Origin of the sequence: Sphingomonas sp. (assembly GCF_048595155.1) — a bacterium.
Taxonomy (GTDB): Bacteria; Pseudomonadota; Alphaproteobacteria; order Sphingomonadales; family Sphingomonadaceae; genus Sphingomonas_I.
Genome location: NZ_JBMDXN010000018.1, coordinates 1 through 108,298, shown reverse-complemented (window position 1 = coordinate 108,298; position 108,298 = coordinate 1). Strand labels below are relative to the sequence as shown.

Genomic DNA, 108,298 nt, shown 5'->3' with positions numbered 1-108,298 from the left:
GTTGGCGCGAGCGCCGCGACTGCGGAGATCCACCAGACGATCCGGGATCCCGGCGGCAGCACGGTTGCGTCGCTGCCCATCGTGTCTGTGGCCCTCCCCGCCCGCAGCACCGCCAGCGCAATCGCCAACACGACCGTGCGCACACCCCAGCTTTGGTCGATCGAAACGCCCTCATTGTACCGTCTACGCACCGAGATCGTGGTGTCCGGAGCGATGGTGGACGCGTATGAGACCTCGTTTGGCATCCGCCGGATACAATTCGATGCCGCACGCGGGTTCCTGCTGAACGGGCGGCCCGTGAAGCTGCTCGGCACCTGCAATCACCAGGATCATGCCGGTGTCGGCACCGGCATCCCGGACGCGCTGCATGCCTGGAGGGTCGACCAACTCAAGGCTATGAGATCCAATGCCTGGCGCAGCGCCCACAATCCGCCTGCGCAAGTCCTGCTGGATCTGTGCGACGACAAGGGCATGCTGATGATCGTCGAAGCGCGCCGCAACAGCAGCGATGTGGAATCGATGAACGAGCTGGAGCGGATCGTGCGGCGCGACCGCAATCACCCGTGCGTGATCGCCTGGTCGCTCGGCAATGAAGAACCGCAGCAGGGCACGGCGCGTGGCGCACGCGTGACGGCCGCAATGCAGGCACGCGTCCGGGCGCTCGATCCTACCCGGCCGACGACCTTTGCCTTTGACAATAGCTGGGACAAGGGCGCCGCCCGCGTGGTGGACGTGCTCGGCTTCAACTATCGGACCGACAAGATCGAAGCCTTCCACGCCGGGCATCCGCAGGTGCCGGTCTATGGATCCGAAACCGGCAGCACAGTCGCGACACGCGGCGCTTATGCGAACGATGCCGCGGCGCATGTCGTGCGGGCCTACGATACCGAACATCCATGGTGGGCTTCCACCGCGGAAAGCTGGTGGACGATCGCGGCGGAGCGCCCCTATATCGCAGGCGGCTTCATTTGGACTGGGTTCGATTATCGCGGCGAGCCCACGCCTTATTCCCAATTTCCCAGCATCTCGAGCTACTTCGGCGTGCTCGACACCTGCGGCTTCCCCAAAGACAATTATTACTATTACCGCAGCTGGTGGCGCCCCGATCTGCCGCTGGTGCACCTGCTGCCCCATTGGACTTGGCCTGGCCATGAGGGCACGCCGATCGAGGTGTGGGTCCACGGCAATTGCGAGGAAGTAGACCTGCTGCTCAACGGCCGATCCCTCGGCCGCAAGCCGATGCCGCGTAACGGCCATCTGGCGTGGAGCGTGGTCTATGCGCCAGGCCGGATCGAAGCCCGTGGCTTCAACGCAGGACGCCAGGTTGCGCAAACGATACGCGAAACGGCGGGGCCTGCGGCAGCTATCGCGCTGACGGCGGATAAACGCCTGGGCGCCGCGACCGGCGACGATGTCGTGGTGGTGCGCGCAGAGATCGTGGATCGACGCGGCCGGCCAGCACCCGAAGCGGCGAACACACTGACCTTCAGCGTCGCGGGGGACGCCGAGATCATCGGCGTCGGCAATGGCGATCCCACCTGTCTGGAGCCGGACCATGCAACCGTGCGCAGCGCCTTCCACGGCTTGGCCCAGGCCATCGTCCGCATCGGCGCGACGCCCGGCCCGATCCGGATCACAGCCGCCAGCCCGGGCCTTGCGAGCGGTTCTCTGAGCGTGCTGACGAAGCCCACGCCAAAATAGCCTTGCCAGACAGATATTAATTATCATACAAAAAGCCCAACGACGCCGATCAAGGAGCGTCGGATGGGGAGAGTTTCTGTGTACGATCGCGGTTTTTTGCTCGCTGCGGTGAGCCTTCTTTCGGTATCCAGCGCGGCCGCCGCGCAATCGAATGCATCGCCCGCTCCCAGCAGTCCGGGCGGAGGCACAAGCACCAGCGCACAAGCAGAAACGGCTGCGCCGACCAATGGAGGCGGGGATCAGGAGGTGGTGGTCACCGGCTATCGCCAATCGCTTCGCACCGCAATCAACCAGAAGCGCAACGCCGATCGTGTCCAGGAAGTCCTGTCCGCCGAAGATCTGGGCAAGCTGCCCGAAGCCAGCATCGCGGAATCGCTCGCCCGTCTGCCCGGCCTCGCCACCAATCGCGATCGCGGCAATGGCACGCAGATCTCGATCCGTGGTCTCGGGCCAAATCTGGTCAACACCTTGCTCAACGGGCGCGAGATCGTCTCGGCCGAAGCCAATCGCAACATTCGCTACGATGATTATCCGGCGGAATTGCTGAACGGGGCCTACGTCTTCAAATCGCCGACAGCATCGCAGGTCGAGGGCGCCATCGCGGGCCAGGTCGATCTGCAGACGGTGCGTCCGCTTGATCAGAAGAGCCGGCGCATCGCGATCAATGTCCGCGCGAGCTATAACGATTTGGCCGACGATATCTCGGACACCAAGCCGTTGGGCTATATCGGCAGCATCTCCTACGTCGATCAGTTTGCCGACAATACGCTGGGGATTGCGCTCGGCTATTCCGGCCGTCGCCAGGCCAATGCGACCGCGCGCACCAATATCTTTCGCTCGACCAACAGCTTTCAGGATATCAACGGCGACGGTCGCGGTGCGGCCGGCAATGCGCCCAACGTTTATGACAATATCCCTTATGGCTATGAGGCGCTGGTGCGCGGCGGCGACGATATCCGTCATGGCGCGATGGCCGCGGTGCAGTGGCGACCCGGCGCCGGTAATTTCGAGCTGAACGGCGACTTCTTCTACAGCCGGGTGAAGTTCGACGAGACACAGCGCGGCGTGCGCGTGCTGAACCTGCCGTTCGGTAACGCCTTCTCCAACGCCACCGTCGTCGACGGCAATGTGACCGGCATCACGGCGAGCAACAATACAAACATCTTCGGGCTCGACGTTCGCAACGTGAACGAGCAATTCTTCTTCAAGGACAATCTGTACGCTGGCGGCCTGAACGCCAAATATAAAGCCGACGACTGGACGCTGACGGGCGACGTCGGCTATTCGAAAACGCACCGCGACCAGCAATTCCTCTCGCTGGTGACCGAATATTCGGCCACCAACCCGCCCTTCACCTATCAGGACAGCTACGGCACGACGTCCAGCTTCTTGGCCACGCGGGGCAATCCGGCGAGCATGAGCTTCGATCGATCACTGACCGATCCATCGATCAACCGCATCGCCAATTTCGAAATCCCGACCGGCACCGGCGCGCCGCTGATCAACGACAAGTTGCTGACGCTGAAGGGCGACATCCAGCGCGATCTGAACGGAAGTTTCCTGAAGTCGATCGTCATCGGCACCCGCTATACCGATCGCACGAAGGACCTGACCTCCCGCTCGCAATATTCCGGCATCGACGCCGCCAACCGCGTGCCGGTGGATGCGGATCTGCTCAACAGTCCGGTCACCTTCCCCGGCGCGTTCGGCAATCTGCCGCAAACCATGTCGATCAACATTCCCAAGGCGATCAACCGGCTGCTCGGGACGGTCGATCCCACCGAGACGATCTATGATCAGGCGGCCAGCTGGGTGGTCGGCGAGAAGACCTATGCCGGCTACATCCAGGGCAATATCGATATGTCGCTGGGCGATATGCCACTGACTGGCAATGTCGGTGTGCGCGTCGTCCACACGAAGACGACATCGAGCAGCACCAAGCTGGACGGCACCAACAGCGCGATCCCGCCGATCCTGACGCCGTTCACCGTCACCAATGCCTTCACCGATTGGCTACCGAACCTGAATCTGACCCTGAAGGTCAGCCCGGAGGTGCAGATCCGTTTCGGCGCGAGCAAGGCGATCGCGCGCGCGCCGCTCGACGATCTGAATGCGGGCAGTTCGACCTACAGCGGCAGCACCGGCGTACCCGAACTGCGTGGCGGTAATCCGCTGCTGGAACCGTTTCGCGCCAAGCAGCTCGACCTTACCTTCGAATGGTATTTCGATCGCGACAGCGCGCTCACCATTTCCGGTTTCTACAAGAAGCTGGATACGTTCATCGCCACCAACACCACGACGACACGGGACGCCAATGGCATTCCCACCGGAACCTTCACCCAGCCGATCAACGGCAAGGGTGGCGAGGTGAAGGGCGTCGAGGTGCTGTTCCAGAAGGCCTTCACCTTCCTGCCAAAGCCGCTGGACGGGCTCGGCGTCTATCTCAACTACAGCTATACCGACAGCAACATCTCGGTCCAGGAAGCGGACAATGCGATCGGCCCGATCGCCCTGCCTGGCCTGTCCAAGCACGTTGCCAACGCGACGCTCTACTACAGCAAGTCGGGGTTCGAAGCGCGGATCGCCTATCGCTACCGCAGTGCCTACGCGACCGAACTCGGCGACACGGACCGCATTCTCTACACCGCCCCCGAAGGCGTGCTGGATTTCCAGACCTCCTACACATTCGGCGACGGATCACGCTTCAAGGGGCTGCAGATATTGGCCCAGGCGAGCAACCTAACCAACGAGCCGTTCGAAACCTATTATGGCGATCGGCGCCTGCAGGGGCGGTTCGAGAAGTTCGGCCGACGCTTCATGCTTGGCGCGGGCATCAACTTCTGATGCGAAGGCTTATTGTGATTGCGGCGCTGCTGGCGTCCACCGCGCAGGCGGCGCCGCTAGCGCCCAAGCCGGCGAGCGGCCTCTATCTGGGGGCGGATCTATCCTACGTGAATGAGATGGAGGATTGCGGCGCAGTCTATCGATCCGGCGGCAAACCGGTGGATCCGTACAGGCTGCTCGCGGCCAAGGGCGGCAACATCGTTCGCGTGCGCATCTGGAACAAGGCCACATGGACGACATATAGCAACCTCGCCGATGTGACCAAGACGATCCGCCGCGCGAAGGGCGCGGGCATGCAGGTCCTGCTCGACTTCCATTATTCGGACGATTGGGCGGATGGAGAGAAGCAGATCGCGCCGGTCGCCTGGGCCAAGCTGGATACGGCGGCGCAGGCCAAGGCGTTATACGCCTACACGCGCGACGTGCTGGGCACGCTGGATGCACAGGGGCTGATGCCGGAGATGGTGCAGGTCGGTAACGAGACCAATCCCGAGCTGATGGGCGGCGTGAAGGAACGCAAGATCAACTGGACCCGCAATGCGACCTTGCTCAACGCCGGGATCAGGGCCGTGCGCGATGCGGGCAAGACCGCGAAGATCAATCCGCGCATCATGCTCCACATCGCCCAGCCGGAACATGTCCAACCCTGGTTCGACGACGCCACCGCCGCGGGCGTCCTGGATTATGACATTATCGGCATCAGCTATTACAAGAAATGGTCGGTGCGCTCGATGGCAGAGCTCGGCACGACCATCGCGGCCGTCAAGCAGCGCTACAAGGCCGACGTGATCGTGGTCGAGACGGCCTATCCGTTCACAACCGAGAACGCCGATACATCCCCCAATCTCCTGGGCGAGGACACGCTGGTACCCGACTATCCGGCGACACCCGCGGGCCAGCGCCGCTATCTGATCGATCTGACCCAGACCATTATCGATGCCGGTGGGATAGGCGTGGTTTATTGGGAGCCGAACTGGGTCTCGACCCGCTGCGGGACGCGCTGGGGCAAAGGCTCCAATTGGGAAAATGCCGCCTGGTTCGATTATAAGCAGCATGATGCGCTGCCCGCTTTCGACTTCCTGTCTTGGAAATATCGGCGCCCTGCCGCCCGCTGACCCGGGCTGAATAATGGCCCAAAACAGCAACGCGTTTCCCTGACGACCCTCAGCGCGCTGCCCTTTTGCCCGCATGTTGGACAGTTTTGGGTGGTTTGAGCCGGCCATGGCCCTATCTAGACCAGAGGGGGGCGTAACGACCGGACGACAGGGAGTGTGTTTTGGAAATCGTCTCGATCGTATTGCTGCTGCTGCTTGCCGTCGTGATCAGTGGCGCAATCTCGCGGATGCTGCCGTTGAATGTGCCGACGCCGCTCGTGCAGATTGGCCTGGGGGCTGTCATCGGGCTGGTTGCGCATCTGCGCGTGGAGCTGGACCCCGAACTGTTCCTTTTGCTGTTCCTTCCGCCGCTGCTGTTCCTGGACGGCTGGCGGATCCCCAAAGACGAGATGCTGAAGGATCTCTCGACGGTAGTCGAGTTGGCGCTTGGCCTCGTGTTGCTCACTGTCGTTGGCGTCGGTCTGTTCATTGACTGGATGATCCCCGCCATGCCGCTGGGTGTCGCCTTTGCGCTGGCGGCGGTCGTCTCGCCGACCGACCCTATCGCGGTGTCCGCCATCGCGGCGCGCGTGCCCATTCCCCGTCGCATGATGCATATACTGGAAGGGGAATCGCTGCTGAATGACGCAACCGGCCTGGTCTGCCTGCGCTTCGCCATCGCCGCCGCGCTCACCGGCTCCTTCTCCGTCGCGCAAGCCAGCCTGACCTTCCTCTGGCTGGCGCTGGGCGGCCTTGCCGTGGGCATTGCCGTCACGCTGGTGGTCACGCGCGCCAAGGCATGGGTGTCCAACCGGTTTGGCGAGGATACCGGCTCGCAGGTGCTGATCAGCCTGCTAATCCCGTTTGCAGCCTATATCTCTGCCGAACATCTCCACTGCTCGGGCATCCTCGCCGTAGTTGCAGCTGGGGTGACGATGACCTTTGCGGAAGTATCCCGTCAGGCCCTGCCCGCAACCCGCATGCGGCGCAATTCGGTGTGGGACACGATCCAATTCGCGCTGAACGGCATCATTTTCGTGCTGCTGGGCGAGCAATTGCCCGCAATTGTTGAGAAAGCCAGCGAAACGGTGAAGGTCACCGGCCACAGCAACCCATGGTGGCTCGCGGCCTATGTTCTCGCGATCATGGTAGCGCTGGCGGCGCTGCGCTTCGCCTGGGTGTGGGTATCGTTCCGGCTGACGCTGCTGCGGCGGCGGGCCGATGTGCCGTTCCGCAGCCCGGACTGGCGGCTGATCGCGGCCATGTCCTTTGCCGGTGTGCGCGGCGCGATCACGCTGGCGGGTGTGCTGACAATCCCCCTGGCGATGCGCGACGGCACACCCTTCCCCGCGCGCGATCTTGCGATCTTTCTGGCAACCGGCGTGATCATCCTCTCACTGATCATGGCCAGCGTGGTCCTGCCGTTGCTGCTGCGCGATCTGCGCATGCCGGCCGAACCATCGATGCAGGCGGAGGAAGATCGCGCCCGCGTCGCCGCATCGGAGGCCGCAATTCGTGAGATCGAGCGGGCCCAGCATGCCTTGGCCGACGGCCGGAGCGATGCCGATCGCTATGCCGGCGCCGGAACGCGGATCATGGACCTGTATCGCGAGCGCATCGATGTTCGCAGCCAGGAAGGCCGCAGCTTATCCGAAGCGCGGCAGCATGAGCGGATCGAGCGCGATCTGCGGCTCGCCGCCCTCGCCGCAGAGCGAAGTGAGATTTTCCGCCTTGCCCGCGCCGGGGAGATTGGCAGCGCGATCGCACAGAAGCTCATTCGCGAACTGGATCTGCTGGAGATACGCTACAAGACATAGGGCGATTCGCCGGCGTTGAACATCGATCGGCTCAGTCCGGTGGCGCAAAAGGCCGCAAGGCCGCGGCTATTCGCTGATCTGCCAAGGCGAGGCCGATCCAAATGCCGCCCCCGAGCGCCGCGCATACAAATTGCGGAGGTGCGAGCAGTTCGCCGATACGCGCGTGCGCGCAGATCGCGCCGCCCAGATAGCCGGTCGTCAAGATCGCCCCGAGGGGTGCCAGCCTTGGGAGGAGTAACGGCAGCGCGCAGCAAAATGTCAGGTAGGCCAGCGTCGGCCCTGCATCCCGTGGGAAGCCGATATGGACGAGCGCCGCCACCAACCCGGCCGGCGACGCGAATTGCACCACGCCGTCCAGCAAAAGCAGCAGGGCCGCGGCGACCACCAGGCCCCGGCCGAAAGTGCGCGAAAAAGTAGCAGGCATGCCATCCCTCAAGGAACGTGAAAATCCGGACGCAGGCGATAGGCCCGCGCCTTGATATGGCGCGGACCATCAGCGTTGGACGGGATCAGCGCTTGTCGATCAGCTTATCGGGGACATGCATCGCGTGGGTGTCGCGGTTGGCGTAGAACAGTTCCGTCGAATGGGTGTAGATTTCGATCAGATTGCCCCACGGATCCTGGCAATAGACGCAGCGGTAAGGTTCGCCCTCGAACAGGGTCCAGATCTTGGAATTCTGTTTGCCGCCGCTGTCGGCGATCCGTTTAGCAAGCCCTTCGATATCCGGATCGACCACGCAGAAGTGAAAGACGCCGGTCTTCCAATATTCGAAATTGTTCGGCCGGCTATCCTCCGTCGGCGGCGTCACAAACTGGAAGAGTTCGATGCCGACGCCATTGGCCGTGGCGAGGTGGCTTACATATAGCTCCTGCATCGGATCGCCGAAAATGTCCTTGAAGACATTGGAGACCGGCGAGCCATCGTTGCGGATGTGCAGCGGACCGATTGTGTGGCGGCAACCCAGCACGTCGACATACCAATCGGTGGCGGCATAGACATCGCTCACCGTCAGCCCGACGTGGGTAACGGCGACCGGATAATGCGCATCAGACATAGGGCTCTCCTCCGTAGAACGAGAAGCCATGATAAGAGTCGAGCGAGCGCCGGGCTCATGAAACAGCGTTAAACCTCGTACCGGATCGTCCCGCTACCAGGGCGCCATCGCGAGACTATCCTGCTGGTCGCGAGAGGATCCTGATCGGACTGGGCTGAGCGCCCCCTTCCAGCCTCACGCCGCCATGGTCACCAGGGCGAACGATGAGCGGCGCGCGGCCGGGCACCCGCAGCGTCGCTTTCGCGACGAAGGGCGTCGTCGCGACCAGTTCGGGCCTGCCCAGCGTCAGCGGATAAAGGCCGAGCGTCGACCAGATGTACCATGCGGACATGGCACCGGCATCATCGTCCATCCCGTCGGCAAAACCCTGCGGACCTGCCGTGAAGCTGCGGCCGATCCACGGCTGCGGGCGTACACCGGCATTGGTGTAGCGATGGGGCACCGGCTGCTGCAAATACTGGGCGACGATCCGGCGCGCCGCCGCCGCATCCCCGGCCCATGCGAGCATGTAAGGAACCTGGATGTCCGGCTCGTTGGTCATGTTGAACAGGTTGCGGGCGAAGAATTGCTCCAGCTCCGGGCGGAAGCGCTGCCCGAGCGTGTCCGCCATCCACTTCAAGTCGAAAACAGGCGCCCAGCGATATTGCGCCAGCGTCCCCTGATAAAGGCCGCGCGCATGGACGACATCCGCGTCCGGCCCCAGCGTCGCGAAAATGCTCTTCCACATCGTGCGATACGACAAGGCCTTGGCGCGGAAGCGCGCCGCAAGATCCCTTTCGCCCAGATCGGATGCGAGCTCCGCGACCGCCCAATCGTCATAGGCCGCCTCGATCTGCTCGTCGGGCGTCTTGCGCGCCAGGGTTGCGCTTTCCGCCACCATGCCGGCAAGCGCGGCCTTCGCGTCGAAGTCGACGATACCTCGGCGCCGAAAATCCAGCAGCACGATGCCGGCATGTTCGGTACGGACGGTGAGGAAGGGTTCGGTCGGCGTCCCCCAGCGCTGCTTTCCAGTTTGGTAAAGGCGTACGAGCGACCGGGCGATGGCGCCGGCGCGCGCCGGATCGAGGAGCGCCAGCAGCGGCATCTGGGTGCGATAATTGTCCCAGAGGGCCCAGCTGGTATAATATTGCTCGCCCGCTGGCAGCTGCGCCACGCTGCCGTCGCTGCCGCGGAAGCGGCCATCCGGATCGGCGATCGCGACCGGCGTCTGCATCACCCGGAACAGGGCTGTGGCGAAGATGACCTGCTGTTCGCGAGTGCCCTGGATGGTGAGGCGGGACAGCTGGCGGTTCCAATCGGCCCGGGTGGCGGCGGCGATGATAGAAAACGAACGCCGCCCCAACTCGGCGGCGCGCACGCCAGCGGCCGCCGCCGGATCGACCGATGAGAGGCCGGTGCGGACCTCGATCACGTCGCCCTTGCGGATATCGAGCATCGTCCGGGCCTCGCCGCTTGGGCCCGTCCACTGCGGGTGCGCCGCACCGCCATTGCGGGACACGAGCGTCGCGGAGTTCAGATGGTAGGTGCCGACGTCGCAGACCGTACCCGCACTGAAGCTCGCCCGAAGCTCCCCGTCCGGCGCTGATTGCCATTGCGCGCCATGCCGACGCGAATAGCCATGATCGAATGCTATCGTCAGGGTGATCCGTCCATCCCGCGGCAGGACGAAGCGGATCACGCCCGCGCCGCGCGTGGCGGTCATGGCGGCGGTGATGCCGTTGCCATATCGCACCGAATAATAGCCCGCTGTTGCGCGTTCCTGGTCTTTATCCATGAGCCAGGCGGAGCCCGTTCCAGCATAGCCCAAGGCAACCCGAACATCCCCGCCCGCGCCGCTGCAGCCCACCCCCACCGCCCGCGTGTGCGAGAAGCCGGTCAATTGCCGCGCCGCAAAGTCATAACCGGCATGATTGGCCGGATCGGTATCAGGCCCCAGCTGGACCATCCCATAGGGCGCCACCGCGGCGGGACTAAGCTGCCCGAAGTCCGCCAGCGTGCCGATGAAGGGGTTGACCCATGCGACCGGTTCGCGAGCTATTGCCGCCGACGAAAATGCCAGCGCGATGGCCAGGGGCAACAAGGATGCAGGACGGCTCATGGATCGAGCGGATCGCCCGCCGCCTCCACCTGGAAGGCGATAGGATCGGGCGTGAAGCGCAAGCTGAAGCGATCCGGTCCCGGCACCAGCTTGCCGGGCTGAACGCCCATCTCGCGTAGGTTACGCTGCGCCATAACATCGCTGCCGATATAGTCGATCGTGCGCGGATCGGAGACAACCAGGGCTTCCCGGTCGACCGGGAAGCCCGCCGCGATCAACAGGCGCGCGCAATTGCGCAGGTTCGTAGTCGTGTGCCGGGCATGCGGCTCGATCAGGATGCGATCGGCCGGAATGCCGTAGTCGCCGATCAAAATGCGCTTCATTTCCACCGCTTCGTTGAACGGCGTGCGGTTGGGATGCACGTTGCCGCCGGACACGATCAGGAAGGGCGCAACGCCACGCTTATAAAGGTCCGCCGCAATCTCCAGGCGGATATGCCCCATCACGCCGGTGCGGGACACCGGATCTTCCGGCCCATGGCCAAATACTAGCAGGGCCGTGTAAGGCGCGGCCTTCCAGTCGGTACGCGCGACACGCCGTGTCGCACTCTCATTCTCGCCGCCAAGTACGGGCAGATAGCGGCCAGCATCCGTCCGCTCGTTCATGCGCAAGAGGCCGACCGCATAACGTTGCGAGGTATCGAAGAAGAGATCGTTGGCACGCTGCTGCGCCATGATGGCCGCGCCGTGGGCGCTCAGCGCTTCGGCGAATTCGGGCGACGCCGCATTGAAAATGATCGCGTCGATCTTCGGATAGAGCGGCGGCTCACCTTTCGCATAGACGGCAATAATGTGGTTAAGCGCTGCCGCCGTGCTGGCCCAGGCCGCTGCGACCAGATCTGCATCGCTCAACGCGGCATAGCGACCAAATTTGCCGGAGGGGCGGATCAGGCGCGTCGCTAGCGCCCGCGCCAGATCTGGATTACGAATCAGCAGACGAAGCTGCGTATCGACCGTCCGGATATCCGCTGCCGTCCAATCCCACGGATCGACCAGGCACCGCGGGGTTGGCGTGCAGGCGCCCGCCGGCACCCGTTGAGCGCGATCGGCGGCAAGTCGACGCAGGATCGGGTCGCTGCGTAGTGCCGCCGCCCAGCCCTCTGCCGAGCGCAGCATGGTGAGTAGCGGGAACACTTGGCTTTCGAGCGTCTCGTCCGCAGCCACGGCGACGGCCGGCGCTGTCCTGGCCTGGATTGCTCCGGGTGCCAGTAGCGCCGCTGCGACAATCAAGGCTGCGGACGAGTGGCGCATGTCACCAGCTCCGGCTGAGGATGAAGCGGAAGTTGCGGCCGAACAACGGCCGTCCGTAGATGGCCTCGGCCGTCCCCTGCCCCGCAAATTGATCGGTGCGGGTATTGCCCTCGGTCAGACCCTTGGCGTTGGTGATGTTGTCACCGACGACCTGGAAACGCCATGCCTTCCATTCCACCGCCGCACCGACGCCGACCGTCTGGTAGCCCGGCATCGCTGTCTTGCTGAAAAAGTCGACGTAGCGACGGCCGACCCAATCATAGCGGCCGAACAGCTCCACGCGCGCTTCGCCCATATTGACGTTGAAAGCAGGCCGCACGTTCCCAAAGAATTTGGCTTCGCGGATGATCTGATTGCCGTTGACTGAGCTCGGATCCGCGCCCGACGTATTCACCAGATTGCGATATTCCGGCTGCTGGCGCGTAACCGATCCGGTGATCGAGAACCAGCGGACCGGCGCCAGCCTCCCGTCAATCTCCACGCCCTTGACGGTCGCTTCGCCAACGAACGGCAGCGACTGATCGTTCTGCCCGGTGACCGGATTGAAGGCTGCGAAGGAGGCGTTGAACGGATCGAACTTCGTATAGAATCCGGTGAGATACAGATAATTGCGCCCGAAACTTGCCTTAACGCCCACTTCATATTGGCGGGCTTTGGTCTTGACGATCGTCGGTGCGATGCTGGTCACCACACCCAGCTGCGGCGGCACTTCCAGATTGGATACGCGGCCATAGATGCCGAGGTTGCTGGTGAAATCATAGTCAGCACCGACGGTCCAATTGGTAGCCTTGGGATGCAGGCTCTGGTTGATGATAGCGCCGGTGAAGGCCCGCGTCGTGTCGTCCGCCAGGGTCGTCGGATCGCCCAGATTGGCCTGCGCGGTCGCCAGCGCATAGCCATCATAATCATACCATTCATGGCGGATGCCGAAATCGATGCGCAGGCCACGCGTCACATCCCAGGTATCGTTGGCATAAACGGCGAGCATCTTCGCGTCGCCCTTACCCTGGTTCAATGTCGTGGTGTAGCGTAGCACGCCGTTCTGCGTGACCGACCCCAGCACCGCGCCGTTGGCCGAATAGGCCACAAGGTCGAGCGTCCGCGGCTTGCTGCGCAACTCGATCAGCATATCCTGATAAGCCTGGAGCAGCGTATTGCCATAAACGGAGCCATAGGCACCGACGCGCAGATCATGCGTGCCAAGCCCGGTCTCGATCCGGCGGGTGACGCTGACATCCGCCTGCCCGGAATAGAATTTGGATTCTGACATGCGATATTGGCCCGACAGGACGAGCCCCGATGCGGAAGCCGGATCATAGACGGATGCGCCGTTCGTGCCCGCAAAAGCATAGCCGAGGCGGGCAACGCCTGGTCCGAACGCAGCGCGCGCGTTGGTCAGGTTGGTTCCGGTCGCGAACGCCACGGCGTCGACCGGATTGGTGGTCGAGTAAAAGGCATCGAAACTGCTCCGGCCCTTGGTAAACCCGGCCTTGGCCGACACCTGCCAACCGTCGAAATCGCCTTCATAGTCCAGGCCCGCGTTGAAGAAGCGCATGTGCCGGCCATCGGCGAGATCGCGGTCGTGGCTCTGGATGACACCGGCGCCATCGCGATATTTGATGTTCACGTTGCGGAGCGACGGCGAGTTCAACGTGCCGCGGTGATAGTCGATATATTGATCAAGCGAGACGGCCGGATTGCGCGGATCGGCGATCGGGATCGGCAGATAGAAGAGGTTGTGATCGTTGACATACATGGCCGAAATTTTCACGAAGCCATTGTCCAGATCATGCTTCAGATTGGCGCGGATCTGCCCGCCCTTGTCGCTGGGGAAGCCGCTCTTCCGATAGCCTTCATGCTGGCGCAGGAAGCCGCCGACGGCAAAATAGGTTTTCTCGCCGATCGGTCCGCTCTGCATCGCATCAAGACGGTACAGGCCGGTATCGCCCAGCGTGACCTGCGCCTTGCCCCTTGCAACGTCGCTGCCGGTGACCGTGATGGTGTTGGCGATGGCGGCTGCACTGCTGGCATAGATGGGCGCCGGACCGCCGCGCACGATCTCGACACGCTCACTCATCAGATCATAGCGATTCATGCCTTCGCCGGAGTTGAAGAAGGGGCCGTCGATTTCGTGGTAAAGCGGCAGGCCGTCCTGCTGGAAGATCAGATAGCCGCGGTCGGTGGGGATGCCGCGCACGCGGGTGACATTCTGAACCTCGCCGCCGGTCGCTTCCACCTGGATGCCGGGGACCGTGCCGAGCAGATCGGCAAAACTCTTCGGTGCGATCTGCTGGACATCCGTCTGCGACAGGCTGTTGATCGCGTAGGACACGTCGAAGCGGCGCTGCGCGCGGACGGCGGTGCCCGTGACGATGATATCCGCCTGCTGATTGTCGGCCGGAGCCTCTGCCGACGCGGCTGGAGCGGCCTCCTGCGCGCGTGCTGGCGTGCACAGCGACGCCAGCAAACCGATGGATGAAGCTACAGACAGAGCATAAGCTCGCGAACGCGCGACCTGCATTTAGATCCCCTTTTTTGGAATAGGGGTGCGGTATGGCGGGTTCACTACATTTATATGACAAAGCAATGCCAAATGATCGCCTTCATGAGGGCACAAGGCCGCCCATCGCCTCGGCGGGTCAGGTGGCCGCTACCGTGAATTCCAGCCGAATTCCGCCAGGAATGAAAATGAGGAAGTGGCGGGTCGCCGATCCCGGCTGGATAGGGCCGGGTTCCGCATCGATCCGGACATCGGAATGGGCGCGGACCTTGTCCCACAGTTTATCCAAAGCGGCATCGTCGGCGACCGCGAGGGATAGGTGATGCAGACCGATATTCTGCCGCCGGTCGAAAGCACGGGCCGTGACGGGATCCGCCGCCCGCCACAATGTCAGCAAGATCGCGCCGTCGCTGACAAAGATCGCGGGATAGTCGGGCACGCCGCCTACTCGATCGAAGCCGAGCACATCACAGAAGAAGGCCTGTGCCTGGTCGAGATCTGGCACGGTGAGCCCGACATGGTGAACACCACAGGTCAGCTTGCCGGTCACGGGTCCCTCCCCTCCAGTTCGGCAATACGGGCGCGCAAGCGGGTGAGATCGTCCAGCAAAGGTTCGGTAGCGCCGCGTATCTCCGCCTCCGTAAAGCGGGGCGTGATGTGTTGCGGGCAGTTCCAATCGAAGCCGACCACGTCGATCAGAAAGGCGTGGTTCGCTTCGGCCGCATACCCCGGCATCATCAGGGCAGCCACATCGGCCGGATCATCGCTGCCGCGCGCATGGCCGATCAGCTTGAGCCGACGCCGATTGGGATAATCCATGAGGAACAGCGACACGCGATCGTCCGCAGCGACCGCAGCGGTCGAGAGGAATTGCTGGTTGCCGCGATAATCCGCAAAGCCGATGCGGTTGCCGCCTATATGTTTCAGAAAGCCACGCGGGCCGCCGCGATGCTGGACGTAGGGCCAGCCGGTCTCGCTGATGCTTCCCATGTAGAAACTGTCGCGACCGGCGATGAACGCAATTTCGCGCTCCCCGAGCATGTCGGCCTCCTCCGCATGAGCTTCCATACGGGCATAAGAGGCGCGCGACCCGGCCGCCTGCTGCAGCGCCCGCGCCTGGGGACCGAACATGGTGTGAAGATAGGTTGCCGCCATATCGCTCAGATAATGCTTGCTGCCGCAACGATAATCATCGATCGCGAACGTTCACTATTGCGGCGTCGACAATAATGGATCGGTTCGAAGCTCTACGTGCCTTTGTCGCGGTGGCTGATCGGCGTGGTTTTGCGGCGGCGGCACGCGCCTTGAACCTATCGCCGCCCGCCGTCACCCGCGCGGTTGCCGGGCTGGAGCGGCATTTAGGCGCGACCTTGTTTCACAGATCGACGCGGGCCGTGTCGCTGACGGATGAGGGCGCGGCATTCCTGGAACGCGCCCGGCGTGTCCTGGCCGACCTCAACGAGGCGGAGCAATTGGTGATCGGCCGGAAGACGGCGCCAAGCGGCCAGCTCTATGTGACCGCGCCCGTGATGTTCGGGCGAATGTATGTGCTTCCCACGATCACAGCTTTGCTGGAACAACATGACGGGCTGACCGCACGCATGATGCTGGTCGACCGCAACGTACGCATCGTTGAAGAAGGCATTGATGTGGCGGTTAGGATCGGCCCGTTGGCAGATAGCACGTTGCGCGCAGTCCCGATCGGCACCGTCGAGCTGATGGTGGTAGCAAGCCCGGACTATCTCGCCCGCCACGGGGTGCCGACCAGCCTTACAGACCTTAAGGACCACCATTATATCACCGGCAACGGCCTGCGCATGGGCGGCGCCGTGCTACCGCCGGAAACGCGCGGAACGACATCCCACAGGCCCCCGCGCCTGGTCGTCAACACGATAGACAGCACGATCGCCGCCGCGGAAGCCGGCATGGGGCTGGCGAATGTACTGAGCTATCAATCGTTCGAGGCAATCACCGCCGGACGGCTCGTGCGCGTACTCGCCAATGAATCCCCGCCGCCAGTGCCGGTCAATCTGCTGTACGACGCGGGCCGTGCCGCCATGCCAGCAGTCCGCGCCTTCATCGACGCGATGCGCGAACGCGCCCACAAAGGCGGCTGGGATTAAGCGCCGCGATGGCCGCAAATGGCGCGCGATGTGCCCCTTACCCTGATGCAGCCAGCGTCCGAAGCCAAACCCCAAGAACATCCTGTCTAGCTACTCTTTCGTCGCGTTGCGGCTAACACAGCTCTGCGCAAAAAGAGTGTCACGATATGCTCACAGTTGAAAATCCGCTCGACTGCAATGCCGGTGCCAGCGGGAGCGCGCGGACAATCATGATCGACCGCTTTGATTTACCAGATCCGCGCCGGCGGGATTTTCTTGGAGGCGCGGCTATGGCGGCCGGCGCGCTGATCGCAGGGTCTTCGTTCGCGCAAGGGATCGAACCGCCGCAGCCCGCCAAATCATCACCAATTTACGGCCCGTTCAAGCAGATCGACGCCGGCGTGTTGAACATCGGCTATGTCGATATCGGGCCACGCGATGGAACGCCTGTCCTGCTCTTCCACGGTTGGCCCTACGACATCCACGCCTTTGCCGAGGTGGCGCCGATGCTCGCGGCGCGCGGGCACCGCGTGATAATCCCGCACTTGCGGGGACATGGCACGACCCGGTTCCGATCCGCGACGACAGCCCGCAACGCCCAACAGGCCGCACTGGGCGCAGACGGGATTGCCTTGATGGATGCCTTGGGTATCAGCAAGGCCGTGATTGCCGGCTTCGATTGGGGGGCGCGTACTGCGGCTATCATGGCTGCACTGTGGCCGGAGCGCTGTCGGGCACTGGTATCGGTGAGTGGCTATCTGATCGGCAGTCAAGCCGGTAACACCAAACCGCTGCCGCCCGCCCAAGAACTGCAATGGTGGTATCAGTTTTACTTCGCGACCGAGCGCGGCCAAGCCGGTTATCGCGCTAACACAAGGGCGTTCAACCGGCAGATCTGGCAGCTCGCATCGCCGCGTTGGGCGTTCGATGATGCAACATTTGAGCGCTCGGCCGTCTCCTTCGATAATCCGGACCATGTCGCGATCGTCATTCACAATTATCGGTGGCGCCTTGGGCTTGCTGATGGCGAGCGCGCATTCGATGCCATGGAAGCGCGGCTGGCGGCTGCACCTGCGATCACGATCCCGACCATCACCATGGAAGGCGATGCCAATGGGGCGCCGCACCCTGACGCTTCGATGTATCGGACCAAGTTCACAGGCCGCTACGAGCACCGCCTGATCAGCGGCGGCATTGGCCACAACCTGCCGCAAGAGGCGCCCAAGGCTTTTGCGACGGCCGTGCTGGACGCAAGCGCGCTGGCGGTGTGAAGCCTGGCAAGCGATATGCCGGCCGCGGAAGCCGGACTCGGACTTGATCCTAAAAGGAGGCTTTGCCTCGCCACGTCACGGACTAATGGCTGAACGGAAGCCCTAGTCTATCGCGAACGGATCCTTGTGGGGGTCATCGTTCCAGACATATTCGGCCTCGCGCGCCGTCTTCTCGGCAGTGTCGCGATCATGCAAGCTGGCGACGAGTGCCAGTGCCATGTCGGTGCCTGCCGACACGCCGGAAGATGTCATGAATTTACCGTCTGCGACCCAACGCGCATGGCGCTGCCACGCCACCTTGTCCGATTGACCGGCGACCCAATCGAAGGCGGCTTTGTTGGTCGTCGCGTTGCGGCCGTCCAATATCCCGGCTTTCGCAAGCAGCGCCGCACCCGTGCAAACGGACGTCACATAATCGGCGTCATCACTGCGCGCGCGCAGAAAGTCGAGAAGCACGAGGTTTTCGATTTCGCGGCGCGTGCCCATGCCGCCGGGGACGAGCAGGATGTCGAGATGAGGCGCATCCAAGAAGGCATGATGGGCCAGGCTGATCAATCCCTGAGAGGATGTCACTGCCGTACCATCCTGCGTGATCGCGACCAGCCGGTAATCGGGCAGCCGTCCCAACATCTGCACGGGACCGAAAACGTCCAGTGTCTCGAATTCGTTGAAGAGGATGATGCCGATCCGCTTCTGCCCCGATGCCGCGGGGTCACCATCGTGCGATTGCGCCATCACCATCCTCCTTTGGCTGATCGTCCTGCACCATCCGCAGCGCAGCTATGCCAAGCGATGGCCGACAATCGGGCAGCAGGGCAAGCGCCGATCTAACCGATCCGAGCGACGCGCCCCTCAATCGGATGACCGGGATCGTTGAATCCATGGGTTGAGGCATGGCCGGTGGTGACCAGGCTGTCGACAAGCGCCTCGTCCTCGGCAGTGAAGGTCACGTCCAGCGCCTTGATGTAGCTGTCCCAATGCGCTTCGGTGCGGGGCCCCGTGATCGTGCTGGTGACAAGCCGGTTGTTGAGCACCCAGGCGATCGCGAAGGCGACAGGATCGATCCCGCGCGCCCGCGCATGATCCGCTATCTTCGCCGCCAGCGTCACTGACTCCGGACGCCATTCGGTTTCCAGCATCCGCTTGTCGCCACGCCCGGCCCGCGTGTCGGCTGCCGGCGCTGCATCCGCCTGATATTTTCCGGTCAGCACACCTCGCGCCAGAGGGCTGAACGACACGGTGCCGAGCCCGTAATAATCCGCGGCGGGCAGCTGCTCCACCTCGGCGACGCGATTGACGATGTTGTAGAGCGGCTGGCTGGCGATCGGCCGATCCATCCCGAACTGATCCGCCAGATGACAGACTTCGGCGATGCGCCAGGCGCGAAAGTTGGAAACCCCAAAGTAACGCAGCTTGCCCTGCTGGATGAGATCGCCGATCGCCCGCACGGCCTCCCCTAGCGGTGCGTCGAACACCGCGCGGTGAAAATAAAGCAGGTCGATATAGTCCGTGCCAAGCCGATGCAGACTGTCTTCCACGCTGCGAATGATCCACTTGCGCGATTGGCCGCTGCCATTCGGCCCCGGCGCCATTGCGTTCGCGAATTTCGTGGCCACCACCCACTCATCGCGATGTGCCTTGATGCCGGTGCCGACGACGATTTCCGATTGTCCGCGATTATAGACATCCGCCGTGTCGATCATGTTGATGCCCTGGTCGCGCGCCTTGTCGATGATGCGGTGCGCAGTCGCCTCGTCCGTCTGCTCCCCGAACATCATGGTCCCGAGCGTCAGCGGCGCGACCTTGATGCCGGAGCGGCCAAGATAACGATAGCGGATGGACATGGACGTGGTTTCCTCGTGACGTTGTTCAGGATGTGCGGGCGTATTGGAAGCCCGCATAGGATTGGCTGACCGGCATCAGTTCCAGCTCATTGATGTTGAGGTGCGGCGGCAGCGTCGCGATCCACAGGATCGTGGCTGCAATGTCCTGCGCCTTCATCGGGTTGGCACCGGAGTAGAGGGTATCCGATGCGGTCTGGTCGCCGCCGGTGCGAACCAAGGTGAATTCGGTCTCGACCATGCCGGGATCGATCACGCTGACGCGCACGCCGGTGCCATGAAGATCGCTGCGCAGACCAAGCGAGAATTGCTGCACGAACGCCTTGGTGCCGCCATATACATTGCCGCCGGGATAGGGGTAGGTTCCGGCAACCGAAGCGACGTTGACGATGCCCCCCTTGCGTTCGATCAGGCCGGGCAAAAGGCGATGGGTGATCGTGACGAGCGCGGTGATGTTGGTATCGATCATCGTGCGCCATTGATCAAGATTGGCATTTTGCGCCGGCTTGGTCCCAAGCGCGAGACCGGCATTATTGACCAGCAGGTCGATCTCCCGGAAGCGATCCGGCACGGCGGCCAGCGCGGCATCCAGGGCGGCTTCGTCGCGAACGTCGAACACGGCCGCATGCACGCGGCCCTCATAGGCGTCCACAAGCGGGGCGAGCCGGTCGGCACGGCGGCCGGTGGCGATCACCTGCCAGCCTGCATCCGCCAGAGCCCGTGCCGTCGCCTCGCCAATGCCGGAGGTCGCCCCGGTTACAATCGCAGTCTTCACAGTCATTCTCCCGTAGCTCTCGCCATTGTCGCGTGCTCGGCATTACCATCGAAATGCTGGCGCGCGAGGCTGACGAAGCCTGTACGGTTCGGCATTCTGATCCGAGCCAGGCCGGACGCGTCGAGCGCCGCATCGGCGGCGACGATGCCGTCGATCGAGAGCAGATAGGCCACTAGGCTATAAACATCCCGATCGCCGAGCGACTGGGGTGCCGTGAGCGGCATCGCGCGTCGAATATAATCGAACAAGGTTGGGGCGTAAGGCCAGTAGCTCGCGACCGTCTTGACCGGCTTGTCCGAAGCGAGCGAACCGATGCCGCCAGTCAGCCGATCGGCGATACCGCCAACCCCCGCGGGCCCGTGGCAGGACCGGCATTTCGCATCATACAGCACATGTCCCTCCGCGACCGAGCCCTCACCCGGTGAAAGCCCGGCACCATCGCTGGCCACGGTAATGTCCCATGCGCGCACCACGTCGATCGACACGGGGCGGCCGAGCGCGGGCCCCGCCGTCGCCGCCGGTGCGCCCCCCCTCGCACGCGCGCCGGCCAGCACCAGCAGAGCGGCAGCGCCGCCCAGGATCGACCTACGCATAGACATGGGCGACCCGCCCCTGCGCATCGACGCCCCATGCCTGAATGGCGTTGCTGTGATAGCCTTGGCCGACGCCATAGCGGGCGATCCACGCGGCCCGCTGCGGCTGGACCGCACCGGTCTGATCCGTCGCGCGGCTCATCAGGACAGCAGGGGCACCGTTCCAATGCCACGGCATGCGAAAGCGCGTCAGCGCGGCCGGCAAGATGGGTCCGTCAAGCGCGGCCTCGGCCCAGCTTGCGCCGCCATCCGCCGAGACCTCGACGCTGCGGATCCGTCCCCTGCCCGTCCACGCCAGGCCACTGATTTCCTGATAGCCCCGGCCGCGCAGATCCAGCCCGAACGACGGTCGCAGGATGATCGATTTGACGCCCATGCGCAGCGAGAAGAGGTCCGCTTTCCCGTCGGTTCGCAGATCGGTGTATTTAGCCGTCTCCTCACGCGAGAGAGCCGGCGCGGCCATTAGCTTCAGGCGGCGCAGCCACTTGACCGAAGCATTGCCCTCCATGCCGGGCAGCAGCAGCCGCATCGGCAAGCCCTGCGACGGCATCAGCGGCTCACCATTCTGGAACAGCGCGATCATCGCGTCGTCCAGGCAGAGCGACAGCGGGATGCTGCGCGTCATGGCGGCCGCATCGGCGCCCTCCGCCTGCACCCATGTGGCCTGCGGCGCCATGCCGGCTTCCTCCAGCAAGCTCGAAAGCCGCACTCCGGTCCATTCCGCGCAGGACAGCAATCCGTTGAGCTGGCCCGCGCTCACCTGCACAGGCTGCGGCGCGCCGATCGCGCTGCTATTGCCCGAGCATTCGACGAACAGGATGCGGCTGTGCCGCGGGTAGCGCAGCAGATCGTCGTAGCGGAATAGCAAGGGTTGGCGGACCAATCCGTGCACGAGAAGTTCGTGCTGCGCCGGATCGATATCTGGCACGCCATTATGATGCCGTTCGAAATGCAGGCCATTAGGCGTGATCGTCCCTTCCAGCAGGTGCAGCGGGGTGCGGGACGATCCCGAGCCCGGGAAGCTGAGCTTGGGAACGATCCGCTGGACCGCAGCACCCGAAGACGCGCGCGTGCCATAGCCCGACAGCGGCGCGCCGGGCTTCAGCATCGATGCGGGCGCTGCGCCGCCGGCGGCAGCGGCGTTCGTTATCAGCCCCCCAGCCGATACCATCGCGGCGGTTAGCAGCGCGCGGCGATGGAGCAAGCCGCCGCCGGCGACATGCTCCGCCCGATCGCGATCCTCTTCGATCATGTCATTGCCTGAAAGCGGGCCGGCCGTATGCCCGTCGTCAGCCGACCTGATCGGCCTGGAGCACGCGCTCCCCGACCGACGCCGGCGGGTCACGCAGCAGCGGCAGCAGCTGGTCACCCTGCCGTCGGATCTCGGCCAGATAGGGGGTGTCGGACAGGACGAAGTGGGTGATACCCAGATCGCGATATTTCCGGAGCGAGCTGGCAACCTCCGCCGCCGATCCGACCAGCCAGGTCGTCCCCGCCCCGCCGCCGCCATAGCGACCGGGTGCAGTGTATAGATTGTCGTCCAGCACTTCGCCGCGTGCATGCAGGTCGAGCAGCCGTTGCTGGCCGACCGCCGGCGCGCGCCGATGCTCGTCCACATGGTTCTGCTTGGCGGCCATGTCGTCTACCTTCGCCTCAGCGTCGGCCCAGGCCTGTTCGGTCGTGTCGCGGACCAGCGTCGTGATCCGCAGTCCGAACTGCAGCGGGGGCAGATCCCGGTCCAGGTCCCGGCTCAGCCGCTTCAGCCGGGCGATGCGGTCGGCCACGCCATCCAGCGGTTCACCCCAGAAAAGCTGCACGTCGGCCTCGATCGCTGCCACGCGCTCCGCGGCTTCGGACGCGCCGCCGAAATAGAGACGCGGATGCAGGCGCTCGCCGCGCGGCGTGATCCGGGGCGCGATAGTGGAGCCGGTCACGCGGAAATGCTCGCTGTCGAACGTGACGTCCGTCTCCGTCCACAGGCGGCGGACGAGCCGCATGAAATCCTTCGTGCGGCCGTAGCGATGGGCCTGATCACCCTCGCTGTCACCATAAGCGGCGAGATTGTCCTGGCCCGAGACGATGTTGATGCGGACACGCCCACCGGTCAGCTCGTCCAGCGTCGCCGCCGCCGCCGCGAAATTGGCCGGGCGCCAATAGCCGGGGCGGATGGCGATCAGCGGCTCGAACGTCTTGGTGCGGGCCGCGAGCGCAGTCGCGACTGTGAACGTGTCGGGCCGGCCCCAGCTGGTGCCGATCAGCGCGCCCTTCCAGCCATGATCCTCCAGCGCCTGGGCGTGGCTGGTGAGCGTGTCCAGGCTCGCGGGCGCGGCATCGCTGGTGTCGCCGCGATGGCCGCCTTCGACCTGATTGGGGATATACCAGAGGAATTCAGAGGGGTTGGACATGGAACCTCCATGGTGCTGGAAGAAGGAAGAGGGGATGTGGTGGCGCGGCTATTCCAGCCGGAAGCCAAGGCGGTGGAGGATGCCGCGCAGCAGATGCCGTCCTGCGAGGGACGCGGTGCCACGCACGCGCTGGCTGGCCTGCTCGGTCCAGTCGCGCTCGGGCATATTTTGCTCGCGCTGGAAGCTGCGCAGGCGCTGATTATAGGCTGCGATCGCGCCCGCAGCAGGCGCTCCATATTGCTCGCCAAACAGCACCGCGCTTTGCGGGAGCCGCGGCTTGACCGAGGCAGGTGCAGCCGGATCGGGATAGCCGACGGTCAAGCCGAAGAGGGCGAACGCCTGGGGCGGCAGGCCGAGCTCGGCCGCAACTTCGGCCGGCTTGTTGCGGATGCCGCCGATATAGCAGCTGCCAAGGCCGATCGATTCCAGGGCCACCACCGCATTCTGCGCGGCGAGCGACGTGTCGACCGCGCCCAGCAGAAAGCTTTCCAGATAATGCAGTCCGTCCGCAGGCGTGCCGACCTGTTTGCCGATCTCGGTCAGGCGGTGATGATCGACGATCCAGAGCAGGAAAAGTGGCGCCTGCAGGATCTGCTTCTGATTGCCCGCCAGCGCCGCCAGTCGCGCCTTGCGCGCCGGATCTTCGACCGCAACGACGCTCCACGGCTGAAGGTTGGATGAGGTGGCAGCCGATTGCGCGGCCGCGACCAACAGTGGCACGGTGCCCGGCGGCACCGGATTGGGCAAATAGGCGCGGACGGATCGATGCGAGACGATCGTATCGAGCGTGTCATTCCAGGCGGGCGCGGTCTCCAGCACCTCCCGATAGCGCTCGTAGATGCGTGCCTGGCGGGCGGTGTCCGCCGCGTCGGGCGGCGTGAGCAGCTTCTTGAAAGCGCCGATATCGCCCTCATTCGGCGTCGGGGTCGACTCTGCATCTTCGCGATAGTCAGCAGGCGCCTCCTCTACCCCCAGCATTCGGTGCAGCAATGCCCGCAGCTCCGCGATGCGTTCGCGCCGCGCAATGCCCTTTTCCGGCAACCTGACGGGAAGGTCCGCTGCTAACCGGCCATCGTCCAGCATGACGATACGATCGGCGAGCAGGATCGCTTCGTCGATATCGTGCGTGACCAGCAGGACGGCAGGATTGTGGACGTCGGCAAGTCGCCGCAGCAGCGTGTGCATCTGGATACGGGTCAGCGCATCCAGCGCCCCAAACGGCTCGTCCGCCAGAAGCAGCTTGGGCTCGCGCACCAGCGCACGGGCGAGCGCGACCCGCTGCTGCTCGCCCCCCGAAAGTTCGTGCGGCCAAGCGCGCTCACGGCCGGCGAGGCCGACTTCCGCCAGCGCCTCGCGCCCCCGCTCGCGCTGCCCGGCAACGCCCAGCAGGACATTGTCGAGCACGCGCATCCACGGCAGCAACCGCGCATCCTGGAAGATTACGGAGATACGCTCGGGCAGGCGGATCTCGCCGACGCCCTCGGCTTCATGGTCGATCTCAGCAAGCGCACGGAGCAACGTGCTCTTGCCCGATCCGCTGCGACCGAGCAGCGCGACGAATTCGCCGGGCGCGATGTCGAGATCGATACCGTTCAGCACGCCCTTCAAGGTGAACGTGCGGACGAGGCCGCGGACCTGCACGGCCGGAATATCCACCGCCGCGCTCATCGACCGAGCGTCCTGCGCCAGCTGAGCAAACGTCGTTCGAGGTACCGCACCAGCGCGTCCGAGCCGAAGCCCAGCAGGGCGTAGAGGACCAGCCCGACCAGCATCACGTCGGTCTGGGCATAATTGCGCGCGAGCGTGACCATGTAGCCGATGCCGCTGGTGGCGTTAAGTTGCTCGACCACGACCAGCGCCAACCAGGAGGATGTCACGCCAAAGCGTAGCCCCGTCAAAAAGCCGGGCAGCGATCCAGGTACGACCACATAGCGCAGGAATTGCCACCGGCTCAGCCGCACCGTCTCCGCCAGCTCGACCGTCCGGATGTCGATCGCGCGAAGGGCATTATGGGTGTTGATGTAGACCGGGAAGAACACCGCCGTGGCGATGAGCGTGACCTTCATCGCCTCGCCGATGCCCAGCCACAGGATCATGAAAGGGATCAGCGCCAGGATCGGGATGCCGCGCTTGATCTGCACCAGCCCGTCGATGACGTAGCCACCGAGCAGCGACAGGCCGGAAACCAGCGCCAGCACCACGCCGACGGCCACACCGAATCCCAAGCCGGTCAGGGCGCGCCACGCGGAAATGGCCAGATTTTCCTGCAGGCGCCCCTCCCGGATGAGGTCGATCGCGGTGGTTAACGCCGTCCAGGGTGCGGGCAGGATGCGGGGATCGAGCCAGCCGGTAAGCGACAACACGCCCCAATAAAGCAGGAGCAACGCTGGCCCGAGCAGCGTACCATAGCGGGCGGGCTTGCCGGGGCTAAGACGCTGCTTGGGCTCGGGCCCGCGTGGCGCAAGCGGTACCGGCCGCGCCTGCCCCGCGGATGCAGGCACGTGCAGCCCCTCCGAATAGGCATTCATGACCGGTTTCCTTGTGCTGCGGTGAAGCCGTCGGCTGCGATGCTTTCGAAGCGACGATCGAAGAGGGAGGCCGCATCCAGCCGGGGACGCTTCGTCTCGGGCCCGAGCGTGTCGATTGCCGCCTGTTCGTAGGCGATCGCTGCAGCCCAGTTACGGGGCACGACGACATCGCCGATATAACGCGCCATGATGCGGGCATCGGCGATAGGCAGGCCGCGCTTTCCGGCATAATAACCGCGCGCCAATTCTTCCTGATGCGTGTTGATCCACGCCCAGTTACGCCCCCAATATTGCGCGAAGATACGCAGCGCGGCGGCCTTGCCGGGGTCCGCCAGCGCGGTTTCCGGCACGTAGATGCTGCCCCCGTCATCCCGGAATGGCGGATGGCGCAGCAGGCGCGCGCCCTTCGGGCCGTAATCGCGGAGATAATGTTGCGCGACGAGATCCGCGCGGATCGGCGCAACGTCGATCGCGCCCGAAGCAAGGGCGTTGGTATAGACATCCCCGCCGATGCTGGAGGGCAATTCAACCAGCGTCACTTCGTCGCGGCGTATACCCGCCACTTTCAGCGTTTCGATGACGACCTGCGCCTGGACCTGGCTGGGGCTGAAAGCGATCCGCTTGCCGCGCAGATCCGCGATCGTGCGCACCTGCGCATGGGGCGCGATGCCGAAAATGAAAGCCTGGCGGGCGCCGCGATCGGCATATTCGCGGAAGCCGATGATGCGCACGGGAATACCCGTCCAGGCCGCATGAATCGGAGGTACGCTCGCGCCGAAGCCGACATCGAGCGCGCCGGCATGAAACGCCTCGGTGACTTCCGGGCCTCCGGAGATTTCGGCCCATTCGATCCGAAAGGGCAGCTGCTTGTCCCAGCCGTTATGCTCGAACACCCACCGCATCACGGGATCGCCGACCCGCAAGACGACACCTGGCGGGACGCGATCGGGCAGCGGCGCGGTAAGAGGAAGGCCGTCCTTCGCTTCGGCCCCGCGGCGTGCCGGCGCGAAAGCGATGAGCAGGGCGATCGACAAAGCAACAATCGCGCCGAGCGTGGCCGATCCTCTCGGCCAGCGGGACCCCGCCTCTGCCATCAGACCAATGAAATCCCGGTCCACAGGCATGCGCTGTCACGATCGATCACGCACCGCTTGAAGCCGCATTGCCGCATCATCTTGACCTTGGGCACATCCGCTCTCCCGTCCGACCGCCATGATGGATCGGTCCTCCACAGGCGGCGATGCAGAAAAACTTCCTCACGCCCCAGATTCCCTAGTTACCAGGTAGGAAATTCACTTTCTACTAAAACCCACTTCATTAGTAGGAAATTAAATGGGGGCCTATCGGATGAACCGTTCCATCTTCGTGTCTGCACTGTTGGCGACCGCATCGACGCTGGCGGCACCGACGGTCGCCCGGGCCGATGCTGTGCCCGGCGGCGTCGCCGATGCCGGGGATGAGGTTGTGGTGACCGCCCGGCGGCGCGCCGAGAATATTCAGGACGTGCCCATTTCCGTTCAGGCGATCAGTGGCGAGACATTGGAACGCAAGGGGACGATCGACCTGCAGAGCCTGATCGACCAGACGCCGGGCCTGAACTCGACCGGGGGCAATCCGCGCAATTTCTCGGTCACTATCCGCGGCATCGGCTATGCGCCGACAGCGGCCGACGGCCTCGACAACGCGATCGGCGTCTATTTCGATGGCGTTTATCAGGCCCGGCCGGGCCAGGTTCTCCAGGATCTGGTCGATGTGCAAAGCTTTGAGGTACTGCGCGGCCCGCAGGGTACCTTGTTCGGTCGGAATGCGGCGGCAGGCGCGTTGAATGTCACGTTCAACAAGCCGAGCTTCACGCCCGGGCAGACGTTCGAAGTCTCCTATGGCCGCTACAATTTCGCACAGGCCAAGGCGATCGTGACCGGCCCGTTGAGCGACAAGATCGCCTTCCGCACCGCGGTCTATGGCACGCGCTCCGACGGCTGGATCTCAACGCCCTTTCGACGGCCCTTCAAGGACGCCGCAGCCCAGAAAGGCATCTACGCCCCCACGGCAACCGACGATGACAAAACCGCCGGCACCAAGCGCTGGGGTATCCGCCAGCAAGTCCTGCTCAACGCAGGCGATCTCAAGATCAACCTGTCGGGCGACCTGAACGTCGAAAGCGACAGCTCGGCCGGCTACAGTTCAGGCGGCGGCATCGTCGAGATTTTCGGTCCCGGCAATTGGGGCATCAACACGACGGCGGCGCAGCAGGCGCGCGTGACCACCGCCCGCAACGCCCTGGCGCAGCTCAGCAACTTCGGCGGCGTCCAAAATTGGGTGCAAACCGTCGACCCGCGCATCAGCATCACCAACAATTACAATCACATGCGCACGAAGAATGCCGGGATCTCGCTCACTGCGGATTATGATCTGGACTGGGCGACGCTGACATCGATCAGCGCGTGGCGGCTATGGACATTCAATCCGCCGCAGGACAGCGACAGCACACCGATCGACATCTACCAGAATATGGCAATCAGCCACAGCGACCAGTTCAGCCAGGAAGTCCGCCTTGCCTCCAAAAAGCGCGGGCCGATCGAATGGCAGGTCGGCGCCTTCCTCTATTATTCCAAGTTGAAGGATCATTACGTCGTCCACCAGTTCGGCGCGGACGTGATCCCTTGGTACAATGCCTACAACACGCTGGCGGGTAACGCCTTCACGCCGATCCCCCTGTCCTTCCGATCCCAGCTGACCGGCGCGCAGATTATCGAGGATACGCGCGTCGAGAACAGGAACGCCGCCGTCTATGGCCAGGCGACCTGGCATATCAGCGGCGCGTTGGATCTGACCGGCGGACTGCGCTACACCTATGATCGTAAGAATGGCAGCAGCCCGGTCGATACCAGCCAGCTTCCGACATCGCTGCCCGCGGGCATAACCAACGCGCAGCTCAATGCCTTTTATAACGCGATCGATGCGGTTCAGCGCAACGCCGGCCTCACCTATACCGTGCCGGGCTATCCCACGACAGTGGCCGCGACCGGCTACCCGCTCAACATCAAGACGTCGAACGACAATGTCTCCGGGACGGTCAGCCTGTCGTACAAGATCACGCCCAACCTCACGACCTATGTCACCTACGCCACCGGCTTCCAGGCGGGCGGCCTGGATCTCAACAACCGCTCGCTCGATCCGAGCGCGCCGCCGGTCGCACCGACCAAGACCAAGAATGTGGAAGCGGGGCTGAAGGCATCGCTGTTCGATCGTCGGGTGACGCTTGCCTTTGCGGCCTATCAAGAAAAGCTCGAAGGATTTCAGACATCTGTATCCTTCACCCTGCCTAACGGCACGCCCCAGCGCGGCGCGACCAATGTCGGCGACATCCGGGCGCGCGGCTTCGAATGGAGCGTCGGGGCCAATCTGGGCTCGGGCGTTAGCCTGACCTTTGACGGCAATTATAACGATTCGATCTATACCCGCGCGCCATCGCTGCCCGCACCGGCGGAGCTAAGCTATAACGGTATCGCCAATATCAACGCCAAGGGGCAGCGCGCGCCCTATTCGCCGAAATGGGCGCTGTCGGTAACGCCGTCGTGGGACGTCAGGATCGCGGCGAGGACCGAATTCTATTCCTACGCGCAATATTCCTACACAAGTTCCTACGGAACGGGCGTCACCCAGTCGATCTACACGCAGGTGCCGAACCAGTTTAACCTGAACCTGCGCGCCGGCGTCCGGCTGGACGACAGGAAATACGATATCTCGCTCTACGCCAATAACGCGACGAACGAGAAGAATATCATCTCGCAGGCGCTGCTCGCGGCGCCGTCAGGTGCCGGCGTCACCGCCTATCTCGGCCGCACCGTCAATTACAACCAACCTGCCCGCTATGGGCTGACCTTCAGGGCAAAGCTTTGAGGTCAGAAACGATCGACCTACCTCACTCGCCTATTTGGCCGCCGCCGGTGGGATTGTCATGCCAGCGCACGTACAGCGTCTTGCCGGCCGGGCGTGGCACTTGAATGCTGTTGCCGGGATAGCCGTCGGGGATGGTCGCGCTATTCTCAAAGCCAGGCGTCGCCGAGACGGCAGAGATCAGGAACAGATTGTCGCCCATCAACTGGCATGCAGGGGCAGACGCATCATCCGGACAACGCAACTGCCGGATGGTCGGTAGGCGCACCAGCGTACCGATCGGCAACCAGTCGCCGGTAACGCCGTCGCGGATCACCCGCGCCCGCAGCGGACCGAAGGCGGAGGTGCCGAGATCGGCAGCGGGCTGGAAGGTCGCGATCGCCACCTGCGCGTCCGCCAGCAACAGGCCTTTGCCGACGCTCAAGCGCGCCACCTCTCCGCCCGACCCGGCGGCGATCTCGACCGTCTCACCCCCGGTGAAGCGCATGCCCGTACCCGCGCGCAAGGATAGGCGAACCGTCGCATCGCTGGGGATCTGGTCGTCGTCAGGCAGGATGATGCGGACCGGGGCGACCGCGGACGGCCGTTCGGTATGCCGCGCGATCAACGACACCGCCAACCGCGGGGGCGGCGGAGCGCCGGCAATGGCAATCTTGTCGGGTTCCGTTCCGGACGGGCCCGCCACCCGGATCGTGGCCCCACCCGAAATGTCGCCGGTCAGAGCGACGCTGATCCGGTCTGGCGCAAGCCGCTTCCAGTTCAACTCCCGCCCATCGCCTTCGCCCAGCGAGACTTGGCTGACGCAGGCCGCTGCCCCGCCCAGCAACTCGACCTTGCCATCACGCTTTGCGGTTCCGCCATCGGCGGCAAGCCGCCACTTGCCCGCTTGGGCCGGCTGCAAATTCACCGTTGGTCCGTCGAACGGCTGAAAGCCCCAGATGCCGTGGATCGTCGCCTTGATCGGCATCGTCAGATCCATCGGCACTTTTCCGCGCGACTGCACGATCAGCCCACCGCGCTCCACATCCGGCTGGGCGGGCAGGTCCAGAGTACGGCCGCCTGGCAGTTGCACACGCAAGCCCAGATCATGGGCGTAACGGGTGGCGTAGATCAGCGGCGCGCCGCTGACCGGTAGCAGCATTTCGTCGGCCTGCGCACAGATCGACACATCGCGCTCAGCAATCTCCAACGGGGGAATACGGACCGGCGCCACGATCGGCAGCGCCGCCACCAGAACCGACTTTGGGTTGCGGAAAGAGGGCGCCGAATTCAGGATCAGCATCATCCGGTCGCCGTCCGTCGTCGCGAGCGCCGGGATATATTGATATTTGGCGGTGTGGAACGAGGCGAACATCCCGATAATGTCGCGCACCGCGCCAATATAGGGGCTGTAATAGCCGAGGCCGCCCTGCGGCGTGGCGCTAAACTGCAGCGCCAGGTCAACGCCAGGTCCCGCCAGCGCGTCGGTTATCTCATTGGTATGCCCATCGTTCAACACCAGCGAGTCCTGGTTCTGCAACAGGCACGCCGCCTGCAATTCCGGCGCCTTGGTCAAGCAGTCGGCATTCACCTTGATCTGCAGGCTGCGCGCCAGCAGTGGCGTCATGCGCTCCAGCCTGTCCGGATCGCCTGGGGCAGGCTTGCGGACAGCCGCAAGATACGTGTCCAGCCGGCGCCGATCGAGCGACGCCTGCGCCAGATCCTGGGCAGCACGCACGAATGCACCGGGGCGGCCCTTCACCGCGTTGCGCAGCGTGGGAAAATCGCCTCCGGTGGCAGGGGCCAGGAACAGCATTATCTGCTGCGCCCCTTCTGGCACCGTCAGCGACAGCCCCTTGCTCTCCTTCTTCTTCCAGGTTTCGGATTGCGTGAACCACTTGTCCGGGGGCGGGTTGGTCGATCCGCGCAGGAAGGCGGCAATCAGCAGATAATGGGCGGACTGATCCTTCGGCAGATCGGCCCGCACGTCGATCTGATCCCCGGCCGCCAATTGCGGGACATTGTCGATGGGCAGACGCTGCCCGTTGTGCGTGACGGAGACGCGCAATGTTGGCCCGGCCAGGTCGAACGGAGCACTTTCCCCCGCATAGGCGGCGGCGGGCACCGTGAACGTCAAAGCGGCGGCGATAAGGCGAAGCGGACGCATCCTCTGGGTCATACGCAGCAAAACCTGAACCGATCCTTCCTCGGGGCCATTGCCAAAGCGCTGCCCTATTAGAACGCGTCCAGCGCAACACGAAGCGCCGTGCGACGGATGGTCATGTCTCCTTGTCATCAAGGAAGCCCTGCAGCAGCGCGCGCGCGACATCCCGCGCCTCGGCCGCCAGCGCTTCGTCGGACAATTCCCCTGCAGTCCAGAAGGACAGAACGCCGCGAAAGGCGAATGCGAGCTGCCGGGGCAGATCGCGCAGCGCCTGTTCCCGCCGGGCTTGCGCCAATCCATCCCCGGTGCCGAGCGCGAGCGCCCACAAGGCGGACGAGTGGTCCAGCACCTTGGCCGAAGATAGGCCGGGCATTCCGATCCAGCCCATCACAGTACGGTTGACCTGCGGTTCTTCCAGCATCACCGCACTGGCAATTTCCGTGGCGCGAAGGACGCCGATCGCGGCGTCCTCGTTTGTCGTAAAACCGCCAAACCGTTCCGCCATGGTATCGATCCGGCGTGCCGACAGCGCGAGCATGATGGCGGCCTTGCTGCCGAATTGATTGAATGGCGTGGCAAAGCTGACGCCTGCATCCGCCGCCAGTTCGCGCATCGAAAATTCCGCGTTGCCCTGTCGAAGCAGACGTTCGGCGGCGTCGAGCACCTGCTGACGAAGCGGCTCACCTCTCGCGGCCATTGTCCCATCCTTGATCAGCGTACAACAGTATCTATATCATGATATAGATCGCAATATGGGAGATATGACATGGCACAGAGCAATTCCCAAACCTTCCTGATCACCGGTGTAAGCTCCGGACTTGGCCAGGCTTTCGCGCGGGCTGCCCTCGAGGCCGGCCATCGCGTGATCGGCACCGTTCGGCGAAACGAGGACGCCGACGCCTTTGCGCGCCTCAGCGCGGACCGCGCCTTTCCGCTGCAGCTCGACCTTACCGATTATGCCCGCATTCCGCAGGCCGTAGAGGAAGCCGAGCAACGTGCCGGTGCGATCGACGTGCTCGTCAACAATGCCGGCTATGGCCATGAGGGAGCGCTGGAGGAATCCTCGCTCGACGACCTCCAGCGCCAATTCGCTACCAATGTGTACGGGCCAGTTGCCATGATGAAGGCGGTATTGCCGGGCATGCGGCAACGCCGCCGGGGGCGCATCATCAACGTCACGTCGATGGGCGGCTTCATTACGCTGCCCGGCATCACCTATTATTGTGGCAGCAAGTTCGCGCTGGAGGGCATTTCGGAGGCACTCGGCAAGGAGGTCGCCCCCTTCGGCATCTTCGTCACGGCGCTCGCACCGGGGCAGTTCCGGACCGATTGGGCAGGGCGATCGATGGACCGCGCGGCGCGATCGATCCCCGATTATGATCAGGTGATGGATCCGATCCGGGCCGCACGTCAGGCGAAGAGCGGCCATCAGCCGGGCGATCCGGCGAAGGCGGCACAGGCGCTGCTCACGCTGGTCGACGCCCCCTCTCCGCCAACGCGGCTGTTCCTGGGCGAAGATGCGCTGGCATTGGTCGAACAGAAGCTGGACGCGATGAAGGCAGAGATCGCCGCTTGGGAGACGCTCTCCCGCTCCACCGCCTTCGCTGACTGATCGTGTTACCGGCGCGCGCGAAAGAAATTTGAAGCAAATGGTGACCTTAAGTCGATCGCGGTCGAATAAGGTAACATGGTCGCAAACCCCATCTTCCGCCTGAGAGCCCCACCGGGCGCTTCGCGGCGTGCCAGCGAAGCGGCCGGCAGCGCGACCGACGCCGATACATGGGCCGCGCTGATGTGTGCCGCCCAGGCGGGCCATGGCGGCGCCTACCAGAGATTGCTGACGGAAATCTCCGACTGGCTGACGCGCTATTTCCAGCGCCGCCTACCCACCGGCGAGGCCGACGATGCCGTGCAGGAGACGTTGATGGCGGTCCATCGACGGCGCCACACTTATGATCCCCAATACCCGTTCAAGGCCTGGCTCGCCGGCATCGCCAAGAATAAGTGGATCGATCAGCTGCGTGCGATGGGACGGCGTCCTTCCGAAGAGCTGAGTGAACTTGCCGTCCCCGATCACGAGGCAGCGGTGACGAGCGCATCCGTGCTCGGCAACCTGCTTGACCAGCTTCGACCGGCGCAGGCCCAGGCGATCATGCTGGTGAAGCTGCAGGGCTACAGCATCGACGATGTGTCGCGCGAGACCGGCCTATCCGCCTCGGCCGTGAAGATGAACATCCATCGCGGGCTCGCCCGTCTGACCGCTTATCTAGAGAAAAGCCATGACATCGATTGATGCCCTGATCTCCACCCTGTCCGCAGATCTGGCACCAATCCGCCGCCGGAGCATGTGGCGTGAGGCGTTGCTCCTGCTGGCGCTCGCCGGCGCGGAATTGGCGATCATCCTGGGTGCGGGCATCATGCGGCCGGACATGGGGCGGATGATCCTGTCCGCGCCAATGATGTGGAAGATGGGCAGCCTGATGCTGCTCGCCGGGGTGACGTGCGCGCTTGCCATGCGCTCCCTGGCGCCGCCCAGCAGATCACATCACGGTATGATGGTGGCGGCGGTGTTGGGCGTTCTGGCCATCTTCGCGGGGCTGGCGGTGACGTCCGCCGCCGAGCATGCTCAACCAATCCTCGAACGGCTTGCACCCATGCATGGCGCGCGCTGCGCCGCCGCCATCATCGTACTTTCGCTGCCGATGATGGCGGCGTTGGCCGTTGTGATGCGGCGAGCGGCTCCGGTGCACCCCAAGGAGAGCGCCTTGGCATGCGGTCTCGCCGCGTCGACCTGCGGCGCGCTGGTCTTCACTGCCTGCTGCCCCATGAACGATCCGCTCTACATCATCGTCTGGTATTCGGTGGCCATTGCCATTGTCGCCGCGATGGCACGCTGGCTGCTGCCCCGCCGCTTCCGCTTGTAGCGCCCGCCGCCGCGGCGGCGGCACCTGCCCAGATCATCCCCCTTTGCCACCCGACGCACAGCCGCTCGGGACCGAACCATCGCGCCTTTCGCGCTTCACCAGGAGACCATCATGATCATCACCGCGAAACCGCCCTATTCTGCCGAAGCCAAGGACGCGGGATCGCATTGGCTGAAACGTTATTACGGCGTTCGTGCCCTTGTCTCCTTCCTGTGGGTGGCGCTCGCTTTCACAATCGGCAAAGCGCAGCCCGCTATCGGCGCGGCGCTGCTCGTCGCCTATCCGGCATGGGATTGTCTCGCCAATCTGATCGATGCCAGACGCAGTGGCGGGCTGCTGGCCAACCCTTCGCAATTCCTCAACGTCGTGGTCAGCGCGATCGTCATGGTCGCTGTCATCGCCACCGTGGGTAACGATCTCCACGCATCCATCGGCGTCATCGGCGTGTGGGCCACCCTATCCGGCCTGCTCCAGCTCGCGACCGGTGTGCGGCGGTGGCGGAGCGCCAGCGCGCAATGGCCGCAGATCCTGAGCGGTGCGCAATCCACGCTGGCGGGGGCGCACTTCCTGGTCCAGGCGACCAACCTAGCATCCCCGGTGAGCGTCGCCATCGTGGCCCCTTATGCGGCCTTCGGCGCGGTCTATTTCACCATCTCCGCGGTCGTCCTCGCTCTCAAGCGCCGGTGAGCCCAAGTCCCGCTATTGATTTCTGGCCGGTCCGTTAGCCGGCCAGAACCTTGGGCGTGAACCAGAGCGCCGCCATCACCAAGATCCCCGATGGAGCCAGCCACCAGGACGCCCCGCGCAGATAGACACCTATGCCGCCCCGCAGGCGGGTCGCATAGACGATCATGCCGGTTACCGAGAGGCCGGTCAGAAACAGGCCGAACACGAACCAGACGAGCTTGCTCGCCAATCCACCCCACGTCCCGAAGTGAATGGGGTCAGCCATTTCGGAAATGCGAGAATGCACGTTCAGCGTTTTGCCGATTACACGCAGGCCTACTGCCCCTGTCGCGGGATCGACGAAGACGGCGTCGGCTTTCTCCGTCGTCAGCATCGTGCCTGCATCGCCCTGGAAGCCGACCATGCGCATGCCGGGAAAGGGATAAAGGACGCGCTTCACCACCAATTGCGGATAGGCCTGACGTGCTGCCGCCGCGAGCCGGTCGAGCTCCGCACCGACCGGCTGCACCAACGCCGTCGGTGCGCCTTTGGCAGCGCGCTCCAGCGGAAGCAGCGGCCGCGCAGCCCCGCCGAACAGCTCGATCAGATACCAGAGGCTGGTCGCCACGATCAGCGAGACGAACCAGATGCTCCATAGCCCGGCAAGGCGATGAAGATCGCCGGCGGTCGTCCGCAGATTGTCGCCACGGGGCTTGCGGAAGAAGCCGCGCCAGAATTTCTTGTAGCTGATCAGCCCGGTGACGAGCGACGCGACCATCAGCAGCGCAAAGGCTGTCACGATCGGCAAACCGATCGCCACGGGGAGCATGAAACGGCGGTGAAAGTCGCGGAGGAAACGTTCGGCACCGCCAAAGGGCGCGACCCGATTGACCTTGCCGGTCGCCGGATCAACCAGCACCCGACGGCGGTGGCCATCCGGTGCCTTCAACACCACAACCGTCGCGAACCACGGATCAGGTCCGCGCTCGATCAGGTCGATCTTTGCGCCGGGTACGGCCGCCTGGGCGTTGGCCGCGATCGCCCCCCACGACGCACCGGTTCCGGCAGCCGGCCGGGCGCGCATCGCCGAATCCGCCAGCCAATCGATCTCATTGCCCAGCACCGCCAGCGTGCCGGAAAACAGGATCACGAACAGGCACAGCGAGAGCTTCAGTCCGATCCAGGCATGCACCCGCCACCAGCGCGACCGCCCCTTGGGACGCGCGCGGCCGGTCGCGGGCTTCGCCAGATCAGAAACGGTAGCCAATGGTGCCCGTTATGATGCGAGGATCGCCATAGCGGCAGGCGTTGATGCCGCTCGACAGGCAGGATGTATATTTCCTGTTGAACAGGTTGCGCGCGTTGAGCGCGACCCGCCAAGGCCCCGGTGTCCACTCCACAACACCATCGAACAATGTGTAGGCGGCATTGTCGAAGGTAGCGCCGACGATGTTGCTTTTGCCGATATAGCGTGCGCCACCGCCGATTTTGACGTCGTCCAGTCCGACGCTCGCGAGACGATATTCCGCGAAGGCCGACAGGGTATAGCGCGGCACGAAGGTCGGCCGCTGATCCTGCTCGGCCGGGTTGTTTGAACGGGTAATCCGCGGATCGAAATAGGCGCCCGCAAACAGCACGTTCAGGCCGCGCACCAGTTCGGCCTGAGCCTCGGCCTCGATGCCGCGCACACGGATCTCGCCGGTCTGGACGCTGAAGCCGGCCGCAGCAGGACGTGTGTCCGGCGTCAGCACGTTGGTTTGCGTAAGCTGGTACACGGCCGCGCTCAGCAATACTTTCGAGCCGGGCTTTTGATAGCGAATACCGGCTTCATATTGTTCGCCCCGGCTGGGCACGAAGCGAGCGCCGTCGAAGGTCGTACCGATCTGCGGCGCGAAGGAGCGCGAATAGCTGGCATAAGGTGCCAGGCCATTGTCGCCGACATGAACCAACCCGGCGCGCCAGGTGAAGGCGTCATCCTTTTGCTGCGTGTCGACCCCGTTGGCGCGTAGCCGCGTCCGGTTGCGGCTCCAGTCCTGTCGTCCGCCCGCGACCAATATCCACTTATCGTCGATCCGCATCTGATCTTGGAAATAGATGCCGATCTGCCTGGAACGGACGTCGGCGCCGCGATTGCGGCTCGGTGTCTTGTCGACCACGGGCACGGCGCCATAGACGGGCTGATAAATGTTGATCGGCGTGACCGACCCGTTCTGGAAGCGATCATTGCGGTAGGTCGGTACGTAGACGTCCACACCAGCCATCAATTCATGCTTCATGGTTCCGGTGTTAAGATCGACGCGGATGCGGTTATCGGCGGAAAGACTGGTCGTCTTCTCGCGCCGATAACTGATCGCCCGGCTCAGATCCCCGGCAGTCGTGACCGCGCCAACCTGCAGATAATCCCAGTCCAGCGTGCCCTCATAATAGCGCAGGGCGCTCTCGAAACGGACGGCATCGGAAAATGCATGACTGAAGCGATAACCAACATTCCACTGATCGGCATCATACCGATCGAAATCGGGTTCACCGACAAAGCGGTCCCGCGGGACCGGGCCACGCGGGAGGCCGGCTCCGGTCACCAGCTGCGTGCTTAACGGCGCGGCGAAGTTCATCCGGATTTCCTGATAACTGCCGAGCAAGGTCAGTTCCGTCTTGCCATCGATCCGCCAGGTCAGCGCGGGCGCGATGTAGCGCTTATTGTCCTTGATATAATCGACTTCGGTATTGGAATCGCGGATCAGCCCGGTCAGCCGAACCGCCAGATTGTCTGCGAGCGGGCCGGTGTAATCAGCTGCGAGTTCCTTGCGATCGAAGCTGCCATATTGTGCGCGGATTTCCCCGGACGCGGTGAAGGACGGCCGCTTGGTCACCGCATTGATCACCCCGCCCGGGCCGAGTTGACCGTAGAGCACCGAGGTCGCGCCGCGGAGCACCTCGATCCGCTCCAGCGCGTAAGGCTCGATGCCGCCGCCATAGGTCGATGCCTGGGGCTTCAGTCCGTCGAGCAGAATGCTGCCGTCGGCGGTGTTGACCGGGAAACCACGCAGATAAACATTGTCGGCCGATCGCGCGAAGCTGGCGGGCTGCGTGATGAGGCCCGGCGTATAGCCGAGGCTTTCGCTGATCGTCTTAGTGTTGATCGTCTCGATGAAGGTTGAATCCACCACCGATACCGACTGCGGCGTTTCGATAAGTCGGGCGTCGGACTTGCCCACCGACACGCGATTGTCGACGCGTGCCGTCACGACGACGTCGTCAGCTTCGCTGCGAAGGTCGCGCTCTGCCCCTGCTGCATCTGCAGCAAACACGGTGCCGGCGTTCAGCGCGAGCCACGCTACGCCTACAAATCGCTGAATTCCCATAGATCCCCTTTGTCAGGGACGATCTAGCGCTAATGCGACAAAGTCGCAATATCATTTGCTGAGCAGGTGCGAGTTGCCCCAGCTGATGGCGCGGCAGTGATCCCTGAATTCCGGGCGAGGCAACCATATGCGCTGGCGTGCATAGTCCGATGTCATTGGATCGATGCAGCAAGGAAATGACGTGACCACATCTCTAGAGCGGATCATCCAGGAGATTACGGCAGAGATTGCCGATGCCGCCGCAGAGATTGAGAACGCCGCCGATGCCAAGCAGGAGGGGCTGACGCCGGGGCCGTTCAGCATGGCCATCGCGACAACGGATGGACGGGTGCTGCGTGCGGGCGCGGCCGACGCACGCTTTCCTATTCAAAGCATCGCTAAAGTGTTCGCGCTGGAAATGGCATTGTGTGCGGTCGGCAAGAGACTGTTCGAGCGAGTTGGCCGGGAGCCGTCCGGCGATCCGTTCAATTCGATCATCGATCTTGAGCGAACCAAGGGGCTGCCGCGCAACCCGTTCGTCAACGCCGGAGCGCTGGTGGTCGTCGATACGCTGGTCGAGCAGCTTGGCGACGACGCCCAGGCGGATGCGGTCGTGAAGTTCGTACGCAAACAACTCGATGGACGAAGCTTTCCGCTCAACGACGACGTTCTCGCCAGCGAACGCGAGGGCGGCGACCTCAATCGCGCGATGATGAGCTTCATGCGACATCACGACAATTTCCGCTCGGAAATCGACGAGGTGATGGAAGCTTATGTGCATCAATGCGCCATCGCGCTCGATTGTCGCGAACTGGCCCAGGCCGGTCTGTTCCTGGCGCACACGCGCCGAGCGTGCGACGATCCAGCAGAAGATGCGCGAGCCAAGCGTATGCGGGAGGTTTTGGCTCTGATGATGGCCTGCGGCCATTATGACGGGTCGGGCGATTTTGCGATGCGGGTAGGCCTGCCCGCCAAAAGCGGCGTTGGCGGTGGCATTCTGGCGATCGCACCGGAGATCGCCTCGATTGCAGTATGGTCCCCCAATCTCGATCAGCACGGCAACTCCATGCAGGGCGTCCGCGCGCTCGAGATGCTTGCTGACCGCACCGGCTGGTCGGTTTTCGGGCCGCCGTGCTGAACCGAACGCGTCCTACAGCTGGCCTAAAGCGCCCCTACCCTGGCGCGTCAGACGATCTGCCGTACGCACACCCTCAAACCCTCATGCCGCCACCGATCAGCGACGCGATGCGAGGAGATCGCGCTGCTGCTGGCCCTGACGCTCCTGCATCCAGCCCGGATATTCGCGCGGCAGCTTGCTGACTGCGTCAAGCGCCGCCAGTTCTTCGCCGGTCAGGTCAATCTCGGCAGCGGCGAGATTGTCTTCCAGCTGGTCCGGGCGCTTGGCGCCCACAATCACGCTGGTCACGACGCGCTGGTGCAAAAGCCAGGCGAGCGCGATGCGCGCCACCGATACCCCGCGCGACTCCGCAATCGGGCGCATCGTTGCGATGACGGCGTCACCACGCTCCGTATTGATGGGCGGAAAGTCGAAGGCCGCGCGGCGGCCGTCGGCGGCGGTGCCACCCCCGCTATATTTGCCTGAAAGGAACCCGCCCGCCAGCGGGCTCCAGACCATCAAGCCAACCTCTTCGGACAGCAGCACCGGCGCAAGCTCGCGCTCAAGGTCGCGTCCCGCCAGCGTGTAATAAGCCTGAAGCGAGGCGAAGCGGTGCAGCCCCAGGCGCTCCGCGATGCCGAGCGCCTTGGCAATTTGCCACGCGGCCCAGTTCGACACACCGACATAGCGGACGTGTCCATGCTGAACAAGCGTATCGAGCGCGCGCAGCGTCTCCTCGATCGGGGTCGCCGGATCGAAGCCGTGGACCTGATAGAGATCGACATGGTCGAGTTGCAGCCGCTTCAGGCTTGCCTTGCAGGCATCGATCAGATGGTAGCGCGACGCCCCGCGCCCGTTCGGGCCTTCGCCGGTCGCGCCGAAGCCCTTTGTGGCCACCACGATCTCGTCACGTTTCACGCCGAGATTGCGGATCGCCTGGCCGGTAATCTCCTCCGACCGGCCATCGGCATACACGTCGGCCGTGTCGACGAAGTTGACACCCTTATCGATCGCCGTGCGAAGAAGCATATCTGCCTCCGCCTGCCCAAGCTGGCCGATCTTGCTCCACATATCCTCACCAGCACCACCGAAGGTCATGGTGCCCAGGCACATTTCGGACACGAACAGGCCGGTGCGGCCAAGCTTGTTGTAGCGCATGATATGAGACTTTCTGACGAAGGGCACTTTCACCGCCCAACGCACCGAAGGCCGCTTTTGGCGCAAGGCCGATCCACGTCGGGTTTGCGCACATAGCCCAGCAGGCAATGGTGGAAGTAGGCAGCTGCTGCATACTATTGACCGCAGCTCGGAGGCTGTGCAGGATATATTATATCATAGAGCTTGGTGCTGCGCCGCCCATTGTGCCGAAGGCGTCGGTGTCGGGACGATCGGAAAAGGTCACTGTGTGAAGAAAGCCGTTCTGCTCCTTTCCCTTCTTGTCGCCGCTCAGCCCGCATCGGCCCAGGACACGAGCAAGTCCGGCGATGGAAAAGCGGGCTCGGCGGTCGATAAGCATAACGAAAAGGTTGCCCAGCAGATTGCCGACGAGTGGCCGCTGACACCGGTGAAAGAGGAAGAGAGCGTCACCGCCCATAGTGTTGCTGTAGGCGGCAGGACCCTGAAATATCACGCCGCGGCAGGCACGGTTACGATTCAGGATGACGACGCCAAGCCGACCGCGAGCGTCTTCTACGTGGCCTACACGTTGGATGGAGCGCCTCCCGGAAGCCGCCCGGTCACCTTCTTCTACAACGGGGGGCCAGGCTCAGCTTCGGTATGGCTCCACATGGGGTCCTTTGCGCCGATGCGCGTGCAGACGGGCAGTCCGGAATCCATTCGCCCGGCCCCCTATCGCTTCGGCCCCAACCCCGACACGCTGCTCGACAAGACCGATCTCGTCTTCATCGACATGGTGGGCACCGGCTATTCCCGTCCGCTCGGCGACGCCACCGGTAAGGATTTCTGGGGCGTCGATGAGGATGCGGATGCCTTCGCCAAAGCCATCATCCGCTGGACCACCAAGAACAGCCGGTGGACGAGCCCCAAATTTCTGTTCGGCGAAAGCTATGGAACCACCCGCTCTGCCGCCCTCGCGTACCAGCTGCAAGACCGTGGCATGGCGTTGAACGGGGTCGTGCTTCTCTCCTCGATCCTCAATTACGGCATTGAGCAGCAGGGTTACGATCAGGGTTATATTAGCTATTTGCCAAGCTACGCGGCGACCGCCTGGTATCACAATCGCATCGCCAATCGGCCGGCAGACCTCCCAAGCTTTCTTCAGCAGGTCCGAGCCTTCGCACAGGGCCCCTACGCGCTGGCGCTTTCGAAAGGCCAGGATCTGCCGGATGCAGAGCGCGACGCGATCGCCGATCAGATGGCGGCATATACCGGGCTCTCGGCGACGTTCATCAAGCGCGCCAACCTGCGCGTCGATCTCAACCGCTTCCAAAAGGAACTGCTGCGCGACCAAGCCCTGACGGTGGGCCGGTTCGACAGCCGCTATACCGGCGTCGACACGGATTCAGCGGGGGAAAGCCCGGATTTCGACGCTTCGGATACGGCGATATCGGGCGCCTTCGTCACAACCTTCAACGATTATGTCCAGCGGGAGCTGAAGTATAAGTCTCCGCTCCCCTATCGCGTATCGGCATACGGGCTGAAGGGGTTCGATTGGAATTGGAAGCACAAGGCGCCCGGCAACAGCGATGCGATGAACAATCCGGACGTCGCGGTCGATCTCGCCGCAGCGATACGAACCAATCCTTACCTCAAAGTGCTATCGCTGAACGGCTGGTACGACATGGCCACGCCATTCTTCGCCACCGAATATGACATTGCGCATATGATGCTCGACAAGAAACTCCGCGCCAACGTGAGCTTCCATTACTACCCGTCGGGCCACATGATTTACCTCAATCCGGATGCACTTCATCAGTTGCACAACGATCTGGCTGACTTCTACGATTCGACTGTCGCCGCCGCGGCCCATGATCGGCCAGGGGGCCACGCCCCGTCCTGAGCTCGTAAATCATTCGAGATGATACGGCAGGAGGCCGCGGTGCGAAGTTGCACCGCGGCCTCCTCTTACGCACCTGCCTTCTCGGGCAAAGATCCGACACATCCCGCAACGTGTTGAGATCGGGCGCCAACTCGATAAAGCTAGCGCGCCGATCTCCGACGCATGATGATCAGAATTTGACGGTAGTGCTGATCCCGATGTTGCGACCCAGCGCATCATAGCGCTGCGGGAAAGTGTTGTTGTGCGCCAAGCTGATATCGTAAGAGTTGGCGATCAACGGCGGGTTCTTGTCGAACACGTTGTTGGCTATCAGCCGCAGGGTAAAACGGCTGTCGACGTTGAAGCTCAACGCCAGATCGAAAAAGCTCTGCGGCCCAATACGGTAGAAGGTGGTCTGCGCCCGATCTGCCGTGCCTCCGATGGCCGGATCACCGGAGTTGTTGGCATTGGTAAGAGAGCCCGTGTAGCGCCAGTTGAACGACGCGCTGAACAGCCCGCCTGGCGTATTGTAGGTGGTGCGCAACGTGTGCGCCCAGCGCGGCAACAGTTGACCGCACCCGTTGCCAAAATAACCCGCACAATTGCGTAGCGGTTGGATCGGAGAGTCCTGGCCGCCGGCGAAGGTCGTCAGCGATCCGTTGAAATCGAAATCCACGTGGCCGAAGCGCGGGCCGAGCGCCAGTGTGTACTGACCCTGGAAGTCATAACCGCGCGCGATCGAATAATAATAATTGGTGGTTCCGGCGCGGATGAAGCCGCTGGTCGGGTTGGACGCCGCCGAGGCGCTCAGCGTACCATCGGCCGCACGCACGAAACCGGAGCAGAAATAGGGATCTGCTGTCCGCAAGCACCCATCGTAATAATAAGAGTCGCCGTTGTAGGTCAGCGAGTTGTTGATCTTAACCCGGTACCGATCAACCGAAAGGAACAGCCCCTTGATGAAGCGCGGCTTGAGAATCAGGCCGTACGTGAGCGTGTAGGCCGTTTCCGGATCCGCGTTGAAGCCCCCCTGGCGCACGGTGCACTGGCTGTTCGGGCAGAGCAGCGTCGAGCTGCCGTACAGATTGTCCGCCAAGCCGGTCGCCCGGCACACGTCGCGCGAGGCAAGCGGCACGGTGGTCGTTATGGTCTGGCCGGGATTGTTGGGATCCGGGATCTGGCGCGCCACCGGCGCACAGAAATCGTTCTGGGAGCCCCCTTGGCGTGAGAAGCTGATATTGGACGCCTGGTAGCTTTCTACCAAGGTCGGCGCGCGCTGCGCCTTGTTGTACGAGCCTCGGAACGTGATGTCCGATACCGGCGAGTAAATGCCTTCTAGCTTCCAGGTGGTGAAGCGGTCGGGGTTCACGTTATATTTGGAAACTCGGAAACCACCATTCCACTGCAGCTGGTGCACAAAAGGCTTGTCCTGGACCAGCGGCGCCTGGATCTCGGCGTTCGCTTCCCACACATGCTGCTTGAGATGTATGTCCTGTCCGCCGAAGATCGTGCGGAACGGTGCATCGGCCGTAGAAGCAAAGGTCTCCTTGCGGAATTCGGTGCCGAAAGCGACCGCCAGGCCATCATTGGCGAAAGGCGAGATGATGCCGTATTTGCCGAGATCGCCCGTGATGTTGAGCTGCCCGTCGTAAAGCTTGCTCACGTTCTTCTGCGTGCCCGCGGCGCCGGCGAAGAGATAGTCCATTAGCGCGCGGCTGCCGCTACCGGCGCTGAACGCATCGAAGGGAATGCAGGCCGGATCAGTACCGTTGATGGCGGCAACGCAGGTGGGAGCGCCATTCACGTTGACGACGTTGAGCGCGTTGTTGAGGCGGGTAAAATTGGCCTGTCCGGCCGTGGTCCAATTCTGCTGATTGCGCGCATAGACGCCGCCGAGGTCGTAGGTCCAGGCGTCACCCAGCTTGCCGCGTATGCCGCCCGTCCCCCGGATACCCTTGTTGAGGTATATGTCGTCGGCCGTCGGCACATTGTTGAGGCGATAGCTCAGATCGATCGGCGCCATGGCAGACGTGCCCGCCGCGCTTCCGCACAAGGTGGTCGCCTGCGAACTCGACAGGAAGGGATTGTTGCAGTTCACCTGATAGGGGGTCGAGCCGTAGGCTGCATACGATTGCAGCACGGTGGGATAGACATTGCGCGACTTGTCCCGGAACCAGATGGCCGACCCGTAGAGCTCGGCGGCATCGGAGAATTTCATCGTAAAGAAGCCGCCGGCGTTGACGCGCTCATCGGGCCGTTGATCGTTGTAGACGTCGAAATAATTGGAGTCCGTGCCGAAGCCGGTGCCGTAGGGGATGAAGGCGCGCGTGCCGTCAGGATTGTTGACCAGCCTAGTCCCGGCGGCGACGCCCGCTTGCGGCGTGATCGAGCCGGCACGGGGATAGCCCAGATACTGGCAGGAAACGGGTCCGTCCTTGGACAATTGCACGATGCCGCAGGCGGCGGTGGAGCGGTCAGCATAACCGATCGAATCGACATGCTTGTAGTTGATGAAACCAGAGACCTTGAGCCGGTCTTCCAGCAGCGAGGTGCCCGCCGTCAGGGTCAAGTCTGCGCGACCGCCGTCGGCGCTGTTCCCCGACGCCGCCGGAAAGCCCGCCGCATTGGCGGTCCGCGACACGATGTTGGACGTATTGTTGTGCTGGTAGAAGTTATAGTTCGCGTCCAGCCGGATCCCTTCGAAATCCGGCTTGAGGATGAAGTTGACGACGCCGGCAACGGCGTCTGAGCCGTAGACGGACGAGGCACCCCCCGTAAGCACGTCCACCCGCTCCAGCAGCGACACGGGAATGATGTTGGTGTCCTGGCCGTTCTGGGTGCCGATGCGCTTACCGTCGATCAGCACCAGCGTGCGCTCGAAGCCCAGACTGCGGAGCTTGATCCGCTGCCGCCCGTCCGAATCCGAATAGGTCTGCTGATTGTCGGGTGCCACTTGCGGCAGGCGGTTCAGCACCTCCTCCACGTTCAGCGGCGCCTGCTGCTTGATGTCCTGCGAAGTCACCGACGTAATCGGGGCGGCCGCCACGGCGTTAGGGCGGCGAATGCGCGTTCCGGTTACGACCACATCGCCCGTCGGAGCCTGGCTCGACGATGTGGCCGGCTGAGGCTCGGCAGCGGGAGTCGTACTATCATCTGCAGTAGGAGCAGCCTGCGCGGACATCTCAGAGTCAGGCGTGGTTGCCGTATTAGTAACAGCCTCCGCCGAAGGCAGCGACGAAGACTGGGCCGATGCCACCCCGCCCAAGGTCATCGCGCCCATCAGCGCGATCATCGAAACCGAATGTCTCAGCATGCCTACGCCCCTTACATCGTTACGTGTACGCATTGAGCTTCCACCAATGGTATCCACAGTCAATACCGCTTTATAACCTTTGCGAAAGTTTGCCGGTATGTTGCAGTCTCGTCACTCCTTTATCGGCTTGAAGAGGTGCGCGCCGGCAGGCCAAGAACGGCTGAATTCAGCCATTATATCCGAAATGGTTAAAGATAGCTCGCCTGCTGCCGCGTTATTTAACTACAAGTTTGCGAGCAATACCAATTTGTTTCCTGTAGCGAGCGAAAATGCAGGCTGTCGGCTCCAGCGGCGTTGGGCTCCTAGGCTTCAGACGACACGCAATGAACCAGCACCGCCGACCTGCAGTTAAGCCGGCGTTGCTGAACTCGTCGGGATATTAAGAGCGGCGACCCGCACGCCGTTTGCTACGCTGTTACGCGTCCGCCAGCTCCGCGACGAAATCATAGCCGTCGCCACGATAATAAGAGCGGGTGAACTCCGCGGCGCGTCCATCTCTCATGAAGCCGCGGCGCTCGATGAGGAGGCCAGGGGTGCCGGTCGCCACGCCCAGCAAGCGCGCATGGTCGAGCCTGAACGGCACCGCGCGCAGCCGCTGGAGCGCACGCACCGGGCGACTGCCTGTTGCTTCCAGCGCGACATATAGGCTGTCATGCACCGCCTCCACGCCAGACAGGCAATAGCCAGCGATCGTGGCGAATTCGAGCGCCATGGGCTGCCCATCTGCCAGCCGCACTCGGTGGAAGCGGAACACGGTCGCTCCCGGAGAAAGGCCGAGAGCGAGCGCTTCCTCCGGATTTACCGTACCGGCCACACGGCTGATCCATTTGCTGGTGACCGCCTTTCCGCGGGCCGCCATATCCTCGGAGAAGGAAGATAATTTCGAGAAGCTTTTCTCCACCCGCCCGGCAACAAAGGTGCCCGCCCCACGCCGGCGGATCAGCAGCCCTTCCTCCACCAGTCCGGCGATTGCCTTGCGCACGGTGATCCGGGAGATGTCATACTCGACCGCCAGATCACGCTCTGCCGGGATAGCATCGCCGTGCGCCAGTACCCCGCCGCCAATCGCCGCCCGGATCAGCTGTTGCAACTGCAGGTATAGGGGGGCCGGATTACCCGGCCGAAATCTTCCAATTTGCTGCGAGAAGACCAACGTGAGCATCCCCCTCCGACCATGCGTCGGTGCGGCATACCCGCCCCCTGTACGGCCACAAACAGATAGCAGCACGGAGATTGCTCACAATCCCTTAACATGATCGGTTGGTCCCATAGCCCCACTCCGGTCCGAACAGTCGCTTGCGCTTGGATCTACATTGGTTATGCATGTTGTACGGTACTGGTTTGCATGTCGTACAGAAAAGACGGGGCGCAGCATGACGATGTCGAAGGGGGCAGCGGCTTGGATCGCTGCGGTTTTGGCCAGCGTCGGAAGCGCGGCACCGGCTCTTGCTTCTGATCGATCGGTGGCGCTGCTGCCACGCCCGACGAGCCTAACATATCAAGCCGGCAGCGTGACGATTGATAGCGGCACCGGAATTGCTGTTCCCGCAGGCGATGCGGACGCCATCGGTGCTGCCAAGCTGCTGATGGCGCACGTCGCCGGCGAGCGGGGTCTCGCTCTGCAAGTGGCTGACACGCAGACTGCCTCCGTCCATTTCGTACGCGACCCCGCCCTCACCCGACCGGAAGCTTACCGATTGACGGTCGGCCAAAGTGGGATTGACGTTATCGCGGGCTCTCATGCGGGGTTCGTCAATGGCGCGATGACGCTGGCCCAGCTACTCAGCCCGGACGACCGCTTCGGCCAGCCGGTGCGTGTGCCTGCGCTCACCATCGTGGACGCACCGCGCTTCGGCTGGCGCGGACTGATGGTGGACACAGCGCGCCATTTCGTGCCGCTTTCGGCACTGACGTTGATCGTCGACCAGATGGCATCCGTGAAGCTTAACGTCCTGCACCTCCACCTGACCGACGATCAGGGCTGGCGCTTTGAAGTGAAGCGGTATCCCCGGCTCACGCAGGTCGGCGCGTGGCGGATCGCTCCGTCCACGGGCGGCCCGCCACCGCCCGAGCAGGTTGGTGGCTTCTACACGCAGGCGGAACTGCGTCGCCTTGTCTCCTATGCGGCCGAGCGCGGTATCACGATCGTACCCGAAATCGATCTGCCGGGCCATGCCCAGGCGCTGGTCAGCGCCTATCCGGAGATCGGCGTATTGGGCGACACGCCCGCCGTCAGTCATGATTGGGGCGTTAACCCTTACCTGCTTGATCCTGGTCCCAAGGGCGTGCGCTTTGTCGAGGACGTGCTGGACGAGCTGATCGACGTTTTCCCCGGCACCTATGTGCACCTGGGTGGGGACGAGGCGGTCAAGGACCAGTGGGAGCGATCCCCCAAGGTGCAGGCGCAGATGAAGGCGCTCGGCATTGCGACCGAGAACGAATTGCAAAGCTGGTTGATCGACACATTTGGCCGCTACCTCGCTACCAAAGGCCGGCGACTGATCGGCTGGGACGAGATACTGGAAGGCGGCTTGCCGCCGTCCGCCTCCGTCATGTCATGGCGGGGCGAACAGGGCGCCGTGGATGCCGCCAATCAGGGGCACGATGTAGTGTTGTCGCCGGCGCCGATCCTGTACCTCGACAGTCTTCAGAGCGATCAAAATGACGAGCCGCCCGGCCGGCTTTCCATTCAAACGCTGGCCGACGTCTATGCCTACGAGCCGCTGCCTAAAGGCATCGACCCCGCCAAAGCCGGCCACGTGCTGGGTGCACAGGCGAATGCGTGGAGCGAATATCTCGCCACCCCCTGGCAGTTGCAGCACGCAATATTCCCCCGCATCGGCGCGCTCGCGGACATCACGTGGAGCGCGGCGCCGCGTAACTTCCCCGGATTCGTCGAACGGTTGCGGCCGCAAATCGCGCGCTGGCGCCGAGCCGGGCTGGAGGTTGCGGATTCTGCGTTCGCTGTCACGCCCAAGCTGCAGAGCAGCCGAGGCGAGGCGCTACGCGCCAACAGGGTCAAAGTCGCGCTGGTGACACAGGCGCCGGCGGGCACAATCCGTTACACGCTGGACGGTTCAGCGCCCTCCGCTCGGTCGGCGCGGTACCTCGCGCCGTTGACGCTGCCACCGGGTGTTACGATCCGCGCTTTGGGGTTCGACGCTTCTGGCCGCCCTACCGCGGCACCACGTGCCTTCGACACCGATCGCGAAGCGCTGCTGACCCGGAGTGCGTCGGACCTTGTATCCTGCCCGCTCGGCAGCCTGGGGTTGCGCGTGCCGCGCACTGCGGACGCGACCGCCAACGCGCCGGTCTTCAACGTCAACCTATTCGATACCTGCACCGCATATCCCGCCGCGCCGCTCGACCTGGCTGGCGGCTTCACCGTCATCGTCGATCGGCTGGCGCGCAACTACGGACTGGCGCACGAGGCGAAGGCGGTGCGCGCGGCTTATAACGTGACGGCGCACGGCGAGTTGCTCGTACTGGCGGGCTGCCAGGGTGATCGCAAGGGTCCGCCGGATGCAGACGCGCCCAAGCCGGTGATCGCTGCGAGTTTCCCGCTGCCGGATCCTGACCGCTCGCCTCCACGCATGACCTTTTCAGGATCGCTTCCGAAGATGGATGGCGATCGCGACGTGTGTTTCCAGTTCACCTCGCCCATCTCTGAACCCTTCTATGCGGTGGAGCAGGTGCGCCTGGTCGAACGCCGATGAGGCTTTCGGTCCTCCCGCTGCTGCTTTGCGCCGTGCCTGCCGCGGCGGCGCCGGTGACAACGATGTTGCTCAATGACGGGTGGCAGGCCCGGATCGCGCCGGCTGACAAGGGCGCCCTGATCGCGCACCCACGCGAAGGGCGGCCGTTCGCCGCGCATGTGCCAGGCAGCATCCAGCAGGATTTGCTGGCCGCCGGCCGCGTGCCCGATCCGTTCAACGGGCTGAATGAAGGCGCAATCCAGTGGGTCGGCAGCACCGGCTGGGAGTATCGGCGTCATCTGAGAATCACTCCGGCGATACTGGCGCGCGACCATCTCGACCTTGTGCTCGATGGCCTCGACACCTTCGCGACCGTAACGATCAACGGGCACCTGTCCTTGCGCGCCGACAACGCGTTCCGACGCTGGCGCATTCCCGCCAAGCCGTGGCTCCGCCTGGGTGATAACGAGGTCGTAATCACTTTTGCGGCCCCGGTGCCCACGGTTCAGCCGCAGGTGCTCGCGGCAGCCCATCCCTTGCCCGGCAATTATGATTCCGCGTTCGGCGACGAACCCAAGGGGCGACAGACTTCCCCCTACGTTCGCAAGCCACAATATCATTACGGCTGGGATTGGGGGCCGCGGATCCTGACCATCGGCATCTGGCAGCCTGTGCGGCTCCAAGCGTGGGACGACCTCCGCATCGATCGGACGCGCGTCGACCAGCAGGCACTCAGTGACGTCGAAGCCCGGCTGGGGGTCGCTGTGCACGTGCGCGCCGATCGTGCAGAATCGATCACCGTGCGTGCCACCGCGCAGGGCCCCGACGGCAGCATTGTCGAAGGTGTACAGCAGGCAAATGTGGCGGAAGGCGTAACCCGCGTCACGGTGCCGCTGATCATTCCCCATCCCCAGCGCTGGCAGCCGGCCGGCTATGGCGCGCAACCGCTTTACCGGGTGGCTGTCGCCGTCGAGCGCGACGGCGTCCGCCTCGATGCAGCGGACCGGCGGATCGGGCTACGCACCGTCGAGTTGATCCGCGATGCGGGCGCCATGGGCTTCCGCGTGAACGGCATCCCCATATTCGCCAAGGGCGCAAACCTGATCCCGTTCGACGCCTTTCCGGCGCGGGTAACGGTGGCCGCGATGCGTCCGCTGCTACAGGCGGCGCGCGATGCCAACATGAATATGCTGCGCGTCTGGGGCGGCGGCACCTACCTCGACGACGGCTTTTATGACCTGGCGGACGAGCTTGGACTGATGGTCTGGCAGGACTTCATGTTCGGCGGTGGCGTCCCCCCGCCCGACCCTGCCTTCCGCGCCAACGTCGCCGCGGAGGCGAACGAACAGGTCGAGCGGCTTGGCTCCCACCCGTCCATCGTCCTCTGGTCGGGCGGCAACGAGATATTGGCCGGCTGGGACAATTGGTCGGATCGCAAGGCGTTCAAGCAGGCGGTGGGGCCAGATGAGCAGGAACGCGTCGGCGTCGGCCTAGCGTTGCTGTTCGATCGCACGCTGCGTGATGCAGTGACGGCGGGTGCGCCTGGCACGCCATACTGGGCAAATTCACCATCCGACGACTATCAGGGACCGGTCGATACGGACGCGGCCGGCGACCGACATTTTTGGGACGTTTGGTCGGGGTCGAAGCCGGTGGAGCGCTATCTCGATAGCTGCCCGCGCTTCATGTCTGAATATGGCTTCCAGGGCGCGCCCGAGCTTTCCACGATTAAGGCCTTTGCCGGAAAATTGCCGCTTTCGCCCGACAGCCCGGTTATGCGCGCCCACCAGAAATTTTTGGCTGGTGAAGGCAACGAACGCCTGCTCTTCTACATGCGTCAGCGCTTGGGTGAGCCCAAGGATTTCCCGGATTTCGTCTATCTGTCGCAGGTCGAGCAGGCGCAGGCCATCGCCATGGCGGCCCTGCACCACCGTGCTTGCCGGCCGGTAACGATGGGCTCACTCTTCTGGCAGCTCAACGACGTATGGCCTGTTATCTCCTGGTCGAGCATCGACCATGACGGAGGATGGAAGCTGCTCCAGTATGAAGCACGGCGCTTTTTCACACCTCAGGCGATCGTGGCTGAACATCGGGACGGCGCCACTCGCCTCGCGCTCGTCTCCGACGGGACGGAACCGCTCGCGGCCCACTGGCGGGTGCGCGCCTTCGACATGATGGGCCAGCGGCTGGGCCAGCGCGACGCCGATGTGACACTGGCGCCCTTGTCCGCGACCGAAGCGGCGTCGCTTTCAGATGCCGACCTTTTCGCCGGTGCAGCACCGGCCGCCAGCTACGCCATCGCGGACCTGGCGGTCGGCGGCCGGGAGGTGAGCCGTACGGTGATCGAACGCCTGCCGCCAAAGGACATGGCCTATCCCGATCCCGGTCTTACCGCGACGTGGCAGGGCAACCGGCTGACCGTAACGGCGCGTGCGCTGGCCCGTGCGATCATGCTCGATTTCGGTGCGGTCGTTGCCCACCCGTCCGACAACGGCTTTGACTTGATGCCGGGCGAAAGCCGCACGGTGACCGTAGCATCGGCCATGACGCCTGCCCGGCTTGCCCGGGCCCTCACCCTCCGCTCGCTCGGAAGCCGCCGATGATGGCTCTCTTGCTTCTCGCGGCCGATCCGGTGACGGCCACGATCGCGCGTATGACGATTGAGGAGAAGGCAGCGCAGCTGCAAAGCAGCGCGCCTGCCGACCGGAAGATCGGCCTGCCCGCCTATGATTGGTGGAGCGAAGGACTCCACGGCATTGCCCGCAACGGGCACGCCACTGTTTTCCCTCAGGCAATCGGCATGGCCGCCACCTGGGACGAAGACTTGGTCCACCGCATCGGCGAGGTGGTTTCGATCGAAGCGCGCGCGCGCTTCAATGCGGGGCCGGTAGGGGCGGACCGCCGCATCTACGAAGGGCTGACCATCTGGTCGCCCAACATCAACATCTTTCGTGATCCCCGCTGGGGCCGCGGGCAGGAAACTTATGGTGAGGATCCTTACCTCACTGGAAGGCTAGGCGTGGCCTTCGTCACCGGCATTCAGGGCCCCGACCCCGCGCATCCCCGCGCCATTGCCACGCCCAAACATTTCGCGGTGCACAGTGGGCCGGAGGCGGGCCGCGACGGTTTCGACGTCGATCCCAGCCCGCAGGATCTGGAGGCAACCTATCTCCCGGCATTTCGCATGGCGGTAACCGAGGGGCATGCCGGCTCGCTGATGTGCGCCTACAATGCCATTGGCGGCGTGCCGGCCTGCGCAAACAAAAGCCTGCTGGTCGACCGGCTGCGGCATGACTGGGGGTTCCAGGGCTTCACCGTGTCCGACTGCGACGCCGTGGGGAACGTCTATCAGTTTCACCATTACCGGCGCGATGCTGCGGCGGCCGCGGCGGCCACCCTGAGGGGCGGCACGGACCTCAACTGCGGAACGACCTATGCCGCCTTGCCCCAGGCGACGGCGCGCGGGCTGGTGACAACGGCCGAAGTTGACGCGGCGCTCGGCCGCGCCTTGGCCGCGCGCCGCGCGCTTGGCATCGCCTTCGGCGCCGACAATCCTTGGGCCAGCATAAAGCCTACCGACGTCGTCACACCGGCCCATCATGCGATTGCGCTGGAGGCGGCACGCGAGTCCATCGTGCTGCTGCAGAACCGGGGCAACCGGCTGCCACTTGCGGCCGGCACCCGCATCGCGGTGGTCGGCGCGGACGCGGACGATCTGGGCGTGCTGCAGGGCAATTATCATGGGACGGCGGTCGCGCCCGTGACCCCGCTGGAAGGCATCCGCCAGCGTTTCGGCGCCGAGCGCGTACGTTATGCACAAGGATCGGTGCTGGCGGACGGCGCCCCCGTGGTGGTGCCCGAAACGGCGCTGCGGGCCGACGGTGCGCCGGGGCTCATCGCCGAATATTTCGCCGATGGAGATTTCACGGCCAAGCCCATTCTCTCCCGCCGCGAGCGCCGGATCGACGTGGACCATAACCGCGCCAGCCCGATTCCTGGTCTCGGTGCTCGCTGGGGCGTGCGCTGGCAGGGGACGCTGGTGCCACCTGGGCCGGGCCCATATCGCCTCATCCTTGATGCACCGGCCTGTTGGAAGGATTGCACCACCCACGATGTCGCCCGCTTATGGCTCGGCGGGAAGCAGCGGGCGGCGGGAAGTTTCAACAAGGGCCGGATGGAAATCGCCTGGGACAGCGACGGGCGTCCCCTGCCCTTCCGGCTGGAACTGGACCATCGGAGCGAAGACGAAGGCCTGCGCCTCCTGTGGGTGCCCCCGGCCGAGCCGCTGCTCAAGCAGGCCGTGGCAGCCGCCCGCGCGTCCGACGTGGTGGTGGCGGTAGTCGGCCTGTCGCCCGACCTAGAAGGCGAAGCGCTGTCGGTCAGCGTGCCGGGGTTCATCGGCGGGGACCGCTCAGACATTGCTTTGCCGCCCCCGCAGGCGAAACTACTCCGCGCGCTCCAAGCCACGAACAAGCCGCTGGTGGTGGTGCTGACGAGCGGCAGCGCGGTGGCGGTCGATCCGTCGGCTGCCGACGCCATCCTGGCGGCGTGGTATCCGGGCGAGAGTGGGGGCACGGCCATCGCCGATACACTGGCCGGCGCGAATAACCCGTCCGGCCGCCTGCCCGTCACTTTCTACGCCCAGACCGCCGATCTGCCTGCCTTTGTGGATTATGGCATGAAGGAGCGGACCTACCGCTACTTCACCGGCCGCCCCCTCTGGCCGTTCGGCCACGGGCTGAGCTTCACGCGCTACACCTACGGCGCGCGAACGCCGACCATAACGGTAGCGGCAGGCCAGCCGGCCACCGTAGACGTGGCTGTTACCAACGCCGGCCGCCGCGAAGGTGAGGAGGTGGTGCAAGCCTACCTGGTTCCGCCGGCCATGACCGGCGCGCCGGGGCTCACCACACCCGTCCTCCAGCGTCAGCTCGTCGGGTTCCGCCGAGTGGCCCTGATGCCCGGCGCCACGGAGCAGATGTGCCTCACGCTCGATCCCCGCAGCCTGAGCCTGGTAGAGCCCGACGGCATACGTGCCGTGGTTCCGGGTGCCTATCGCCTGTTCGTCGGCGGCGGCCAGCCGGGTGACGCGCCAGGCGTGTGGTTCGATCTTCGCATCACCGGCACGCGCAGGGATCTCGCCAAGTGAGGCTCACCCGACGTGGAGCGCTGCTAGGCGGCCTGGCCCTCACTGCGGCCAGCCGCGCCTCTGCCCCCGCCTGGCCCGACCGCCGCCCAACACGCGGCGCGCGCGCCTTCATCAGTCCCGCGGTGGAGCGCGAGATCGCCCGCGTGTCGCCCCGCATCGCGGACACCAAGCTCCGCCAGATGTTCGCCAACTGCTTTCCCAACACGCTCGACACGACCGTGCGGATGAGCACAGTGGCCGGCGCGCCCGATGCCTTCGTCATCACGGGCGATATACCCTGCCTGTGGCTCCGCGATTCCTCCGCGCAGGTCATGCCCTACCTTCACCTGGTGAGGGGGGATGCGGCCCTGCGCACTCTGTTTCGCGGACTGATCGCGCGGCAGGCGCGCTCGATCCTGATCGACCCTTACGCCAACGCCTTCATGCACGACCCTTCCGCGCCGACCAACCTGTCCTGGGCGTTGCACGATCGCACGGACATGAAGCCCGGCGTCGCGGAGCGGAAATGGGAGGTGGACTCGCTCTGCTATCCGATGCGGCTTGCTCATGGTTACTGGCGGGCCACCGGCGATGCGACTCCCTTCGATGCCACCTGGGCGGCCGCGGCCCGCGCCAGCCTGCGCACGTTCCGCGAGCAGCAGCGCCGAAATGGCCCGGGCCCGTACCGCTTTCTGCGCGCATCCGACCGGAACACGGAGACGATGGCACTCGACGGATATGGCGCGCCCGCGCGCCCGACCGGCATGATCCACAGCGGTTTTCGCCCGTCGGACGATGCCTGCGTCTATCCCTTCCTGGTGCCGGCGAACCTGTTTGCGGTGACCGTATTGCGCGAATTGGCCGAGGTGGCGGGTCAAGCACGGCGCGACGCGGCGCTCGCCAGCGAGGCGCGCGCGCTCGCCGCCGAGATCTCCGCCGGCCTCGCCAGCCACGGCACCATGCGGCTGGCGGACGGCTCCGACGTCTGGGCTTATGAGGTCGACGGCTATGGCAATACATTGTTCATGGACGATGCCAATGCGCCGTCCCTGTCGGCGCTGGCCTGGCTCGGCTGCGTCGATCCCGCCGACGCTCGCTGGCGTCGCACCGCAGCGGCGGCTTGGAGCTCCCGCAATCCTTACTTCTTCCGCGGCCGCGCAGGCGACGGGATCGGCGGGCCACATGTGGGCCTGGACTGGATCTGGCCGATGTCGCTGATCGTGCGCGCCCTCGCCGGTGCGGATGATGCCACGGTACGCTCGTGCCTGCGCACCCTGCGCGACACGGACGCGAATACCGGCTTCATCCACGAGAGCTTCGACGCGAACGATCCCGCCCGTTTTACCCGTCCCTGGTTCGCCTGGGCAAATTCCTTGTTCGGCGCGCTGATCGTCCAACTGGCCGATCATCGGCCTGCGCTGCTGGCGGAGCCCCTGTGAGCAACCTTACCCGACGCACTTTGCTCGCCTCGACCACGGCCGCCCTTGCGTGGCCGGCTACGAGCTTCACCAGGACGGCTGATACCAGCACACCGAACCTTTTCATCGGCACAGGCGGCGACGGCCATACCTATCCCGGCGCGACTTTACCGTTCGGCATGGTGCAGCTCAGTCCCGATACCGACGTGGAGCGGTGGGCGACCTGTTCGGGCTATCACAAGGGTGACAGCTCCATCATGGGGTTCAGCCACACCCATCTTTCGGGCACCGGCATCGGCGATATGCTCGACGTTTTGGTGGTGCCCGCACGCGGGCGCGTCAAGCTGACGCCGGGATCGCTCGCCGACCCCGACACCGGCTACCGTCAGCGATATTCGCAGGAGCGCGCCGAGCCCGGCTATTACAGCGTTGCGTTGGCCAATGGCGTGCTGGCGGAGCTGACCGTCACCGAGCGCACCGGCTGGCACCGATATCGCTTTCCGTCCGGGCCGGCGCACATCCTGATCGATCTGTCGCACCTCGTGCTCGACACGTCGGATACACAGCCGCTGATCGACGACGCCCACCTGGCGATCGATCCGGACGGTACGCTGACAGGCGGACGGCGGGTGTTTCGCTGGGCCAAGGGCAGGCGCATCTTCTTCGCGATGCAGCTGTCACGCCGGCCTGACCGCGTAACCTTCTACGGGGATGGCGACGTCGAGCAGCCGGCGGGCGCGACCAAGGTCGCAGGGCGACGCTTGAAGGCGGTGTTCCATTTCAACGAAGCCGGAGGTTCCCCGGTCCTGGTTCGCTGCGGGATTTCGGGCGTGGATGTCGCAGGCGCTCGCGGCAATCTCACCGCCGAGGCCGGAACGCATTGGGATTTCGACCAGGTGCATCGCGCCGCCGGCGCGCGTTGGCGCGACGCACTGAGCGCCATAACCGTGCAGGGTGGCACTGCTGACCAGCGCACCATTCTCGCCTCGGCACTCTACCATGCGCAGCTCGCCCCAACGCTCTTTTCCGATGTCGATGGGCGGTATGCAGCCCTTGACGGCAAGACGGCGCGCGTGCCCGCCGGCGGTGCAGCCTATAGCACCTGGTCGCTCTGGGATACGTACAGAGCGCTTCATCCCCTGCTGACACTGATCGCCCCGATCCGGGCGAAGAGCCTGATCGACGACCTGATCCGCCAAAGCACCCAGTCGCCGCTCGGACCGCTGGTCTGGCCGCTGCAGGGCAAGGAAACCGCGACAATGATCGGCTGGCACGGCGTCGTGCCGTTGGCGGAAGCGCAGGCCAAGGGCATCCCCGCCGATTACGCCGCCGCCTGGCCCGCGATCCGACGACGCAGTTTCGACTTTGCCGCACCGGATCGCGACAACAGCCTAGGCCGAAACCTCTATGACAGGCTTGGCTATGTGCCGGCCGATCAGGTGGTCGAGAGCGTCAGCCGCACCCAGGAATATGCCTATGACGATTGGGCCTCGTCGCACATCGCGCGTCGCGCGGGCGCGGGCCCCGATGCAGATCGACTGCTCCGGCGCTCGCACAATTGGCGCAACGTCGTCGATGGCACGATCGGCTTCGCGCGGCCGCGTTTTGCCGACGGCAGTTGGTGGGCACCTTATGATCCGGTACAACTGGGCCATATGCCCAAGCCCTGGTGGCGGGACTATACGGAGGCGAACGGCTGGCAGACCACCTTCCTGAACCAGCATGACGTCTACGGGCTGATCGGGCACATGGGCGGCGATGTCGCGTTCGAGGCGAAGCTGGACGCGCTGTTCACGGCACCCTCGACGCTGCCAGCCAATGCGCCACCCGACATCTCCGGGATGGTCGGCCAATATTCGCATGGCAACGAGCCGGATCAGCATGCGGCCTATCTCTATGCCTATGTCGGCGCTCCGTGGAAGACGCAGGCCATGGTGCGACGCCTCTGCACTCAAATGTACCTCAACGATCCCGCTGGCATCATCGGCAACGACGATTGCGGGCAGATGAGCGCCTGGTTCGTCTTCTCCGCACTGGGCTTCTATCCCGTCGATCCGGTGGAAGCGGCTTATGTGTTCGGCTCTCCCCTGTTCGAGCGGGCCGAGGTTCGGGTGGGCGGCGGCCGGACGCTGCTGATAGAGGCGCCCGGGAACCGCGCCGAAACGCCTTATGTGACGGCAGTCCGGTGGAACGGCCGACCCTGGACCCGTAGCTGGATCGCGCATGAAGAATTGGCCCGTGGCGGCCGCCTGCACTTCATAATGAGCAGCACCCCCAATCCTGCCTTCGGCCGCGCGATGGCCGATCGGCCCCCATCTTTCGGCTCTCCACCGCCTTCGCAAGGACGCTCATGACCCCGGTTTCCCGCCGCACACTCCTTGCGTCCGGCCTTGCCGCATCAGCTTACGCCACGCCGGTGCTGGCAGCACCGACAGTCGCACCGCCGAGGCCGTGGGGCGCGACCCCGAGCCCGCGCCAGCTCGCATGGCATGCGCGCGAACAATATGCCTTCGTTCACTTCTCCATCAACACCTTCACCGGACGCGAATGGGGTTATGGCGACGAAAGCCCTGCGCTGTTCAACCCGACCGACTTCTCCCCGGCCCAAATCGTCGCGGCGGCAAGGGCCGGTGGCATGCGCGGCATAATCCTCACGGCCAAACATCATGACGGCTTCTGCCTCTGGCCGACCCGGCTGACCGAACACTGCATCCGCAACAGTCCCTATAAGCGCGGCCACGGCGATGTGGTGGGTGAGATGGCGGCAGCGACGCGCGCGACCGGACTGGCGTTCGGCCTCTATCTATCGCCCTGGGACCGGCATCATCCGGACTATGGCCGCCCCGCTTATCTCGACTATTTTCGCGCGCAGATCACCGAGCTGTGCACCCGATATGGCGAGCTATTCGAATTCTGGTTCGACGGCGCAAACGGCGGTGATGGCTATTATGGCGGCGCGCGGGAGACGCGAAAGATCGATGCGCCCCGCTATTATCGCTGGCCCGAACTGATCGCGCTCGTCCACAAATACCAGCCGATGGCCTGCACGTTCGACCCGCTCGGCGCCGATATCCGCTGGGTCGGTAACGAGGATGGCGTTGCCGGCGACCCCTGCTGGCCGACCATGCCCGACCACCTCTATGTCCAGGCGGAAGGGCAGAGCGGTGTGCGCGGAGCGCCACTTTGGTGGCCGGCGGAGACCGACGTGTCGATCCGGCCCGGCTGGTTCTATCACGCCGACGAGGATGACAAGGTCAAGAGCCCGGAACGGCTGCTCGAAATCTTCTCCACCTCCGTCGGCCGGGGCACCACCCTCAACCTCAACCTGCCGCCGGACCGCCGCGGGCGCTTGGCCGACATCGACGTCGCGATCCTGAAGGCGTTCGGAGATGCGCAGCGCGCCACCTATGCCAACGATCTTGCCCGCGCTGCGCTAGCGACCGCTAGCGCCGAGCGCGGTCCTGCTTTCGCAGCAGCGCGCGCGATCGACGGACGGCCCGACACCTATTGGTCGACGCCGGACGACGTGACCACGCCGATCCTGACACTGGATCTGCCGCCGGGCCGCGCCTTCGACATCGTGCGACTGCGCGAGCATTTGCCGCTCGGGGCCCGCGTCACGCGCTTCGCCATCGACGCGCAACAGGACGGTCAAGGCTGGACGACGCTGGCGGAGCGTGAGGCCATCGGTCCGCAGCGCATCATTCACCTGCCTCGTCCGGTTGTCGCGCGCCGCGTTCGACTGAGGATCATCGAAGCGCCCGCATGCCCCGCTATCAGCGAGTTCGCGTTGTTCAGACAAGTCGCACCGGCGGCCGTGGCGGTGGCCTCCGCCCGCGATATTAGCGTGCTGCCGCGGTCCGGTTGGCGCGTCGCCGAAGCCTCCGCACCGGGCGCGGAGGCTGCCATCGATGGCGATGCCCTCACCGCCTGGACGATGCCAGCACCCACGACCGCTGCGCCCGCAACCATCACGATCGATTTCGGTGCAACGCATGTGCTCGCCGGCTTCACGCTCACGCCCGAACGGAAGGCCGCGACCGGCGTGGCGCCGCCACGCAACTACCAGGCGGAAACCAGCCTTGACGGCCGCAAATGGGAAGCGGCCGGCAGCGGCGAGTTCCCGAACATCGCTTACGCACTGCAGACGCAGCGCATGGCGTTCGACCGTCCGCGCGCAGCGCGACTGCTCCGGCTCGCCTTCGTCGCCACCGCTATTCCGGCCGCCAAGCTTGCGGTTGCGGAGATCGGGGCGTTCGTGCCACCTGCGGACGGCCAAGCGCCCTCGCGCTGAGGGCAGATCTTTTGACTGGCGGTACCGCGACTGGCGGATAGCGCGACCGTTAGAGCGTTCGCACCGGTCCGCACACGTTCACGCCGCCCGCTTGCTTACCAATGTTTAGGCGCGCTTTTCGATGCGTAGCGCGTCGACCGCAGCAATCAGCCGGTCGATATGGTGAGGCGTGTTGATGAAGGAAGGCGCGACGCGGATGCAGGCGCCGCGGCTCGGGCCGTCACGTTCGATCGTGAAAATGTTCCAACGATCGAACAACGACTTACGCAGCGCTGCATTCGCCGCCATGGATGTCACGCCGGTCAGCCTGAATGAGGTTATGCCGGCATACATGGCAGGATCGTCCGGCGTCAGGATCTCGATACCTGGCGTGCCGCGCAAGGCCCTGGTCCAGCGGTCCCTGAGGAAACGCAGCCGGCCAGCCTTGTTGGCAACACCGATCCTGTCATGCACGTCGATCGCATCCGAGACCGTGAGCAGCGCCGCATAATTGATCGAGCCGGTGTGCACGCGCGCGTCGATCGTATCGCTGTGCACCTCCAACGGAGAGACATCGATATCGCCAATTCGGTCCCGCCGGATGTAGACGACCCCAACGCCCAGCGGCGAGCCGATCCATTTGTGCAGGTTGAGGCCTGCAAAATCGACGCCCATGGCGCGGAGCGAGAAGTCCGTCTGGCCAAGCGCGTGCCCGCAATCGAGCAGCACGTCGGCCTCGTGCTCGCGCGCGAGCGCGATGATCTCGGCCACCGGCGGGATCAGTCCGGTGCGATGGCTGAGATGGGTCAGCAGCACCATACGGACATGGGGATTGGCCTGCAGCGCCTCGGCATAAGCCGCAATGATCGCATCATGGCTCGCGGGTTCGGGCAGCGCTATCTTGACGACACGCACGCCACGCCGTTGCGTGAGCGACTCCATCGCCGTCTGCATGCTGTCATAATCGAGATCGGCATAGAGGACCGCGTCACCCGCCCGCAGCCGGTTATAGCCCAGGATCAGCGTCTGCATCGATTCCGTGCCGCCGCGCGTGAACGCGATTTCGGTAGGATCGACCCCCAGCAGCGTCGCCACCTTCACACGCACCGCGCGAAGGTCCGGGCCGATCGCGCCGCGCGTATATAGGGTGGTTTCCCGGTTAACCCGCTCGATATGCGCGGCGTAAGCCATCCGGACGGATCGCGTCATCGCCCCGAAATGCCCGTTCTCCAGCTGGATGATCCCAGGCGGCGGCGCATCGAACAGATCCGCGACCCGCTCCCAATATTGGCTATCGTCGGGCGCCGCCTGTACCTGTGCCGCCAGTGCCAGTCCGGTCGGCACCGCGGCTACCGTGGCAAGAAAACCCCGACGCGACAGATCGTCCATCATTCGGCGCCCCTTCAATACCGAATTTCGAGCCGGGCATAATAATTCCCGCCATTGGTGTCGTAGGGTGAATTGCGAGAATAGACGAGGCCGCGGCTGGCCTGGAACAATGCCTTGTGGGGATAGGTCCCGAAGATATTTTCTGCGCCGATGCGAAGCGTCACCGTCTTGTCGAAAGCGTAGGCGATCGATGCGTCGAAGAAGGCGACGCCGCCGAACTTCTGAAAGATATCGCCACTCGCATTGCCGCTGGAGTCGGTCCAGGGGCCGTAATAGCGCGTCCGTCCGAGCAGCGTGACCGGGCCGACCTCGTAGGTCACTGTGCCGGTTGCATTATGCTTGGGGATTCCTTCTTCGAAGATGGTACGCTGGGTAACGTTGGCCGCCGACGCCAGCGACCCCGACAGGACCTTCGTGTCGGTATAGGAATAGGCCGCCGTGGCATTCAGCCGTCCTGGTCCAACGCGGTGCGCGTAAGAGATAACGACATCCACGCCCTGCGTCCGCGTATCGAAATCGTTGGTGAAGAAGTTGACGTTGGTGAGGTCATTCGCCCCCGAGACGCCAAGCGCGACCAGCTGCGCGCGGATCGCTGGCGTGACGGTGAAGGTGGCTGATGTGCTGAAGCGCTTCTCGACTTTGGTGCGGTAGGCATCGATCGATCCGCTGAACCCCGAATTGGTGCGCCAGACCAACCCGCCGGTGAACGTCCGTGATTCCTCCGGCTCGAGCGGCTTCGCACCGAAGAACGCCGCCACCGGATTCAATGGCGAAAGTCGCCCGGTCGTGAACAATTGCAGCGTGCGGGTATCGAGACCCTGGCTGATGCTGGTCGCGTTCAGCTGCCCAGGGCTGGGCGCCTTGAAACCGGTCAAATAGGCGCCGCGCACGGCGATGGCGGGGGTCAGCTCCAGGCGGGTCGACAGCTTATAGTTAAAGGTGTTTCCGAACGTATTATAATGTTCGTCCCGGATCGCTGCGCCGACTGTCCAGCGATCCGTCAGCGCCGCCTGCAGGTCGACATAGCCGGCATAATCGGTCTGCCGCCATCTGCCCGCCTGCTGGGGGCCGAAGCCCGGAAAACCGTTGGATTGGGCAGCGAGCCCGGCGGCAGCGCCCGGACCGACCTGGTAAGATGCCGGGTCGCCGGCCTTGACCTTATAGGTTTCGACCCTTCGTTCCGCGCCGAAGGCGATGTTCAGCGGCTTTGCCAGAAAGGGCAGATCAAGCCGATAGACGCCGTCCGCATTCAGATTGAATTCGCGCTGGATCTGATGGCCCAGGTTGAAATCGAACGGGCTGTTCGGCCCCAACGACGCATTGATGGAATTCTTCAGAAGGAAGCGGCTGTCATTGGTGCCATAGGATCCGCTGAGATCCCACGTGAACACGCCGCCGCCGGTACTGCGGAGCCCGATCACACCCTGACCATCATTGGCGCGGATACCCTCGCGCGGGGTGAAACCGGCGGGATAGATGGTCTTCAGATCGAAGCCGGGAAAGATCGCCGTCTGGCCGAAGATGTTGGGATTGGTGGACGGGTTACGCCAGTTGATGTCGCTGATACCGCGCGTGCGGGCAAAGGTGCCGAAGGCATAAGCTTCCAGCTCTCCGCCCAGCGATTTGGCGGCGTCTACCGCGAATTTGAGCGCCTTGAATTCAGGATTGCCCCAATGCTGCACCGGATCAGCTACCGCGATCGTGGGGTTAGCCGCCTGGAAAGCAATCGCGTCGGCGCGCTGGCGCGTGCGCGACGTCGCATTGGCGTCGCTATATTCGCCGGTCAGAACAAGATGACCGCCGCCCGAAAGGGCGAAGCCCGCTCTGGCGCCCGTTTGCCACTGCCGCCCGTCTCCTTTGTAATATTGGGAGCCTTGAGCATAGGCCGCATAGCCGGGCTTATCGTCGAGAATGATGTTGATGACGCCGGCAATGGCATCGGAGCCATATTGCGCCGATGCGCCATCCCGCAGCACCTCGACCCGTCCGATGTCGTAATTGGGAATTTGCACCAGATCGGCCGCCTGCGCGCCACCCGTATTGAGAAAGGCGGATCGGTGGAAGCGCTTGCCGTTCAGCATCACCAGCGTCATGTCCGGCGACAGGCCGTCCAGGGTCGCGGGGCGTACGAACTGCGGGCCGTCGGCCGCCGGCAGGCGCTTAACGTTGAAGGTCGGCACGAGCTGCGCCAGCGTAGCGTCGAGGCTGCTGGAGACGGTGGAACGCACTGTCGCGCCAGAAAAGACATCGATCGGCGACAGCGCTTCATATTTCGTCTGAGCCTGCTGGCGCGTGCCGGTAACGATGATCGTATCGCCGCCTTGCTCCGTCATCGCGTTCGCAGGCGTATCGGCAAAGGCCGGCGTGGCGGTCAGCAGCAACGGCAGCAGGCCGAACGCGCTGCGATAAATGTCGATCATGAAGTGCAATCCCCCGGCGTGAAGCCGCGGCCATGATCGCGCTCGATGACAGGATGGCGTCAGGAACGGCCAGCTGCGCTCGACCCGGAAGATAGCGGCGCTCCCAGGAGAGAGAGAGCGCCGCCATGCCGGGTCGGTCTAGAGCTTGAAGGACAAGCGGACGTATCCGAACTGGCCGGGCACGTCATAAGTGGTCGGATCGTAATTAGGCCCGGTGCAGCTCGTGCAGGCAGGCGGATCCTGGTTGAACACGTTGTTTACGCCTACGGTCAGCAGCAGGCGGTCGGAGATGAAGGCCGGAACCAGCGTGATTTGAGCGTCACCATAGAAGGTGTTGCCCAACCGGCTGCCATCGGCCTCCCGCACCGCCTTGATATAGCGTCCCGTGAACGACGCCCCCACGTCGCCAAGCTGCCAGTCGAGTACGGCATTGCCCTTGAACTTGGGATAGGATTGATCGGGGAAGCCGCGCGTTGTTCCACGATAATTTGTTGTGACGAACCCGACTGCCGCCGGGAAGGTCTCGGTATATTTGGTCAGGATGTTGGCATTGGCGGAAAGGCCGAAATTGCCGATCGAGGTTGTCGGCGCCTGATAGTTGAAGGTCACGTCGAACCCTTTGGTTCGGATCCCGCCGATATTCTGCAGCTGCGCGTTGATGCGCGAAATCAGCCCGTTTGGCGTGCGGGTGATCGCCGCACAGCTCAACGCATCGCCCGTCTCCGCGCAGCGGCTCAGCGTGAGCTGCGCATCCACCGGTGCGATCGCATCCGATACCTTCACGTCGTAATAGTTAACCTCAAGGCTCAGGTTGCGCGCGAAGCCGCTCGTGCGCGCCCAATCGGGTGAATAGACGCCGCCGAACAGCCACGTGCGGGACGTTTCCGGCCGCAGCGCCTCGTTGCCGCCCGTCAGAACACCCAACTGGCCGCCTCTCGGTTCCTGGTAGCTGCCGTTGGCGGGTACGCCGTTTGCCGTGCAATTGGCGCGGACCGTGGCGGACGCTTGGTAGGGTGAGCCGGCAACGTTGGTGCAAGGATCGTCGATCGGCGCGTCGGAACGCGAGGCTGCGCCGAACAACTCGCCGATGCTCGGCGCACGGAAACCCTCCGCATAGGACCCACGGAACAGCAAATCCTTGACCGGCTTCCACAGGCCGCTGGCCGTGAAAGTCGTGTTGTTGCCGCTGGTCGAATAGCGGGAGTGACGGACGGCGCCGTCAAACTCCAGTGACTTGATGAAGGGCGTGTCGTGAATCAGCGGGACCCGCAGCTCTCCGTAAAATTCATCCGAATGATAATGGCCTTGGGCCGGTTGCGCCGGAATATCCGCACCCAGCCCGGCAACGATCACCGCATCCGGTAGGAACCGCCCCTCCTGGTAGCGATGCTCATAGCCGATCGCGACCCCAACCGGGCCGGCCGGCAAATCGAACAGGTCGCCGGTCAGGTTAGCGGTATAATCGTTCAGCCGCTGCGAGCTTTCGTCCCGTTCGGTGAAGCCGATGAAATCGAGCATCGCCGGCGTGACCGATCCAAGGCCGCCGAAGATGTTGAACGGCACGCAAGCGCCCGTACAGGCCGATACCGGGCCGAGCGCCTGGGCAAGCTTGGCCGCATTGATGTTGCCCGTGAAGCTTTGCTTGGCGTCGTTGATGCCGATGACCGCATTCACATCCCAATAGAATTTGCGGCTGCCGATCGAGAACGATCCGTCGAGGGTGCCCGTCATCGAAAAGGTGTTGACGTGCTGGGTGTAGGTGCGCTGGCCGGCTTCCACCAGGCGGCGACGTACCGTCGAATAGTTTGCGGGCGGATTGCCGACACCGCCGGCCGACAAGGTCACACCGAACGGATTGTAGGGATTGGTGGCGTCGACCGAGATCGTGTCGAGCAGATTGCCGTTGCCGGCATCGGGGCCGATCACCAGCGGCAGGAACGCTGCCTGGTTCTGCGAATTGCGGCGCGTATAATTCGCCTTCAGGCGTAGATTGATGCTGGACGTAATCTCCTGCTTGAAGCTGCCAAAGAAACCATAGCGCTCGGACGGCGTCAGGAAGTAGTTATAGGGCGCGAAGTTGAAGCGATCGGCGGTCGTCAGGGCCCGGTAGTCACTGTTCGGTCCCGTCGGATCGGCCGGGTCATAGCGCGGCCGCCCCGTGATGGGATTGGTCTTCACTGTCAGCACCGGCCCGCCCAGCACGTCGTAATAGCCATTGACGGTCGAGCCGGAGCAGCCGCCAATGGGATCGGTACAGCTGGTTTGGCCCGGATTTGGGAACTGGGAGATCTTGCGGTCGCGGGTGCGGACGGCTTCCTGCTTCACATAGTTCGCACCGATCACGACATGCGTCGTCGGACCATTGATGCCGTAGCTGGCCTGATAATCCTGGGTATGGCCATCGCCCTGCCGGAACGTGCCGAACTGTCCGGATACCTGTAGACCTTCCTGCGATGCCTTGGTGATGATGTTTACAACGCCTGCCAGCGCGTCCGATCCGTACAGCGGCGATTGACCGGATTGCAGGACTTCGACCCGGTCGATCATGTTCACGGGGATCGTGTTGAGATCGACCGTGGAGGGAATGCCGCTGCCGGATGAGCCGTTGACGTAGCGCATGCCGTCGACCAGCACCAAGGTCCGCTTGGCGCGCAGATATCGCAGGTCGATCTCGGCGGATCCCGCGCCCACGCCGCCACCGTCGGGCGGATTGCCGATATTGCCGCTATTGTTGACCTTGCTGTTCAGACCGCCGCTGGCGCTCGGCAACCGTTGCAGTACGTCCGCCAGGGCGGACAGGCCAGTGCGCTGCAATGAGGTCTGATCGACCGTGACGACCGGCGTGCTCTGTTCGAGCGGATTACCGCGAATGCGCGAACCGGTTACGACGATTTCTTCACCCGCGTCCGCACTCGGGGCGGCCGCCTCCGTAGTGACCGATTGTGCGAGCGCACCCTGCGCGCCTGCCACAATTAGAGCCGATGCCGATATACCGTACCGGATAAGCTTGCCGACGATCATGTTCACCCCCTTGTTGATGAACCTGCAGGCTGTTCCTCAAGGGGTGGACCAACAATATCACAAAAGGTCCATTTTGCGTTGCAACACAGATGTCTTGATTCTGTTACCCAAACGCAACAAATGCGGGAACACCGCGCATGCGGCGAAAGATCCCCAGATCTGAAATCTTGCAGCATGGTCTCGGCGGCATGAATGGGAGAATATCGCTACAGCCGTCATAGTTCAGCCGTTCGCATTTCCCTTGATCGCAAAAATGCGCTTCGGACGGCCGCTCGGAACGTCAGTGTAGCGTGTTTGCTCGATTTCCTATCTTTGGAAGGATGGTTGGATGGCTTGGACTTTGCTGGTCACATCCTGTTTGAGACACACGGCAATGCAGACGAATATTGGCGGCAGTATCGCAAGCAAGGTTAGGCCGGCATGCAGATGCGCTGTCTCAAAGATTCCGGTTGATCTGCAGCGCTCGCAATGACCGCCACCGTAACGCGCATACCCGACGCCTCGCGTCAGCGTAGGATGATCTTCCTGGCGGCGCTGGGCGGCGCGCTCGAATATTATGACTTCGTCATCTACGGCATCTTCGCTCAGTCCATGGCCGCGGCTTTCTTCCCCAAAGGCGATCCGCTGGCGCTGACGCTCGCCTTCGCTGTGTTCGCAATCGGTTATCTCGCACGCCCCCTCGGCGGGATGATCTCCAGCCATTTCGGCGACCGCTATGGCCGAAAGACCGTCTTCATCCTCACCATTGCAGTCATGTCGCTCTGCACGCTCGGCATGGGCGCAATCCCGACCTATGCCTCATGGGGGATCACTGCGACCGCCTTGCTGGTACTGCTGCGGTTTCTGCAGGGCCTCTGCGTCGGCGGTGAATTGCCCGGCGCAATCACTTTCGTGTTCGAGAGCAGCCGATCGCGACCGGGGCTCGCAAGCGGTGTGGTGTTTGCGCTTGTCAACAGCGGCGTATTGTTCGCGGCGTTCGTCAATCTGTCGCTCGGATCCTGGCTCGGCCCTGCGGCGCTGCTGGAATATGGTTGGCGCTTCGCCTTCGTCATCGGCGGCGTGCTCGGTTTTGCGAGCATCTTCCTGCGCCGCAGCCTGGAAGAGACCACGGAGTTCCTGAACATCCGTCATGCCGCGGCCCGCCGGCCGGTGGTGGAGGTTATTCAAACGCACGGACGCGCAATCCTGCTGGGCTGCGCGATCGTGGCCCCCACGGCCGGGTTCAACGGACTGCTCTTTGCGCATATGCCGGCCTATCTCGGGCAGATTCTTGGCTATCCGCAGCAAGAGGTTGCCCGCGCGATGAACGTGGCTTTGCTGGTCATGTCCTTGTCCCTGCTGGCGGCCTCCTGGTGGGCCGATCGCGTGCCTGCCCGCCGGTTGTTGATGATTTCCGCCGTGCTTCTGATCGTCGCCGCGCCGATCGCCTACGCCTTGCTGGCACGCGGGGATGCCAACCTCATGCTGGTCGTGCCGCTGTTCGCGCTCGCCGCCGCGGGGGCGAATGGCAGCTTCGCCTATTTACTTGCCGGCCTGTTCCCCGCGCGCGTGCGGTTCAGCGGCGTCGGGTTGTCGCTGAACATCAGCTTCACCGTTCTGAGCGGCCTTGGGCCACTCGCGGCCAATGCGCTGATCGCAGCGAGCGGATGGCGGGCCGCGCCCGGCCTGATCGTCGTCACGGTCGGGCTGATCGGGTTGGCAGCAAGCCTGTTACTGCGCCGCTTCGACCCATCCCAAGCACGTGTTGCTTCTAGAACAGCAGGATAGCCTCGTCATACCGAATGTAAATTCAAACGAATTTGTAGGTCTTGCTTACATCGAAAGACGCAACGTCCGGGGAGAGCTATAAATTGTTGGTGACGCGCCTTGATCATATGCGCACGCGATGATCTATTGTTAACCATGCAGCCTTCACCCCGTATCATAATTCATCGTGTTATAACTTTCCAAAGACAACTTGGCAGGAAGTGTCATTTTCCCAATGCGCGCTGGCGGCGGCAGCAATGCCATTGCCGGCGCTCGACACATGCCGACCCACTTTGCGGCGCATCAGGAATGACTGCGACGCGCGTGCCGCCGGCCCCGCCTCGATTATCGCGTTTCAAAAGGAGACTGCCATGACATCCACTGCCCGAACGCTTCTCGCCGCTGCTGCCCTCGCGATCGGGATCGCCGGCACCAGTGCGCACGCCCAGGCGGCGACACAGTCGACAAAATCGGGCGCCGTGAAGAATGTCGTGCTTGTCCATGGCGCCTTCGCCGATGGATCGGGTTGGCGCGGTGTCTATAACGAGCTGACGAAGCGCGGCTACAAGGTCACCGTGGTCCAAAATCCGCTCACGTCACTGGCGGACGACGTCGCCGCGACCAAGCGCGCGCTGGCGCAGCAGGATGGTCCTGCCATCCTGGTTGGCCATAGCTGGGGCGGTACCGTCATCACCGAAGCCGGTGTCGATCCGAAGGTTGCCGGGCTGGTCTATGTTTCCGCCTTGTCCCCCGACGCGGGCGAGACAACGGCCCAGCAATATGAGGGCTACAAAACGCCGTCCGAATTCGTGCTCGACACCCGCAGTGACGGCTTTGGGCTCGTGAAGGCAGAGAATTTCAAGGCCGGTTTCGCCGCCGATGTGAACGATGCCGACGCCGCCTTCATGCGCGATTCCCAGGTCGCCATCAACATGTCGGCTTTCGGCACAAAGCTTCAAAATGCCGCCTGGCGGACCAAGCCGAGCTGGGCCGTGATCGGCACGGCGGACAAGGCCTTCGACGCGCGCATGCTGCAGGCGATGGCAAAGCGCATCAATGCCAAAGTGACCGAAGTACCCGCGAGCCATTCGCTCTTCATCACCCAGCCGAAGGCGATCGCCGACGTGATCGATGGCGCCGCGAAACAGCTTAGCTGATAGTCTCGCGCGCCGTCATGGCGTCGCCCGCACATCCGGCGCGACGCGTGGGGAGCGGTGACGTTTGTAACCCATCGGGCCGCCGTGAAACACAAACCGCCATCGACCTATGCCAGATGCCCCCGCGGAAGGCCCATCTTCTGCAGGAGGTATAGAGGGGTTGGCGGAGGCTCGAGAGCTCGTCAGGCGCGTCGGCGAAAGGGCAAAGGCCCTGCGCCGGCGCGTCCTTTCCTTTGACGCGGGCGCTTATGGCGCACTCGGCCGCCTATCCGGTCTGACGGGATTTGCGCACCGCATCGCGCAACTCCTGCTCCGTCTTGCGCAGACGGACTTCCGCCGAACCCAAGGCGGCGAGCGAGGACAAGACCTGCTCTTCGCGCTCCGTAAGGCGGCGGCTTTCATAATCGAGAACGCACAGCGATCCGACCGGGAAGCCTTCTCCGTCCAGGATCGGCGAGCCCGCGTAGAAACGAAAGCCGGGCTCCCCCGCGACCGCCGGGTTTTCGGCGAACCGCGCGTCGCTGGCGAGATCTTCCACCATGAACACGTCCTTCTGCATGATCGTATAGTTGCAGAAAGCCCAGCTTCGCGGCGTCTCCGCCAAGGACAAGCCCACGCGCGACTTGAACCATTGGCGGCTGGGGGTGAGCATCGCGATCAGGGATACCGGGGCTTTCAGCGTTTCCGCCGCCAACCAGGTCAACCGATCGAACGCCTCCTCGGGCGCTGTATCCAGCAATCCCGCGCGCTCGAGCGCAACGAGCCGCTGCCCCTCGTTCAACGCGATCGGAAAAGCCGCCTCGGCAAGCGCCAGGACGGGCTCGCCCGCATCCGCCAGCGACGTGCGAATCGCCTCGATCGCTGCGTCGGGCATTGCGACCATGTCGACCCGCTCAGAAGGCGCCTCACGCATTCCTCCCTCGCCTGTAATGGCAAGGATCCGGCTGTGCCCCAGCGACGGGTTGGCTACCAGCTTGCGCAAAAACTCCTGCCTGTCCGCGGCGCCGTCGCTCACGTCGATCAGCACGGCATGCGGCCGAAGGGAAGCGATCGCGAATACGGCGGCATAAAGATCGTCGAACGTCTGGAGTCCGCATTCCGGCACAGCGGCGAAGAGACCGCGATAGCCATCCAACCTGTCCGAGGGCGCGACCACGATCACGGTCGCTGATGGAGGCTTTGCTCCCGTCCCACGCCCGTCGATCACAGCCTGAACGTCGGAGCGGTACACTCGGCGATGTCCACCCGGCGTCTTCCAGGAGGGTACCGATCCGCCTTCGATCAGCAATTGCGCCGTGCGGATCGAAACGCCCAGCAATTTGGCCGTGTCGGCCGTCGTCAGAATGTCCTTGTTCGGCATGCCTGCTCGCAAAAATTCATTGGGAGCCCGCCGGTGCGGGCGATGCGCAACGTCTACCAGACTGATCACACTGAACAAAATTATTAATATTGCTAACTTTGATAGATTTGATATTCCGCTCTGGTCCGGACCGGCGAGAAGCTCCGCAAGTCCCGACCCCGCTGCTCGTGAAGGTCGCGATGCACCGGGAAACCAAAGCCGCGTGCGAATGCATGCCGACATTTCGGTCCTCGTTCGATCGGCGCGCCCGAGGGGTGCGCGTGCGCGCGGCTCATCACGGCGGAGTGAAAGGAAGGAGTGAAGCGATGACGAGCGCAACCCAGCAGGACGATCGGGCCTTTCAACAGAAGGCGCGGGCCAACCAGGCCGATCTAACCGCCAACCTTAAATCCTCTTACGATTTCATCGTCTGTGGGGCGGGCACGTCCGGTTCCGTGGTGGCGCGTCGCCTGGCCGAAAATCCCGATGTTCAAGTGCTGCTCGTTGAGGCGGGCGGCAGCGACGACGTCGAAGCGGTGCTCAACCCGTCGCTATGGCCCACCAATCTCGGCAGCGAACGCGATTGGGGTTTCCAGGCCCAGCCCAACCCGCATCTGAACGGCCGCACGCTGTCGATGTCGATGGGCAAGGCGCTGGGTGGAGGATCCAGCGTCAACGTCACCGTATGGGCGCGCGGCCACCGCAACGATTGGGATTTCTTCGCGACGGAGGCCGATGATGGTGCGTGGGGCTATGACAATGTCCTGAATATCTATCGCCGCATCGAAAATTGGCAGGGCGCGCCCGACCCGCTCTATCGCGGCAGTTCGGGTCCGGTGTGGGTTCAGCCATCGTCCAACCCCAGTCCCGTGGCGCACGCTTTGCTGGATGCGGCGGCGGCACTCGGCATCCCGACCTTCGACAGCCCCAACGGCCGGATGATGGAAGGCGCTGGCGGCGCGGCGATCACCGACGTTCTGGTGCGCGACGGGCGGCGGCACTCGCTCTTCCGCGCCTATGTCGCACCGTGGTTGGATCGTCCCAACCTCACCGTGCTGAGCGACACGTTGGTGCGCCGCGTGATCCTGCAGGGTAAGCGCGCGACTGGCGTCGAGCTCGTGCGCGACGGGCGGATCGTCACCGTAAACGCCCACGCCGAAGTCGTGCTGTCGCTCGGGGCAATGCAGACCCCCAAGGTGCTGCTGCACTCCGGCATCGGTGACGAAGCCGAGCTGTCTCGGGTTGGTCTTCCGGTCGTCGAGCATCTGCCCGGCGTCGGCAACAACCTGCAGGATCATGTATCGTTCGGCTGCACCTGGGAGTATAAGGAACCGATTGCGCCCCGGAATAGCGGAAGCGAGGCGACGCTTTATTGGAAGAGCCGCCCGGAGATGCAGGCTCCGGATTTCCTGTTCTGCCAGGTCGAATTTCCGGTACCCAGCGAACGGACTGCAGCGCTCGGCCTGCCTGAGCATGGCTGGACCATGTTTGCTGGCTTGGCACAGCCTAAAAGCCGTGGTCGGCTACGGTTGCGCAGCAACGATCCGCTCGCACCACTCGAAATCGACGCCAACATGATGTCGGATCCCGAAGATATGGTCGCGGCGATCCGGTGCGTCGAATTGTGCCGCGATCTCGGCAATTCCGATGCGTTCCGGCCATTGGTGAAGCGGGAAGTGATGCCGGGCAACCTTAGGGGTGAGGCGCTGAAGGCGTATATCCGGGATGCCGCTGTCACCTACTGGCACCAGACCTGCACCGCCAAGATGGGACGCGACGCCATGTCCGTCGTGGACGGCGCGCTGAAGGTCTATGGCATCGATGGTCTCCGCATCGCCGACGGCTCGATCATGCCGCGTGTCACCACCGGCAACACGCAGGCGCCCTGCACGATCATTGGTGAGCGTGCAGCAGAGATGATCCGCGCCACGCACAAGCTGTGATGCCTCCTCCGACACGCCGGATCTCGATCCGGCACCTGTCTTAAACTGCGCCATCCTGCCCTTGCCGCTGCGGCGTCCGCCGCACGCCGGGACAGGATGGTCGCGACAGACTGAAAGATCGCTGGAATGTACCATGCCATCGCCAAATCCGAATTCGCCGTCCGTCCGGCAACCTTGGCCGCCGCCTCCACCCGGATCGGTCGCCTTCTGGTCGTGGAGGACGATCCGGCAACCCGCCGCTTGATCACCGATTATCTTGCGGCACAGCCATGTACCGCGCTGGGCTGCGGCGCGCCTGACGTCGGTCGCTACCTGCAGGGTCCACCCCTCAGCCTGATCATCGTCAATGCCCGGCTAGGGGAGCTGAGCGGCCTTGAGATCCTACGCCAGATCCGTGAACGATCGCATGTTCCGGTCATTCTCTACCGCGACGGGCAGCCAACCCATGTCGAACCCATTATCGGGCTGGAGCTCGGGGCGGACGATTTCTGCTCCGGCCCTCTCAATCTCGACGAGTTGCTGGCGCGTGTCCGCGCAATCCTGCGCCGCCAGGAGCTCGGCCGGCTGTTCGCGCCCCAACTACGCGGCGGGCATCACTTTCACGGTTGGGAATTACGCCACTCAACCCGCAAATTGACGTCGCCGACCGGCGAAATCGTCGGCCTCACGAAGAAGGAATATGCGTTGCTGAGCGCCTTACTGGAGGCGCCCTGCCGCCCCCTGTCACGCCTGCACCTCATGCGCGCAACCCGTACGCACGAGGATATTTACGATCGCAGCATCGACGTTCAGATCCTCCGCCTTCGGCGCAAGCTCGCCACCCATCCATCCGGGGTCGATCTGATCAAGACGGAACGGGGCTTTGGCTACATCTTCGACGCCCGGGTCGAAACGCTATACTAGCGCGCCTTGCGCGAGGCAGGTGCGCCGGTTTAGCGCGCGCCTGCCTTGCGCTGAAGGAAGGCGAGCACCGCCTGGTTGAAGGCCTGTGGTCGTTGCCACGGCACAAAATGCCCGCCGTTCGGAAATATCTGGAGCCGCGCGCCGGGAATGACGCGGGCAAGATAGTGCGCATGCGCCTCGGTAATGAATTCGTCGTGATCGCCTTCCGCGATGGTGATCGGAACGTCGCGGATCGCGGCGAGCTGCGCGGCCTTATAATTGGGCTCGCTGGCCTGCATGGGCTGCAGCGCTTGGTGGAGTTGAGCAAAGCCCTTGGGATTGCCGGAAAGGGCGGCATGCTCGGCCGCCAATCGTGGCAAAAGGACTTTAAGGATCGGCGCATCGGCCGCACCAGGACGAACGCCCCGCTGGTCCATGTTGGCGCCGAACGCATAGAGACGGTCGACGCGGTTCGCATTGTGCATCGCCAATATGAGACCGATGATCGCGCCGTCGCTCCATCCTACGATCGCTGCTCGTTCCAGGTGGAGCTTGTCCATGACGGCAACCACGTCTTGCGCCATCAGCTCGTAACTGAGAGGCTGATTGCCCAATGTGCTGCGGCCATGGCCACGGCTATCGATCAGGATGACGCGATAACCCGCCTTGACCAGCGCGGGCACCTGCCCACCCCAGCCGCGGCTGCTCGAAAGTCCCCCGTGAAGCAGAATGACCGGTCTGCCCCTGCCCACGCTCCCGAACCAGATATTGGCGCCAGCGTGCCGCGCAAAGCCCGTCTGCTGTAATCTGGGGAGAGCGGCAACCGCGGGGATGGTCTGTGGCGGCGGGGCGGCTGGCGCCAACACGGGAATTGATAGGACCAGCGAAAGGCCTAGTAGAATCTTGCGCATGTTCACCGTGTCCCTGTCCCGCGGGCCGGCAACCCAGCGTCCGCCTTGTTTCGCTTGCGAAGGCCGTACAGGGCTGCCCTTTGCAGCGCGACCAGGGCCTCGTTACGACTGACATTCAGCGCGGGATCGCCTCGACTCATCGCGAAATCCGCTCGTTACCCCGGAAATCAAAAGAACTTCGTTACGACTGTGATCCAAACTATTCTGGATTGAGGCCGCCGCTCATAGGGACGCGGTCCATTGTCAGGCGGATGATCGCGAGGATCCAGTGAGCTATATCGACACGTCCGAAGTGGCCTTCCAGGCCAAGGCCGCGCGCGTTTTGGTTGTGGATGATGATCCGGCCATGCAGCGGATGATCGTCAGTTATCTGACCGAACATAATCTGCGTGCCACCTCGGTATCGGGGCGCCGCGGACTCTTCCACGCTTTGGTCGGCCGCGAGCCCGATCTGATCATCCTCGATTTGCATCTGGGTGAGGATGATGGCCTGGATGTCCTGCGTGAGTTGCGTGCCAAGAGCGTGACCCCCGTCATTCTGATTACCGGAAATCGGCGCGAAGAAATTGATCGGGTCGTCGGGCTGGAGCTAGGTGCCGACGATTATCTGACCAAGCCTTTCGGGTTGCGTGAATTGCTGGCCCGTGTCCGTGCCGCGCTGCGGCGCCGCTCGATGGATCGGCTGAGCCCGGCGCGCCAGAGTGGCGCGATATTCCGCTTCGCCGGGTGGCAGTTCGATCAGCGTAACAGGCAGCTCATTTCGCCAAAAGGCGACATCGTACCCCTGACCAAGGGCGATTTCGCTCTGTTGAGCGCCTTCGTCCAGGCGCCGCGCCGCACCTTGTCGCGCGAGCATCTGCTGCAGGCGACACGGGTTCACGAAGATGTGTTCGATCGCAGCATCGACGTGCAGATCTTGCGCCTGCGCCGTAAGCTGGAAGACGATGCGCAGGCACCCCGCTTGATCCGCACCGAACGTGGGCTCGGCTACCGTTTCGACGTCGACGTGGAGTTGCTGTAGGCTCGCGCTCGTGTGTCGCGGCTACGCGGCTTCAGTGAAGGGCTGGCGTCGCGCCGCTGATAACCGCCGGTAGCCGCGCGGCGAGTTCCTTGCGTTTCAGCGGGTAGGCGATTTTGGCCGCCCGGATACGGCTTCGCAACAACTGGGCTTCCGGCGTCGCCACGAGCATCGGGCGACCAGCCATAGGCGCCGACAACAGCTCGGCCGACTTGAGCGCGATCTCGGTGTTGAACGACGTGATAAGAGCGCCGTCGCAGTCCTTCAGCGCCTGGCTCATCGCCGCGATGCCGGTAGACAGCGGAAAGCCGATCGGTTCGTACCCAAGCTCCGCCAGCAACTCCTCTTCTTCGGCAAGCTGCTCCGATTGGGCCAGCAACAATATCCGCGCCCCATCGCCCGCTATCGCATAATCGTCGGTTCCGGCTCGCTCCGGCAGCCAGACTGAGAAGCGCGCGCCGGGATTGATGTTTTCGACATCGATCGAACCACCGTGATCCTGAACGATCTCCCAGGCCGTTGAAAGGCCCAGGCCAGTTCCGCCGAGTTTCGTGGTGAAGAAAGGTTCGAACAAACGGCAGCGCGCGGACGCGGCGATGCCAGGCCCCCGGTCGGTGACGGAGACAACGACATATTGGCCCGAGGGAAGCATGCCGTGACTGAGGCGGCGTCGCTGCACCAGGTTCACCCGCCCTGCCTCGATCGTCACCGTCTCTCCGTCGCCCGCATGAACGGCGTTGTTGCAGATGTTGAGGAACACCTGCTGAAGTTCGCTGGCCGCGCCGATGACGGGGAAGCTTCCCTCTGACGTCAGCAGCCGGATCTGGTTCTGACGTGCGGATGCCGACACGAGCTGAACGCTCTCTCTCAGGATATCCAGCAGATCGGCTGGGCGTTTCTGCGATCGTCCCTGCTTGGCGAAGTTCAGTATCTCGTCGACGAGATTACGGGCACGGCCGACGGCGTGCAGTATCTCGCCAAAATGCCGGTACGCTGGCGATCCTTTGCGCGTGCGCTCCTGGCCCATTTCGGCATACCCGCCAATCGCGCAGATGATGTTATTGAAATTGTGCGCGACGCCGCTCGCCATCACGCCGATAATCTCCATCCGACCGGCGCGCGCGACTTTCTTTTCAAGCCGTTCGCGCTCCTGCTGCATCGCTTCGCGGCGCGCACCATGCGCAATCGCGACGAGTGCGGAGGCAAGCCCCGCCATATGATCGCGACGTTGTGCAAAGGCCGCGCCACTCGGTTCGAAGCCGATGATGAGCCGGTGGGGCTCGACCGTTCTCAGCAAGACCAGATCGCTGACGCCGACGGTGCGCATCGCTTCGATGACGGCCGGATGCCCCCGATTTCCCCGTGTCGACGCCATCACCCGGTCGCCTGCCCAGGCGCTGTTTGCATCCGCGACACGCACCAGCTGGCAGAACCACTCCTGTTCGTCGTCCACGTGGGGTGCGGAAAAGTGCACAGGCGCCGCAATGCCGGGAATCATCAGGCGGAGGCGTTTGGCACGAAGGTAGAAAGCAAGGCGGTTCACCGCATCCTGCACGCGCGCCTCGAATGTTTCGTGGCCGGTGTCGATCAGGGGCATCGCGATGGCCGCGCTTAACCGTTCATTGTCTGCCTGGCTTTGCAGTTCCCGCGTATGCTGGCGCTGCACCAATATCATCGCGGTCACGATTGCCGTCAGAAGGGTGATCAGAAAGCCGAAGCATATCTGAAGACGGCGCAGCGCACTCTCGCGATTGCGAACCTCTTCGCGGATCAGCATCTGAAACTGCCTGACCCGCTTTTCCATATCCATCCCGCGGATGGCGTTCAGCAGCCTATCGATTTCGGGCAAGATCTCCACCAGCCGTCGCGCATGCGTGACGAGTGCTGCGTCGGCCGTACCGGGGCGCGCGCGCGGTAGAGCATCCAGCGCAGATTGCGCGCCGAGCACCGTTGGCTTGCTCGTGTCGAGCGTGAGCCTCAGGATCCAGGCGGACAGAATATTGTTCTGGTCTATCTTCGCATCATCGTTGGCAGCAAATTGAGTGAGCGCTCGCTGCAAAAGCCTGTTGCGGTGCTTGAACTGCTGCACCAGGACTTCCTGGCGAGCGGCGGCTGCCGCGACGCCCGCCAGCGCCTGCCTTGCCGATGAAGGCATCGGCAATTTGCCGAGACCGGAGAGACTCTCTTCGGCCGCGACCAGATCCGCATCTACCGGTTCGTAACTGCGTAGCATGCCAGCGCGCGCCGTCAGCAGATCGACCTGCAGCGTTCGCTCGGCCAGCGAATACATCATGATGCCGTTGCTGGCGCGGCTGGCGTAGCGACGATTGTCGCCCATCATGTTGAAGGCAAGGGCGGCGACGATCAAGGTGGCAAGCAGCGTGGCAACGCCGGCGAGCCGAAGGACTGGCAGCCACCGCATCAGGAGGACGGCGCATGGGGCGGGACGCGCCGCCCGCCGCCTGGATGAAGGCTGCTTTCGCGACGAGGACGGCCGCGTCCGTGGAACTGCGCAGCGAGGCCATCTGAACTGCAAAGCTGGTGCGTGTGCATTTGAACCCCGGTCGCAAGAAGTCTCAATGGACGTGCGGCCCGCGCATTGCGAGGACATTGCGGCCGCGATCGATACTATTTCAATTGTAGCCCGAGCGCCGTTAATTCGCGTTGCCAGCAGGCACGTCACGGATTCCGCACTTCGTTTCGGCCGTAATATTGCCGTATCCAACTGCAATCATCAAGCAGCTCGGCCGCGACACCCCGGTGTTCCAATTACCGGGACGTGCGGAATGGATGGTGCAAAGCAGGAAAGCTCAACCGATTACGAGGATGAGCTGGCCAGTCTGCCAATCGATCAGCTTGACGTCGCGCGACCGCAATTATTTCAGCGTGGCTATGCGCCACGCTATCTTCGGCGTTTACGCCATGAGGCGCCCGTTCATTATTGCGCGGATGGGGAATACGCCTCTTATTGGTCGGTGACGCGCCATCGGGATATCGAGATGATCGAACTCGATACCGATACCTTTTCGTCCGACCATCTCAATGGCGGAATCACGCTCACGTCGCATCCGGACGATCCGCAATTTCTTCCGTCGTTCATTGCGATGGATCCGCCGCGCCATGGTGAACAGCGCAAGGTGATCGCACCCGCTTTCTCGCCGCAACGGCTCGGCGAGATGACGCAATCCTTGCGCACGTGGTCGCGGGAGATATTGGACGGCCTTCCCATCGGGACTACCTTCGATTGGGTCGACCGCGTCTCGATTGAACTCACGGCGCGCACCTTGGCCTTGCTGCTGGGCTACCCCCATGAACGGGCGCGGGACCTGATCCGCTGGTCGGACGCAATGGTCGCACTTCCCGGCAGTCCCGCTTGTCCGACGATCGAGCAGAAGCTGGCGGTGATGCAGGAATGTTTCGATGCGTTTGACCAGATCTGGCAGGCGCGTTTGCGCGCGCCGGCGGGCAACGATCTGCTGTCCATGATCGCCGGCGGCGTCGAAACGCGGGAGCTGTCGCCAGACGAATTGCACGGCAACCTGCTGCTCCTGATCGTGGGCGGCAATGACACGACCCGCAACAGCATCACCGCCAGCGTCCTCGCGCTCGATCGCTTTCCTCGGGAGCGGCAGAAACTGGACGCCGATCCCAAACGCCTCGCCAACTTGGTGCCGGAGATTCTACGTTGGCAAACGCCGATCGCTCATATGCGCCGCACTGCGATGCGGGATGTCGTTCTGGGCGGCCAGCCCATCGCCAAAGGCGACAAGGTGATCCTGTGGTACCTATCGGCCAATCATGATGAGGAGATTTTCGCGGACGCCGAAGACTTCCGGATTGATCGGGCCAATGCGCGCCGGCATCTGTCATTCGGTGCCGGCATTCATCGCTGCGTCGGTGCGCGTCTGGCGGATCTGCAGATCCGCATCTTGTGGGAGGAAATCCTGACGCGCTTTCCGCGGATCAATGTTCTGCATGAGCCGGAACGATCCTTTTCGACCTTCACCCACGGCTATTCATCACTCCTGGTGCGCATCCCCCACCGACATTCCTGATCCGCCCGGTTTGCGCCCAGGGCGCGCTTGTGAGCTGCGGACGGAAGGATCGGGGCGACCGCGTCGATGAAACAAAGCCCCGACCGCTGGATGGTGAAGCGCGATCCCCAGCCACATCGCCAGGCCGAGGATGACGCAGCCGAGTTGGATCGACGCGGCCGCGCCTTGCCCAATCCGATAGCCCAGCATGGCGGTGGTTGAGAGCGCCCCGACTGGAGCAACTTCATGGACCATCAGCAACGCTACACCGCCGAGGACCGCCAGCAGCACCGGCAGGCTTGCATCCGGTATAAGCCCTGCCGTCGTGAGCGTCTCGGCTGGAAAGCCCGGCAGCTGGAGCTGGAAGATCCCGTCCAGCAGCAAGGTTGCCGCAACCAGTGCGACCACGCCTCGGCCGAGCATCCGGCTAGTCATGGTCCGCCTCCACAATGGGCCTGGCCGGGGTCATGAACGCAGCCCGACGAGCTGGACGCCCAGCATCATAAGGATCCCGCCGGTCGTCCGATCGAGCATCCGCACCACCGCGGGGCGCTGCAACCACGGGCGGACGACGCCCGTGAACACGGCCAGCAGGGAAAACCAGCCGATTACGATCAGGCTGTGGCTTGCTGCCAGCGAACAGGCCTGAGCCCCGCTGGATGGTCCACTCGGCACGAACTGCGGCAATAGGGTCAGATAGAAAGCACCGACTTTCGGGTTGAGAATGTTGGTGGTGAAGCCACGGCGGATCGCGCCCGATATCGTCCCCGCGCTATCGCTCAAGCGCTCGACGGAGATCGACAGTCGCAGCCGCAACAGGAATTTCGCGCCCAACCATGCAAGGTAGGCGCCGCCGGAGAGGCGCAGCAGATCAAACGCGAGCGGCCAGCTTTCGAGCAGCGCGGCCAGCCCGAATGCGGCAGCGGCGCCCCAGCACAGGCAGCCCAGAGCAATTCCCATTGCGCTGCCGACCCCGGCGCGCGGCCCGTCCATGGCCGCCGTCCGCAGAACCACGGCGGTGTCCAGCCCCGGAACCATCGTCAATATCGTTGCCGTCAGCAGAAATGCTGGCAGAGTATCGGGAAGCATTTCATCATCTCGCGACGGGCGTCCGTCCGACGCCCTTTAGGTTCGCAGACAATGCCACCGGCTCCGTTGCAGCTTGGCTGCGGTGCGGGCCCGTCTACGCTGCACCTGTAACGGAGGATCGGTTATCCATGCCGACCTTGCCGTCACCGTCTGGCGATGATGATCGTGCCCTTGTCCGCCGGCGAAAGAATATGATGACGCACCGCTGAGAAGCCGGCGCGTACCAACATCCTCGTGAATTCTTCGTAACTGTAAGTACGTGTGCCTGTCTCGACCAAAAGCGTTAGCGCAAAGGCGCTGCCGAACAGGCTGGGTGTCGTCTCGTGCGGATAGTCATGGACGATCAACTGGCCTCCGGGCCGGATCACCTTGGCCAGATGCGTAAAGATGCGTTCATTCTCATCCGCGTGCATATTGTGGGCAACGGACAGATATAGTGCGATGTCATAGCCCTCCCCCCAGTCGCACGCCCGCACATCCGCAGCATGCACCGCGATACGGCCTTCCAACCCAGCATCCCGGATGCGCGTTTCGGTGCCGTCCAGCGCGCTTTCGAGATCGATGATCAGGCCGCTCAGCTGGCGATAGCGACGACACAGCGCCAATGTGTGCAAACCATGCGATCCGCCCAGATCCAGCAGGCGCTTTGCCTCGTGCGGTACGTCTATTAGGTGCAGCAGATCCGGCGATAGGTCCTGCGCAAAGGCGCGCATGTAGCGCGCGAAGCGCGTTCCCAGTGCCGGCTCGTCGCGCATCCTGTCCCACAAGGACCGGGCCGGTTCGCCGCGCCTTACCGCGTCCGGCAAATCCAGCATGATCGACCAGGCATCGGCGCTCCAGACGAGGCCAGGGGTGTAATCCACCTTTCCCCTGCTGGTGAACCAGCGCGCCGTGTCCGGCGCATTAACCAGCACGTCACCCCGCCGTTCGAGCATAGCGGCTTCGACCAGGAAGTCGCTGAGCCGCGCGACACCGGTCTGGCTCGCATCCAATGCCCGCGCGAGCGCTTCTATCGTCATGGGCCCGTCTGCAAGAGCTTCAAACAGGCCAAGGCGCGCTGCCGTGATCACTGCAGAAGCATGCATCATTGCCAGATAAACGTCGGCGATCGGCTGCGCGGCCGGATCGTTGCTTGCCGCCAGTTCGGCTCCTCGGTCCGGTCGGAAGCGACGGGGCAGACCGAAATCGGCACGTTTCTGGTCCACCTTACGCTCCCTGCAATCCACATCTGCGGGAAGGATGGCGCCGCTGACGCTACGGCGCGGCTTCAGCACCCCGACGGCCGGTTACAATTGCTATGCCGGCGGAAGATAGTTGCGCGACGTGGTCGGCATATTCCTCTAAGCCCTCGGCGCGGACCGTTGGTCGCGCTGGCTCAACGATGTGATCGGAGCAGATCTCCGCGGCCCGCACAATAACGCTGCGCCAAGCCATAGGCGGCCTGTTGATCGACCGCGCCGCGATGCTCCGGACGCAAATAGCGACACAGATCGAAGCGGACCGGATGCGCTTGCAGATGAAGCACCAGGCTTATCGCGATACTCACAGCGATGACAGCCGTCGCCGCTAAGGTGGCGATGCAGGTGCATGCCGCGAACAGGGTCGTTGATCGCGTACCTTTGCGCACCCGCGTTGATCGGCGCGACTTGCGCACCGGTGGGCGCAGACGGGTCAGGACGTCATCCATTTTGCCCGTGCGGCATCAGGCCGCTCTGCCTTCTGCGAATTACCGGCGGCAAGGATTGCGATCGCGACCAATCCGCCGATCATGCCGATATGCTCCGTCGCCGTATGGAAGGCGATCGTCCGGAATGGCTCGTCCGTCATGTCCCAGAAATGATGCACGAGAAATATGGTCAGCCCGGTGAAAGTGCCGAGCGCACCGGCGCCCAGCCAAACCAGGCGGTTGGAGATGATCAGCAAGGATCCGCCAAGCTGCACGATAAAAGTCGCGACGTTGAAGACCGCGGGGGGTTCCAATCCGAAATGCGCCATCTCGGCAGCGCCCGCCTGAAAGTCGAACAGTTTCGCCAGCCCGCTTGCCCAGAAGGGAAAGGTCAAAGCGGCGCGCGCCAGCATGCCGACGCGCCGCGAGCGGAGGAAACGATTGATCACGTTTAACATAGACTTGCTCCGTCTGGGCATCGCGGCGCGGCGGTTCGGAGCCACGTCGGCGGCCGTCCTCGGCGACGCCGCGCGCTGTTTCGATCGGCGCGTATCTTCCTGGTGAATTCGGGCGGCTAGCTCGATCGATCCGGCATTCGGATAATGCGAGCACGCGTAGAGAATGAGGCTGTCGATCAGAGAGCTCGACACGCCGGGGCGGCCCGCTCCCGTACGGTCCGGGTCGTTAGGCATGCCTGACGTTTGCCGGCGTGGAGCAACGATTGCGTTGCGGGGCAGCGCTGCCCGGTTACACCTGAAACTCCGGGACCGTAGCTTCAACCGTCAGAGTTCAGGCCTATTGTCCTGAAAAGCGAAACGCCTCGTTCTATTTCGTCCTGCTTATCGCAACGCATTAGGCGCGTTATTTCGCTGGCACTCCGCAACACCAAAGGATGTGCGTCATGAACATGCCTGCACGCTTACAAACCAATTGCGCGGACGATGCCCGGCAAGATCCTGCCATTGCGGGCAAACCGTTCTCTGACATGGCAGCCGTGCGTGGCGGGCCCACCGTATATGCAGGCCGGACAGCAGTCTTCGCATGGTTCGAACGGGCGATCCCCACCGCCTCGGCTATCGCTGCGCCGCGCGCCATCAGGTCCGCCGCCAATGAGCATCACATAACGGCGGAGGTGGCTGGCGACTTTCCCGGCAGCCCTGCCCTCCTGACCTTTCACTTCGTGATCCGGGACGACCAGATCGCCGAATTGGAGATTGCATGATGACGAACATCGACCCGCAGGAGTTTCGCGGCAAACGCGTCGTCCTTACCGCTGGAACGAAAGGCACCGGTGCCGCCACCTATCGGCGCCTCATCGCGGGCGGCGCCCGCGTCGTCACCGCCGCGCGGGCCGGCCCACCCGACTTCATGCGTGACGAGGATTTCGTGCAGGCGGATTTGAGCACGGCTGACGGCGCCTCCACGCTCACGACCGCAGCGCTCGACCGCCTTGGCGGCGTCGACATCCTGGTCCATGTCCTCGGCGGCTCCTCGTCTCCCGGCGGCGGCTATGCCAAGCTCGACGACAGCCTGTGGCAGCAGGAGCTCGATCTGAACCTGATGAGCGCCGTCAGGCTCGATCGGTTGCTGCTGCCGCGCATGGTGAACGCGGGTGCCGGCGTCGTCATTCACACGGGCTCGATCCAGCGCAAACTTCCGCTGCACGATGCCACCACCGCTTACGCGGCCGCGAAGGCGGCTCTGGTGACCTATAGCAAGGCCTTGTCGAAGGAGGTTGGACCCAAGGGGGTGCGGGTTAACGTCGTATCACCGGGCTGGATCTATACCGATGCCACAGACGCCTTCGTGAAGCGTCTGGCCGACACCTCCCATGTCAGCGAGGATGCGGCCCGGCAGACCATCGTCGATGCACTCGGTGGGATCCCGCTCGGCCGGCCGGCGCATCCGGAAGAAGTCGCGGAGCTCATCGCCTTTCTCGCCTCGGACCGTGCTGCAGCCATCCACGGCACGGAGGTCACGATCGACGGCGGAACGGTCCCGACCGTCTAACCGCTCGGCAGCGGCCTTGACCGCACCCCGCACCGGCGCCTTATCAGGCGTCGGCAGGTGAGCGGATGATGGCGAAACGGCGCAAACGATGGTGGCACCCGCTCCAGGAGATCGCGCTCGTTGTGGCGGTGCTGGTGCTCGCCATCCTGGCTCTTATGCTCATGCCGATCTGGCTTCCCCTCGAAACAAGAAAGAGGTCCCGTGACGAGCAACACAAGCGCGCATTAGTAGAGAAGTGGCCGTGCGGTTGGTGCTTAGCCCCGCTTGGCGAAGCCGCTCTATCGCGTGCCGACGCGCTGGAAGCGGCCGAATCCAAGGCTGAGCAGATCGGCAAGGATTGGATGGATGGATATACGCACAGCAGACGCATCCTCGCTGCCTGCTGCCCGCGTTGCGGCGCGGCGCACCGCTTTGCTCCCAAGGAAAACGCCTTCCTCCTGCTAATCCCGCGGCAAGTGGGCGATCGTTTCGGTGCGCTGCTGGAAGAAGCCGTGCCCGCCCCAACCTGCCGCATGGCCTGGCCATGGTTAAGGCCGTCCGTTGCCATGCATCGATTGCAGGTCACGCGGGATCCCATCGCGGCGATCGACGAACTTGATCAACCCGTAACTGGCGAGATCGAGCTGCCGCACGATGTCGACGTGGCGGCCATCGCCGAAGCCCTCCTCCGATCGGCCTGGCTGCCTGATCTCGGGCCTTCCGTACGCTGGCAGTGCGGGGCGGGTGCGGTGCCGCTGGAATTCGGAAAGGAGGCGGGCATGCCCTTTGTGCACCGATCGGAGGACATCCCACGGCGCGCGGACACGGTGACCCACGTCCACCTCGCTTATGCTTACGACCGTAATGATCATGGCCAGCGGGACGCCACCCACTGAGCAACAACGGCTATTCGGCCACCTGATCCGGGCTTATGCCGTACCTTTTGGCGAGCGGAGCAGGAACATGGCGCGATCCGGTCGGCGGCGCGGCACAGCCATCACGATTCAGTCGGTCGCGGAGCAGGCCGGCGTGTCGGCCATGACCGTATCCAACGTGATCAACGGCACCGGCAAGGTCGGCGCGGCGACGCGGGAGCGGGTGCGTGCCGCCATCGCGCAGCTCGGGTATGTGCCCAACGTGGCGGCGCGCGGGCTCGCCAGCGCCGGCATCGTCCGCGTCGGCCTGATCTACGACGAACCGCAGAGCCCGTTCGTCAGCGCGATGTTGATCGGCGCCTTGAACATGACCTCGGCTCGCGGCGTGCAGCTGATGATCCGCCGCCTCTCCGATTATTCCGTCACCGGCACCGCCGCCACCGCCAAGGCGCTCGTGCGCAGTGGCGCCAATGCCTTGCTGCTGATGCCCCCCTTCGCGGAATTGCTGAGCGGCCGGCCGATCGTCGGCGAGCTGAATGTCCCGCTCGCCGCGGTCGCGACCGGAGGCGCCCTGCCGGACGTCAGCACGGTGCGGATCGACGATTGCGCCGCAGCTTTCGCCATTACCGAACTGCTCATCCGCCATGGCCACCAGCGCATCGGTCTGATCGCCGGCCCCGATAATCATTCGGGCAGCGCCTTGCGCCGTGCGGGCTATCTCGCCGCCCTGCGCGCGCACGGACTGGCGACCGATCCTGTCCTGCAGACCCCCGGCAATTATCTGTTCGATGGGGGCATCAAGGGCGCGCGCGCTTTGCTGGATCTGCCGGAACCGCCGACCGCCATCTTTGCCAGCAACGACGACATGGCCGGCGGCGTCGTCTCGCTCGCACAGAGCCGCGGTCTGCGGATTCCCGAAGCGCTGGAAGTGGTGGGCTTCGATGACACGCCGATCTCGCGTCAGCTGTTTCCGGCCCTCACGACGATCCGCCAGCCGATCACGGAAATGGCCGAACAGGCGACGAGCGGCCTGATCGACGCGGTCAACACGCCCGATGCCGCGCCGCACGATACGGTGCTGGAATATGCTCTGGTGGAGCGTGCTTCGACCGGCTGTTGCGTTTAACGCTAAACCAACTTAGCCAACCTCTCACTGGCATGACCAGAAATAACAGAGAGGCTGAGCGATGCGCCGCGTACCATCTACGTCCCATGTCCGGACCCGACGATTCCCGACCCTGCTGCAAGGCGCCGCGATCGGCCTGGCCCTGGTCGCTGCCACCGCTGCCACTGCACGCACTCCCGAAACAACACCGCTGACGGATGCCGCGGTGCGTGCCCGGGCAGACGCGTTGCTGGCGCAGATGACGCCGGAGGAAAAAGCCGGCCAGCTCACCCAATATTTCGACTTCCCTGTTCCTGCTGAAGCCAAGCGCGTGGCGGATGAGGTGCGCGCGGGCCGGGCCGGATCGCTGCTGTTCCTCAGCGAACCCGATCAGATCAACCAGATGCAAAAGATCGCGGTCGAGCAAACCCGCCTCAAAATCCCGCTGCTGTTCGGCTTCGACGTCATCCACGGCCTCCGCACGATCATGCCGGTGCCGATCGCCATGGCGGCCACATGGGATCCCAAGCTCGTCGAAAAGGGTCAGGCGGTCGCGGCGGCGGAGGCGCGTTCGGTTGGCATCCACTGGGCCTTCGCGCCGATGGTGGATATTGCCCGCGATCCGCGCTGGGGCCGCATCGTCGAAGGCGCCGGTGAGGACGCCTATCTTGGCTCCGTGATGGCCGCCGCCCAGGTGCGCGGGTTCCAGGGCCCCAATATCGGCGCCGCCAATCATATCATCGCCGGGCCTAAGCATTTTGCCGGCTACGGTGCCGCCCTGGGCGGGCGCGACTATGACGAGGTCGACCTGTCCGACAACCAGTTGTGGAACACCTATTTGAAGCCGTTCAAGGCGGCGGTCGATGCCGGCGCGGGCAACATCATGAGCGCCTATATGGGCCTCAACGGTGTGCCCGCCTCCGGCAACCACTGGCTGTTGACCAAGGTGCTGCGCGACACATGGGGCTTTAAGGGCTTCGTCGTGACGGACGCCGGCGCCGCCCATGATCTCGCGACGCATGGCTATGCCCGCGACAATGCCGATGCCGGCGTCCGCGCGCTGACGGCCGGTGTCGACATGGAAATGGCGCCGCCGTTCGGCGAATCCGCCTACCGCACGCTTCCGGCGTCATTGGCGGCCGGGAAGGTGACGACCGCGCAGCTCGACGGCGCGGTACGGACGATCCTGGAAACCAAGATCCGCATGGGCCTGTTCGAACATCCCTATGCCGATGCCGGGAAGTCGGCGCGTATCCTTGCCGATCCTGCCCATCGCGAAACCGCGCGGATCGCGGCGGAGCGCTCGGCCGTGCTGCTGATCAACGACGACAAGCTGCTGCCGTTTGATCGCACGCGCGTTAAATCCCTCGCCGTTATCGGCCCACTCGCCGATGCCGCGCGCGACACGGTTGGACCGTGGGTATTCGCGCAGGACGACAAGGAGACGGTAACGGTACTGGCCGGCATCAAGGCCAAGGCCGGCCGCGATATTCGCGTCGACTACGCCCCCGGCGTGACCATGCCGGCGCGTCTCTTCCCCTCCATCTTCGATGCAGGCGTCGGCAAGGCGGCGCCGCGCCCCGATATTGACGACGCGACCGAAATCCCACGGGCGGTCGCGCTGGCCAGGTCAGCCGATGTCGCGGTGCTGGTCCTGGGCGAAGCGCAGAACATGATCGGCGAATTCGCATCCCGCTCATCGCTGGACTTGCCGGGTCGGCAGCAGGAATTGCTCGACGCGGTCATCGCCACCGGCAAGCCGGTGGTCGTCCTGCTGATGAGCGCGCGCCCGATCGATATGAAGGGCAGCAAGCCCACGGCGCTGATGAACATCTGGTATCCGGGAACGCAGGGCGGCACCGCGGTTGCGAACCTGTTGTTCGGCGACGCTGTTCCGGGCGGCAAGCTGCCCTTCACCTGGGCGCGCGACATCGGCCAGATCCCGCTGACCTATGCCCACCTGACGTCCCATCAGCCCGCCAACGCCGAGAAGCGTTATTGGAACGAGCCTAATTCGCCGCTTTTCCCGTTCGGCTATGGCCTGAGCTATTCCAGCTTCTCGTTCAGCAACCTCAAGGTGGCGCGGCCCAGCATCGCGCCCGGCGAAAGCGTGGATGTTACCGTCGACATGACCAACACCGGCCAGCGCACGGCCGACGATGTCGCGCAGCTCTATATCCATCAGCGCTTTGGCAGTTCGGCGCGGCCTGTCCGCGAGTTGAAAGGGTTTCAGCGGGTGACGCTGAAGCCGGGCGAAACGCGCTCGATCCGCTTCACCTTGTCCCCCGAAGAGCTACGCTACTGGACCGCATCGAGCGGCACCTGGGTTCAGGATGAGACGACCTTCGATGTCTGGGCAGGCGACAGCTCGGCGGCAACGCTGGCCGCGACGTTCGACGTCAAGAAGCCCTGACGGCCTTGAGGCGGATCATGCACGGCCCCCGCTGTGCATGATCCGCCTCGCCCCCTACCCGTTAGAAGGACGCACCGACCGAGAAGACGATGCGGCTTGAGGCAATCGAGCTGCCATTCTTATTCGAGCTGAAATTCGGCAGCAGATAGGCGGATTCGCGCTTGGTGATGTCGGTGTCGACATAAGCGATGCCCAGCACCACCGGCCCCAGCACATAATCGGCGCCGATCAGCCAGTCGAAATATTCGCCGGTCGGGGCGACACTGGTACCGTTCGGGCCGAGCCCCGGGTTACCGTGCGAATAGCCGATATGGGCTTTAGCCGTAATCGGCGTGCCCGGGATGCCGGCATTGGCGTCACCCCACAGATAGAGATTGTCCTTCTTCTGGCCGCGGCTGTTCGGCGTGTTGGAGAAATTGCCGAGCGCCTCCTGCTTGGGGGCATAGGCGACACCCGCGAGCAGGTTGAGCGGGCCGGCGGTGCCGGACAGCTTGGCATAAGGTTCGGCGAAGTCGGTGTTCGATGCGCCGCCCGGATACATATACCAGGTCAGACCGACATCCAGCGCACCCCCGCCGATCGGCGTCTTGAAGCCGCCGACCAGGTCCAACTCCATATTGGATCCGCCGAACGTCCCCCAGCCGGCGAGGTTCGATCCCCACACGGCCGCATAGAAGCCGGACGTGTGCGTCGCGGTGAGGCCGCCCTGAACGGCCATATGCTTGTCGCTTTGGGAGACACCGCGGAAACGGTAGTCGGACACCAGCCCGATGGAGCCCGACACCGTGATCGGTTTCGGCGCCTCCTGGCAGAGGCCGGGCGCAGCGCACAGGCCGGCGGCCAGCGCGAACAAAGTCTTCTTCATGGAGCTACCCCTTGTTGGTGGTGGCTCCTCCTGCATCCAGCCCGCCGAACCTGTACCATCGAAGATGGCCTGTGCGGTCGGACCGGATGCGGCAGATAGTGATCGGCAAAAACGTCCGGTTATTATCCCTTTTGTAAGGAAATGTTTCTGCCTCGACTTTAGCCCTTGATGCCTGGGAAGCGCCCCTCGGCGCCGGCAAGCGCAACCTGCATGCCCGCCGCCCGGCGGCGTTGCAGCCAATCGTTCAGCATCTCGGCACTGGTGTGGTCGATTGCCGTCACCCGGGCGAGATCCAGCGTTAGGCGGCTGTTCGGCGGCACCTCTTCCAACGTCCGCGTCAGCTTCGGCAAGCTCACAAAGGTGGCGGCGCCGTCCAGCGCGACATGGCTATTGGCTTCGCCATGCTGCGCATCAACCCGCAGGTTGAGCCGGCGCACATGCGGGATCAGTTCCAGCAAGGACAAGCCCAGACCCACCAGCACGCCCGTCAGCAAATCCTCCGTCACGACCGTCACGAGCGTCGCCGCCCAGATGATCGCGGGCAGGATGCCGTAATGACGGAACAGATGCGTTACGTGTGAGACGCTGACCAGCCGGAAGCCCGTCACCACCAGGATGCCGCCGAGTGCGGCCATCGGGATTTCCCGCAGCAACCAGGGCAGCAAGGCGACGAAGCCGAGGATCCAGATACCGTGCAGGATGGTCGACAGTCGCGTGGTCGCACCCGCCTGGACGTTGGCGGACGACCGCACGATCACGCCGGTCATCGGCAAGGCGCCAGCCGCACCGCAGAGCAGGTTACCAACGCCCTGCGCGCGCAATTCCTTGTCGTAATTGGTGCGGACACCGTCATGCATCTTGTCCACCGCAGCCGCCGACAACAGCGTCTCCGCGCTGGCAATGAAAGCGATGGCCAGCGCCGTGGCATAGATGGCCGGGTCGGCCAGCCGTGCCAGGAAGCCCTGATCCGGCACGTCGACCGCGCTGAAGATGTTGCTCGGAACCGCGACGCGCGTCACGTCCAGGCCCATGCCCCAGGCAACCAGCGTCGCCGTCGTCACACCGACAAGCGCGCCCGGCAGCAGGCGCATCGATGCCGGCCGGAACTTCTCCCAGGTCAGCATGGCCACGATCGTCAGCAGACCGATCGTGAAGGCGCGCTCGGCACCCGAAACGTCACCGGGATTGAGGCCCAGCAGACGGCCTGGCATGGCCATCAGGTTCGAAATACCGCTGGCAAGCGGCTTGGCGTCAAACAGGACGTGAAACTGGCCGACCACGATCAGCACGCCGATACCAGCGAGCATACCGTGCACGACTGCGGGGGAAATGGCGCGGAACCATCCGCCCAGCTTCAGCATGCCGGCCACGAACTGGATCAGGCCGGCCAGCGCGAGAATGGGTCCTAGCGCAGACAGGCCCTGATCGCGCACGATCTCGAACACGATCACAGCCAGGCCAGCGGCAGGGCCGCTGACCTGGAGCGGCGATCCCGCCAGCATGCCGACGACGATGCCGCCGATAATGCCCGTTATAAGGCCCTTCTCCGGCGGCACGCCCGAAGCGATCGCAATGCCCATGCACAAGGGCATGGCCACCAGGAACACGACGATGGAGGCGGTGAAGTCGCGCGTGACCGCGCCACCCTTCAGCCGCTCAGTGAGGGCGGCCATCATTCCGCTGCCACCGCATAGGAATCGAAGGCAACGGCGGTCCGACGCTCGGCACGCAGTGCGACCGGCAGCGGATCTTCCTCGCGCAGCGGGACGAATTTGCCCGTATCGCCATCCAGTCCGCTGATCTGGCCGGCATGAATGTCGACAAACCAGCCATGCAGCGAGATTTCGCCGCGGGCGATGCCGGCCGCGACGCTGGGATGCGTCCGCAGATGGGCAAGCTGTGCCACCACATTCTCAAGGCTGATCGCACGGACGAGATCGCCGTTGGACAGTTCGGGATAGGCATCCCGCACAACCTGGCTGGCCGCGCCGCTGTGGCGCAACCAAGCGGCAACGTTGGGCATATCCTTGGCAAGATGCGGCTCGGCGACCGCCTTCATCGCGCCGCAGTCGGAATGACCGCAGACGATGATGTCCCGTACGCCAAGCGCCTGCACGGCATATTCCACCGTGGAGGACACGCCGCCATTCATGGTCGCGAAAGGAGGGACGATGTTGCCGGCGTTGCGGCAGACGAACAGGTCGCCTGGCTCAGCCTGCATCACATGTTCCGGTACGATGCGTGAATCCGCGCAGGAAATCATCAGGGCCTTCGGCGCCTGACCTCGGCTGGCAAGCTTGCTGTAAAGCTCGCTGCGGATGGGATAGACGTCCTTCTCGAACCGAAGGACACGCCCGATCAGTTCGTTCATACAATATACTCCCTTCGAGAGCCGCCAACGGACGGCTTCATGGAAGAGAGGTAAGGTCCGGATTTTGCTGCGTCCCCGCGTGAATGTAACGAAGTTTTGCTGGCGAACGATTTAGCGCAGCGGGACCCTCAACTCGGCGTGCAGGCCACCTTCCGGACGATTGGAGAGGTTCAACTCCCCGCCCTCGATCTTCGCCAACCGGATCACGATTGCGAGGCCCAGTCCCAGCCCGGTGGTGTTGCGGCCGCGGGCGGGATCCAACCGCGTGAAGGGATGCAGCACCTCCGCCATCATCTCCTCGGGAATGCCCGGTCCGTCATCGTCAACCCAGATGACCAAGGTCCGCCCCTCTCCGCGCGCGCCCACGCGAGCGCTGCCGCCATATTGCAGCGCATTCTGCACCAGATTGCCGATCGCGCGCTTCATGCCACCTGGTCGCACCATGGCCTCCAGATGGTCCTCACCGACATAGGTCGCGTCCTCTCCACGATCGACCGCATCGTCGACGATCGTTGCGGCCATCACCGCGACGTCGGTCCGTACCGGCGTTTCCGGATCCTCATCCCCGCCCAGGAACGCCAGCAAGGAAACGACCATCGCCTCCATCTCGGTTACATCCGCCTCGAACGCACGGCGTAGCGCCGGATCCGCGACCAGTTCGGCGCGCAATTGCAGGCGCGACAGCGGGGTACGAAGGTCGTGGCCAACCGCTGCGAGCGCCTCGGTCCGATCGTTGATCAGCTGTTGGATACGCGTCTGCATGGCGTTGAAAGCGCGGATCACGTGACGTACCTCGGTCGGCCCGGCCTCGGGCAAGGTCACGCCGCTGCTGCGCCCGATCCGGTCGGCGGCGCCGGCCAGCATCTTCATCGGCCGCAACGTGTGACGGAATAACAGCGCACCGATGATAAGCAGCGCAGCAGACGGCCACAGCACCAGGAATATACGATGCCAGCCCGGCTGCCCGTCTCCCGCGGGCTCGAAGGCGCGGAAGCGCATCCAGGTGCCGTCATTCAACCGCAGCGCGCCGGACAATTGCGCCTTGCGCCCGATCGGCACCGTTTCGACGCGCAGATCGCTATCGGCCAGGCTTCTTTCCCAATCGATCACACGGCGATAGGCTTCGTCCTGTTCCGCTGGCCGGGGCGGCTGCATGGTGGTCGAGCCTGCCCAGTGGACGTCGTATCGGTCGGTGGTCAGCCGGGACGCCAGCGCCGGCCGTGCCGACGGATCCTGATCGGACAGCAGCTTGCGCGCGATCACCAGATGCTCGGCCAGCCGATGCGCTTCGTCGCTGCGGATCAGTGCCCGGCTGGACCGTTCGTAGAGGATCGTGCTTGCGACGAACTCGATGGCCAGGGTCAGCAACAAGATTGCCAGCAAGCGTCCCAGCAAGCCGACCGAAAGACCACCGCGCAACTTCAACTCCGCGTTACCGCCGCATTCAACATGTAACCGACGCCGCGCACCGTGATGATGGGCGCCTCCTTGCCGGAGCTCGACAATTTCCGCCGCAGGCGGCTGACCAGCACGTCCACCGATCGATCCGAACTGTCGCCCATGCGCGTGCGCGACAATTCGATCAGCCGTTCGCGGGCGATGATGCGCTGCGCATTGTCGACCAGCGCGACCAGCAGGTCGAATTCCGCTCCGGTAAGGTCGATCGCACCGCCGCTTGGCGACAATAATTCGCGACGCGGCAACGACAGGGTGAAGCCATCAAATTCGGCCAGCCCCTGATCGCGCTCCGTCCGGCGATCCTCGGCTGATCCCCTGCGCAAGACGGCGCGAACCCGGGCGATCAGCTCGCGCGTCCCGAACGGTTTCGGCAGATAATCGTCAGCGCCCAGCTCCAGGCCGATCACGCGGTCGGTTTCGCTGCCCTTGGCGCTGATGAAGATGATCGGAACGTCACTCTCGCGCCGCAGGGCACGGCACAGATCGATCCCGCTCGTCCCGGGCAACATGATGTCCAACAACACCAGGTCGATCTGACCGGTCTCCATCGCCCGCCACATTTCTGGTGCGGTCGCACAAGGGCGGACAATGTAGCCATTTTCCTGAAGCGTGCGGGCGGTGAGGCTGCGCAGGGCGGGATCGTCCTCCACCAGCACGATGACGGGTGAGGTCATGGTCGCGTTCCCCCGCTACGGCCGTAAGCAACAAGCAACATAAGCTCCTTCTTTCTCCCGCCGCCCGTCTCTAGCGCCCCGCGTAAAGACCGCATCGGGCCAATCGGGTCCAGACATACTTTCTTACAATCGCGGCAAGTGGCGGAAAATCCCGCCGCCTATCTTGGGCTCATCAGGCAATCCCGCCTGGATGGAGTTTCGTTGTGACCCGCACTTTGCTGATTGCCGCTTGCGCGCTCGTCCTGCCGGCTTCGTCGGCCTTTGCCCAGCTTGTCCCCGCCGGCTCCGGCGCGCTCGCTGGCCGCAGCCCACAGGTATCGTATCGCACGGCGGATGCCGCTGCCGCAACCTGCGGCAAGACCATGCACAGCCTGCCGGCTGGCAAGCTGCCCGTCTATGGCGCCCATGCGCTGCCGAAGGCGCCGTGCAGTTCGGTCGAGCTGGCCCGCGCCGACGCCGGTGCGGTTGCCGCACAATCCACCGCGCGCGACTGAACGCGCGTCATCCCCAGGATATCGTCGTATGCGTAAGCTGATCCTTGCCGGCCTGGTGGCCGTGGCCGTCCCCGGGGCGGCCCTGGCAGATCGGCAGCCGCCCAAGAAGCTGCTGGCAATGTCGCCCGACGCCTTCCAGGCGGCGACGACAGTGCAGGACGATCCGCTGGAATTTCATGCCACCCTCTCGACGCAGAAGGCCCATCGTGAAGGTTGGGGGCTCTTCCGACTGGACGGGCATGACAATCACCTCCGCGCAATCGTGGACAAGCGAACCGGCGCCACCACCTATGAGGTGCGCACGAAGGTTCGCTATTACGGTTCGCAGCGGGCCTATCGTTCGGCGCATTTCATAACCCCGGCGGGGCTGCAGACGGCCCCACTGACACTGCAGCTCGACGCCCAGGATCCCTGTGCGACCAACGACAACAACAATAATTTCAATTGTGCGCTGACCAAGACGATCGCCTTCGAGCTGGACGAGGCCGCGGTGCGTGCCATCGCTGCTCAATATCGGCCCGATCGTCGGCATAGCTGGGCCTTCAAGCTGAAGGACGACAATGGTGCCGACATTCGCACCGCGATCGTTCCGGCCGAAGCCGCTGGCTTGCTCCGCGCAGTCGACGATTATCGTGCATCCCGGCCGTTGCAGGTCGCCGCCCCTGGCGGCCACCATGCAATGGGCATGATGGCGGTCACGGATGGCGGATAGGCCCCCCTTCCGCCGCGTCCGGCTGGCTTTTAGCTGGCCGGGCGCAAACTTTGATGGGGCTGCGCGCCGGTCGGTGCGCAGCCCCATTTGCTTTCAAAGTGGTAACCGATAGCTGCCCGTGACCGTAAAGGTCGCGCTGGCGCCGCCGGACGCGGTACCGGGCTGGCCACCGCCAACGCTCACGCGATAGGTGCCGGGCGTGACCAGTCGTTGTCCGGCCGCATTCACGCTCGACAGATCTCGCGGATCCAGATCGAAATGCACCTGCTTGCTTGCACCCGGCTCCAGAGTGACACGGGTAAAGCCGCGCAAGGCGCGGACCGGAATGCCGGGTGCATCGGGGAAGCTCAGATAGAGCTGAACCACTTCGTCCCCCGCGACCTTGCCATCGTTACGCACCGTCGCGTCGATGCCGATTTGCTCCCCGGCTTTCACGCTAAGGCGCGTCGGCGCCGTTTTGTCGTAGCTGAAGCGCGTATAGCTCAGGCCGTGGCCGAATGGATAAAGCGGCTTGCCTGTGAAATAGCGATAGGTCCGTTGGGCCATCGCATAGTCGGTGAACGGCGGCAGCTGGTCGACGCCGGTGTAGAAGGTGACCGGCAGCTTGCCGGACGGATTGTTCGCGCCGGACAGCGTCTGGGCGATGGCTGTGCCGCCCTCTTGGCCGGGATACCACGCCTCTAGGATCGCATTGGCATGCTGCGCGGCCCAATTCACGGACAAAGCCGATCCGTTCATCAGCACCACGATCAGCGGCTTACCCGTTTCCTTGACCGCCTTCAGCACGTTTTCCTCGTCCGCGGGCATGTCCAGGCTGGTGCGATCCCCACCCTTGAAGCCGGGGATATTGACGGTCATTTCCTCGCCTTCCAGCGCGGAGGTGATGCCCGCGATCCCGATGACGAGATCGGCACTCCGGGCTGCGGCGACGGCGCGGGCCAGGGCGTCCTTGCGTATCTCGTTCCAGACGAAACGCGGCGGGAAACGGCTGGGGCTCTGTTCGATCCGAACCTGATGCGGCTCGCCCTTGCGCAGGGTCAGCTCGACCAGATTGGGGCCTCTTTGCTGGGCGCCGCTATTGTCCGCGACCAGCTTGTCGTCGATCCACAATTTGGCCGACCGCCCGTCAATGCCAATCCGATAGGTTGCGTCCGCGGGCGCGGTAACGCTGCCCGTCCAGCGGACGGACACGGTCGCGGCGTCGGGCAAAGCCGCGGGCGCATTGCGTTCGAACGCAACCCTGGGATCGATCCGCGTCAAAGCCGGCGCGCCGGAGAAATCGCCGTTGCGCCAATATTCTCCCTTCATTCCGGGCTGACCGTCCGGGGTGCGGAGCGCGCTCGTCGGGATGGGTTCCGCCAGGCGCAGGAAGTCGGTGCCGGGCTCGAACACGATCTGCGCGTCCGGAAATTCCGCACGGATCCCGTCGAGGGCGGAGATCGGGCGCAACGGCTGGCCATGATAATTGCCTAGCAGGACCTCCGTCTGATCGGCCAAGGGCCCGACTACCGCGATACGCCGGATCGCCGCTCGCTTCAGCGGCAGCACGCCATCATTTTTCAGCAGCACCATCGACTCCCGCGCCAGTTTCAGCGCGAGTGCGCGGTGTGCGTCGGAATTGAGGAGCGTATCCGGGATCTGCGCGTAGGGAACCGATGCAGGCGGGTCGAACAGGCCAAGCCTCATGCGAACGGTGAACAACCGCCGCAGGGATTGATCAACGGCGGATTGGGGCAGTAGCCCTCGCTGCATGGCCTCGCGATACGGGTCGTAATCGGATGTCGGTCCGGGCTTGCGTCCATATTCGGTACAGTCATTATCGACGCCAAGCTTCATCGACACCGCCGCCGCTTCCGCCACCGTCTTGGTATAATGGTGGCCGCGCTCGATATCCGCGATGGAATCGCAATCGGATACGACATGGCCCTTGAAGCCCCACGCGTCGCGCAGCCGATCCTTGAGCAGAAACTCGTTGGCGCAGGCGGGTTGGCCGTTGACGGCGTTATAGGCGCACATCACCGATTCCACTTTCCCGTCGACCACCAGTTCGCGGAATGCGGGAAGGTAGGTGTCCTCCATGTCATGGAGGCTGACCGTGATATTGTCGCTATGGCGGCCCGGCTCAGGGCCGCTATGCACCGCATAATGTTTGGCGGTGGCTGAAACGCGATAGTAGCGCGGATCATCGCCCTGCATGCCGCGCACGAACGCCACGCCCAGCTTGCCGGTCAGGAACGGATCCTCGCCATAGGTCTCCTGGCCGCGGCCCCAGCGCGGATCGCGGAAGATGTTGATGTTCGGCGACCAGAAGGTCAGCCCCTGCATGATCTTGTGCGTACCGCCCGCACGCTCGATCATATTCCACTTCACCCGCCCCTCGTCGCCGATCGCGGCGCCCATTTGCTGGATCGTGGCAGGGTCGAATGTTGCGGCGAGCCCGATCGGCTCCGGAAAGACGGTGGCGTAGCCGTTGTTGGCGACACCGTGCAGCGCTTCACTCCACCAATCATACTCCGGAATGCCCAGCCGCGGGACAGCGCGCGCCTGATTGACCAGTTGCGACGCTTTCTCCTCCAGCGTCAGCCGCGCGACCAGATCGTCCACCCGCTGCGCGATCGGCAGGGCGGGATTTTTGAACGGCATGTCCGACGTGGCCGCCCGCGCGGATGAGACTATCGCGGCCAAGCCCACCGATCCCAGCAATATCCTGCGCATATCGTTCCCCTGTTTCCTTGTGATTATCGGCTGCGCGCGGTGGCGATCGCGCCGGGCCGGGCATCGAAGGTGATCGGTTCGCCTGCCGTCAGACTATGCCCGTCGAAGCGATACGGCTCGATCTGCTTGTTGTACGAACATTGCAGCAACAGCAGCGTCTCATCCGCGCGCCAGACGGCGCCCTGACACCACCGCCCCGTCCGCGTTTCCGCGACGGGCATCAGGCGATCGCCCATCGCGCGATAGACTGTCATGCGGCCATGATCATGGAAGGCCGGGGATCGCGTCGGCAAAGTCGATCCGTTATTGACGGTGACCTGCAGATAGCGCCCGCTGGGGGACAGGCCGACATGTTCCGGCGTGACGCCCGTATCGATCTGCCCGACCATGCGGCCCGCCTTGAGATCGACGATCCCGATCGATCCGGGCCGCGGCCCCGGGGCTGCAGCAGGCGCCCGCCCGACGAGGTGGCTGACATAGGCAATCTGCGTCTTCGGATTGATCGCCAGGCTGTAAGGCGCGGCACCGATCGCAATCGGCGACCCCGGTAGCAGCTGCAGTCCGGCCACGGTGAACCGCAGCAGCCGATTGGTGCCCTGCGCCACCACGTAAGCGGTCCGACCGGCGTCTGCGAACCCCACATCAACCGGGCGGCTTTTCGGATCCAGTGCGATCGTGCCGACAGGCGTCAGACGGCCCCGCGCCAAGGCGAAAACGGACAGGCTGTCCGCGTTGGTATTGGCAATCAGCACCAGCTTACCATTCGGGCTGATCGCGATGCCGGCGGCGCCGGCACCGGCATGGAGCGTCTGGATCAGGCGCGGCGTATTTGGTCGGCGCAGATCGACGACAGAGACAAGATCGGCCGGCTCGGGCGTGCCGCCTGCATTCAGCATCTGGCCGGCGGTAATGATCGCCAGGCGGCTATCCGCGGTCAGCGCGACTGTTCCCGGCGGCCCGACCACGGTTCCTGGAACCGGCAGAGTGGCGAGCGTTCGTGCGCCGGCCGGCCCGATGCGGAGCACCGCAATCGCGTCTGCCGTGCGTGGAGCATCAGGCTGATCGGCGGGCACGACCTTGCCATCGTTGGCGGATAGGGCGATCTGCGCCGGCAGAGCCGCGCCCGGCAGCGCCAAGATCAGCGCCGCACAGAGAAAGCGTGGCGTCATCGGCGGCAGCTCCCGGCGGCGGTCATGGTCATGGTCGATCGCCCAGGATCAGCGCGTCGCGGCCGACGGCGGCGATATTGCTGTGGCCCGTGAGCGCCATCGCCACCAGCAGCTCCTGGCGCAGCATGTCCAGCATGCGCGTCACCCCCGCGCCGCCGCGCGCGCCCAAGGCGAAGGCCCAGGCCCGGCCGATCAGCACGCCCTGGGCGCCAAGCGCGAGCGCGCGCAGGATGTCGATCCCGGAGCGTACGCCGCCATCCATCAGCACCTCCAACCTGCCCTGGACCGCGTCGACCACCGCCGGCAAAGCCGCGATCGTCGAGGGCGCGCCATCCAGCTGGCGGCCGCCGTGGTTGGACACGACGATCCCGTCCGCACCGACATCGACGGCATGGCGCGCATCCTCGGGATCGAGGATGCCCTTCAAGACCAGCCGGCCCTTCCACCGATCCTTGATCCAGGCGAGGTCATCCCAGCTGATCGAGGGATCGAAATTGCGCGACACCCAGGCGGTGAATTGCGCGAGGCCGGCGCCATCCGGCATCGCCGCCGCGAAATTACCCAGCACATGCGGCCGCCCGCGGACGCCGACATCCCAGGCCCAATCCGGATGGCGCAGGATCTCGAAGGCGCGCTTTAGCCGGGCGCCAATCCCCTGATCCCCGGTCAGGCTGGAGCGCATGTCGCGATAGCGCGGGCTGTGGATGATCAGATCGACCGTCATCACCAAAGTCTCGACCCCGGCGGCGCGTGCGCGATCGAGCATGGCTTCCATGAAGCCGCGATCCTTGATCATGTAGAGCTGGAAGATCAGCGGCGCGCCGACGTTCGACGCCACCTCCTCGATCCCGCAACAGGCGGATGCGGATAGGATGAAGGGTACGCCGGCCGCCTCAGCCGCGCGCGCCGCCTGCACTTCGCCACGCCGGGCGTAGAGACCGGCCAGACCGATCGGGGCGAGCGCGAGCGGCAGTGCCGCGTGCCGACCCAGGATCTGCGTGCCCAGGTCGATGCGCGACACGTCCCGCAGGACGCGCTGACGCAGCTCCAGCCGCTCGAAATCGGCCACGTTGCGCCGCATCGTGGCCTCGGCATAGGAACCGCCATCGATATAATCGAACAGGAATCGCGGCAGCCGGCGCGCTGCCAGCCGCCGAAAATCCTCCACGCAGGCGGGCGTCATCGCTCAGTCCGTGGCGAAATTATGCAGGATGACAGGACGCGGATTGAACGGAATGCGGGTCGAGATGGGCGCATCCGGGGCGTTGGAGGGGCGATGCCAGCGCCCCTTCTGGGCGGTGACGATGTCGCCCTGGTCGGCTTCGAAGAAGGGATATCCTTCGATCTGATAGCCGATCTTGCCTTCCATCACGTACCAGAATTCGGTCCAGTCGACGTGAAAATGGCCCTTGTTGGTGGCCGGCGCGACCGGCTGCGCCTTGCCGCGCAGGATGTTGGACGTGAAGTGATCGTCCCACACGAACTTGCCGTTATAGGGCTTGTCGCTGTTCCCGATCTGCTTCCAGAAATCGACATAGATGGGGTTGGTATCGCGATCCTTGGCCGGCCCGGGCGATCCCGTGACCTTCACATAAGTCCGTCCGGGATAAGGATCGGGGCTCTCATCCGCAGGATAGAGCGGCGGCGAGCCGGCCTGGCGGACCTCGAAACGCAGCGATGGGCGGTCACCAACGGTTTCGATCGAGTAGAAATGGCGGAAGGGTACGTTGACCATGAAGCCCTTGGTCGCGACGAACGGCTCCACCCCGTCGATCGAAACGCGCATCGATCCGTCCTGGACGATCCAAACGACACGATCGTCGGCATACATTTTGCGCTTGGTTTTCTTGCCCACTCCCAGCGAGATATAGTCCGCATCCTGCTCCGGATTGCGGATGATCGGCTGCACCCAATCGCTCTTGCCGTGATGCGCCGCGAGGATTTCGGACAGCTTCCAATGAACCTTGTTGGGGGTGCTATACGGCGTCGGCTTGGACGGTTTGGCCGACCAATAACCCTCCGCCAGCTTGGGCGCGGTCACCGGCATCGGATCTTCCCGGCCGGCAAATTGCGCGCCGGCAGAGGCCGTAAGCATGACTGCGAGCAGTGCCGAACCCGTCAAACCAAGTGCAAAATGCCTGTTCATTGAGGCCTCTCCTGTCCATTTCTGTTGTGATTTCAGCGTGTTTTCACGTGCTATCGGGTGTCCGTGAACCCCGACAAAGGTGGGTGGAAAGGCTCGCCGGCGGGCAGAAATGCGATCGGGATGTCGCGAACGAAGCCGCCCAACCAGTTCGCCACCAGCTGCATCGGGCTGTCTTCCGTGCCCATATGACCAAGAAATATGATCCCGCGCGGGTGGCCCAGCGTCGTCATGTCCGCCGCGAACGCGCTCTGATCCATCGTCGGCAGCGTGCCGGCACTCCCTTCCGCCGACTCTCCGCCCACGATGGCATCGACATCGGGCAGCGACGGCAGGCTGGGGAAGGCGTAGCCGACGCCTACCGCCACCTTGCGCACAATCATATCGGGATCGCCGACGACACGGTGCGAGTGCGTACCGGTGCGGCCTGCGGCATAGCGCGCCAATGCCCGCAGCGTCATCGGCTTCGGCAAGGTGACGATCGGCATGCGCGGCGCCGGCACGATCGGGTCCGCAACCCAGCCGAGCGCGCGCAGCTGACCGGCAAACAAGGGGTCCGGCCGCATACGGTGGGCCAGATCGTGGTTGCGCCAGATGATCAGCTTATTGCGATCGATGAAGGCTTTCTTCGCGAGATAGATCGGATCGTCGCCGAGGAAATCGACGATGTCATTGTCGCGGAACCACGTATCCTCGTGCGTGATGATGAAGTTCCGGCGCTCCGCCACCGCCCGCCGCAGCACGCGAAAGGTTGCCATGCCGGTCGTGGCGATGCCCGTAATCCGCGCGTCGGGATCGCCGATCTTGAACGTGTCGCGCCGCGACGGCGCGGGCGCGGGCGGCGTGCCTTCCTCCGCAGCCTTGCGGTAGATCAGATCGACCAGTTCGCGCGGGGTCATGCCTGCACCCGCCAGAAAGGATCGCCGCGCATCGCATGATGCTGCCGCAGCGTTGGAAAAGCCTGCTTCAATGCAAGCCCACAGCGTTCGAGGAAGGGCTGTTCGGACAAGATACGACCGGTGGAAACCAACGCCTTGGGCATGCCCGCTTCGGCGCTGTCATGGACATATTCGACCAATTCCCATTCGCGCATATCGCCGGTGAGCAGCGCATCGGCATGGCGCAGCGCCTGGGTGGTGCGGACGACTTCGGCCGTGCCCGGCGCGAGCAAGACGGAGGAGAGGCGCATGGCGGGATCGCCGATGAACCTCAGCCCGCCATTCGCGCCCAGCCGCGCATGGGCCAGGGCAATCAGCTGGGCGAGCGTCAATCCCGGCGGTCGGTAGATGGCGGCACGGCTGCTCCGGTCACGATAGGCGCCCCAGCCCAGCCGCGCCGCCAGCGCTTCGGCAGCAGGTGCACCGTCATCGCGAGGCGTGAGTCGATAGACGGTAAGATGATGGTCGGCGATGAAGGCCTGTTTGGCACGAAATGCAGGGCTATCGTGCAGGGCGTCGATCGCGCTTCGCGCCATGGCGGCAAAGGGACCGGTGGCCGCCGCAGGATCAGCCGGCTTGCCGTAAAACGGGCTTTCCGCACTGAGGATGAGCGAACAGCCGGCAGCGACAGCCGTTAGCAGGGCGGAGAGGCTTGGGTCGCTGAGCAATGCGATCGCCCGGACCGGACCGTCGACAGCGCCCGCGAGGCGCTCTGATGTCGCCAGTCCATCGAGGGCGGCGACGACAGCCTGCGGGGACGCGATCCGCGCAAACTGCGCCCTTGTCGGCGCACCAAGGCCGGTCGCGACAAGAGCCGGCGCACCCTTCAGGCACAGCTGCCGGCGACTGAACATCGTCATGGGTGCTCCCGGACAGGGCCGTCCGCGCGATCGAAATAGCGGGCAGCGAAGCGTAGAAAATACGGCCAATTGGGCTTGGGTGTGTGGCCATATTCGTGCTGGCGAAAACCGATATCACCGACGCCCAAATAGACCCCCACCGGCGGCAGGCTTTGCGTTTCCAGCCCCCTGCGGCCCAGCAACGTCCAGGCGGGGCTTGCCGCTACAGCCGCCTTGAACATGCCTGGCGTGTCGGTCCAGGCGTCACCCGGCACTGCACTGGGCGGCGACAGCATGAGCACGCCGCCACCGATGAAGAGCGGACGCGGCGCGACCATGGCGATCAATTCGTGCGCGTCCACCGGCAGATCCGCGGCGCTGTGGCCGACCGCAGCCAGCTTGAGGAAATTGCCCGCGAACCAGTGGAATTCGTTGGCGGCGGCGAGGTTGGGAATGCCTTCCCCATAGTTCCGCTGGTATAGGGTTGCGCCGCCCGCGCCTGACGAACTGATATAACCGATCGCGAAGCGTTGATCATAAGCCAGCGTTACCAAGGCCGCCTTGCCGTAGCGGGAGTGGCCGAAGATGGCGACGCGCCGGGCGTCGATGTCCGGATCGGTTGCGAGATAGTCGAGGCCCCGCCCTGCGCCCCAGGCCCAGGCGCGCAATGCGCCCCAATCGCTGAGGCTGCGCGGCCGCCCCTGATTGGCCAGGCCGATGATGCCCTGGGTCAGGCCTGCCGCATTGTCGGCCTGGACCGAACCTGGATCGAGCACCACCACGGCCCAACCCCTGGCGATGATCTGTTCGCGTTCGCTCGGGCCCGCGGGCTCGCTGATGCCGAAGGCGCTCAGCGGACGCGGGTGCGGATCCGTCGAGCCGAACAGCATGACAGCCGGAACGTGCCTGCCGCGCGCGGCGACCGGGACGGTGACCGTCATCGCGATATCGACGTTGATGGCCGGCGCGGCGCGATTGTCGACATGCCCGACCAGCGTGCGGGTCTCGACCTGGACGCCGCCCACCACGTCCCGCGCCGTTCCCGTCACACGCCAGCGCACGCGCGGGAGGTGCTGCGGCTGCACGCCATAGAGGTGCGCGTCGATCAGGCGCGCAATTTCCGGCCGTCGCAGCTTCCACCACAGAGCCGGGCTGGTCACGTCCCGACCATTCTGGGCCGTCAACAAGGGCGGCAGATCGGGGAATGGACTGGCCTTGGCTTCGTCGAAATTAGCAAAGTCAGGCGCGTGTGGGTCGCGCGCCGACACGGTCGGCCGCAAGCTGTGGATGCCGAGCAGGTCCAATTCGCGTGCCCGCTCCGCCTGCGACGCCGCTTCGATCCGCGCCCGCGCCGGATCGACCGGCGGCCGGGTTTGCGCCGCTAGCGACGCGGGAAGCAGCACCGCAATCAGTGCGGCATGCAGCGGACGACCGACCCCCATCCTGCCCCCCTGGCGCGCGGCTAGGCCAACCGGCTCTCGAGCGCGTCCTGCTCCTGCATCAGCGGAAGCGGGACATCATCGCCCAAGGAACCGAGGAAGGCGGCGCTCAACGCCGCTTCCTGCCGCCAGACATCATGATCGACATCCAGCAGGATGTGCAGCTGGTCCGCCGTCAGGTCGAGGCCACTCAGATCCAGATCGGCGGCATCGGGCACATGGCCGATCGGTGTCGATCGCGCGTCGGCTGCGCCTTCGATGCGGTCCACAATCCATTTGAGAATGCGCGCATTGTCACCAAAGCCCGGCCAGACAAACCGTCCATCCGGCCCCTTGCGGAACCAATTGACCAGATAGATGCGGGGCAGCTGACGCGCATCCGATGCCGCGGCGCTGCCGAGCCGCAGCCAGTGGCGGAAGTAATCGCTGATATTGTAGCCGCAGAAAGGAAGCATCGCGAACGGATCGCGCCGCAACGCGCCAATGCTATTCTCCGCCGCAGCCGTCCCTTCGGAGGCGATATTGGCGGCGAGGTAGACGCCGTGCTGCCAGGACAGGGCTTCCGTCACCAGCGGCACCGCCGAGGCGCGGCGGCCGCCGAAGAGCAGTGCGGAGATCGGCACACCTTCCGGCGCATCCCATTCCGACGCGATGGAAGGGCATTGCCCGGCAGGCACGGTGAAACGCGCATTGGGGTGGGCGGCGGGTGTGCCCAGTTCCGGAGACCACGCGCGGCCCTGCCAATCGGTCAGACCGTCCGGCGGCACGTCGGTCAGCCCTTCCCACCAGACATCGCCGTCGGCGGTCAGCGCGGTGTTGGTGAAGATGCAATTGCCTGTCAGCGTCTCCACCGCATTATGGTTGGTCTTCGGGCCGGTACCGGGCGCCACACCGAAGAAACCGGCTTCGGGATTGATCGCATAGAGCCGGCCATCCTGGCCGAAGCGCATCCAGGCGATGTCGTCGCCGATGGTTTCGGCTTTCCAGCCCGGGATCGTTGGCTCCAGCATCGCCATGTTGGTCTTGCCGCAGGCGCTGGGGAAGGCCGCAGCGATATAATGGACACGGCCTTCGGGTGAGGTCAGCTTGAGGATGAGCATATGCTCGGCCAGCCAGCCCTCGTCGCGTGCCATGACGGAGGCGATGCGCAGCGCGAGGCATTTCTTGCCGAGCAGCGCGTTGCCGCCGTAGCCCGAGCCATAGGACCAAATCTCCCGCGTTTCGGGAAAATGGACGATCCATTTTTCCTCATTGCAGGGCCAGGGCACATCGCCGAGGCCGTCGATCAGCGGCATGCCGACCGAGTGGACGCAGCGCACGAAGAAGCCATCATCACCCAGCATATCGAGCGCGGGCTGGCCCATCCGCGCCATGATCCGCATCGACAAGACGACGTAGGGACTGTCGGTGATTTCGACGCCGATCATGCTTTTGTCGGAGCCGAGCGGCCCCATGCAGAAGGGCACGACATACATGGTCCGACCGCGCATCGCGCCGGCGAAGAGGCGATCCAGATGGGCGCGGGTGCTGGCGGGCGCGCGCCAATTGTTGGTCGGGCCGGCATCTTCTTGCCGTTCCGAGCAGATGAAGGTGCGGCTTTCGACCCGGGCGACGTCGCGGGGATCGGAGCGCGCGTAGAAACTGTTGGGGCGCTTGGCGGGATCGAGCTGCACCAATGTGCCGCTCGCCACCAATTGTTGGGTGAGTTCGGACCATTCGGCATCCGATCCGTCGCACCAGCGGACATGGTCGGGCTGACATTGGGCGGCCAGTTCGTCGACCCATGCGATCAGCGCCTGGTGCCGTGTCGGCAGATTGGGGGGCTGGAAATTATACACCTGCACTCTCCGCTACGAAGAACCTGCTTATACTCCCGCTAAAAAGCTGCCGCCCGCACTATGCGAGCGGCAGAGACGGGAGAGCGTTAGAATTTGGCCCGCAAGCCGATTGAAATGACGCGTCCAATTGGGTTGGAAACGAAGCCGTTATAGCCCCAGGCACCGCCGAGGATGCCGTTGGTGTTGCCGTTGTAGAAAGGCGGATCCTTGTCGAAGAGGTTCTGCGTATCGACATAGACCTGCCAGCCGCGCAGGAAATTCTCGCCCTGGAACTCATATTGCAGGTGCAGGTCGAACGTGTTGCCGGCCTTGACCCGATCGCCGCCGCCGGTCGGGTTGCCGACGCTATTCACCGTGATCGGGGTCACGGTCGTGCTGATCCAGTTGCGATAGGGACCGACATGGTTCCAGAAGAGGTCGGCGGAGAAACCGCTCATCTCCCAGCCGAGTTGCGCGCGGTTCTTGAACCGCACCGACGGGAAGGTCGTGTTGTAGCCGGACGTGTTCAGAATGCTGAAATCGGTGCCGCCACCGAAATTCTGGATGAACTTGGTGAAGTAGGTGAAGGCAGTGCCGACCGTGAAGCGACCGAGATCGCCGATGGTACGCTGATAGGTGAACTGACCGTCAATGCCTTCCACCGTCAGGTTGAGCGCATTGCGCGAGCTTTGATCGAGCAGGTAATAGACGTCCGGCGGCACCGCGCCGGAAATGGTGGCGCCGTTAGCGATATTGGCGAATTCGTTGATCTGCGCATCGCTGCACCTTTGCGGGCAGATCGTCAGCAACGGCCGCAATCCGGCCGAATTGACGATGGCGCTGGGGCTCGGCGAGCTGACACCGCCGATGAACTTGT

78 protein-coding genes and 1 pseudogene are annotated in these 108,298 nt (G+C 64.0%); 32 read left to right on the top strand and 47 right to left on the bottom strand.

The genetic code is table 11. The features are described 5' to 3' along the window. From ACOJSI_RS03845 to ACOJSI_RS03830, 4 genes are all read left to right on the top strand, one after another. Positions 1-1,701: glycoside hydrolase family 2 TIM barrel-domain containing protein (locus ACOJSI_RS03845; protein WP_420136939.1), on the top strand; the 1,701-nt coding region annotated here is incomplete at its 5' end. A 63-nt stretch (positions 1,702-1,764) separates the two neighbouring features. Next, positions 1,765-4,545, top strand: coding sequence for a TonB-dependent receptor (locus ACOJSI_RS03840; protein ID WP_420136938.1), 2,781 nt, complete (start codon positions 1,765-1,767; stop codon positions 4,543-4,545). Continuing rightward, a complete protein-coding gene (locus ACOJSI_RS03835) occupies positions 4,545-5,660 on the top strand; it encodes a glycoside hydrolase family 53 protein (RefSeq protein WP_420136937.1) in 1,116 nt (371 codons plus the stop codon). The genes ACOJSI_RS03840 and ACOJSI_RS03835 overlap by 1 nt, the downstream gene beginning before the upstream one ends. Before the next feature lie 161 nt (positions 5,661-5,821). Then, entirely contained in the window at positions 5,822-7,456 is a 1,635-nt protein-coding gene (locus ACOJSI_RS03830; RefSeq protein ID WP_420136936.1) for a Na+/H+ antiporter, read from the top strand. Positions 7,457-7,487: 31 nt separating this feature from the next. Here ACOJSI_RS03830 and ACOJSI_RS03825 read toward each other — a convergent pair whose 3' ends face one another. The 7 genes from ACOJSI_RS03825 to ACOJSI_RS03795 form a co-directional block, all read right to left on the bottom strand. After that, a complete protein-coding gene (locus tag ACOJSI_RS03825) occupies positions 7,488-7,880 on the bottom strand; it encodes a DoxX family protein (RefSeq protein ID WP_420136935.1) in 393 nt (130 codons plus the stop codon). An 85-nt stretch (positions 7,881-7,965) separates the two neighbouring features. Beyond that, positions 7,966-8,511, bottom strand: coding sequence for a VOC family protein (locus tag ACOJSI_RS03820; RefSeq protein WP_420136934.1), 546 nt, complete (start codon positions 8,509-8,511; stop codon positions 7,966-7,968). Between the two features lie 115 nt (positions 8,512-8,626). Beyond that, on the bottom strand, positions 8,627-10,609 hold the full coding sequence (locus ACOJSI_RS03815) for a glycoside hydrolase domain-containing protein (RefSeq protein WP_420136933.1): 1,983 nt from the start codon (positions 10,607-10,609) through the stop codon (positions 8,627-8,629). After that, a complete protein-coding gene (locus ACOJSI_RS03810; protein WP_420136932.1) occupies positions 10,606-11,859 on the bottom strand; it encodes a YdcF family protein in 1,254 nt (417 codons plus the stop codon). Before ACOJSI_RS03810 ends, ACOJSI_RS03815 begins: the two co-directional genes overlap by 4 nt. Before the next feature lies 1 nt (position 11,860). After that, positions 11,861-14,380, bottom strand: a complete 2,520-nt coding sequence (locus tag ACOJSI_RS03805; protein ID WP_420136931.1) for a TonB-dependent receptor — start codon at positions 14,378-14,380, stop codon at positions 11,861-11,863. Between the two features lie 118 nt (positions 14,381-14,498). Then, the gene (locus tag ACOJSI_RS03800; protein WP_420136930.1) at positions 14,499-14,909 is read right to left on the bottom strand and encodes a VOC family protein; all 411 of its coding nucleotides are present in this window, start codon (positions 14,907-14,909) and stop codon (positions 14,499-14,501) included. Then, positions 14,906-15,514 (bottom strand): pyridoxamine 5'-phosphate oxidase family protein, encoded by a 609-nt coding sequence (locus tag ACOJSI_RS03795; RefSeq protein WP_420136929.1) that lies wholly within the window; start codon positions 15,512-15,514, stop codon positions 14,906-14,908. The genes ACOJSI_RS03800 and ACOJSI_RS03795 overlap by 4 nt, the downstream gene beginning before the upstream one ends. 74 nt (positions 15,515-15,588) lie before the next feature. Here ACOJSI_RS03795 and ACOJSI_RS03790 point away from each other — a divergent pair, with 74 nt between their 5' ends. Together ACOJSI_RS03790 and ACOJSI_RS03785 are read left to right on the top strand one after the other, a co-directional pair. After that, entirely contained in the window at positions 15,589-16,482 is an 894-nt protein-coding gene (locus ACOJSI_RS03790) for a LysR family transcriptional regulator (protein ID WP_420136928.1), read from the top strand. A 209-nt stretch (positions 16,483-16,691) separates the two neighbouring features. Next, the gene (locus tag ACOJSI_RS03785; RefSeq protein ID WP_420136942.1) at positions 16,692-17,732 is read left to right on the top strand and encodes an alpha/beta fold hydrolase; all 1,041 of its coding nucleotides are present in this window, start codon (positions 16,692-16,694) and stop codon (positions 17,730-17,732) included. A gap of 102 nt (positions 17,733-17,834) precedes the next feature. Here ACOJSI_RS03785 and ACOJSI_RS03780 read toward each other — a convergent pair whose 3' ends face one another. The 9 genes from ACOJSI_RS03780 to ACOJSI_RS03740 all read right to left on the bottom strand — a co-directional run bounded on the left by ACOJSI_RS03780 (position 17,835) and on the right by ACOJSI_RS03740 (position 26,992). Next, on the bottom strand, positions 17,835-18,467 hold the full coding sequence (locus ACOJSI_RS03780) for a DJ-1/PfpI family protein (protein ID WP_420136927.1): 633 nt from the start codon (positions 18,465-18,467) through the stop codon (positions 17,835-17,837). A 92-nt stretch (positions 18,468-18,559) separates the two neighbouring features. Further along, positions 18,560-19,576, bottom strand: coding sequence for an aldo/keto reductase (locus tag ACOJSI_RS03775; protein ID WP_420136926.1), 1,017 nt, complete (start codon positions 19,574-19,576; stop codon positions 18,560-18,562). Positions 19,577-19,601: 25 nt separating this feature from the next. Next, positions 19,602-20,354 (bottom strand): SDR family NAD(P)-dependent oxidoreductase, encoded by a 753-nt coding sequence (locus ACOJSI_RS03770; RefSeq protein ID WP_420136925.1) that lies wholly within the window; start codon positions 20,352-20,354, stop codon positions 19,602-19,604. Next, on the bottom strand, positions 20,351-20,941 hold the full coding sequence (locus tag ACOJSI_RS03765) for a c-type cytochrome (protein WP_420136924.1): 591 nt from the start codon (positions 20,939-20,941) through the stop codon (positions 20,351-20,353). Before ACOJSI_RS03765 ends, ACOJSI_RS03770 begins: the two co-directional genes overlap by 4 nt. Beyond that, a complete protein-coding gene (soxC, locus tag ACOJSI_RS03760; RefSeq protein ID WP_420136923.1) occupies positions 20,934-22,193 on the bottom strand; it encodes a sulfite dehydrogenase in 1,260 nt (419 codons plus the stop codon). Before soxC ends, ACOJSI_RS03765 begins: the two co-directional genes overlap by 8 nt. A gap of 37 nt (positions 22,194-22,230) precedes the next feature. Further along, a complete protein-coding gene (locus tag ACOJSI_RS03755; RefSeq protein WP_420136922.1) occupies positions 22,231-23,346 on the bottom strand; it encodes an LLM class flavin-dependent oxidoreductase in 1,116 nt (371 codons plus the stop codon). 48 nt (positions 23,347-23,394) lie between these two features. Further along, positions 23,395-25,014, bottom strand: a complete 1,620-nt coding sequence (locus ACOJSI_RS03750; RefSeq protein ID WP_420136921.1) for an ATP-binding cassette domain-containing protein — start codon at positions 25,012-25,014, stop codon at positions 23,395-23,397. Next, complete coding sequence (locus tag ACOJSI_RS03745; protein ID WP_420136920.1) at positions 25,011-25,874, bottom strand: ABC transporter permease; 864 nt, start codon at positions 25,872-25,874, stop codon at positions 25,011-25,013. Before ACOJSI_RS03745 ends, ACOJSI_RS03750 begins: the two co-directional genes overlap by 4 nt. Further along, positions 25,871-26,992 (bottom strand): ABC transporter substrate-binding protein, encoded by a 1,122-nt coding sequence (locus tag ACOJSI_RS03740; protein ID WP_420136919.1) that lies wholly within the window; start codon positions 26,990-26,992, stop codon positions 25,871-25,873. Before ACOJSI_RS03740 ends, ACOJSI_RS03745 begins: the two co-directional genes overlap by 4 nt. A gap of 214 nt (positions 26,993-27,206) precedes the next feature. On the opposite strand from ACOJSI_RS03740, the gene ACOJSI_RS03735 reads away from it, so the two are divergent. Further along, a complete protein-coding gene (locus ACOJSI_RS03735; protein ID WP_420136918.1) occupies positions 27,207-29,777 on the top strand; it encodes a TonB-dependent receptor in 2,571 nt (856 codons plus the stop codon). A gap of 22 nt (positions 29,778-29,799) precedes the next feature. On the opposite strand, the gene ACOJSI_RS03730 is transcribed toward ACOJSI_RS03735, so the two are convergent. Beyond that, positions 29,800-31,932, bottom strand: coding sequence for a hypothetical protein (locus tag ACOJSI_RS03730; RefSeq protein ID WP_420136917.1), 2,133 nt, complete (start codon positions 31,930-31,932; stop codon positions 29,800-29,802). Between the two features lie 100 nt (positions 31,933-32,032). Beyond that, on the bottom strand, positions 32,033-32,614 hold the full coding sequence (locus ACOJSI_RS03725; RefSeq protein ID WP_420136916.1) for a TetR/AcrR family transcriptional regulator: 582 nt from the start codon (positions 32,612-32,614) through the stop codon (positions 32,033-32,035). Positions 32,615-32,683: 69 nt separating this feature from the next. Between ACOJSI_RS03725 and ACOJSI_RS03720 the strand changes: the two genes are divergently transcribed. From ACOJSI_RS03720 to ACOJSI_RS03705, 4 genes are all read left to right on the top strand, one after another. Next, the gene (locus ACOJSI_RS03720; protein ID WP_420136915.1) at positions 32,684-33,529 is read left to right on the top strand and encodes an oxidoreductase; all 846 of its coding nucleotides are present in this window, start codon (positions 32,684-32,686) and stop codon (positions 33,527-33,529) included. 75 nt (positions 33,530-33,604) lie between these two features. After that, a complete protein-coding gene (locus tag ACOJSI_RS03715; protein ID WP_420136914.1) occupies positions 33,605-34,210 on the top strand; it encodes a sigma-70 family RNA polymerase sigma factor in 606 nt (201 codons plus the stop codon). Then, positions 34,197-34,841, top strand: coding sequence for an NrsF family protein (locus ACOJSI_RS03710; protein ID WP_420136913.1), 645 nt, complete (start codon positions 34,197-34,199; stop codon positions 34,839-34,841). The genes ACOJSI_RS03715 and ACOJSI_RS03710 overlap by 14 nt, the downstream gene beginning before the upstream one ends. Positions 34,842-34,952: 111 nt before the next feature. Further along, a complete protein-coding gene (locus ACOJSI_RS03705; protein ID WP_420136912.1) occupies positions 34,953-35,528 on the top strand; it encodes a DUF308 domain-containing protein in 576 nt (191 codons plus the stop codon). 34 nt (positions 35,529-35,562) lie between these two features. On the opposite strand, the gene ACOJSI_RS03700 is transcribed toward ACOJSI_RS03705, so the two are convergent. Continuing rightward, on the bottom strand, positions 35,563-36,774 hold the full coding sequence (locus ACOJSI_RS03700; RefSeq protein ID WP_420136911.1) for a PepSY-associated TM helix domain-containing protein: 1,212 nt from the start codon (positions 36,772-36,774) through the stop codon (positions 35,563-35,565). Beyond that, a complete protein-coding gene (locus ACOJSI_RS03695; protein WP_420136910.1) occupies positions 36,758-38,815 on the bottom strand; it encodes a TonB-dependent siderophore receptor in 2,058 nt (685 codons plus the stop codon). Before ACOJSI_RS03695 ends, ACOJSI_RS03700 begins: the two co-directional genes overlap by 17 nt. Before the next feature lie 235 nt (positions 38,816-39,050). Here ACOJSI_RS03695 and glsA point away from each other — a divergent pair, with 235 nt between their 5' ends. Then, on the top strand, positions 39,051-39,986 hold the full coding sequence (gene glsA / locus ACOJSI_RS03690) for a glutaminase A (RefSeq protein ID WP_420136909.1): 936 nt from the start codon (positions 39,051-39,053) through the stop codon (positions 39,984-39,986). Positions 39,987-40,082: 96 nt separating this feature from the next. Here glsA and ACOJSI_RS03685 read toward each other — a convergent pair whose 3' ends face one another. Further along, complete coding sequence (locus ACOJSI_RS03685; protein WP_420136908.1) at positions 40,083-41,123, bottom strand: aldo/keto reductase; 1,041 nt, start codon at positions 41,121-41,123, stop codon at positions 40,083-40,085. Positions 41,124-41,370: 247 nt separating this feature from the next. On the opposite strand from ACOJSI_RS03685, the gene ACOJSI_RS03680 reads away from it, so the two are divergent. After that, a complete protein-coding gene (locus ACOJSI_RS03680; RefSeq protein WP_420136907.1) occupies positions 41,371-42,984 on the top strand; it encodes a S10 family peptidase in 1,614 nt (537 codons plus the stop codon). A 169-nt stretch (positions 42,985-43,153) separates the two neighbouring features. Here the strand turns inward: ACOJSI_RS03680 and ACOJSI_RS03675 are convergent, their stop codons facing one another. Next, a complete protein-coding gene (locus ACOJSI_RS03675) occupies positions 43,154-46,009 on the bottom strand; it encodes a TonB-dependent receptor domain-containing protein (RefSeq protein ID WP_420136906.1) in 2,856 nt (951 codons plus the stop codon). Positions 46,010-46,691: 682 nt separating this feature from the next. Continuing rightward, positions 46,692-47,429, bottom strand: a complete 738-nt coding sequence (locus ACOJSI_RS03670) for a GntR family transcriptional regulator (RefSeq protein ID WP_420136941.1) — start codon at positions 47,427-47,429, stop codon at positions 46,692-46,694. Positions 47,430-47,595: 166 nt separating this feature from the next. Between ACOJSI_RS03670 and ACOJSI_RS03665 the strand changes: the two genes are divergently transcribed. From ACOJSI_RS03665 to ACOJSI_RS03640, 6 genes are read left to right on the top strand one after another with little or no spacing between them, the layout of a single operon-like run. Continuing rightward, positions 47,596-49,992 (top strand): beta-N-acetylhexosaminidase, encoded by a 2,397-nt coding sequence (locus tag ACOJSI_RS03665; RefSeq protein ID WP_420136940.1) that lies wholly within the window; start codon positions 47,596-47,598, stop codon positions 49,990-49,992. Continuing rightward, complete coding sequence (locus ACOJSI_RS03660) at positions 49,989-52,574, top strand: beta-mannosidase (RefSeq protein WP_420136905.1); 2,586 nt, start codon at positions 49,989-49,991, stop codon at positions 52,572-52,574. Before ACOJSI_RS03665 ends, ACOJSI_RS03660 begins: the two co-directional genes overlap by 4 nt. Continuing rightward, complete coding sequence (locus ACOJSI_RS03655) at positions 52,574-55,120, top strand: glycoside hydrolase family 3 C-terminal domain-containing protein (RefSeq protein ID WP_420136904.1); 2,547 nt, start codon at positions 52,574-52,576, stop codon at positions 55,118-55,120. The genes ACOJSI_RS03660 and ACOJSI_RS03655 overlap by 1 nt, the downstream gene beginning before the upstream one ends. Then, complete coding sequence (locus ACOJSI_RS03650; protein ID WP_420136903.1) at positions 55,117-56,538, top strand: glycoside hydrolase family 125 protein; 1,422 nt, start codon at positions 55,117-55,119, stop codon at positions 56,536-56,538. The genes ACOJSI_RS03655 and ACOJSI_RS03650 overlap by 4 nt, the downstream gene beginning before the upstream one ends. Next, entirely contained in the window at positions 56,535-58,871 is a 2,337-nt protein-coding gene (locus ACOJSI_RS03645; protein WP_420136902.1) for a GH92 family glycosyl hydrolase, read from the top strand. Before ACOJSI_RS03650 ends, ACOJSI_RS03645 begins: the two co-directional genes overlap by 4 nt. Next, on the top strand, positions 58,868-60,811 hold the full coding sequence (locus ACOJSI_RS03640) for an alpha-L-fucosidase (RefSeq protein ID WP_420136901.1): 1,944 nt from the start codon (positions 58,868-58,870) through the stop codon (positions 60,809-60,811). Before ACOJSI_RS03645 ends, ACOJSI_RS03640 begins: the two co-directional genes overlap by 4 nt. Positions 60,812-60,916: 105 nt before the next feature. On the opposite strand, the gene ACOJSI_RS03635 is transcribed toward ACOJSI_RS03640, so the two are convergent. The 3 genes from ACOJSI_RS03635 to ACOJSI_RS03625 all read right to left on the bottom strand — a co-directional run bounded on the left by ACOJSI_RS03635 (position 60,917) and on the right by ACOJSI_RS03625 (position 67,620). Beyond that, positions 60,917-62,182 carry an aminotransferase class V-fold PLP-dependent enzyme gene (locus tag ACOJSI_RS03635; protein WP_420136900.1) on the bottom strand — a complete coding sequence of 422 codons (1,266 nt, stop codon included), beginning with the start codon at positions 62,180-62,182 and terminating at the stop codon, positions 60,917-60,919. 11 nt (positions 62,183-62,193) lie between these two features. Continuing rightward, complete coding sequence (locus ACOJSI_RS03630; protein ID WP_420136899.1) at positions 62,194-64,599, bottom strand: TonB-dependent receptor plug domain-containing protein; 2,406 nt, start codon at positions 64,597-64,599, stop codon at positions 62,194-62,196. Positions 64,600-64,737: 138 nt separating this feature from the next. Continuing rightward, positions 64,738-67,620: a TonB-dependent receptor domain-containing protein gene (locus ACOJSI_RS03625; RefSeq protein WP_420136898.1), complete on the bottom strand. Its 2,883-nt coding sequence runs from the start codon at positions 67,618-67,620 to the stop codon at positions 64,738-64,740. Positions 67,621-68,088: 468 nt separating this feature from the next. Here ACOJSI_RS03625 and ACOJSI_RS03620 point away from each other — a divergent pair, with 468 nt between their 5' ends. Then, a complete protein-coding gene (locus ACOJSI_RS03620; protein WP_420136897.1) occupies positions 68,089-69,387 on the top strand; it encodes an MFS transporter in 1,299 nt (432 codons plus the stop codon). Positions 69,388-69,737: 350 nt separating this feature from the next. After that, positions 69,738-70,523 (top strand): alpha/beta fold hydrolase, encoded by a 786-nt coding sequence (locus ACOJSI_RS03615; protein ID WP_420136896.1) that lies wholly within the window; start codon positions 69,738-69,740, stop codon positions 70,521-70,523. A gap of 265 nt (positions 70,524-70,788) precedes the next feature. Here ACOJSI_RS03615 and ACOJSI_RS03610 read toward each other — a convergent pair whose 3' ends face one another. Continuing rightward, positions 70,789-71,883, bottom strand: coding sequence for a GAF domain-containing protein (locus ACOJSI_RS03610; RefSeq protein ID WP_420136895.1), 1,095 nt, complete (start codon positions 71,881-71,883; stop codon positions 70,789-70,791). 305 nt (positions 71,884-72,188) lie between these two features. Here ACOJSI_RS03610 and ACOJSI_RS03605 point away from each other — a divergent pair, with 305 nt between their 5' ends. Beyond that, positions 72,189-73,805 carry a GMC family oxidoreductase gene (locus ACOJSI_RS03605; RefSeq protein ID WP_420136894.1) on the top strand — a complete coding sequence of 539 codons (1,617 nt, stop codon included), beginning with the start codon at positions 72,189-72,191 and terminating at the stop codon, positions 73,803-73,805. Between the two features lie 126 nt (positions 73,806-73,931). Then, positions 73,932-74,708: a winged helix-turn-helix domain-containing protein gene (locus ACOJSI_RS03600; protein WP_420136893.1), complete on the top strand. Its 777-nt coding sequence runs from the start codon at positions 73,932-73,934 to the stop codon at positions 74,706-74,708. 29 nt (positions 74,709-74,737) lie between these two features. Here ACOJSI_RS03600 and ACOJSI_RS03595 read toward each other — a convergent pair whose 3' ends face one another. After that, positions 74,738-75,598: an alpha/beta fold hydrolase gene (locus ACOJSI_RS03595; RefSeq protein ID WP_420136892.1), complete on the bottom strand. Its 861-nt coding sequence runs from the start codon at positions 75,596-75,598 to the stop codon at positions 74,738-74,740. Positions 75,599-75,866: 268 nt separating this feature from the next. Between ACOJSI_RS03595 and ACOJSI_RS03590 the strand changes: the two genes are divergently transcribed. After that, positions 75,867-76,619: a response regulator gene (locus ACOJSI_RS03590; RefSeq protein ID WP_420136891.1), complete on the top strand. Its 753-nt coding sequence runs from the start codon at positions 75,867-75,869 to the stop codon at positions 76,617-76,619. A 31-nt stretch (positions 76,620-76,650) separates the two neighbouring features. On the opposite strand, the gene ACOJSI_RS03585 is transcribed toward ACOJSI_RS03590, so the two are convergent. Beyond that, positions 76,651-79,038 (bottom strand): ATP-binding protein, encoded by a 2,388-nt coding sequence (locus ACOJSI_RS03585; protein WP_420136890.1) that lies wholly within the window; start codon positions 79,036-79,038, stop codon positions 76,651-76,653. 364 nt (positions 79,039-79,402) lie between these two features. Between ACOJSI_RS03585 and ACOJSI_RS03580 the strand changes: the two genes are divergently transcribed. Next, positions 79,403-80,671 (top strand): cytochrome P450, encoded by a 1,269-nt coding sequence (locus ACOJSI_RS03580; RefSeq protein WP_420136889.1) that lies wholly within the window; start codon positions 79,403-79,405, stop codon positions 80,669-80,671. On the opposite strand, the gene ACOJSI_RS03575 is transcribed toward ACOJSI_RS03580, so the two are convergent. The 4 genes from ACOJSI_RS03575 to ACOJSI_RS03560 all read right to left on the bottom strand — a co-directional run bounded on the left by ACOJSI_RS03575 (position 80,636) and on the right by ACOJSI_RS03560 (position 83,863). Then, positions 80,636-81,085 carry a hypothetical protein gene (locus ACOJSI_RS03575; protein WP_420136888.1) on the bottom strand — a complete coding sequence of 150 codons (450 nt, stop codon included), beginning with the start codon at positions 81,083-81,085 and terminating at the stop codon, positions 80,636-80,638. The two genes, ACOJSI_RS03580 and ACOJSI_RS03575, sit on opposite strands and share 36 nt — an antisense overlap. A 30-nt stretch (positions 81,086-81,115) precedes the next feature. Beyond that, a complete protein-coding gene (locus ACOJSI_RS03570; RefSeq protein WP_420136887.1) occupies positions 81,116-81,739 on the bottom strand; it encodes a LysE family translocator in 624 nt (207 codons plus the stop codon). 143 nt (positions 81,740-81,882) lie between these two features. Further along, the gene (locus ACOJSI_RS03565; RefSeq protein ID WP_420136886.1) at positions 81,883-82,944 is read right to left on the bottom strand and encodes a methyltransferase; all 1,062 of its coding nucleotides are present in this window, start codon (positions 82,942-82,944) and stop codon (positions 81,883-81,885) included. A gap of 466 nt (positions 82,945-83,410) precedes the next feature. Next, on the bottom strand, positions 83,411-83,863 hold the full coding sequence (locus ACOJSI_RS03560) for a DoxX family protein (protein ID WP_420136885.1): 453 nt from the start codon (positions 83,861-83,863) through the stop codon (positions 83,411-83,413). A gap of 443 nt (positions 83,864-84,306) precedes the next feature. On the opposite strand from ACOJSI_RS03560, the gene ACOJSI_RS03555 reads away from it, so the two are divergent. From ACOJSI_RS03555 to bglX, 5 genes are all read left to right on the top strand, one after another. Continuing rightward, positions 84,307-84,627 carry a hypothetical protein gene (locus ACOJSI_RS03555; RefSeq protein WP_420136884.1) on the top strand — a complete coding sequence of 107 codons (321 nt, stop codon included), beginning with the start codon at positions 84,307-84,309 and terminating at the stop codon, positions 84,625-84,627. Continuing rightward, the gene (locus tag ACOJSI_RS03550; RefSeq protein ID WP_420136883.1) at positions 84,624-85,415 is read left to right on the top strand and encodes an SDR family oxidoreductase; all 792 of its coding nucleotides are present in this window, start codon (positions 84,624-84,626) and stop codon (positions 85,413-85,415) included. Before ACOJSI_RS03555 ends, ACOJSI_RS03550 begins: the two co-directional genes overlap by 4 nt. 122 nt (positions 85,416-85,537) lie before the next feature. Further along, entirely contained in the window at positions 85,538-86,290 is a 753-nt protein-coding gene (locus ACOJSI_RS03545) for a hypothetical protein (protein WP_420136882.1), read from the top strand. Positions 86,291-86,357: 67 nt separating this feature from the next. Beyond that, positions 86,358-87,395: a LacI family DNA-binding transcriptional regulator gene (locus tag ACOJSI_RS03540; protein ID WP_420136881.1), complete on the top strand. Its 1,038-nt coding sequence runs from the start codon at positions 86,358-86,360 to the stop codon at positions 87,393-87,395. Positions 87,396-87,456: 61 nt separating this feature from the next. Further along, positions 87,457-89,787: a beta-glucosidase BglX gene (gene bglX, locus ACOJSI_RS03535; protein WP_420136880.1), complete on the top strand. Its 2,331-nt coding sequence runs from the start codon at positions 87,457-87,459 to the stop codon at positions 89,785-89,787. Positions 89,788-89,848: 61 nt separating this feature from the next. Here the strand turns inward: bglX and ACOJSI_RS03530 are convergent, their stop codons facing one another. The 5 genes from ACOJSI_RS03530 to ACOJSI_RS03510 form a co-directional block, all read right to left on the bottom strand. Then, entirely contained in the window at positions 89,849-90,652 is an 804-nt protein-coding gene (locus ACOJSI_RS03530) for a TorF family putative porin (RefSeq protein ID WP_420136879.1), read from the bottom strand. Between the two features lie 158 nt (positions 90,653-90,810). Further along, a complete protein-coding gene (locus ACOJSI_RS03525) occupies positions 90,811-92,325 on the bottom strand; it encodes a SulP family inorganic anion transporter (protein WP_420136878.1) in 1,515 nt (504 codons plus the stop codon). Continuing rightward, entirely contained in the window at positions 92,325-93,023 is a 699-nt protein-coding gene (locus ACOJSI_RS03520; protein WP_420136877.1) for a carbonic anhydrase, read from the bottom strand. The genes ACOJSI_RS03525 and ACOJSI_RS03520 overlap by 1 nt, the downstream gene beginning before the upstream one ends. A gap of 111 nt (positions 93,024-93,134) precedes the next feature. Then, a complete protein-coding gene (locus ACOJSI_RS03515) occupies positions 93,135-94,448 on the bottom strand; it encodes an ATP-binding protein (protein ID WP_420136876.1) in 1,314 nt (437 codons plus the stop codon). Continuing rightward, positions 94,445-95,155: a response regulator gene (locus tag ACOJSI_RS03510; protein ID WP_420136875.1), complete on the bottom strand. Its 711-nt coding sequence runs from the start codon at positions 95,153-95,155 to the stop codon at positions 94,445-94,447. Before ACOJSI_RS03510 ends, ACOJSI_RS03515 begins: the two co-directional genes overlap by 4 nt. A 203-nt stretch (positions 95,156-95,358) precedes the next feature. Here ACOJSI_RS03510 and ACOJSI_RS03505 point away from each other — a divergent pair, with 203 nt between their 5' ends. Then, entirely contained in the window at positions 95,359-95,649 is a 291-nt protein-coding gene (locus ACOJSI_RS03505) for a hypothetical protein (RefSeq protein ID WP_420136874.1), read from the top strand. 28 nt (positions 95,650-95,677) lie between these two features. After that, positions 95,678-96,361 (top strand): hypothetical protein, encoded by a 684-nt coding sequence (locus tag ACOJSI_RS03500; RefSeq protein ID WP_420136873.1) that lies wholly within the window; start codon positions 95,678-95,680, stop codon positions 96,359-96,361. Positions 96,362-96,454: 93 nt separating this feature from the next. Here the strand turns inward: ACOJSI_RS03500 and ACOJSI_RS03495 are convergent, their stop codons facing one another. From ACOJSI_RS03495 to ACOJSI_RS03455, 9 genes and pseudogenes are all read right to left on the bottom strand, one after another. Next, positions 96,455-99,076 (bottom strand): glycoside hydrolase family 3 C-terminal domain-containing protein, encoded by a 2,622-nt coding sequence (locus ACOJSI_RS03495; protein WP_420136872.1) that lies wholly within the window; start codon positions 99,074-99,076, stop codon positions 96,455-96,457. A 23-nt stretch (positions 99,077-99,099) separates the two neighbouring features. Continuing rightward, a complete protein-coding gene (locus ACOJSI_RS03490) occupies positions 99,100-100,245 on the bottom strand; it encodes a YncE family protein (protein ID WP_420136871.1) in 1,146 nt (381 codons plus the stop codon). A 28-nt stretch (positions 100,246-100,273) separates the two neighbouring features. Beyond that, positions 100,274-101,428: an L-lactate dehydrogenase gene (locus tag ACOJSI_RS03485; protein ID WP_420136870.1), complete on the bottom strand. Its 1,155-nt coding sequence runs from the start codon at positions 101,426-101,428 to the stop codon at positions 100,274-100,276. Positions 101,429-101,431: 3 nt separating this feature from the next. Continuing rightward, entirely contained in the window at positions 101,432-102,391 is a 960-nt protein-coding gene (locus tag ACOJSI_RS03480) for a cupin domain-containing protein (RefSeq protein WP_420136869.1), read from the bottom strand. 50 nt (positions 102,392-102,441) lie between these two features. Beyond that, positions 102,442-103,287, bottom strand: coding sequence for a Nif3-like dinuclear metal center hexameric protein (locus ACOJSI_RS03475; protein WP_420136868.1), 846 nt, complete (start codon positions 103,285-103,287; stop codon positions 102,442-102,444). Further along, the gene (locus ACOJSI_RS03470) at positions 103,284-104,186 is read right to left on the bottom strand and encodes a hypothetical protein (protein ID WP_420136867.1); all 903 of its coding nucleotides are present in this window, start codon (positions 104,184-104,186) and stop codon (positions 103,284-103,286) included. The genes ACOJSI_RS03475 and ACOJSI_RS03470 overlap by 4 nt, the downstream gene beginning before the upstream one ends. Further along, the gene (locus ACOJSI_RS03465; protein ID WP_420136866.1) at positions 104,183-105,607 is read right to left on the bottom strand and encodes an alpha/beta hydrolase family protein; all 1,425 of its coding nucleotides are present in this window, start codon (positions 105,605-105,607) and stop codon (positions 104,183-104,185) included. The genes ACOJSI_RS03470 and ACOJSI_RS03465 overlap by 4 nt, the downstream gene beginning before the upstream one ends. Before the next feature lie 20 nt (positions 105,608-105,627). Next, the gene (locus ACOJSI_RS03460; protein ID WP_420136865.1) at positions 105,628-107,442 is read right to left on the bottom strand and encodes a phosphoenolpyruvate carboxykinase (GTP); all 1,815 of its coding nucleotides are present in this window, start codon (positions 107,440-107,442) and stop codon (positions 105,628-105,630) included. 86 nt (positions 107,443-107,528) lie between these two features. Next, positions 107,529-108,298 (bottom strand): annotated as a pseudogene (locus tag ACOJSI_RS03455) (TonB-dependent receptor); the annotation flags it as partial.

Excerpts from the sequence above, each read along its gene's own strand:
- ACOJSI_RS03575 (WP_420136888.1), bottom strand. The coding sequence starts at position 81,085 with ATGACTAGCCGGATGCTCGGCCGAGGCGTGGTCGCACTGGTTGCGGCA.
- ACOJSI_RS03610 (WP_420136895.1), bottom strand. The coding sequence starts at position 71,883 with ATGCCGAACAAGGACATTCTGACGACGGCCGACACGGCCAAATTGCTG.
- ACOJSI_RS03655 (WP_420136904.1), top strand. The coding sequence starts at position 52,574 with ATGGCTCTCTTGCTTCTCGCGGCCGATCCGGTGACGGCCACGATCGCG.
- ACOJSI_RS03485 (WP_420136870.1), bottom strand. The coding sequence starts at position 101,428 with ATGACGCCCGCCTGCGTGGAGGATTTTCGGCGGCTGGCAGCGCGCCGG.
- ACOJSI_RS03665 (WP_420136940.1), top strand. The coding sequence starts at position 47,596 with ATGCATGTTGTACGGTACTGGTTTGCATGTCGTACAGAAAAGACGGGG.
- ACOJSI_RS03685 (WP_420136908.1), bottom strand. The coding sequence starts at position 41,123 with ATGCGCTACAACAAGCTTGGCCGCACCGGCCTGTTCGTGTCCGAAATG.
- ACOJSI_RS03585 (WP_420136890.1), bottom strand. The coding sequence starts at position 79,038 with ATGCGGTGGCTGCCAGTCCTTCGGCTCGCCGGCGTTGCCACGCTGCTT.
- ACOJSI_RS03640 (WP_420136901.1), top strand. The coding sequence starts at position 58,868 with ATGACCCCGGTTTCCCGCCGCACACTCCTTGCGTCCGGCCTTGCCGCA.
- ACOJSI_RS03530 (WP_420136879.1), bottom strand. The coding sequence starts at position 90,652 with ATGAAGAAGACTTTGTTCGCGCTGGCCGCCGGCCTGTGCGCTGCGCCC.
- ACOJSI_RS03510 (WP_420136875.1), bottom strand. The coding sequence starts at position 95,155 with ATGACCTCACCCGTCATCGTGCTGGTGGAGGACGATCCCGCCCTGCGC.
- ACOJSI_RS03615 (WP_420136896.1), top strand. The coding sequence starts at position 69,738 with ATGACATCCACTGCCCGAACGCTTCTCGCCGCTGCTGCCCTCGCGATC.
- ACOJSI_RS03815 (WP_420136933.1), bottom strand. The coding sequence starts at position 10,609 with ATGAGCCGTCCTGCATCCTTGTTGCCCCTGGCCATCGCGCTGGCATTT.
- ACOJSI_RS03785 (WP_420136942.1), top strand. The coding sequence starts at position 16,692 with ATGATCGACCGCTTTGATTTACCAGATCCGCGCCGGCGGGATTTTCTT.
- ACOJSI_RS03770 (WP_420136925.1), bottom strand. The coding sequence starts at position 20,354 with ATGACTGTGAAGACTGCGATTGTAACCGGGGCGACCTCCGGCATTGGC.
- ACOJSI_RS03805 (WP_420136931.1), bottom strand. The coding sequence starts at position 14,380 with ATGCAGGTCGCGCGTTCGCGAGCTTATGCTCTGTCTGTAGCTTCATCC.
- ACOJSI_RS03750 (WP_420136921.1), bottom strand. The coding sequence starts at position 25,014 with ATGAGCGCGGCGGTGGATATTCCGGCCGTGCAGGTCCGCGGCCTCGTC.
- ACOJSI_RS03780 (WP_420136927.1), bottom strand. The coding sequence starts at position 18,467 with ATGGCGCAATCGCACGATGGTGACCCCGCGGCATCGGGGCAGAAGCGG.
- ACOJSI_RS03705 (WP_420136912.1), top strand. The coding sequence starts at position 34,953 with ATGATCATCACCGCGAAACCGCCCTATTCTGCCGAAGCCAAGGACGCG.
- ACOJSI_RS03560 (WP_420136885.1), bottom strand. The coding sequence starts at position 83,863 with ATGTTAAACGTGATCAATCGTTTCCTCCGCTCGCGGCGCGTCGGCATG.
- ACOJSI_RS03580 (WP_420136889.1), top strand. The coding sequence starts at position 79,403 with ATGGATGGTGCAAAGCAGGAAAGCTCAACCGATTACGAGGATGAGCTG.
- bglX (WP_420136880.1), top strand. The coding sequence starts at position 87,457 with ATGCGCCGCGTACCATCTACGTCCCATGTCCGGACCCGACGATTCCCG.
- ACOJSI_RS03555 (WP_420136884.1), top strand. The coding sequence starts at position 84,307 with ATGAACATGCCTGCACGCTTACAAACCAATTGCGCGGACGATGCCCGG.
- ACOJSI_RS03765 (WP_420136924.1), bottom strand. The coding sequence starts at position 20,941 with ATGCGTAGGTCGATCCTGGGCGGCGCTGCCGCTCTGCTGGTGCTGGCC.
- ACOJSI_RS03755 (WP_420136922.1), bottom strand. The coding sequence starts at position 23,346 with ATGTCCAACCCCTCTGAATTCCTCTGGTATATCCCCAATCAGGTCGAA.
- ACOJSI_RS03620 (WP_420136897.1), top strand. The coding sequence starts at position 68,089 with ATGACCGCCACCGTAACGCGCATACCCGACGCCTCGCGTCAGCGTAGG.
- ACOJSI_RS03625 (WP_420136898.1), bottom strand. The coding sequence starts at position 67,620 with ATGATCGTCGGCAAGCTTATCCGGTACGGTATATCGGCATCGGCTCTA.
- ACOJSI_RS03730 (WP_420136917.1), bottom strand. The coding sequence starts at position 31,932 with ATGACCCAGAGGATGCGTCCGCTTCGCCTTATCGCCGCCGCTTTGACG.
- ACOJSI_RS03715 (WP_420136914.1), top strand. The coding sequence starts at position 33,605 with ATGGTCGCAAACCCCATCTTCCGCCTGAGAGCCCCACCGGGCGCTTCG.
- ACOJSI_RS03475 (WP_420136868.1), bottom strand. The coding sequence starts at position 103,287 with ATGACCCCGCGCGAACTGGTCGATCTGATCTACCGCAAGGCTGCGGAG.
- ACOJSI_RS03720 (WP_420136915.1), top strand. The coding sequence starts at position 32,684 with ATGGCACAGAGCAATTCCCAAACCTTCCTGATCACCGGTGTAAGCTCC.
- ACOJSI_RS03520 (WP_420136877.1), bottom strand. The coding sequence starts at position 93,023 with ATGAACGAACTGATCGGGCGTGTCCTTCGGTTCGAGAAGGACGTCTAT.
- ACOJSI_RS03725 (WP_420136916.1), bottom strand. The coding sequence starts at position 32,614 with ATGGCCGCGAGAGGTGAGCCGCTTCGTCAGCAGGTGCTCGACGCCGCC.
- ACOJSI_RS03500 (WP_420136873.1), top strand. The coding sequence starts at position 95,678 with ATGCGTAAGCTGATCCTTGCCGGCCTGGTGGCCGTGGCCGTCCCCGGG.
- ACOJSI_RS03525 (WP_420136878.1), bottom strand. The coding sequence starts at position 92,325 with ATGGCCGCCCTCACTGAGCGGCTGAAGGGTGGCGCGGTCACGCGCGAC.
- ACOJSI_RS03490 (WP_420136871.1), bottom strand. The coding sequence starts at position 100,245 with ATGACGCCACGCTTTCTCTGTGCGGCGCTGATCTTGGCGCTGCCGGGC.
- ACOJSI_RS03835 (WP_420136937.1), top strand. The coding sequence starts at position 4,545 with ATGCGAAGGCTTATTGTGATTGCGGCGCTGCTGGCGTCCACCGCGCAG.
- ACOJSI_RS03470 (WP_420136867.1), bottom strand. The coding sequence starts at position 104,186 with ATGACGATGTTCAGTCGCCGGCAGCTGTGCCTGAAGGGTGCGCCGGCT.
- ACOJSI_RS03595 (WP_420136892.1), bottom strand. The coding sequence starts at position 75,598 with ATGCGCAAGATTCTACTAGGCCTTTCGCTGGTCCTATCAATTCCCGTG.
- soxC (WP_420136923.1), bottom strand. The coding sequence starts at position 22,193 with ATGATCGAAGAGGATCGCGATCGGGCGGAGCATGTCGCCGGCGGCGGC.
- ACOJSI_RS03795 (WP_420136929.1), bottom strand. The coding sequence starts at position 15,514 with ATGGCGGCAACCTATCTTCACACCATGTTCGGTCCCCAGGCGCGGGCG.
- ACOJSI_RS03745 (WP_420136920.1), bottom strand. The coding sequence starts at position 25,874 with ATGAATGCCTATTCGGAGGGGCTGCACGTGCCTGCATCCGCGGGGCAG.
- ACOJSI_RS03660 (WP_420136905.1), top strand. The coding sequence starts at position 49,989 with ATGAGGCTTTCGGTCCTCCCGCTGCTGCTTTGCGCCGTGCCTGCCGCG.
- ACOJSI_RS03840 (WP_420136938.1), top strand. The coding sequence starts at position 1,765 with ATGGGGAGAGTTTCTGTGTACGATCGCGGTTTTTTGCTCGCTGCGGTG.
- ACOJSI_RS03540 (WP_420136881.1), top strand. The coding sequence starts at position 86,358 with ATGGCGCGATCCGGTCGGCGGCGCGGCACAGCCATCACGATTCAGTCG.
- ACOJSI_RS03570 (WP_420136887.1), bottom strand. The coding sequence starts at position 81,739 with ATGCTTCCCGATACTCTGCCAGCATTTCTGCTGACGGCAACGATATTG.
- ACOJSI_RS03480 (WP_420136869.1), bottom strand. The coding sequence starts at position 102,391 with ATGAACAGGCATTTTGCACTTGGTTTGACGGGTTCGGCACTGCTCGCA.
- ACOJSI_RS03605 (WP_420136894.1), top strand. The coding sequence starts at position 72,189 with ATGACGAGCGCAACCCAGCAGGACGATCGGGCCTTTCAACAGAAGGCG.
- ACOJSI_RS03465 (WP_420136866.1), bottom strand. The coding sequence starts at position 105,607 with ATGGGGGTCGGTCGTCCGCTGCATGCCGCACTGATTGCGGTGCTGCTT.
- ACOJSI_RS03825 (WP_420136935.1), bottom strand. The coding sequence starts at position 7,880 with ATGCCTGCTACTTTTTCGCGCACTTTCGGCCGGGGCCTGGTGGTCGCC.
- ACOJSI_RS03630 (WP_420136899.1), bottom strand. The coding sequence starts at position 64,599 with ATGATCGACATTTATCGCAGCGCGTTCGGCCTGCTGCCGTTGCTGCTG.
- ACOJSI_RS03735 (WP_420136918.1), top strand. The coding sequence starts at position 27,207 with ATGGGGGCCTATCGGATGAACCGTTCCATCTTCGTGTCTGCACTGTTG.
- ACOJSI_RS03775 (WP_420136926.1), bottom strand. The coding sequence starts at position 19,576 with ATGTCCATCCGCTATCGTTATCTTGGCCGCTCCGGCATCAAGGTCGCG.
- ACOJSI_RS03635 (WP_420136900.1), bottom strand. The coding sequence starts at position 62,182 with ATGATGGACGATCTGTCGCGTCGGGGTTTTCTTGCCACGGTAGCCGCG.
- ACOJSI_RS03550 (WP_420136883.1), top strand. The coding sequence starts at position 84,624 with ATGATGACGAACATCGACCCGCAGGAGTTTCGCGGCAAACGCGTCGTC.
- ACOJSI_RS03600 (WP_420136893.1), top strand. The coding sequence starts at position 73,932 with ATGTACCATGCCATCGCCAAATCCGAATTCGCCGTCCGTCCGGCAACC.
- ACOJSI_RS03810 (WP_420136932.1), bottom strand. The coding sequence starts at position 11,859 with ATGCGCCACTCGTCCGCAGCCTTGATTGTCGCAGCGGCGCTACTGGCA.
- ACOJSI_RS03710 (WP_420136913.1), top strand. The coding sequence starts at position 34,197 with ATGACATCGATTGATGCCCTGATCTCCACCCTGTCCGCAGATCTGGCA.
- ACOJSI_RS03495 (WP_420136872.1), bottom strand. The coding sequence starts at position 99,076 with ATGCGCAGGATATTGCTGGGATCGGTGGGCTTGGCCGCGATAGTCTCA.
- ACOJSI_RS03790 (WP_420136928.1), top strand. The coding sequence starts at position 15,589 with ATGGATCGGTTCGAAGCTCTACGTGCCTTTGTCGCGGTGGCTGATCGG.
- ACOJSI_RS03820 (WP_420136934.1), bottom strand. The coding sequence starts at position 8,511 with ATGTCTGATGCGCATTATCCGGTCGCCGTTACCCACGTCGGGCTGACG.